This window comes from Pseudomonas sp. FP2309 (genome assembly GCF_030687575.1).
Classification (GTDB): Bacteria; Pseudomonadota; Gammaproteobacteria; order Pseudomonadales; family Pseudomonadaceae; genus Aquipseudomonas.
The window spans coordinates 1,664,182-1,777,587 of record NZ_CP117439.1 but is presented as its reverse complement, the minus strand read 5'-3'; the positions used below and the strand labels follow the sequence as shown (position 1 = coordinate 1,777,587).

Annotated in this window: 107 protein-coding genes and 1 pseudogene (2 of these 108 cut by a window edge); 47 read left to right on the top strand and 61 right to left on the bottom strand. The window is 60.8% G+C overall.

Annotated features, from left to right (window positions below; all coding sequences use genetic code 11):
• On the bottom strand, positions 1-2,471 hold the 5' portion of the coding sequence (gene gyrA, locus PSH59_RS08155; protein WP_248076491.1) for a DNA gyrase subunit A. The gene continues 184 nt to the left of window position 1, outside the view; only the first 2,471 of its 2,655 coding nucleotides appear in the window; the start codon lies at positions 2,469-2,471; its stop codon lies off the left edge, out of view.
• Positions 2,472-2,806: 335 nt separating this feature from the next.
• Entirely contained in the window at positions 2,807-3,877 is a 1,071-nt protein-coding gene (gene mtnA, locus PSH59_RS08150) for an S-methyl-5-thioribose-1-phosphate isomerase (RefSeq protein WP_248076493.1), read from the bottom strand.
• Positions 3,878-3,985: 108 nt separating this feature from the next.
• On the opposite strand from mtnA, the gene PSH59_RS08145 reads away from it, so the two are divergent.
• The 4 genes from PSH59_RS08145 to PSH59_RS08130 all read left to right on the top strand — a co-directional run bounded on the left by PSH59_RS08145 (position 3,986) and on the right by PSH59_RS08130 (position 7,538).
• The gene (locus PSH59_RS08145; protein ID WP_305394758.1) at positions 3,986-5,317 is read left to right on the top strand and encodes a TRZ/ATZ family hydrolase; all 1,332 of its coding nucleotides are present in this window, start codon (positions 3,986-3,988) and stop codon (positions 5,315-5,317) included.
• A 63-nt stretch (positions 5,318-5,380) separates the two neighbouring features.
• A complete protein-coding gene (gene ubiG, locus PSH59_RS08140; protein ID WP_084378125.1) occupies positions 5,381-6,079 on the top strand; it encodes a bifunctional 2-polyprenyl-6-hydroxyphenol methylase/3-demethylubiquinol 3-O-methyltransferase UbiG in 699 nt (232 codons plus the stop codon).
• Between the two features lie 4 nt (positions 6,080-6,083).
• Positions 6,084-6,755, top strand: coding sequence for an N-acetylmuramic acid 6-phosphate phosphatase MupP (mupP, locus tag PSH59_RS08135; protein ID WP_305394757.1), 672 nt, complete (start codon positions 6,084-6,086; stop codon positions 6,753-6,755).
• A gap of 42 nt (positions 6,756-6,797) precedes the next feature.
• The gene (locus tag PSH59_RS08130) at positions 6,798-7,538 is read left to right on the top strand and encodes a YciK family oxidoreductase (RefSeq protein WP_248076500.1); all 741 of its coding nucleotides are present in this window, start codon (positions 6,798-6,800) and stop codon (positions 7,536-7,538) included.
• A gap of 70 nt (positions 7,539-7,608) precedes the next feature.
• Here PSH59_RS08130 and PSH59_RS08125 read toward each other — a convergent pair whose 3' ends face one another.
• From PSH59_RS08125 to PSH59_RS08100, 6 genes are read right to left on the bottom strand one after another with little or no spacing between them, the layout of a single operon-like run.
• Complete coding sequence (locus tag PSH59_RS08125; RefSeq protein WP_305394756.1) at positions 7,609-9,123, bottom strand: ABC transporter substrate-binding protein; 1,515 nt, start codon at positions 9,121-9,123, stop codon at positions 7,609-7,611.
• A 35-nt stretch (positions 9,124-9,158) separates the two neighbouring features.
• Positions 9,159-10,130 carry an ABC transporter ATP-binding protein gene (locus PSH59_RS08120; protein ID WP_248076506.1) on the bottom strand — a complete coding sequence of 324 codons (972 nt, stop codon included), beginning with the start codon at positions 10,128-10,130 and terminating at the stop codon, positions 9,159-9,161.
• The gene (locus PSH59_RS08115; protein ID WP_305394755.1) at positions 10,127-11,083 is read right to left on the bottom strand and encodes an ABC transporter ATP-binding protein; all 957 of its coding nucleotides are present in this window, start codon (positions 11,081-11,083) and stop codon (positions 10,127-10,129) included. The genes PSH59_RS08120 and PSH59_RS08115 overlap by 4 nt, the downstream gene beginning before the upstream one ends.
• Positions 11,080-11,937, bottom strand: a complete 858-nt coding sequence (locus tag PSH59_RS08110; protein ID WP_248076511.1) for an ABC transporter permease — start codon at positions 11,935-11,937, stop codon at positions 11,080-11,082. The genes PSH59_RS08115 and PSH59_RS08110 overlap by 4 nt, the downstream gene beginning before the upstream one ends.
• Positions 11,934-12,881 (bottom strand): ABC transporter permease, encoded by a 948-nt coding sequence (locus PSH59_RS08105; protein ID WP_248076514.1) that lies wholly within the window; start codon positions 12,879-12,881, stop codon positions 11,934-11,936. Before PSH59_RS08105 ends, PSH59_RS08110 begins: the two co-directional genes overlap by 4 nt.
• A 3-nt stretch (positions 12,882-12,884) precedes the next feature.
• On the bottom strand, positions 12,885-13,772 hold the full coding sequence (locus tag PSH59_RS08100) for a proline iminopeptidase-family hydrolase (RefSeq protein WP_305394754.1): 888 nt from the start codon (positions 13,770-13,772) through the stop codon (positions 12,885-12,887).
• Between the two features lie 182 nt (positions 13,773-13,954).
• Here PSH59_RS08100 and PSH59_RS08095 point away from each other — a divergent pair, with 182 nt between their 5' ends.
• Together PSH59_RS08095 and PSH59_RS08090 are read left to right on the top strand one after the other, a co-directional pair.
• Positions 13,955-14,719: a LuxR family transcriptional regulator gene (locus PSH59_RS08095; RefSeq protein ID WP_248076518.1), complete on the top strand. Its 765-nt coding sequence runs from the start codon at positions 13,955-13,957 to the stop codon at positions 14,717-14,719.
• 93 nt (positions 14,720-14,812) lie between these two features.
• Positions 14,813-15,745, top strand: coding sequence for a proline iminopeptidase-family hydrolase (locus PSH59_RS08090; protein WP_248076520.1), 933 nt, complete (start codon positions 14,813-14,815; stop codon positions 15,743-15,745).
• Positions 15,746-15,784: 39 nt separating this feature from the next.
• On the opposite strand, the gene PSH59_RS08085 is transcribed toward PSH59_RS08090, so the two are convergent.
• Positions 15,785-17,287, bottom strand: a complete 1,503-nt coding sequence (locus PSH59_RS08085; protein WP_305394753.1) for a nucleobase:cation symporter-2 family protein — start codon at positions 17,285-17,287, stop codon at positions 15,785-15,787.
• 158 nt (positions 17,288-17,445) lie between these two features.
• Between PSH59_RS08085 and PSH59_RS08080 the strand changes: the two genes are divergently transcribed.
• Positions 17,446-18,279 carry a nucleoside-binding protein gene (locus PSH59_RS08080; protein ID WP_305394752.1) on the top strand — a complete coding sequence of 278 codons (834 nt, stop codon included), beginning with the start codon at positions 17,446-17,448 and terminating at the stop codon, positions 18,277-18,279.
• 29 nt (positions 18,280-18,308) lie between these two features.
• On the opposite strand, the gene punC is transcribed toward PSH59_RS08080, so the two are convergent.
• Positions 18,309-19,487 (bottom strand): purine nucleoside transporter PunC, encoded by a 1,179-nt coding sequence (gene punC, locus PSH59_RS08075; protein ID WP_305394751.1) that lies wholly within the window; start codon positions 19,485-19,487, stop codon positions 18,309-18,311.
• A gap of 122 nt (positions 19,488-19,609) precedes the next feature.
• Here punC and punR point away from each other — a divergent pair, with 122 nt between their 5' ends.
• On the top strand, positions 19,610-20,533 hold the full coding sequence (gene punR / locus PSH59_RS08070; protein WP_248076532.1) for a DNA-binding transcriptional activator PunR: 924 nt from the start codon (positions 19,610-19,612) through the stop codon (positions 20,531-20,533).
• Here the strand turns inward: punR and PSH59_RS08065 are convergent.
• The gene (locus tag PSH59_RS08065) at positions 20,505-21,683 is read right to left on the bottom strand and encodes an aspartate aminotransferase family protein (RefSeq protein WP_305394750.1); all 1,179 of its coding nucleotides are present in this window, start codon (positions 21,681-21,683) and stop codon (positions 20,505-20,507) included. The genes punR and PSH59_RS08065 overlap by 29 nt on opposite strands.
• Positions 21,684-21,787: 104 nt before the next feature.
• On the opposite strand from PSH59_RS08065, the gene PSH59_RS08060 reads away from it, so the two are divergent.
• Positions 21,788-22,693: a LysR family transcriptional regulator gene (locus PSH59_RS08060; protein ID WP_248076538.1), complete on the top strand. Its 906-nt coding sequence runs from the start codon at positions 21,788-21,790 to the stop codon at positions 22,691-22,693.
• On the opposite strand, the gene PSH59_RS08055 is transcribed toward PSH59_RS08060, so the two are convergent.
• The gene (locus PSH59_RS08055) at positions 22,690-23,313 is read right to left on the bottom strand and encodes an HAD family phosphatase (RefSeq protein WP_248076541.1); all 624 of its coding nucleotides are present in this window, start codon (positions 23,311-23,313) and stop codon (positions 22,690-22,692) included. The two genes, PSH59_RS08060 and PSH59_RS08055, sit on opposite strands and share 4 nt — an antisense overlap.
• Before the next feature lie 154 nt (positions 23,314-23,467).
• The gene (gene fabV, locus PSH59_RS08050) at positions 23,468-24,661 is read right to left on the bottom strand and encodes an enoyl-ACP reductase FabV (RefSeq protein ID WP_305394749.1); all 1,194 of its coding nucleotides are present in this window, start codon (positions 24,659-24,661) and stop codon (positions 23,468-23,470) included.
• Between the two features lie 309 nt (positions 24,662-24,970).
• On the opposite strand from fabV, the gene PSH59_RS08045 reads away from it, so the two are divergent.
• The 3 genes from PSH59_RS08045 (at position 24,971) to PSH59_RS08035 (ending at position 27,959) form a co-directional block, all read left to right on the top strand.
• Complete coding sequence (locus PSH59_RS08045; RefSeq protein ID WP_248076547.1) at positions 24,971-25,795, top strand: aspartyl/asparaginyl beta-hydroxylase domain-containing protein; 825 nt, start codon at positions 24,971-24,973, stop codon at positions 25,793-25,795.
• A gap of 147 nt (positions 25,796-25,942) precedes the next feature.
• Positions 25,943-27,316: a nucleotide 5'-monophosphate nucleosidase PpnN gene (gene ppnN / locus PSH59_RS08040; RefSeq protein WP_305394748.1), complete on the top strand. Its 1,374-nt coding sequence runs from the start codon at positions 25,943-25,945 to the stop codon at positions 27,314-27,316.
• Positions 27,317-27,587: 271 nt separating this feature from the next.
• On the top strand, positions 27,588-27,959 hold the full coding sequence (locus PSH59_RS08035) for a hypothetical protein (protein ID WP_248076551.1): 372 nt from the start codon (positions 27,588-27,590) through the stop codon (positions 27,957-27,959).
• A 7-nt stretch (positions 27,960-27,966) separates the two neighbouring features.
• Here PSH59_RS08035 and PSH59_RS08030 read toward each other — a convergent pair whose 3' ends face one another.
• Entirely contained in the window at positions 27,967-28,296 is a 330-nt protein-coding gene (locus PSH59_RS08030; protein WP_248076553.1) for a hypothetical protein, read from the bottom strand.
• 130 nt (positions 28,297-28,426) lie between these two features.
• A complete protein-coding gene (locus PSH59_RS08025) occupies positions 28,427-29,326 on the bottom strand; it encodes a DMT family transporter (RefSeq protein ID WP_305394747.1) in 900 nt (299 codons plus the stop codon).
• A gap of 98 nt (positions 29,327-29,424) precedes the next feature.
• On the opposite strand from PSH59_RS08025, the gene PSH59_RS08020 reads away from it, so the two are divergent.
• Positions 29,425-30,273, top strand: a complete 849-nt coding sequence (locus PSH59_RS08020; RefSeq protein WP_305394746.1) for a LysR family transcriptional regulator — start codon at positions 29,425-29,427, stop codon at positions 30,271-30,273.
• Positions 30,274-30,414: 141 nt separating this feature from the next.
• On the opposite strand, the gene mqo is transcribed toward PSH59_RS08020, so the two are convergent.
• Positions 30,415-32,061: a malate dehydrogenase (quinone) gene (gene mqo, locus PSH59_RS08015; RefSeq protein ID WP_305394745.1), complete on the bottom strand. Its 1,647-nt coding sequence runs from the start codon at positions 32,059-32,061 to the stop codon at positions 30,415-30,417.
• 505 nt (positions 32,062-32,566) lie between these two features.
• Here mqo and PSH59_RS08010 point away from each other — a divergent pair.
• Positions 32,567-33,754 (top strand): MFS transporter, encoded by a 1,188-nt coding sequence (locus tag PSH59_RS08010; RefSeq protein ID WP_305394744.1) that lies wholly within the window; start codon positions 32,567-32,569, stop codon positions 33,752-33,754.
• Positions 33,755-33,851: 97 nt separating this feature from the next.
• Here the strand turns inward: PSH59_RS08010 and PSH59_RS08005 are convergent, their stop codons facing one another.
• Positions 33,852-34,070, bottom strand: coding sequence for a hypothetical protein (locus tag PSH59_RS08005; protein WP_248076563.1), 219 nt, complete (start codon positions 34,068-34,070; stop codon positions 33,852-33,854).
• 146 nt (positions 34,071-34,216) lie between these two features.
• A complete protein-coding gene (locus tag PSH59_RS08000; RefSeq protein ID WP_305394743.1) occupies positions 34,217-34,582 on the bottom strand; it encodes a DUF6124 family protein in 366 nt (121 codons plus the stop codon).
• Between the two features lie 350 nt (positions 34,583-34,932).
• Between PSH59_RS08000 and PSH59_RS07995 the strand changes: the two genes are divergently transcribed.
• Entirely contained in the window at positions 34,933-35,397 is a 465-nt protein-coding gene (locus PSH59_RS07995) for a DUF6678 family protein (protein WP_305394742.1), read from the top strand.
• A gap of 183 nt (positions 35,398-35,580) precedes the next feature.
• On the top strand, positions 35,581-35,823 hold the full coding sequence (locus PSH59_RS07990) for a CopG family transcriptional regulator (protein ID WP_305394741.1): 243 nt from the start codon (positions 35,581-35,583) through the stop codon (positions 35,821-35,823).
• A 189-nt stretch (positions 35,824-36,012) separates the two neighbouring features.
• Here PSH59_RS07990 and PSH59_RS07985 read toward each other — a convergent pair.
• The 6 genes and pseudogenes from PSH59_RS07985 to PSH59_RS07960 form a co-directional block, all read right to left on the bottom strand.
• Positions 36,013-36,866, bottom strand: a protein-coding gene (locus tag PSH59_RS07985; RefSeq protein WP_248076422.1) for an IS5 family transposase whose coding sequence is annotated in 2 segments (ribosomal slippage) — positions 36,013-36,522 and positions 36,525-36,866 — 852 coding nt in all. Because the reading frame shifts where the segments join, the coding sequence is not laid out codon by codon here.
• Between the two features lie 100 nt (positions 36,867-36,966).
• Positions 36,967-37,302, bottom strand: coding sequence for a hypothetical protein (locus tag PSH59_RS07980; RefSeq protein WP_305394740.1), 336 nt, complete (start codon positions 37,300-37,302; stop codon positions 36,967-36,969).
• Between the two features lie 72 nt (positions 37,303-37,374).
• Positions 37,375-38,418: an HD-GYP domain-containing protein gene (locus PSH59_RS07975; RefSeq protein ID WP_305394739.1), complete on the bottom strand. Its 1,044-nt coding sequence runs from the start codon at positions 38,416-38,418 to the stop codon at positions 37,375-37,377.
• A gap of 291 nt (positions 38,419-38,709) precedes the next feature.
• Positions 38,710-39,277 (bottom strand): annotated as a pseudogene (locus tag PSH59_RS07970) (DNA adenine methylase); the annotation flags it as partial.
• Positions 39,278-39,425: 148 nt separating this feature from the next.
• Entirely contained in the window at positions 39,426-39,968 is a 543-nt protein-coding gene (locus PSH59_RS07965; protein ID WP_305394738.1) for a lysis system i-spanin subunit Rz, read from the bottom strand.
• Positions 39,950-40,513, bottom strand: coding sequence for a glycoside hydrolase family 19 protein (locus PSH59_RS07960; protein ID WP_305395276.1), 564 nt, complete (start codon positions 40,511-40,513; stop codon positions 39,950-39,952). Before PSH59_RS07960 ends, PSH59_RS07965 begins: the two co-directional genes overlap by 19 nt.
• A 396-nt stretch (positions 40,514-40,909) precedes the next feature.
• Between PSH59_RS07960 and dusA the strand changes: the two genes are divergently transcribed.
• Together dusA and tal are read left to right on the top strand one after the other, a co-directional pair.
• A complete protein-coding gene (gene dusA / locus PSH59_RS07955; RefSeq protein WP_305394737.1) occupies positions 40,910-41,929 on the top strand; it encodes a tRNA dihydrouridine(20/20a) synthase DusA in 1,020 nt (339 codons plus the stop codon).
• 251 nt (positions 41,930-42,180) lie between these two features.
• On the top strand, positions 42,181-43,107 hold the full coding sequence (tal, locus tag PSH59_RS07950; RefSeq protein WP_248076579.1) for a transaldolase: 927 nt from the start codon (positions 42,181-42,183) through the stop codon (positions 43,105-43,107).
• A gap of 71 nt (positions 43,108-43,178) precedes the next feature.
• Here the strand turns inward: tal and rssC are convergent, their stop codons facing one another.
• Entirely contained in the window at positions 43,179-43,661 is a 483-nt protein-coding gene (gene rssC / locus PSH59_RS07945) for an anti-sigma factor antagonist RssC (RefSeq protein WP_010566476.1), read from the bottom strand.
• Positions 43,661-44,842 (bottom strand): two-component system response regulator RssB, encoded by a 1,182-nt coding sequence (rssB, locus tag PSH59_RS07940; protein ID WP_248076580.1) that lies wholly within the window; start codon positions 44,840-44,842, stop codon positions 43,661-43,663. Before rssB ends, rssC begins: the two co-directional genes overlap by 1 nt.
• Positions 44,843-45,119: 277 nt before the next feature.
• Here rssB and PSH59_RS07935 point away from each other — a divergent pair, with 277 nt between their 5' ends.
• Positions 45,120-45,416, top strand: a complete 297-nt coding sequence (locus PSH59_RS07935) for a PilZ domain-containing protein (protein ID WP_305394736.1) — start codon at positions 45,120-45,122, stop codon at positions 45,414-45,416.
• A gap of 62 nt (positions 45,417-45,478) precedes the next feature.
• Here the strand turns inward: PSH59_RS07935 and PSH59_RS07930 are convergent, their stop codons facing one another.
• Positions 45,479-46,168 (bottom strand): VacJ family lipoprotein, encoded by a 690-nt coding sequence (locus PSH59_RS07930; RefSeq protein ID WP_248076582.1) that lies wholly within the window; start codon positions 46,166-46,168, stop codon positions 45,479-45,481.
• A gap of 195 nt (positions 46,169-46,363) precedes the next feature.
• Between PSH59_RS07930 and PSH59_RS07925 the strand changes: the two genes are divergently transcribed.
• Positions 46,364-46,972 (top strand): HAD family phosphatase, encoded by a 609-nt coding sequence (locus PSH59_RS07925; RefSeq protein WP_248076583.1) that lies wholly within the window; start codon positions 46,364-46,366, stop codon positions 46,970-46,972.
• 110 nt (positions 46,973-47,082) lie between these two features.
• Positions 47,083-47,349, top strand: coding sequence for a DUF4404 family protein (locus PSH59_RS07920; protein ID WP_248076585.1), 267 nt, complete (start codon positions 47,083-47,085; stop codon positions 47,347-47,349).
• Between the two features lie 33 nt (positions 47,350-47,382).
• Here the strand turns inward: PSH59_RS07920 and queF are convergent, their stop codons facing one another.
• Together queF and PSH59_RS07910 are read right to left on the bottom strand one after the other, a co-directional pair.
• Positions 47,383-48,213, bottom strand: a complete 831-nt coding sequence (queF, locus tag PSH59_RS07915) for an NADPH-dependent 7-cyano-7-deazaguanine reductase QueF (protein WP_305394735.1) — start codon at positions 48,211-48,213, stop codon at positions 47,383-47,385.
• Positions 48,214-48,279: 66 nt separating this feature from the next.
• On the bottom strand, positions 48,280-48,801 hold the full coding sequence (locus PSH59_RS07910) for a cupredoxin family protein (protein ID WP_305394734.1): 522 nt from the start codon (positions 48,799-48,801) through the stop codon (positions 48,280-48,282).
• A gap of 155 nt (positions 48,802-48,956) precedes the next feature.
• Between PSH59_RS07910 and PSH59_RS07905 the strand changes: the two genes are divergently transcribed.
• Positions 48,957-49,637 (top strand): heavy metal response regulator transcription factor, encoded by a 681-nt coding sequence (locus PSH59_RS07905; protein ID WP_248076591.1) that lies wholly within the window; start codon positions 48,957-48,959, stop codon positions 49,635-49,637.
• Positions 49,634-50,989 carry a heavy metal sensor histidine kinase gene (locus PSH59_RS07900; protein WP_305395275.1) on the top strand — a complete coding sequence of 452 codons (1,356 nt, stop codon included), beginning with the start codon at positions 49,634-49,636 and terminating at the stop codon, positions 50,987-50,989. Before PSH59_RS07905 ends, PSH59_RS07900 begins: the two co-directional genes overlap by 4 nt.
• Before the next feature lie 55 nt (positions 50,990-51,044).
• On the opposite strand, the gene PSH59_RS07895 is transcribed toward PSH59_RS07900, so the two are convergent.
• Genes PSH59_RS07895 through PSH59_RS07885 form a run of 3 tightly spaced genes read right to left on the bottom strand, consistent with a single transcriptional unit; the run spans position 51,045 to position 54,291 of the window.
• On the bottom strand, positions 51,045-52,289 hold the full coding sequence (locus PSH59_RS07895) for a lipoprotein-releasing ABC transporter permease subunit (protein WP_305394733.1): 1,245 nt from the start codon (positions 52,287-52,289) through the stop codon (positions 51,045-51,047).
• A 60-nt stretch (positions 52,290-52,349) separates the two neighbouring features.
• Positions 52,350-53,033: a lipoprotein-releasing ABC transporter ATP-binding protein LolD gene (gene lolD / locus PSH59_RS07890; protein WP_017477213.1), complete on the bottom strand. Its 684-nt coding sequence runs from the start codon at positions 53,031-53,033 to the stop codon at positions 52,350-52,352.
• Positions 53,034-53,040: 7 nt separating this feature from the next.
• Positions 53,041-54,291 carry a lipoprotein-releasing ABC transporter permease subunit gene (locus PSH59_RS07885; protein ID WP_305394732.1) on the bottom strand — a complete coding sequence of 417 codons (1,251 nt, stop codon included), beginning with the start codon at positions 54,289-54,291 and terminating at the stop codon, positions 53,041-53,043.
• A 94-nt stretch (positions 54,292-54,385) separates the two neighbouring features.
• Here PSH59_RS07885 and PSH59_RS07880 point away from each other — a divergent pair, with 94 nt between their 5' ends.
• On the top strand, positions 54,386-54,970 hold the full coding sequence (locus tag PSH59_RS07880; RefSeq protein ID WP_305394731.1) for a PilZ domain-containing protein: 585 nt from the start codon (positions 54,386-54,388) through the stop codon (positions 54,968-54,970).
• Between the two features lie 44 nt (positions 54,971-55,014).
• Positions 55,015-55,737: a glycerophosphodiester phosphodiesterase family protein gene (locus PSH59_RS07875; RefSeq protein ID WP_305394730.1), complete on the top strand. Its 723-nt coding sequence runs from the start codon at positions 55,015-55,017 to the stop codon at positions 55,735-55,737.
• Between the two features lie 42 nt (positions 55,738-55,779).
• Here the strand turns inward: PSH59_RS07875 and sthA are convergent, their stop codons facing one another.
• Positions 55,780-57,174: a Si-specific NAD(P)(+) transhydrogenase gene (gene sthA, locus PSH59_RS07870; protein ID WP_003172584.1), complete on the bottom strand. Its 1,395-nt coding sequence runs from the start codon at positions 57,172-57,174 to the stop codon at positions 55,780-55,782.
• Positions 57,175-57,388: 214 nt separating this feature from the next.
• Between sthA and PSH59_RS07865 the strand changes: the two genes are divergently transcribed.
• Entirely contained in the window at positions 57,389-57,922 is a 534-nt protein-coding gene (locus PSH59_RS07865; RefSeq protein ID WP_305394729.1) for a chalcone isomerase family protein, read from the top strand.
• A 123-nt stretch (positions 57,923-58,045) separates the two neighbouring features.
• Here PSH59_RS07865 and PSH59_RS07860 read toward each other — a convergent pair whose 3' ends face one another.
• Positions 58,046-59,509, bottom strand: a complete 1,464-nt coding sequence (locus PSH59_RS07860) for a glyceraldehyde-3-phosphate dehydrogenase (protein ID WP_248076603.1) — start codon at positions 59,507-59,509, stop codon at positions 58,046-58,048.
• Positions 59,510-59,849: 340 nt separating this feature from the next.
• On the opposite strand from PSH59_RS07860, the gene mfd reads away from it, so the two are divergent.
• The 3 genes from mfd to PSH59_RS07845 are packed head-to-tail and all read left to right on the top strand — an operon-like array spanning position 59,850 to position 66,577.
• Positions 59,850-63,299: a transcription-repair coupling factor gene (mfd, locus tag PSH59_RS07855; RefSeq protein WP_248076605.1), complete on the top strand. Its 3,450-nt coding sequence runs from the start codon at positions 59,850-59,852 to the stop codon at positions 63,297-63,299.
• 11 nt (positions 63,300-63,310) lie between these two features.
• Positions 63,311-63,877: a CsiV family protein gene (locus PSH59_RS07850; protein WP_305394728.1), complete on the top strand. Its 567-nt coding sequence runs from the start codon at positions 63,311-63,313 to the stop codon at positions 63,875-63,877.
• Between the two features lie 9 nt (positions 63,878-63,886).
• On the top strand, positions 63,887-66,577 hold the full coding sequence (locus PSH59_RS07845) for a DEAD/DEAH box helicase (RefSeq protein WP_305394727.1): 2,691 nt from the start codon (positions 63,887-63,889) through the stop codon (positions 66,575-66,577).
• 95 nt (positions 66,578-66,672) lie between these two features.
• Here the strand turns inward: PSH59_RS07845 and nagZ are convergent, their stop codons facing one another.
• Both nagZ and PSH59_RS07835 read right to left on the bottom strand, forming a co-directional pair.
• Positions 66,673-67,683: a beta-N-acetylhexosaminidase gene (gene nagZ / locus PSH59_RS07840; RefSeq protein WP_305394726.1), complete on the bottom strand. Its 1,011-nt coding sequence runs from the start codon at positions 67,681-67,683 to the stop codon at positions 66,673-66,675.
• A gap of 143 nt (positions 67,684-67,826) precedes the next feature.
• A complete protein-coding gene (locus PSH59_RS07835) occupies positions 67,827-68,534 on the bottom strand; it encodes a TetR/AcrR family transcriptional regulator (RefSeq protein ID WP_248076613.1) in 708 nt (235 codons plus the stop codon).
• A 263-nt stretch (positions 68,535-68,797) separates the two neighbouring features.
• Here PSH59_RS07835 and lexA point away from each other — a divergent pair, with 263 nt between their 5' ends.
• Both lexA and sulA read left to right on the top strand, forming a co-directional pair.
• Positions 68,798-69,406, top strand: a complete 609-nt coding sequence (lexA, locus tag PSH59_RS07830; RefSeq protein ID WP_003172575.1) for a transcriptional repressor LexA — start codon at positions 68,798-68,800, stop codon at positions 69,404-69,406.
• A gap of 10 nt (positions 69,407-69,416) precedes the next feature.
• Positions 69,417-69,890: an SOS-induced cell division inhibitor SulA gene (sulA, locus tag PSH59_RS07825; protein WP_248076616.1), complete on the top strand. Its 474-nt coding sequence runs from the start codon at positions 69,417-69,419 to the stop codon at positions 69,888-69,890.
• Between the two features lie 103 nt (positions 69,891-69,993).
• Here the strand turns inward: sulA and PSH59_RS07820 are convergent, their stop codons facing one another.
• The 7 genes from PSH59_RS07820 to PSH59_RS07790 all read right to left on the bottom strand — a co-directional run bounded on the left by PSH59_RS07820 (position 69,994) and on the right by PSH59_RS07790 (position 78,350).
• Positions 69,994-70,227, bottom strand: a complete 234-nt coding sequence (locus PSH59_RS07820; RefSeq protein WP_010212068.1) for a hypothetical protein — start codon at positions 70,225-70,227, stop codon at positions 69,994-69,996.
• A gap of 118 nt (positions 70,228-70,345) precedes the next feature.
• Positions 70,346-70,867, bottom strand: a complete 522-nt coding sequence (locus PSH59_RS07815; RefSeq protein ID WP_248076619.1) for a DUF6586 family protein — start codon at positions 70,865-70,867, stop codon at positions 70,346-70,348.
• Between the two features lie 127 nt (positions 70,868-70,994).
• A complete protein-coding gene (gene topA / locus PSH59_RS07810) occupies positions 70,995-73,616 on the bottom strand; it encodes a type I DNA topoisomerase (RefSeq protein WP_305394725.1) in 2,622 nt (873 codons plus the stop codon).
• A gap of 114 nt (positions 73,617-73,730) precedes the next feature.
• Complete coding sequence (locus PSH59_RS07805) at positions 73,731-73,967, bottom strand: DUF1653 domain-containing protein (protein ID WP_248076623.1); 237 nt, start codon at positions 73,965-73,967, stop codon at positions 73,731-73,733.
• Positions 73,968-74,063: 96 nt separating this feature from the next.
• Positions 74,064-75,239, bottom strand: a complete 1,176-nt coding sequence (gene fadA / locus PSH59_RS07800) for an acetyl-CoA C-acyltransferase FadA (protein ID WP_248076625.1) — start codon at positions 75,237-75,239, stop codon at positions 74,064-74,066.
• Between the two features lie 29 nt (positions 75,240-75,268).
• Positions 75,269-77,416 (bottom strand): fatty acid oxidation complex subunit alpha FadB, encoded by a 2,148-nt coding sequence (fadB, locus tag PSH59_RS07795; RefSeq protein WP_305394724.1) that lies wholly within the window; start codon positions 77,414-77,416, stop codon positions 75,269-75,271.
• A 496-nt stretch (positions 77,417-77,912) separates the two neighbouring features.
• Positions 77,913-78,350, bottom strand: a complete 438-nt coding sequence (locus PSH59_RS07790; RefSeq protein WP_248076629.1) for a hypothetical protein — start codon at positions 78,348-78,350, stop codon at positions 77,913-77,915.
• Positions 78,351-78,456: 106 nt separating this feature from the next.
• Between PSH59_RS07790 and PSH59_RS07785 the strand changes: the two genes are divergently transcribed.
• A complete protein-coding gene (locus PSH59_RS07785; RefSeq protein ID WP_248076631.1) occupies positions 78,457-78,897 on the top strand; it encodes a universal stress protein in 441 nt (146 codons plus the stop codon).
• 119 nt (positions 78,898-79,016) lie between these two features.
• Here PSH59_RS07785 and PSH59_RS07780 read toward each other — a convergent pair whose 3' ends face one another.
• Positions 79,017-80,936: an ATP-binding cassette domain-containing protein gene (locus PSH59_RS07780; RefSeq protein WP_305394723.1), complete on the bottom strand. Its 1,920-nt coding sequence runs from the start codon at positions 80,934-80,936 to the stop codon at positions 79,017-79,019.
• 213 nt (positions 80,937-81,149) lie between these two features.
• On the opposite strand from PSH59_RS07780, the gene PSH59_RS07775 reads away from it, so the two are divergent.
• Positions 81,150-83,078 carry a transglycosylase SLT domain-containing protein gene (locus PSH59_RS07775; RefSeq protein ID WP_248076636.1) on the top strand — a complete coding sequence of 643 codons (1,929 nt, stop codon included), beginning with the start codon at positions 81,150-81,152 and terminating at the stop codon, positions 83,076-83,078.
• A gap of 95 nt (positions 83,079-83,173) precedes the next feature.
• On the opposite strand, the gene PSH59_RS07770 is transcribed toward PSH59_RS07775, so the two are convergent.
• Entirely contained in the window at positions 83,174-84,952 is a 1,779-nt protein-coding gene (locus PSH59_RS07770; protein ID WP_248076639.1) for an ABC transporter transmembrane domain-containing protein, read from the bottom strand.
• 236 nt (positions 84,953-85,188) lie between these two features.
• On the opposite strand from PSH59_RS07770, the gene PSH59_RS07765 reads away from it, so the two are divergent.
• A complete protein-coding gene (locus PSH59_RS07765; RefSeq protein ID WP_248076642.1) occupies positions 85,189-85,362 on the top strand; it encodes a PA1571 family protein in 174 nt (57 codons plus the stop codon).
• A 52-nt stretch (positions 85,363-85,414) separates the two neighbouring features.
• Here PSH59_RS07765 and pdxB read toward each other — a convergent pair whose 3' ends face one another.
• Positions 85,415-86,557: a 4-phosphoerythronate dehydrogenase PdxB gene (gene pdxB / locus PSH59_RS07760; protein WP_248076645.1), complete on the bottom strand. Its 1,143-nt coding sequence runs from the start codon at positions 86,555-86,557 to the stop codon at positions 85,415-85,417.
• A 140-nt stretch (positions 86,558-86,697) separates the two neighbouring features.
• On the opposite strand from pdxB, the gene PSH59_RS07755 reads away from it, so the two are divergent.
• Entirely contained in the window at positions 86,698-88,092 is a 1,395-nt protein-coding gene (locus PSH59_RS07755; protein ID WP_305394722.1) for an MATE family efflux transporter, read from the top strand.
• Here PSH59_RS07755 and tusA read toward each other — a convergent pair.
• Together tusA and rlmM are read right to left on the bottom strand one after the other, a co-directional pair.
• Positions 88,089-88,334 carry a sulfurtransferase TusA gene (gene tusA / locus PSH59_RS07750; RefSeq protein ID WP_248076649.1) on the bottom strand — a complete coding sequence of 82 codons (246 nt, stop codon included), beginning with the start codon at positions 88,332-88,334 and terminating at the stop codon, positions 88,089-88,091. The two genes, PSH59_RS07755 and tusA, sit on opposite strands and share 4 nt — an antisense overlap.
• Before the next feature lie 116 nt (positions 88,335-88,450).
• Positions 88,451-89,527 carry a 23S rRNA (cytidine(2498)-2'-O)-methyltransferase RlmM gene (gene rlmM, locus PSH59_RS07745; protein WP_248076651.1) on the bottom strand — a complete coding sequence of 359 codons (1,077 nt, stop codon included), beginning with the start codon at positions 89,525-89,527 and terminating at the stop codon, positions 88,451-88,453.
• A gap of 196 nt (positions 89,528-89,723) precedes the next feature.
• Between rlmM and acnA the strand changes: the two genes are divergently transcribed.
• Positions 89,724-92,465, top strand: coding sequence for an aconitate hydratase AcnA (gene acnA, locus PSH59_RS07740; protein WP_305394721.1), 2,742 nt, complete (start codon positions 89,724-89,726; stop codon positions 92,463-92,465).
• A gap of 69 nt (positions 92,466-92,534) precedes the next feature.
• Here the strand turns inward: acnA and PSH59_RS07735 are convergent, their stop codons facing one another.
• Positions 92,535-93,473 carry an aspartyl/asparaginyl beta-hydroxylase domain-containing protein gene (locus tag PSH59_RS07735; RefSeq protein ID WP_248076655.1) on the bottom strand — a complete coding sequence of 313 codons (939 nt, stop codon included), beginning with the start codon at positions 93,471-93,473 and terminating at the stop codon, positions 92,535-92,537.
• A gap of 145 nt (positions 93,474-93,618) precedes the next feature.
• Positions 93,619-94,593, bottom strand: coding sequence for a cysteine synthase A (gene cysK / locus PSH59_RS07730; protein ID WP_248076657.1), 975 nt, complete (start codon positions 94,591-94,593; stop codon positions 93,619-93,621).
• 142 nt (positions 94,594-94,735) lie between these two features.
• On the opposite strand from cysK, the gene PSH59_RS07725 reads away from it, so the two are divergent.
• The 3 genes from PSH59_RS07725 (at position 94,736) to PSH59_RS07715 (ending at position 97,935) form a co-directional block, all read left to right on the top strand.
• Positions 94,736-95,812, top strand: coding sequence for a DUF748 domain-containing protein (locus PSH59_RS07725; RefSeq protein ID WP_305394720.1), 1,077 nt, complete (start codon positions 94,736-94,738; stop codon positions 95,810-95,812).
• Between the two features lie 99 nt (positions 95,813-95,911).
• On the top strand, positions 95,912-96,757 hold the full coding sequence (locus tag PSH59_RS07720; RefSeq protein WP_003210690.1) for a MoxR family ATPase: 846 nt from the start codon (positions 95,912-95,914) through the stop codon (positions 96,755-96,757).
• Complete coding sequence (locus PSH59_RS07715) at positions 96,757-97,935, top strand: VWA domain-containing protein (protein WP_248076663.1); 1,179 nt, start codon at positions 96,757-96,759, stop codon at positions 97,933-97,935. Before PSH59_RS07720 ends, PSH59_RS07715 begins: the two co-directional genes overlap by 1 nt.
• Before the next feature lie 74 nt (positions 97,936-98,009).
• Here the strand turns inward: PSH59_RS07715 and PSH59_RS07710 are convergent, their stop codons facing one another.
• From PSH59_RS07710 to PSH59_RS07700, 3 genes are read right to left on the bottom strand one after another with little or no spacing between them, the layout of a single operon-like run.
• Positions 98,010-98,924 carry a biotin-dependent carboxyltransferase family protein gene (locus PSH59_RS07710; RefSeq protein ID WP_305394719.1) on the bottom strand — a complete coding sequence of 305 codons (915 nt, stop codon included), beginning with the start codon at positions 98,922-98,924 and terminating at the stop codon, positions 98,010-98,012.
• Positions 98,921-99,625, bottom strand: a complete 705-nt coding sequence (pxpB, locus tag PSH59_RS07705; protein ID WP_248076669.1) for a 5-oxoprolinase subunit PxpB — start codon at positions 99,623-99,625, stop codon at positions 98,921-98,923. The genes PSH59_RS07710 and pxpB overlap by 4 nt, the downstream gene beginning before the upstream one ends.
• Positions 99,622-100,362 carry a 5-oxoprolinase subunit PxpA gene (locus PSH59_RS07700; protein ID WP_305394718.1) on the bottom strand — a complete coding sequence of 247 codons (741 nt, stop codon included), beginning with the start codon at positions 100,360-100,362 and terminating at the stop codon, positions 99,622-99,624. The genes pxpB and PSH59_RS07700 overlap by 4 nt, the downstream gene beginning before the upstream one ends.
• 172 nt (positions 100,363-100,534) lie before the next feature.
• Between PSH59_RS07700 and PSH59_RS07695 the strand changes: the two genes are divergently transcribed.
• On the top strand, positions 100,535-101,464 hold the full coding sequence (locus PSH59_RS07695; protein WP_248076675.1) for a LysR family transcriptional regulator: 930 nt from the start codon (positions 100,535-100,537) through the stop codon (positions 101,462-101,464).
• 40 nt (positions 101,465-101,504) lie between these two features.
• On the opposite strand, the gene PSH59_RS07690 is transcribed toward PSH59_RS07695, so the two are convergent.
• Genes PSH59_RS07690 through PSH59_RS07680 form a run of 3 tightly spaced genes read right to left on the bottom strand, consistent with a single transcriptional unit; the run spans position 101,505 to position 103,393 of the window.
• Positions 101,505-102,047: a DUF2937 family protein gene (locus tag PSH59_RS07690; protein WP_248076678.1), complete on the bottom strand. Its 543-nt coding sequence runs from the start codon at positions 102,045-102,047 to the stop codon at positions 101,505-101,507.
• An 11-nt stretch (positions 102,048-102,058) separates the two neighbouring features.
• On the bottom strand, positions 102,059-102,835 hold the full coding sequence (locus PSH59_RS07685; protein ID WP_248076680.1) for a class II glutamine amidotransferase: 777 nt from the start codon (positions 102,833-102,835) through the stop codon (positions 102,059-102,061).
• A gap of 21 nt (positions 102,836-102,856) precedes the next feature.
• The gene (locus tag PSH59_RS07680) at positions 102,857-103,393 is read right to left on the bottom strand and encodes an MFS transporter (protein WP_248076682.1); all 537 of its coding nucleotides are present in this window, start codon (positions 103,391-103,393) and stop codon (positions 102,857-102,859) included.
• Between the two features lie 24 nt (positions 103,394-103,417).
• On the opposite strand from PSH59_RS07680, the gene PSH59_RS07675 reads away from it, so the two are divergent.
• Together PSH59_RS07675 and PSH59_RS07670 are read left to right on the top strand one after the other, a co-directional pair.
• Entirely contained in the window at positions 103,418-105,460 is a 2,043-nt protein-coding gene (locus PSH59_RS07675) for a S9 family peptidase (RefSeq protein WP_305394717.1), read from the top strand.
• Positions 105,461-105,527: 67 nt separating this feature from the next.
• Positions 105,528-106,001: a cyclic nucleotide-binding domain-containing protein gene (locus PSH59_RS07670; protein WP_248076686.1), complete on the top strand. Its 474-nt coding sequence runs from the start codon at positions 105,528-105,530 to the stop codon at positions 105,999-106,001.
• Here the strand turns inward: PSH59_RS07670 and PSH59_RS07665 are convergent.
• Positions 105,998-106,276 (bottom strand): hypothetical protein, encoded by a 279-nt coding sequence (locus tag PSH59_RS07665; RefSeq protein WP_248076688.1) that lies wholly within the window; start codon positions 106,274-106,276, stop codon positions 105,998-106,000. The two genes, PSH59_RS07670 and PSH59_RS07665, sit on opposite strands and share 4 nt — an antisense overlap.
• 78 nt (positions 106,277-106,354) lie before the next feature.
• Here PSH59_RS07665 and PSH59_RS07660 point away from each other — a divergent pair, with 78 nt between their 5' ends.
• Positions 106,355-107,041, top strand: a complete 687-nt coding sequence (locus PSH59_RS07660; RefSeq protein ID WP_223013741.1) for a spermidine synthase — start codon at positions 106,355-106,357, stop codon at positions 107,039-107,041.
• A 32-nt stretch (positions 107,042-107,073) separates the two neighbouring features.
• On the opposite strand, the gene PSH59_RS07655 is transcribed toward PSH59_RS07660, so the two are convergent.
• The gene (locus tag PSH59_RS07655; protein ID WP_305394716.1) at positions 107,074-107,994 is read right to left on the bottom strand and encodes a ParB/Srx family N-terminal domain-containing protein; all 921 of its coding nucleotides are present in this window, start codon (positions 107,992-107,994) and stop codon (positions 107,074-107,076) included.
• Between the two features lie 101 nt (positions 107,995-108,095).
• On the opposite strand from PSH59_RS07655, the gene PSH59_RS07650 reads away from it, so the two are divergent.
• The 3 genes from PSH59_RS07650 to PSH59_RS07640 all read left to right on the top strand — a co-directional run bounded on the left by PSH59_RS07650 (position 108,096) and on the right by PSH59_RS07640 (position 109,454).
• Complete coding sequence (locus tag PSH59_RS07650; protein WP_003172528.1) at positions 108,096-108,470, top strand: YajD family HNH nuclease; 375 nt, start codon at positions 108,096-108,098, stop codon at positions 108,468-108,470.
• A 97-nt stretch (positions 108,471-108,567) separates the two neighbouring features.
• Complete coding sequence (locus tag PSH59_RS07645) at positions 108,568-109,035, top strand: RNA methyltransferase (protein ID WP_053136646.1); 468 nt, start codon at positions 108,568-108,570, stop codon at positions 109,033-109,035.
• A 68-nt stretch (positions 109,036-109,103) separates the two neighbouring features.
• On the top strand, positions 109,104-109,454 hold the full coding sequence (locus PSH59_RS07640; RefSeq protein ID WP_248076692.1) for a DUF2892 domain-containing protein: 351 nt from the start codon (positions 109,104-109,106) through the stop codon (positions 109,452-109,454).
• Positions 109,455-109,479: 25 nt separating this feature from the next.
• Here the strand turns inward: PSH59_RS07640 and PSH59_RS07635 are convergent, their stop codons facing one another.
• Together PSH59_RS07635 and PSH59_RS07630 are read right to left on the bottom strand one after the other, a co-directional pair.
• Complete coding sequence (locus PSH59_RS07635) at positions 109,480-110,700, bottom strand: hypothetical protein (RefSeq protein WP_305394715.1); 1,221 nt, start codon at positions 110,698-110,700, stop codon at positions 109,480-109,482.
• A 13-nt stretch (positions 110,701-110,713) separates the two neighbouring features.
• A complete protein-coding gene (locus tag PSH59_RS07630; protein ID WP_124399843.1) occupies positions 110,714-111,163 on the bottom strand; it encodes a YcgN family cysteine cluster protein in 450 nt (149 codons plus the stop codon).
• 153 nt (positions 111,164-111,316) lie between these two features.
• Between PSH59_RS07630 and PSH59_RS07625 the strand changes: the two genes are divergently transcribed.
• A complete protein-coding gene (locus PSH59_RS07625; protein ID WP_305394714.1) occupies positions 111,317-111,901 on the top strand; it encodes a nitroreductase family protein in 585 nt (194 codons plus the stop codon).
• A 45-nt stretch (positions 111,902-111,946) separates the two neighbouring features.
• Here PSH59_RS07625 and PSH59_RS07620 read toward each other — a convergent pair whose 3' ends face one another.
• A protein-coding gene (locus PSH59_RS07620) for a hypothetical protein (RefSeq protein WP_305394713.1) crosses the window boundary here: on the bottom strand, positions 111,947-113,406 show its 3' portion. It continues 1,777 nt past the right edge of the window; 1,460 of the gene's 3,237 nt are visible here — the last part of the coding sequence; its start codon lies beyond the right edge, outside the window; the stop codon is at positions 111,947-111,949.

Genomic DNA, 113,406 nt, shown 5'->3' with positions numbered 1-113,406 from the left:
GTCACGCCCTGGGTGTTACGGCCCAGGCTCGACACTTCAGCCACGCGGGTACGTACCAGGGTGCCCTGGTCGGAAATCAGCATGATTTCCTCGCCATCAAGCACCTGGACCGCGCCGACCAGACGGCCGTTGCGGTCGTTGCTGACCATGGCAATCACGCCCTGTCCGCCACGCTTATACTCCGGGAACTCGCTGATTGCAGTGCGCTTGCCATAACCACGCTCGGAAGCGGTGAGGATCTGGCTGCCTTCTTCCGGGATCAGCATCGAAATCAGCTTCTGCCCTTCCGGCAGGCGCATGCCGCGCACACCGCGGGCGGTACGGCCCATGGCGCGAACGTCGGATTCCTTGAAGCGCGTGACCTTGCCGCCGTCGGAGAACAGCATGACTTCACGCTCGCCATCGGTGATGGCTGCGGAGATCAGTACGTCGCCTTCGTCCAGTTCCAGGGCGATCAGGCCCACGCTGCGCTGGCGGCTGAAGGATTCCAGCGGGGTCTTCTTCACGGTGCCTTTGGCGGTCGCCATAAAGATGAAGTGACCTTCGGTGTATTCCTCGACCGGCAGCATGGTGGTGATGTACTCATCACTGTCCAGCGGCAGCAGGTTGACCAGCGGACGACCACGGGCAGCGCGGGACGCTTCCGGGATTTCGTAGGTTTTGAGCCAGTACACCTTGCCCTTGCTGGAGAACAGCAGCAGCGTGGTGTGGCTGTTGGCGACGAGCAGGTGAGCGATGTAGTCCTCATCCTTCACGCCGGTCGCCGATTTGCCTTTACCGCCACGACGCTGGGCCTGGTACGCCGCCAATGGCTGGGTCTTGGCATAGCCACCGTGGGAGATGGTCACGACGCGCTCTTCTTCCGGGATCATGTCACCCAGGGTCAGGTCGAGGCGCGCATCGAGGATTTCGGTGCGGCGCACATCGCCGTATTCGGCGCGGATCACTTCCAGTTCTTCGCGGATCACTTCCATCAGGCGCACGGCGCTGTTGAGGATACGGATCAACTCGCCGATCTGGTTGAGAATTTCCTGGTACTCGGCCAGCAGCTTCTCGTGCTCCAGACCGGTCAGGCGGTGCAGGCGCAGTTCCAGAATGGCCTGGGCCTGTTCCGGCGACAGGAAGTACTTGCCTTCGCGCAGACCGTATTGCGGGTCCAGGGTCTCCGGACGGCACGAGTCGGCGCCGGCACGTTCAACCATGGCCACCACGGCGCTGGATTCCCAAGGCGTGCTGATCAGCGCTTCCTTGGCTTCCGACGGGGTTGGCGAGGCTTTGATCAGGGCGATGACCGGGTCGATGTTCGACAGCGCAACCGCCTGACCTTCCAGGATATGCCCGCGCTCGCGGGCCTTGCGCAGCTCGAACACGGTACGGCGGGTCACCACTTCGCGACGGTGACGGACGAAGGCTTCCAGCAGATCCTTGAGGTTCAGGATGCGCGGGCGACCGTCGATCAGGGCCACGACGTTGATACCAAACACGCTTTGCAGCTGGGTCTGGGCGTAGAGGTTGTTGAGGATCACCTCCGGCACTTCGCCACGACGCAGCTCGATCACCACGCGCATGCCGTCTTTGTCGGACTCGTCGCGCAGCTCGGTGATGCCTTCGAGCTTCTTCTCTTTGACCAGCTCGGCGATCTTCTCGATCAGACGTGCCTTGTTCAGCTGGTACGGCAGTTCGGTGATGACAATCTGCTGGCGACCACCGACCTTGTCGATGTCTTCGATCATCGAGCGGGCGCGCATGTAAATGCGGCCACGACCGGTGCGATAGGCTTCGATGATGCCGGCGCGACCGTTGATGATCGCGGCGGTCGGAAAGTCCGGACCCGGGATGTACTGCATCAGCTCATCGACGGTCAGCTCAGGGTTGTCGATAAGGGCCAGACAACCGTCGATGACTTCACCGAGGTTGTGCGGCGGGATGTTGGTGGCCATGCCCACGGCGATACCGCTGGAACCGTTGACCAGCAGGTTGGGGATACGGGTAGGCATGACAGCCGGGATCATTTCGGTGCCGTCGTAGTTCGGCACCCAGTCCACGGTTTCTTTATGCAGGTCGGCCAGCAGCTCGTGCGCCAGCTTGGTCATGCGCACTTCGGTGTATCGCATGGCAGCGGCGTTGTCGCCGTCGACCGAACCGAAGTTGCCCTGGCCGTCTACCAGCAGGTAGCGCAGGGAAAACGGCTGGGCCATCCGAACGATGGTGTCGTACACCGCGGTGTCGCCGTGAGGGTGATACTTACCGATCACGTCACCGACAACACGGGCAGATTTCTTGTACGGCTTGTTCCAGTCGTTACCCAGCTCGCTCATCGCGAACAGCACACGCCGGTGCACGGGCTTCAAGCCATCGCGCGCATCAGGCAGTGCCCGACCGACAATTACGCTCATCGCGTAGTCAAGGTAGGACTGTTTCAGCTCGTCTTCGATATTGACCGGGAGGATTTCTTTGGCCAGTTCGCCCATGAGAAGCCTGATTCCTTTTTCGGGTGAAACCTCATCACGTCCATATGGGACGAACGAAGCTCGCCGCTGCCGGCAGAGTGCCTGGCAACGACTTACGACAAATCAACGAGTTATGACACGGATCTGCACGTTATAGACCACCCCTCGGGGCAGCCCTGGAAACCGCCGGATGTTATCACAATCGCCGCCACGCACCTATCCCCCTGATGCGCATGGAGGCTAGTAATTTGACGGATGACAGGCTTGTGGGGGACCTGAGAGGCTCAGAGCCGGATGGAGACCGTTTTTGGGGGCGCGGATCTGAAGGTTTTATTGACTTGCAACGCCCACCCCCCTCAATGCAATCGCTTGCGGCACATCAATTTGGCCAGCTTGACCGTATCGGGCCGCTCGACGACGCCTTTCTCGGTCACGATCACATCGATCAGGTCCGCCGGCGTCACATCGAAGACTGGGTTAACCGCCGGCCCAGCCAACCGCTGGCCGTTAATCTCCAGCAACTCGCCCACATCGCGCGCTTCCAGGGCGACATCATCGCCACTGGTCATCATCAGGTCCAGCGCCGAACTCGGTGCCACCACCATAAAGCGCACACCGTGGTGCATGGCGCACACCGCCAACTGGTACGTGCCGATCTTGCTGATCACATCGCCATTGGCCGCGATGCAATCGGCACCGACGATCACCCAGGTGATGCCCTTGGTCTTAAGGATATGCGCGCCGGCCGAGTCGGCATTGACCGTGACCGGAATGCCTTCGCCCGCCAACTCCCAGGCCGTGAGGCGCGAGCCTTGCAGCCAGGGGCGGGTTTCGTTGACGTAGACCTGTTCGACCATGCCTTCCAGAAACGCCGCGCGGATCACGCCAAGGGCCGTACCCACGCCGCCGCTGGCCAAGGCGCCAGCATTGCCGTGGGTGAGGATCGCCTGGGCATTGCCCTGATGCTTGCGGATCAGCTCGACGCCGAGTTGAGCCATGGTGAGGTTGGCCTCGCGATCACTGTCGTGGATCGCTATGGCTTGCGCTTCGAGCGCCGCGAGCGGGTCGGCGTGCTTCTTCACACGGTCCAGGCGGTCGCGCATGCTCTTGAGGGCCCAGAACAAGTTCGCGGCGGTGGGGCGGCTATCGGCCAGCAGTGCGTAGTCTTCTTCCCACGCGGCCTGCCAGTCGCCGCCCTCGGCCATACGCGCGCGGGCGGCCAGCACCAGGCCATAGGCCGCACTGATACCAATGGCCGACGCACCGCGCACCACCATGGCGCGAATCGCGGCAGCCACTTCGTCTACCGTGGCGCACGCGACCCAACTTTCACGGGAGGGCAAGGCACGCTGATCGAGCAGGTGCAGCGTGCCATCGCGCCAATCGATGGCCTTCACTTTCTCCGCAGCCAACAGTCGATCGCGCATCCGATACTCCGCACTCATAAACAAAGCCGCCGATTATAGCGATCCGCCAGCCAGGACGCTCGGGTATACTTCGCCCTTCTTTTATAGCTGCCTGGGAAGAAGCCTGCGATGACCGCCACTGCCGCCCCGCTCGACTTGCTGTTGCTGCCAACCTGGCTGGTACCGGTCGAACCTGCCGGCGTGGTGCTCAAAGAGCACGCCCTGGGCATCCGCGACGGGCGCATTGCGTTTATCGGACCACGGGCCGCGGCGTTGAAGCTTGCGGCCGGCGAGGTGCGCGAGCTGCCCGGCATGCTGCTCAGCCCCGGCCTGATCAATGCCCACGGGCATGCGGCAATGAGCCTGTTTCGCGGCCTGGCTGACGATTTGCCGCTGATGACCTGGCTGGAAAAGCACATCTGGCCCGCCGAAGCCAAGTGGGTCGATGAAGCCTTCGTACGCGACGGCACCGACCTGGCCATCGCCGAGCAACTCAAGGGCGGTATCACCTGCTTCTCCGACATGTACTTCTACCCCAAGGTCGCCAGCGACTGCGTGCACAACAGCGGCATGCGCGCGCAGATCGCGATTCCAATCCTCGACTTCCCGATCCCCGGCGCCAGCAATGTCGACGAGGCCATTCGCCAGGGCATCGAGCTGTTCGGCGACCTCAAGCACCACCCGCGCATCAAGATCGCCTTCGGTCCCCACGCGCCGTACACCGTGTGCGATGACAACCTGGAAAAAATCCGGGTGATCGCCGAGGAACTGGACGCCGCGATCCACATGCACGTGCACGAAACCGCCTTCGAGGTGCAGCAGGCCGTCGAAAAAACCGGCGAGCGCCCGCTGGCGCGCCTCGGTCGCCTCGGGCTGCTGGGCCCGCGCTTGCAGGCCGTTCATATGACCCAAATCAGCGAGGACGACCTGGCTTTGCTGGTAGAAAGCAACACCAGCGTCATCCATTGCCCGGAATCGAACCTTAAACTGGCCAGCGGCTTCTGCCCGGTAGAGCGGCTGTGGCAGGCTGGCGTCAATGTGGCGATCGGCACCGATGGCGCCGCCAGCAACAATGACCTGGACCTGTTGGGCGAAACCCGTACCGCCGCGATGCTGGCCAAGGCCGTCGCCGGCTCGGCCACGGCCCTGGACGCCCACCGTGCCCTGCGCATGGCTACGCTCAATGGTGCGCGGGCCATGGGACTGGAAAGCGAGGTCGGCTCGCTGGAGGTGGGCAAGGCGGCGGATATCGTCGCGTTCGACCTGTCGGGGCTGGCGCAACAACCGATCTATGATCCGGTCTCACAACTTATATATGCCACCGGGCGCGATTGCGTGAAACACCTTTGGGTCGCCGGCAAGCAGTTGCTCGACGACCGCAAACTGACCCGCATGGATGAACGACAGTTGACCGCCACGGCCATCGCCTGGGGTCAACGCATCAGCGGGCACACCGAATAACGTCGGTGTTGAAACTACGCTTCAACACTGGCCAACCGTTTTGTCAGATTTAGAGGATCCATCATGAGCAACGTCGACCACGCCGAAATCGCTAAATTCGAAGCCCTGGCTCACCGCTGGTGGGACCGTGAAAGCGAGTTCAAACCTCTGCACGACATCAACCCGCTGCGGGTCAACTGGATTGACGAACGCGTCAACCTGGCCGGCAAGAAAGTGCTGGATGTGGGCTGCGGCGGCGGCATTCTCAGCGAGGCCATGGCCCTGCGCGGCGCCACGGTGATGGGCATCGACATGGGCGAAGCGCCGCTGGCCGTGGCCCAACTGCACCAGTTGGAGTCCGGCGTGAGCGTGGAATACCGCCAGATCACCGCCGAAGCATTGGCCGAGGAAATGCCCGAGCAGTTCGACGTGGTCACCTGCCTTGAGATGCTCGAACACGTGCCGGACCCGTCCTCAGTGATCCGCGCCTGTTTCCGTATGGTCAAGCCCGGCGGCCAGGTGTTTTTCTCCACCATCAACAGGAACCCCAAGGCCTACCTGTTCGCGATCATCGGCGCCGAATACATCATGAAGCTGCTGCCGCGCGGCACCCACGACTTCAAAAAATTCATCCGCCCGTCCGAGTTGGGTGCGTGGAGCCGCCAGGCCGGTTTGACCGTCAAGGACATCATCGGCCTGACCTACAACCCGCTGACCAAGCACTACAAGCTGGCCAGCGACGTTGACGTGAACTACATGATCCAGACCCTGCGCGAGGAGTAAGCCTGTGAAGTTGCGAGCGGTTCTCTTCGACATGGACGGTACCCTGCTGGACACCGCGCCGGACTTTATCGCCATCTGCCAGGCCATGCGCGCCGACCGTGGCCTGGCACCGATCAACCCCGAGCACATCCGCGATGAAATCTCCGGCGGCGCCCGTGCGATGGTCGCCGTGACGTTCTCGATGGACCCGGAGTCGCCAGGCTTTGAAGCGCTGCGCCAGGAGTTTCTGGAGCGCTACCTCAAGGACTGTGCGGTTCACAGCAAGTTGTTCGACGGTATGGCCGAGCTGCTGGAAGACATCGAGAAAGCCAAACTGATCTGGGGCGTCGTCACCAACAAGCCCGTGCGCTTTGCCGAACCGATCATGCAGCGACTGGGCCTGGCCGAGCGCTCGGCCGTGCTGATCTGCCCGGACCACGTGACAAACAGCAAGCCGGACCCGGAGCCGATGATCCTCGCCTGCAAGATGCTCGGCCTCGACCCGGCCAGCGTGTTGTTCGTGGGCGATGACCTGCGCGATATCGAATCCGGCCGTGACGCCGGCACCCGCACCGCGGCGGTCACCTATGGCTATATCCATCCGGATGACAACCCGCGTCACTGGGGCGCGGATGTGGTGGTGGACCATCCGCTGGAACTGCGCAAAGTGCTGGATAACGCGCTGTGCAGTTGCTGACCGGGCGAAATGGATTTTCTGTGAATTCTGTCGAGGCTATTTATGTTTGATTACTCCGCACGCCCAGAACTGCTCAAAGGCCGCGTGATCCTGGTGACCGGCGCCGGACGCGGGATTGGCGCAGCGGCGGCGAAAACCTACGCCGCCCACGGCGCCACCGTGCTTTTGCTGGGCAAGACCGAAGCCAACCTGGCCCAGGTCTATGACGACATCGAAGCAGCCGGCCACCCGCAGCCGGTGGTGATCCCGTTCAACCTGGAGACCGCCCTGCCCCATCAATACGATGAGCTGGCGGCGATGATCGAAAAAGAATTCGGCCGCCTCGACGGCCTGCTGCACAACGCCTCGATCATTGGCCCGCGCACACCGATCGAGCAGTTGTCGGGTGAGAACTTCATGCGGGTGATGCACATCAACGTCAACGCGATGTTCATGCTCACCAGCACCTTGCTGCCGCTGCTCAAGCTGTCCCAGGACGCATCGGTGGTGTTCACCTCCAGCAGCGTCGGACGCAAGGGTCGGGCGTATTGGGGCGCTTATGGTGTGTCGAAGTTCGCCACCGAAGGTTTGATGCAAACCCTGGCCGACGAGCTCGAAGACGTGGCCGCCGTCAGGGCCAACAGCATCAACCCAGGCGGCACGCGCACCAGCATGCGGGCGCAGGCGTATCCGGGGGAGAATCCAATGGAAAGGCCGGCGCCGGAAGAGATCATGCCGGTGTACCTGTACCTGATGGGGCCGGACAGCGCCGGGGTCAACGGGCAGGCGTTTGACGCGCAGTAAGAGACCCCGTTGAATCAACTGTGGGAGGGGGTTGCCCCCTCCCACATGTGTTTGCGCTACTTTCTGGAACTTAGTTTTTCACCACTTCCTCAAGGGTGAAGCGACCCAATGGGTTCTGCAGGAAGTTGCTGACGTTCTTGCGTGAGATGTTGATGTACGGGCTGTAGTACAAGTCGATCCAGTTCACATCCTGTTTCGCCAGTTTCTGCAGTTCCACATACATCTGCTCACGCTTGACCGGGTCGGCCTCGATACGTGCCGCCGCCACCAGTTCCTTGACCTTGTCGTTCTTGTAGCGGGTCATGTAGTTCTGGTTGGTGTCGTGGCCCAATACGAAGGTGGTCTTCTGGTCCGGGTCAAGAATGTCGTTGGTCCAGTACATCACCGAAATATCGTATTCACCGTCCACCAGCATCTGCCAGCTTTGGGTCGGGTCGACCTTTTGCAGGTTGGCCGTGACGCCGACCTTGGCCAACTGGTCCTTGATGATCACCGCAATCTGCTCATCGGCTTCGTTGCCGGCGTTGACCACATAGTTGAGTTTCAAGCCCTCGGCGCCGGCCGCGGCCAGCAGTTTCCTGGCCTCGGCCGGGTCATACGGGCGCTGCAGGTTATTGGCGTAGTGGTACAGCGAGCCTTTGGGAATGTAGGAATAGGCCACGGTACCTTGACCGTAGGTGGCGGTCTTGACCAGCGCTTGTTTGTCGATGGCCATGTCCAGCGCCTGACGCACCTGGGGCTTGGCCAGCAGGCCGTGGGCATGGTTGATCAGCAGGTGATCTTCGCGGGTGGAAGGGTCGGCGTGGATCACCACGTTCTTGTCTTTCTTGAGTTCTTCCACCCGCGAGAACGGCACGAAGATCGCCGTATCGAGCTCGTTGTTCTGCACCATGCGCATGCGCGTGTTGTCGTCGGTCACCGAGACCCATTCCACGCCGTCCAGGCTCACATTCTTGGCCTGCCAGAAGTTCGGGTTCTTCTTGAGGATCACCCGATCGCCCTTGCGCCATTCGTCCACGGTGAACGCACCGGAGGTCACCGGGTTTTCCGAGTAGGCGTCTTCGCCCATTTTGGTCATGGCCTTTTCCGACAGGATCGACACCGTCGGCGATGCCAATTGCGAGAGGAACGCCACCGCCGGCGTCTTCAGAGTGACCACCAGGGTTTTCGCGTCCGCTGCCTTGGCCGTATCGATCAGGTTGAAGGGGTCTGCCCACAGTGAGGCTTTGTTATCGCGGATACGCAGCAGGCTGAAGGCGGCGTCGGCGGCGGTGATCGGCGAGCCATCGGAGAACTTCGCCTCACGCAGCTTGAAGGTGTAGGTCAGGCCGTCCTTGGAAATCTCCCAGCTTTCCGCCAGACCCGGCTCCATCTTGGTGCCCAGGTTATCCACGCGCACCAGGGTGTCGTAGACGTTGGCGAAGACCCAGGTGTCGCGGTTTTGCGCACTTTTGATCGGGTCGAACGTGGTGCTGTCTTCACGGCAGCCGATGGTCAATACACCAGCGGCCTGGGCGAGGCCGGCGGTCAGCGACCACGCGGTCAACGTAGCGGCGGCGAGCAACTTCAAGTGGCGCGATTGCATGTCATAACTCCTTGTCTATGAATGGCAGAGGTGGGTTAAAGCAAAGGTTCTTCAAGCACGCAACTGTATCGATGCTCGTGCAGAAAATGGGTAGGCGGCAACATCACGGAACACATGGCGCGCGCATACCGGCAACGCGGGTGAAACGCACAGCCTGTGGGCAAATTCAGCGGGCTGGGCGGCTCACCCGGCAAGGGCTCCAGGGGCAATGGCCGATGGGGATCGATTTCCGGGATCGCCTGGATCAACGCCGCCGTGTACGGGTGGCGCGGTGCGCTGAACACCGCTTCTACCGGACCTTCTTCGACGATCTTGCCCAGGTACATCACCGCCACGCGGTCGCACAGGCGCCGCACGATGGCCAGGTCATGGGCGATAAACAGGATCGCCAGGTTCATGCGCTGCTGCAGCGACAGCAGCAGGTTGATGATCTGGCCCTGGATCGACACATCCAGCGCCGCCACGCACTCATCGGCAATGATCAAGCGTGGCTCCACCGCCAGTGCCCGCGCGATGCCAACGCGCTGGCATTGGCCGCCGCTGAGGGAACCCGGTTTGCGCCCGGCCAGTTCCGGGCGCAGGCCCACCAGATCGAGCAGTTCGTTCACACGGGCCTGGATGTGCTGCGGCGCGACCTTGCGCTGCACCCGCAACACTTCGGCGAGGGTTTCGCCGATGGTATGGCGCGGGTTCAACGCGGTGTAAGGGTCCTGGAAGATCATCGCGGTTTCATGGCGCAGGCGGGCGATATCAATGGCGCTGCCCTGGGCCATGTCGACGCCGTCAAACAACACCTGGCCGGCACTGATCGGGTTAAGGTGCAGGATCGCCCGGCCCAGGGTGCTTTTGCCGCTGCCGGACTCGCCCACCAGGCCAAGGGTTTCGCCCGCCGCCAGGTTCAGCGACACACCGTTCACCGCCCTCACCCACTGCTTGTTCAGGCCGAACAGGCCAGTACCGGACGCAGCAAAGCGCACTTCCAGGTCCTTGATCTGCAACAGGCTCATGAGCGAACTCCCAACGGATAGTGGCACGCCACCCGCGCGCCTTCGGGCAATCGCTCGGTGCACAAGGCGCCCACCTGCGGGCAACGCGGGTTGAAGCGACAGCCGCCTGGCAGTGCATCCAGCAACGGTGGCTGGCCGGCAATGGTGCGCAGCAAGGCGTGGCCGCTGCTGTGGGCCGGCTGGCAGTCGATAAGGCCGGCGGTGTAGGGATGCTGCGGATGGGCCAGCAGTTCGTACTTGCTGCCGTGTTCGCACAGGCGCCCGGCGTACATTACGGCGATGGAATCACAGGTCTGCGCCACCACACCGAGGTCGTGGGTGATCATGATGAGCGACAGGCCGCGTTGGTCGCGCAGGTCGAGCAACAGGCGCAGGATCTGCGCCTGCACAGTCACGTCCAGGGCGGTGGTCGGCTCATCGGCAATCAGCACTTTGGGGTTGCAGCCAAGCGCCACCGCGATCATTGCGCGCTGGCGCATGCCGCCGGAAAACTCATGGGGATAGTTATCGACACGGGCCTTGGGGTCGGGAATACCGACCTGACGCAGTACGTCGATGGCGAGCTGGCGTGCGTCTTTTTTCGAGGCCCCCTGGTGCAGGCGAATGCCCTCGGCGATCTGCTCACCAATGCGCATCAGCGGGTCGAGGTGACTGCTGGGGTTCTGGAAAATCATGCCCAGTTGCCCGCCGCGTATTGCGCGCATGCCGGCGTCGTCCAATGGCAGCAGGTCCTGGCCGGCCAGCCGCACCGCGCCGCCCTGCACCCGCAACGCAGATGACGGCAACAGGCGCATGAGGCCGCGACACACCATGGTCTTGCCCGAGCCGCTCTCGCCCACCAAACCGAGGATTTCACCTTCGGCCAGGTTGAACGACACGCGGTCGACCAACGTGACATCGCGCCCGGTGTTGCTGGCGATCACGCTCAGGTCCTGTACCTGTAACAGACTCATGTGCGCTCCCCCAGCACTTGCGCCACGCCATCGGCCAGCAGGCTGAAGCCCATGGCCAGGGTCACAATGGCCAACCCCGGAAAGGTGCAGATCCACCACGCCGTGGTAATGAACGCCTGCCCTTCGGCGACCATGGTGCCCCACTCGGCCGTGGGCGGCTGTACGCCCAGACCCAGGTAGCTCACCGCGGCGCCATTAAGCAGCACCAGCACCGCATCCGACATGGAAAACACAATCGAGCCAAACAGGGCATTGGGCAGTAAATGCCGAAACAGAATGCGCCCGTGACCAAAGCCCAGGCTCTTGGCGGCCAGGGCAAAGTCGCTCTCTTTGAGCACCAGGATCTGCGAGCGGATCAGCCGCGCATAGGACACCCAGCCCACCAGCGCCATGGCGATGTAGAAACTCTGCAAACCCGGACCGAGGATCGCCATGATCGCCAGCATCAACACCAGGAACGGGAACGCCAGGACCACGTCGATCACGCGCATGCACACACTGTCGAAGCGCCCGCCGATGTAGCCGGAGACCGCACCGATAAAGGTGCCGATCATGAACGGGAAGATCACCCCGATAATGGCCAGTTGCAGGTCAATGCGCGCGCCCCAGATCACCCGCGAAAGAATGTCGCGACCGTAGTTATCCGTACCAAAGGGATGGGCCAGGTGCGGCCCGAGCAAACTGCTGTCGGTGTTTTGCACAATCGGGTCGTAGGGCGCGATCCATGGCGCAAACACAGCCAGGCACAGCCACGCCAGCAGGATCAACAACCCCCACGCCGCCGTGAGCCGGCCATTGCGAAAGCCAAAGCGCAGGCGCAAGCGCCACGGGGCGATCAGTGGGCGGCTGCTCATTGCATCTTCACCCGTGGGTCGAGGGCCACGGTGACCACGTCCGCAATGAAGTTGACCACCACCGTCGCGCACGCCAGCACCATCGCCACGCCCTGCACCACCATGTAGTCGCGGGTAAAGATGCCGCGCACCAGCAATTGGCCGATGCCGGGGATGGCGAACAGGCTTTCAATCACCACCGTACCGCTGATCAACCAGCCGATATTCACAGCCAGCAGGTTGACCGCCGGTACCAGGGAGTTGGGCAGCACATGGCGGCGAAACACCTGCGCTTCAGACAGCCCACGCGCGCGGGCGGCCGTGACGTGATCGGCCTGCAATTCCATCAGCATGCTTGCCCGCAGGTTGCGCACCAGCACCGCCGACAGCGCCAGGGCGATGGTCAGGCACGGCAACAGCATGTGGTGCGCCTTGTCCAGCCACGTGCGTCCGTAGCCCGACACCGGGAACAGGCCCCATTGCACACTGAGCAACAGAATCAGCATCAAACCCAGCCAGAACGCCGGCATGCCCAGGCCAACGGTGGTGAACACGCGGATCAGGTTATCCACCCAGCCACCGTTGTTACGTGCGGCCAGGGTGGCCAACGGCAGCGCGATCAGCAGCGCCAGCAGCACACTGCCGAGCACCAGCACCAGGGTCGGTTCGATACGGGTGACGATCAGCTTCAAGGCATCGACCTTGTACAACAGCGATTGGCCGAGGTCGCCCTTGAGCAGGTTCTTCAGGAAGTAGAAATATTGCAGCCATAACGGCTGGTCGAGACCGTACTGGGCGCGGATTTTCAACAAGGCGTCGGGCGTACTGCGCGAGCCGAGCAACGCGCGCGCCGGGTCGCCGGGGATCGAGCGCACCAGCACAAAGGTGATCAGGCTGATGCCAAACAGCACCGGCAGCAATTGCAGCGGCCGGGACAGGACAAATCGGTAGCGCGCCAGGTTCATCCGTCAGCCTCGGTGACGTGCGAGAAAGTCCAGCAGCACCGGGAAATACGCCTGGGGTTCTTCATAGAACGGCATATGGCTGCTGTTGGGGAACACGTGCAATTCGGCGTGCCTGGCCGCCATCTTCATGCGCATGGCGCAGGCGGGAGTGAGTTCGTCGTGCTGGCCGGTGGTGATCAGGATGGGCATGGTGAAGTCGCCCATCTCTTTGAGGCGGTTCCAGTCCTTGAGGTTGCCGACATAGAGGAATTCGTTGGGGCCCTGCATGGTTTCGTAGGGGCCCATGTTCCAGTCGCCGAGGGAGCGCTTGACCGGCTCGGGCCACTCATCCAGGCGGCATACGTGGCGGTAGTTGAGCAAGGTGATTGCGGCCTGATACTGCGGATGGTCCAGGGTGCCCATGGCCTCGTGGCGCTGCATCATGGCCACGGTTTCGCTGCCCAGGGCGCCGCGCAGGCGTTCCAGCTCCCGGGACAGGTGCGGAATGTCGCCGACGGTGTTTTCCAGGATCAGGCTTTTGAGTGCGTCGGGGTAATGAATGGCGTACTCGATGCCCAGCCAGCCGCCCCAGGAATGCCCCAGCAAATGCACGCGGCCCAGGCCCAGGGCCTGGCGCACGGTTTCGACTTCTTCGACATAACGGCGGATTTCCCACAGGGAAACATCTGATGGTCTGGCTGATGCGCCCGTGCCAAGCTGGTCGAATGCAACCACTCGCAGGTTATGGTCCTTGAGCCAGCCATGGGCGTCGCGCAAGTAGTCACACGGCAGGCCCGGCCCGCCGTTGAGGCACAACAGCACCTCGTCGCCTTCGCCAAAGCTGTAGACCACGAGGTTGTGACCGTCGACCTGCACGTTGTACTGCTGGTCGGGGGCAATTTCACGCCACATGCGTACATTCCTTGTGTTGTATCGGCCCTGCGGGTAGCGGCCGTTTATCAGCCAACACTACCGAGGATGCCGCGCGTCCATAACCTAGTATTTCTTATAGGTTTGGCCTGGCAGTCCTTCGCCGGGGCGTGGCATTCTACTTGCAGCAAGTCGAGATTCAAATGAAATCGGGAGCAGAACGGATGCTGGCCAAGCTAACTGCCTTCAACAATCGTCTGATGCCGGGCAGGAGCCTGGACGAGCAGATGGACAACGCGTTTATCCTTGCCCAACAGCTGGGTTTCGATGCTCTGGTGTATGACTACACCCCGGTGCCGATCGACCAGGATGGCGGATTGATCACCCCCTCGGTCCTGGAATTGCGCAATACCCCGCCCGACTGGCACGCATTATGGTGCAGCAAAGGGTTTTACCAGATCGATCCGGTGCAGCACCTGGCCCTGAGCACGGTATCGCCCTTCGTCTGGTCCTACGAGGCCAAAACCGACACCCCGCTGCAAAAAATCATCGACCCTTGCCACGCCCCCGTGTCCTCGTACCTGCATGACCAGCAATTGACCTGCGGCGTCAGCGTACCGATCCACCTGCCCCGTGGTGGCTTTGCATCACTCACGGGCCTGCGTACCGGCAAGGCCCACACCGTGCTGCGGGGTGCGCAGCAGACGTTGTCGGACTTCAGCGTCATTTCCCACGCCTTGCAGGAAGCAGCCTACCCGTTATTCGGCAAAGAGCTGCGCACGTACCCGCATATTCACCTGACCAAACGCGAGCGCGAGTGCCTGAAATGGGCCGCCGAGGGCCTGACCGCAGCGCAGATCGCCACGCAGTTGAGCCGATCACTGGCGGTGGTGACCCTGCACCTGGCCTCTGCGATGCACAAGTTGGGCGCCAAAAACCGTGTGCAGGCGGTGGTTCGCGCCACCCATTACCGCTTGCTCGAAGACTGATCCCACGGCAAAACCTAGCTGTTTTGCTAGTTACTTAAATTTTGCATGCGGACTATGGTGCCCCCTGATCGTTTTTTCAGAGCAGGGTACGAAATGGAATTCATCGAAAAAATCCAAGAAGGGTATGCAGCGTTTGGCGACTACCAGACCTGGTACCGCGTCACCGGTGACCTGTCCAGCGGCCGCACACCACTGGTCATCATCCACGGCGGCCCCGGCTGCACCCATGATTACGTCGACGCCTTCAAGGATGTCGCCGCCAGCGGCCACGCGGTGATCCACTACGACCAACTGGGCAATGGCCGCTCCACCCATCTGCCTGAGCAAGACCGGTCGTTCTGGACCGTCGACCTGTTCCTGAGGGAGCTGGACAACCTGCTGGACCACCTGCACATCCGCGATAACTACGCGATCCTCGGCCAGTCCTGGGGCGGCATGCTCGGCAGTGAGCACGCGATGCTGCAACCCAAGGGTCTGCGCGCGTTCATCCCCGCCAACTCGCCTACCTGCATGCGCACCTGGGTCAGCGAGGCCAACCGCCTGCGCAAATTGCTCCCCGAAGGCGTGCACGAAACCCTGCTCAAGCATGAAGCCGCCGGCACCTACCAAGACCCGGAATACCTCGCCGCTTCACGGGTGTTCTATGACCAGCACGTGTGCCGTGTTAACCCATGGCCGGAAGAAGTGGCACGCACCTTTGAACAGGTCGACTCGGACCCTACGGTGTATCACGCCATGAGCGGCCCGACCGAGTTCCACGTGATCGGCAGCTTGAAGGACTGGAAATCCATTGGCCGCCTGTCGGCGATCAACGTGCCGACCCTGGTGATCTCCGGTCGCCACGACGAAGCCACGCCACTGGTGGTCAAGCCATTTCTGGATGAGATCGCGGATGTGCGCTGGGCGCTGTTTGAAGACTCCAGCCACATGCCCCATGTGGAAGAACGCCAGGCGTGCATGGGGACCGTGGTGAAGTTTTTGGATGAGGCGTGCTCGCTGCCGCGCCGGGCACTCAAGGCTGGCTAAGTGCAACCGTGGGAGCGCGCGTGCACGCTCCCACATTTTTTACACTTCGGTGGTTTCCGGTTTCGAGGTTTGCCTGGTGGCTTCGGCCACCACCGGAATTTCATTGCCCTCGGCATCGAACAGCTTGCCACCCCTGAAGTAATCGCCATCGCGCAGTGCCGCCACATCGTGGAAGCACAGGCTGCGCTCAGTCCCCGCCACAAACACAGATTGCTGGTCCGAGTTGCCCGCCGTGAAGTGGTTGAACGCCAGGTTCAACAGGATCGCCATGATCGCCGACGAGCTGATGCCCGAATGGAAAATGGTCGCGAACCAGCTCGGGAAGTGATCATAGAAACTCGGCGCGGCGATCGGGATCATGCCAAAACCGATGGACGTAGCAACGATGATCAGGTTCATGTTGTTGCGGTAATCCACCTTGGACAGGGTGCGAATACCGCTGGCGGCCACCGTGCCGAACAGCACAATCCCGGCACCGCCCAGCACCGAAGTGGGCACCGCCGCGATCACCCGCCCCATAAACGGCAGCAGGCCGAGGATCACCAGAAACAGGCCGCCGGTGGCTACCACGAAACGGCTCTTGACCCCAGTCACCGCGACCAGGCCGACGTTCTGGGCGAATGCGCTTTGGGTGAATGAGCCAAAGATCGGCGCAAACATGCTCGACAGCATATCGGCGCGCAGGCCGTTACCCAGGCGCTTGGAATCGACCTTGGTGTCGATGATTTCGCCCACCGCCAGGATGTCCGCCGAGGTTTCCACCAGGGTCACCATCACCACGATGCACATGGAAATGATCGCGGCGATGTGAAAAGTCGGCATGCCGAAATGGAACGGGGTGGGAAAACCAAACATCGGCCCATGGGTCACGCCGGAAAAATCCGCCATGCCGAGGAACACCGCGATCAGCGTGCCGATCACCATTGCCAGCAGGATCGATAAGCGCGAGATGGTCGCGCTGCCGATCTTGCTCAACAGCAGCACCAGCACCAGGGTCAATGCCGCCAGGCCGATATTGGGCATGCTGCCAAAGTCCGCTGCGCGGCTGTTACCGCCCATGGCCCAGCGCGCCGCGACCGGCATCAAGGTCAAGCCGATGGTGGTGATCACGATACCGGTCACCAGAGGCGGGAAAAACTTAGTGATCCGCGAGAATACCGGCGTGATCAGCAGCCCGATAAACGAGGCGGCCATCACCGCGCCGAGAATCGCCGGCACCCCGCCAGCCCCGTCGCTGCCGACAATCGCGACCATGGTGGCCACACCGGCAAACGACACGCCCTGCACCAGCGGCAACTGACAGCCAAAGAACGGCAGGCCAAGGGTTTGCAACAGGGTGGCCAGGCCACCGGCGAACAGCGACGCGGCGATCAGCAGGCCAATGTCGGCGGGCGACAACCCGGCTGCCTGACCGACGATCAGCGGTACCGCGACGATGCCGCCGTACATGGTGAGCACATGTTGCAGGCCGTAAGCCATGTTGGCGGCGACGCCGAGATTCTCGTCTTCTGGCCGCTGCGGTGACGCCTTCGGGATAGTCATGGTGAGGGGTTCTCTGTTTTTGTTGTGCGGCCACTGTATGCAATGTCACGACTGGATGTCCATAGAGTTGTATACAATTAATCGAACAAGATACCCTCCACCGGCGTTACAAAAACCACCTGGCCGCAATGAGCCGGAACGCCAAAGGACCTATAACAATGAAAAAGGCATTACACAGCGCCACGGTTGCCCTCACCCTCCTCGGCGGCGGACAGGCCGTCGCGGTGGAATGGATGAACAACAGCGTAGGATTTCGCTACGGCCAACAGTTCACCAATCCGAATAACCCCGACGCCTTCAGCAAGCGCACCTATAGCTTCACTCACGCCAGCGGTTACCGATACGGCAGCCATTTCCTCAACCTGGATGTGTTCCTGTCCGACAGCCGCGACCCGCGTAAAGGCACCGACCACGGCGGCAGTGAGGTGTATGCCGTATACCGGCACCAGCTTTATGCATCACGGGTGTTCGATGTGCCGTTGGGCACCGGGGTCATCAAGGATTACGCGCTGACCCTGGGCTTTGACGCCAACCGCAACAACAACTTCGCCTCAGCGAAAAAACGCGCACTGGTGCTGGGCCCGACGCTGAAGTTCAACACGGTCGGCGTGCTGGACCTGAGCCTGTTGTACTACAAGGAAAGGAACCACACCGGCATCCCCGGCGCGCAAGAGTCGAACCACACGTTCGACGACACCTACATGCTCAACCTGACCTGGATGCGCCCATTCCAGATAGCCAACCACGCGGCGAAATTCCAGGGGTTCGTCAACTACGTCGGAGAAAAGGGCAAGGACTACCACGGCCGCGACACCGCGCCCGAAGCCCTGATGCGCACCGCGCTGATGGTGGCGGTGCGCCCCGGCAAAAGCGTCAAGCCGAATCTGTACCTGGGCGTGGGTTATGAATACTGGCACAACAAGTTCGGCGTGGATGGCGGCCGGGGCAGCCGCACCTCGACGCCGACGGTGAACATGGAAATCACCTTCTAGTCCCTGAAGGAACCGACCAGTGTGTCGGTTCAGGCGTTTGCGAGTTCCGAACTGTCAGCCTTGGGCCGCGCCAGCAGGTAACCCAATACCGCCAGCGGTGCGGTCGCCAGCATCACGATCACGGTGATCTGCAACGGCTGGTCGATCATCGACGACACCAGCAAGCTGCTGAGAAAGCACAGACCCAGTTGCAGGGTGTTTTGCAGCGCCGCCGCCTTGCCGGAATTTTCCGCAAAGGGCATCAGCGCATTCGCCACCACGATCGGGTAGCTGGCGCCATTGACCAGCGCCATCAGGCAGAACGGGATCAGCAAGGTGGTGAGGGTGGGCACGGTCAAGGTGGCCACCAGGTACAACGCCAGCATGCTGACGCAGTACGCCACCAGCAACCAGGGCAACAAGGTCTTGCCCTGCACGCGCTGCAAGGCGCTGCGGCAACTGTAGCCACCCACCAAAAATGCCAGGGTCGGCAGCACGTAGCTCAAGCCGATGTCGTTGGGGCTGTAGCCCATGTCACCGAGGATGAACGGCGAGGCGGTCAGCCAGGCGAAGAAACTGGCGGAGCAGGCGGCGAAGATCATTACGTTGCCGGTAAATACCCGAGACGTCAGCAACTGCGCATAGCCCAGGCGCGAACGTGCTTCTGTGGTTTTTTTCGGCATTCGGCGCAGGAACAAGGTCGGCAGCAACAACAGCAGCGACACCCCCAGTAATACGCCGAAGATCGCCTGCCAACCAAAGTGATTCAACACCAGCGCGCCCAACAGCGGTGCCAGGGCCGGCGACAGCGACATCAACGGCATGATGCTGGCAAACACGCGGTGCGCCTTGTCGGCCGGATAACGGTCAATCACCAACGCCTGCCAACTGACGGCGGCGGCACACACACCCACCGCCTGCATAAAGCGCAGCGCCAGCAGCTGCGGCGTGGTCTCGACCCAGAACATGCCGGCACAGCCCAGCACGAACAAACTCAAGCCCGCGAGCAAAATCGGCTTGCGCCCCAGGCGATCGGACAACGGCCCCCATACCAGTTGCCCGAGGGCAAAACCGGCTAGGAAGATACTCAAGCTGGCGCCCACCGCGCCCGCGCCAATCTGCAGTTGCTCGCCCATGGCGCCAAACGCCGGCAAATACATATCCATGGCGAGATAGCCGAGCATGCTCAACCCCGCCAGATACCACGTGAAACCAAAAGAATTTTTCATTGAAACCTTGTACACCCTGCCATCAAACAATTTGCTGACTGGTGCGCATTATGAAGCTGACATATTTTGTGTGAAGCGATAATAATTGGACACACTTATCAATATTTTTGAAGGCAGACGCCATGTGGTCCGAATACTCCCTGGATGTGGTTGATGCGGTGGCCCGCCATGGCAGCTTCAGCGCCGCCGCCCAGGAACTGCACCGTGTACCGTCGGCGATCAGCTACACGGTGCGCCAGCTCGAAGAGTGGCTGGCGGTGCCGCTGTTCGTTCGGCGCCATCGCGATGTCGAACTGACCCCCGCCGGCCGTCTGTTTATCGACGAAGCCCGCGGTGTGATGAAAAAAATGCTCGGCACCCGGCGCTTGTGTCAGCAAGTGGCCAACGGCTGGAGCGGCCAGTTGAAGGTGGCGGTGGACTCTATCGTCAAACCCCAGCGCTGCCGGCAATTGGTCCTGGATTTTTATCGCCAGTTTCCCGAGGTGGAATTATTGCTGGAGTACGAGGTGTACAACGGCGTGTGGGACGCCCTGGCCGACGAGCGCAGCGACATTGTGATCGGCGCCACCAGCGCGGTGCCGGTGGCCAGCCGCTTCAGCTTTCGCGACATGGGTCTGTTGAACTGGTTGTGCGTGGTCAGTGCGAAACATCCCTTGGCGGCCGTTGAAGGGTTGCTCAGTGACGACCAACTGCGCCCCTTCGCCTCGCTGTGCATGACCGACACGTCGCGTAACCTGCCCAAGCGCGACACCTGGACCCTGGATAACCAACGTCGGCTGGTCGTGCCGAACTGGCCCTGCGCCATCGACTGCCTGCGCGATGGCCTGTGTGTCGGAATGGCGCCGATGCATCAGGTATTACCCTGGATCGAACGCGGCGAGTTGGTGGCACTGCAACTGACCCGGCCCTTCCCGGCCAGCCCATCGTGTGTGGCCTGGGCACAGAACAAGCTGTCCCCGGCCATGGGCTGGTTGCTGGACTATCTGGGGGATAAAGAGACGATGAACCAGGAATGGCTCAATGGGCCTGATCCAATAAGCGGGTGATCGCCCGCACAATCATCTCAACCTCCTTGGCCTCCAGGGTCAGCGGCGGCAACAGGCGAATGACCTTGCCCCGCGTGACGTTGATCAGCAGCCCATGCTCCTGGGCGGCACGCTGGGCCAAGTCACGGTAAGGGCTGACCAGTTCGATACCGACCATCAGGCCCTGCCCCCGTATCGCCAGCACCTGTGGGTGCTCGCCCAATTCCATCCGCAAGCGCGCCAGCAAACGTTCGCCTTGTTGCGCGGCATTTTGCAGCAGGCCTTGCTCTTCGATGATGTCCAACACGGTGCAACCCACCCGGCAGGCCAGCGGGTTGCCGCCGAACGTGCTGCCGTGACTGCCCGGCGTAAACAGTCGGGCCACCGCCGCCCGCGCCAGACAGGCGCCGATGGGTACGCCATTGCCAAGGCCTTTGGCCAGGGTCATCACGTCCGGCACGATGTTTTCATGCTGGAAGGCGAACCAGGTGCCGGTGCGGCCAATACCGGTCTGGATCTCATCGAGCATCATCAGCCAACCGTGACGCGTGCAGTGATCGCGCAGGGCTTGCAGGTAACCAGCAGGCGCCGGCACGACACCGCTTTCGCCCTGAATCGGCTCGAGCAGGACCGCGGCTATCCGCGAGCCAAAGGTTTGGGTGAGCGCCTCAATGGCCGCCAGGTCGCCAAAGCGCACCTTGAGAAAATCCCCCGGCAAACGCTGGAAGCCCAGGCGTACCGAGGGCCCATCGCTGGCGGCCATGGTGCCGAGGGTGCGCCCATGAAAGGCGTTTTCCATGACCACCACCAGCGGTTCTTCGATGCCTTTTTTCCAACCATGCAAGCGCGCCAGCTTCAGTGCGGTCTCGTTGGCTTCGGCGCCGGAGTTGTTGAAGAAGGCACGGTCCAGGCCCGACAGCTGGGTCAGGCGCTGCGCCAGCCGTTGCTGCCAGTCGATGCTGTAAAGGTTAGAGGTGTGTAACAGCAAACCGGCCTGTTCGCTGATGGCGCTCACCAGTTTCGGGTGGGAATGCCCGACATTGGTCACCGCCACGCCGGCCACTGCGTCGAGGTATTCGCGGCCCTGCTGATCCCACAGGCGCGTGCCCAAGCCACGGGTGAAACTCAGGGCCAAGGGCTGGTAAGTGGTCATCAGGCAGGCGGCGGTCATGGTGTCAGGCTCCAGTGCATCGTGAGGGGTGCTTGAAGTATCGTTAGCCACCCCAGATGGATAAACTGCGCTTTTATGTAATGACTTTAAATCAGGGCTTGATAATGGATCTGTTCCAAGCGATGTCGGTGTACGTCAAAGTCGTGGAGGCCGGCAGCATGACCGCGGCCGCCCAGGCCTGTGGCATGTCGACCACCATGGTCGGCAACCACCTGCGCGCGCTGGAGCAACGCCTGGGCGTGAGCCTGCTCAAACGCACCACCCGCAAACAGAGCCTCACGGAGTTTGGCGGCCAGTATTACCAGCGCTGCCTTGAAGTACTGGGGCTGGTGGCCGACTCCGAGCAACTGGCTGAGCAGGCCCACAGCGACGTGCCCAAAGGCACCCTGCGCGTCACAGCGCCACCGGCCTTTGGCACCGAACGCCTGGCGCCCGCGCTCAGTGAGTTTTCCCGGCGTTACCCCTTGATCAAGCTTTATGTGGTGCTCAGCAACGAACGCATGGACCTGGTCGACAGCGGGTTCGACGTGGCCATCCGCCTCGGTGAACTGGAGCCCTCGAGCCTGATCGCACGGCCCATGCAGGACTACACGATCACCCTTTGCGCGTCGCCGGAGTACCTGGCCCGACGCGGCACACCCTCGACGCCCGAAGACCTGCAAACCCACGACTGCCTGGCCTTCGCCTACCCGTCTACCGACGATTGGCGCAACGCCGACAAACTGTGGCGCATGAGCGGGGCAGACGGCGAGGTCGAGATTCCGGTCTCCGGTTCGCTGACCATTAACAGCTCCCAAGCCCTGCGCCAGGCGGCGGTGCAAGGCATGGGCATCGTCATGCTGCCCGATGCGCTGGTGCAGCCTGACCTGCAGAGCGGCAAGCTCGTCGCATTGCTCACCACCTATCAACTGCCGAGCCGCCCGATGCACTTGCTGTACGGCCAGGACCGCTACCGGCTGCCCAAGCTGCGCGCCTTCGTGGATTTCGTCATGGAGAAATGGGCGCTTTAAAAGTCCACGCCCAGTTCACGCAAGCGTACGGCGGTACGCTCGGCCGAGACATGATGAATGCCCTGCCAGCCAAGGGCGATGGCGGCCTCGATATTGCCGGCCACATCATCGATAAACACCACTTCAGCCGGTTGGATATCCGGCAGGTGAGCACGCACCTGGGCCAGGCTGGCGTGGTAGATCGCCGGGTCAGGCTTGATCAGCTTTAACTCGCCAGACACGACGATATCGCGCAGGCGCTGCAGGAACGGGTAGTTGGCCCGCGCGTAGGGGAAGGTTTCCGCCGACCAGTTCGTGAGCCCGAACAACGGCACGTTGACGCGGTGCAACGCCTCCAGAATAGCGACGCCTTCCGGCAATGGCCCACGTAGCATTTCGTGCCAGCGTTCGTAATACGCCTGGATCAGCGCCCTATGGTGAGGGTATTGCTCGGTCAACAGGTGCGTCCCTTCGGCCAAGGTCCGCCCGGCGTCCTGCTCGGTGTTCCAGGCCTGGGTGCAGATATTGTCGAGAAACCATTGCCGCTCATGTTCATCGGCGATCAGCTTGCGGTACAGATGCTGCGGGTTCCAGTCGAACAGGACCCCGCCGAAATCAAAAACTACTGCACGAATCGTCATCAGATCCTCCGTTGGCGTGATTTGACCGCGTCAGAGTCTGGCACAGGACGGGGACCCGGCAATGCCGGAAAACGTGTAGGACGGATCTGAAACGAGCCTTTTTACAGGCGATAAAAAACGGCCCCGAGAGGCCGTTTTTCTGTGCGCGGAGCGGTTACGCCTGAATCAGGCCGTTGATCTTCACGGTCGGGTTCACATCGGCTTCGTAGTCCACGCCGTCGACTTCAAAGCCGAACAAGCGCAGGAACTCAGCCTTGTAACCGGCAAAATCGCTGATCTCGTTGACGTTGTCGTCGGTGACCTGGTTCCACAGGTCGGCCACGGCGTCCTGAACTTTCGGCTCGAGCTCTTTGAGGTCGGCACGCAGGCGGCCGTCGGCGTCGAGTTTTGGCTCGCGGCCATACAGGCTGTCCTTGAACAGGCCGTAGACCTGCTCGATGCAACCTTCGTGGGTGCCCTGCTCTTTCATGACTTTGAACAGCAGCGACAGGTACAGCGGCATGATCGGGATCGCCGAACTGGCTTGGGTGACCACTGCCTTGAGCACCGACACACGGGCGTCGCCTTTCAGTGCCGCGAGGTTGTCGCGCAGGGTCAGGACTTTTTTGTCCAGGTCCTTCTTGGCTTCACCGATGGAGCCGTTCCAGTAGATGTCCTGGGTCAGCTTCTCACCGAGGTAGGTGAACGCGGTGGTCTTGGCGCCTTCGGCCAGAACATCGGCGTCACGCAGGGCGTCGATCCACAGCTGCCAGTCTTCGCCACCCATGACTTTCACGGTGCCGTCGATTTCTTCCTGGGTCGCCGGCTCAAGGGTGGTGTCGACCACCACGCCTTTATCGGTGTTGATACCGCGCAGGGTCACGGCCTTGCCGATCGGCTTGAGGGTGGAAGTGTGCACCACGCCCTGCGGGTCGGTACGGCGCGGCGCGGCCAGGCTGTAGACCACCAGATCGATCTTGCCCAGGTCTTTCTTGATGGTCTCGATGGTCAGGCGCTTGATCTCGTCGGAGAACGCGTCGCCGTTGATGCTCTTGGCGTACAGGCCTTTTTCAACAGCAAACTTCTCGAACGCGGCGCTGTTGTACCAGCCGGCGGAACTCAGTTTGCCCTCTTCACCTTCCTTCTCAAAAAACACGCCCAAGGTGTCGGCGCCGCAGCCAAACGCGGCACTGATGCGCGCGGCCAGGCCGTAGCCGGTGGAGGCGCCCAGGACCAGCACCTTCTTGGGGCCACCTTCGATTACGCCGTGTTCGGTTACGTAGTCGATCTGTTCCTTGACGTTCGCTTCACAGCCAACAGGGTGAGCGGTCACACAGATAAAGCCACGAACCCGCGGTTTGATGATCATAAAATTTCTGCCTCTTCCAAGGTGCCGAAGGCCAATGGTGGCCATTCAACTTCAATCGTACCGGTCTATGACGCACGAAAAACCGAAGCGTCACGATAGTCGCAAATCCTACGTTTACAAAATCCAATCCACGCGGGCTCGACGCCGCTTGAAAACCGCGTGAAACCTTCACAATTTCGCACTATTTAAAACGCCTTTGCGGCGCAGAAGGCCTTATTATGACGCAGTTGTTTCAATATGTTTCAAACCCCACCACTCGCAGCCACGGATCCGGACCTGTCGAATGGCGTCCTTCTGGAGCTGAGTTGCATGAACAAGCCTGCTTTGCGTAAAAAAGCGCTATCGGTCGCCTGGGTACTCGGCGTCTTGCTGATTATCGATGTGTTCCCAGAAACCACGCTGGTGTTCCTTTGCCTGGTGCTGCTGTGCGGTATTTACGACTTCTTGCGCAATGGCCTGTACGACACACCGACATTCAAAAAGTACTTTATCGGCAGCGGCCGCAACACCTGGCTGCTGGCACCGTTCAACACGCTGTTCGACCTGTTGAGCTCACGCAACCGCCACGTTTACACGATGCGCGACCTGCCACCCGCCTGGCGTGAAGACCTGCAACAGGTGCTCGACGACGCCATGGCCCACAAGGACGAAATCATCGGTTACCTGGACGAACGCATGGCCGAGAAGAAGCGCGGGATGCTGTTTTTCCAGTGGTACGGACGGCCGATCGAAACCACGCTGGATATTCCTCAATTGCGCAAAAAGCTGCCGTACGTGAAGACCATCGGCGTATCGGTATTCAACGAAAACCGCTCGACGTCGTTTCACTTCGGCCCTTTGCGCATGATGTTCCGGGTGCTCTACAACATGGCACCGGCCCCCCATCACGATGGTGTGTTCATTCAAGTGGGCAAACACAAACATTACTGGCATGACGACCCGCTGTTTATTTTCGATGACACGCTGATGCACGCGTCCTTCAACAAAAATGACGCCAAGCGCTACTGCCTGTTTATCGATATCGTACGACCGACCCCGGTGCCGTGGGTGCTGAACGCCGTGATCGCCGGGTTTGCCGGGATGGTCTTCACCCTGCGTCGGGTTTTCTACAAAAACTGGAAGCTGATTCAGTGAGTTCTGCGGCATGATGGGGATGGACGGTATTTGCACTCGGCCTTGTGCCTGAGGTAAATATTCGGCTCGGGCGCGTTAATCTGCGCCCACCCTTCTCAAGCCATTGCGCCTCATCGGGTGCGGTGGCTGCGCTTTCAAGGAATCAGAATGCCCCAACGTCAAGTCATCAATGCCTCCGTCAGCCCCAAGGGCAGCCTCGAAACCCTCTCCCAACGTGAAGTGCAACAACTGAGCGAAGCCGGTACCGGCAGCATCTACACCCTGTTCCGCCAGTGCGCCCTGGCAATCCTCAACACTGGCGCGCATATCGATAACGCCAAGACCATTCTCGACGCTTATAAAGACTTTGAAGTGCGTATTCACCAACAGGACCGTGGTGTGCGCCTGGAACTGTTGAACGCCCCGGCGGACGCGTTTGTCGATGGTGAGATGATCGCCAGCACCCGTGAGATGCTGTTCAGCGCGCTGCGCGACATCGTCTACACCGAGAACGAACTGGACAGCCAGCGCATCGACCTGAGCAATTCCCAAGGCATCACCGACTACGTGTTCCACCTGCTGCGCAATGCCCGTACGCTGCGCCCCGGTGTCGAGCCGAAAATCGTGGTGTGCTGGGGTGGGCACTCGATCAATACCGAAGAATACAAATACACCAAGAAAGTCGGGCACGAACTGGGCCTGCGCAGCCTCGACGTGTGCACCGGCTGTGGCCCCGGCGTGATGAAAGGTCCGATGAAAGGCGCGACCATTTCCCACGCCAAGCAACGCATTACCGGCGGGCGCTACCTGGGCCTGACCGAGCCGGGCATCATCGCCGCCGAAGCGCCGAACCCCATCGTCAACGAGCTGGTGATCCTGCCGGATATCGAGAAGCGCCTGGAAGCCTTCGTGCGTGTCGGCCACGGCATCATCATCTTTCCCGGCGGCGCCGGCACGGCCGAGGAATTCCTCTACCTGCTGGGCATTCTGATGCACCCGGACAACCGCGACGTGCCGTTCCCGGTCATCCTCACCGGGCCGAAACAGGCCGCGCCGTATCTGCAGCAGTTGCATGCCTTCGTCGGCGCCACCCTGGGCGAGGCGGCGCAGGCGCATTACCAGATCATCATCGACGACCCGGCCGAAGTGGCGCGCCAAATGACCGCCGGCCTCAAGGCGGTGAAACAGTTCCGTCGTGAGCGCAACGACGCATTCCACTTCAACTGGCTGCTGAAGATCGACGAGGTCTTCCAGCGTCCGTTCGATCCAACCCACGAAAACATGGCCAGCCTGCAACTGAGCCACGCGCTGGCGCCCCACGAACTGGCCGCCAACCTGCGTCGCGCGTTCTCGGGCATCGTGGCCGGGAACGTGAAGGACAAGGGCATTCGCCTGATCGAACAACACGGCCCGTACGAGATCAACGGCGACCCGGCCATCATGAAACCACTGGACGAACTGCTTCAGGCATTTGTTGCCCAGCACCGCATGAAATTGCCCGGTGGCGCAGCGTACGTGCCGTGCTATCGCGTCGTGCAGTGAGCGCCAATGGCGGGCTGACGACCGTCCGCAGACGCTGACGGTCGGTCATGGTTTGTATCGCTTTGGCCCATGGGCAAGCAGGTGATGACTGAGCATTTGGTCCAGGTTTGGATTATTCCGATTCACTCCTCATCTGCGAGCCACCCTATGGACCAACGGATCTTGTTGGAGATACTCCCCCCAGGCATCCGCACTGATCGAGTCCCTCACGCCCCTGTCGCCAGGCTTTGGTAAAAACCGCCTCTCCCCCCTGATCAAGAGAACGACCAACGTGCGCACGCTTTTTCTGGCTGCAATGGCCCTGTTGCCATCACTCGCCGAGGCCGACGTCATCTGGCCCGACCTGCCGACAACCTGTTTCGTCAGCGGCCGCCCAGCCACCAGCGCGGATGTCGACACGGGCTGCGCAGCGTTTCTGATCAATGTAAAGGGCAAGGCCGCGGGTACACCGATCAAGGTGGACGTTCCCCAATACGCCCTGCATGTGGACGAGGCCACCGGCAAGGAAACGCCGGTGATCATTATCCAGGCCGAGGAGAACGGCGAGATCAAGGCCGTGGGGTACAAGGAGCTGGGCACCGATCAACTCGGCGCCGCGCTGTTGAGGGAAGTTCGGCTACTGGGTACCAAAAAGCCCTCTTGAGCCTGGCTTAACGCACCCAGCCACCGTGCTGCCAGTGATAACCGTCGTTGCGCTGAACCCAGTGCGGATGCACATAGCGATACCCTTCACGGACCGGCTCCCAATGGCCGTGCACCGCCACATAACGCCCGCCTTCCCAGCGCCAGTAGCCGCGTGACCAGATGTAGCCTTCGCGTACCGCAGGCTCGACCTCAATGACCTGCACCGGCGGTGGCTGTGGCGCCACCACCTCGACATATTCTCGTTGCACCGGCCGACGATCATGCACAACGCGCTCTTGCACACACCCGGATGCCGCGACGACAACCGCCGCCAACGCTGCATAACGTAACAACATAAAAACCCCTCGGGCGCTGACGCCCAACACTTGCACCAGTAAAAAATGCCCCGTGTTTCAGCCATGCGTTGCTCAGGCTTGAGTTACTTTTTAACAGGTGGTGTCTGTCAGGTTGCTGAACTCGGACACATCAAGAAACACACGCGACGGTCGGTCGTTTCAAGCGCACCAGCACCATCCCCGCGACCACCACGGCAATACCGGCATAGGTCGAGGCGTGAATCAGATCGCCGAACATCAGCGCTGCCCACACCAACGTCACAGGGGGTTCCAGATACACCAGCGCCGCGACGCGTGTCGCTGTCATCACCCGCAGCAGCATCCACAGGCTCAGGTAAGCCCCAAACGTCGAGAACACCGTCAGCCAGACAATCGAGACCAGTACAGCGGGGTCATGGGGAATACTCAACGTATCGGTATAGAGCACGGCGCCGGTGAAGCCGATCAGGGTCAGCAACGATTGGATAAACAGCGGCAGCATCAAGCCCGCGTCCCGGCCTTGAAGGCTGCGGCGCTCGTACAACGTCGCCAACGTCAGCCCCAGCGCCGCGGCCAATGGCAAGCCGTACATGAGCAAGCCGACGCTGGCGCCGCTGCTGCGGTATTGCCCGGCAATCACGATCAATACCCCGACAAAGCTGACTGTCAGCCCCGCCCACTGCCAGCCACCGCTGCGCTCAGTGGCGTTGCCCGTCGACAATGCCGCCGTCATCAAGGGCTGCAGCGCCGCAATGATCGCAGCAATGCCGGGCGGCAAACCGTTCTGGATCGCCACGTAGAGGCAACTCAGGTACAGGAACTGAGACAGGAAACCGACGATGGCATGATGCCGAATCTGCGCCCATGAAACGCTCAATACCTTGACATTCAAAAACACGCCCAGGCACAGCGATACCAGCAGGAAACGCCAGAACAGCAGGTTGAACGCCCCGCCGCCCTGGGTGCCGAGCTTGGCGCCGATGTAGCCGGAGCTCCAGGACAGCACAAACGCACCCTGCAATAACCACAGCTTCAGGGTTGATCGCGTCATATCGCCTCCAATCTTCGTAGATTGACCCCAAGGCTAAAGAGCGCACATGCTTATGTATATTTGAATAACCGGCATAACCAATCCGGAAAAGCAGAATCATGACCAAACAATTGAACATTGATCTACTGCGCACCTTCCACGCCGTCGCGCGCTTTGGACGCTTCAACGAAGCGGCAGACCATGTGCATCGCAGCGCTTCAGCGGTGACGACTCAGATCCAGAAGCTGGAAAAACAGATTGGCCAGCGTCTGTTCAGCCGTAACAACCAGGGCGTGGAGTTGACGCTCTACGGCAAGAAACTGCTGGGCGAAACCACTGAGTTTCTCAAGAGCCATGACCGTCTGCTCATCTCGCTGATGCCTCAACGGATGCAGGGCAAGATCCGCCTGGGAATACCCGATACGTATGCCCCCGCGTTCATCCAGGCATGCGTGCCGCAGTTGATCGCCGACAACCCCTTGCTGGAACTGGAAGTCGAAGCGCGCACCAGCGGTGAGTTGCTGAATATGTTCATGGCGAACCAGTTGGACCTGACGATCACCGTCAGCGCGCAGCCGCTGGCACAGGGCGAACGGCTGGGGCCCGTGCAGCCGCTGTGGGTAGCGGCCGAGCACTTCAGCCACACGCCGAACGCCGCCCTGCCCATTACGGTACCCGTTGCCGGCTGCCCGTATCGTGCAGCGGCGTTACAAATGCTGAAGGACCACGGGACTTATCATCGCGTGCTGCTGGAGAGCCCCAACTCTTCGGCTGTCGAAGCCTGTATACGCAGCGGCGTCGCGGTGGGCCTGATCGAGGAAAGTCGCATGGGCGAAGGACTGACTCAGCAGATCGCCGGCATCACGTTGCCGCCACTGCCGGAGCATCATCTGTACCTGCTCTGCGACAGTAGCAACGCACTGGCGCTGCATGTGTATGACCAGGTTAAACACAACTTCCACATTTGAGCGCTCCAGGGCCGACGCGCTGAAGTGCGCGACTGGATCGGACTGGCCGCGGCCGAGCGCTCGTGCCCTCCTCCATAAACACCACGCCCGCAAAAAAGCCCGCTGACCGTTACCGGTTCAGCGGGCTTTTGCTGGAGCGTGTTACAGCGCCAGATCAGACGCCGGCTTGCTCGGCTCAGCCGCAGGCTTGGCCGCTTCGGTCGCCTTGACAGGCGCTTTTTGCGGAATCACAGGCGGTGTCGGCAGTTGCAGGACATCGGCGGTGTAGGCCCATTCCTTGGCAACGGCTTCCGGGCTGTCGTTCAGCTTGGTGCCGTAGCTCGGGACGATCTGGTGAATCTTTGCCTGCCACTCAGGCGTCGCAACCTTGTCCTTGAACACTTTCTGCAGCACGGTCAGCATGATCGGAGCCGCGGTGGACGCGCCTGGCGATGCACCCAACAGGCCTGCGATGGTGTTGTCGGCGGAGCTGACCACTTCGGTACCGAGTTTCAGGACGCCGCCCTGCTCTTCGTCACGCTTGATGATCTGCACACGCTGACCGGCCTGCCACAGACGCCAGTCGGATTGCTTGGCGTTCGGGAAGTACTCTTGCAGCGCCTTGAAGCGGTCGTCATCGGACAGCATCAGTTGGCCGGCGAGGTACTCGACCAGTGGGTATTCACGAATACCGACTTTGGTCATGGGCCAGATGTTGTGGGTGGTGGTGCTGGTCAGCAGGTCCAGGTACGAGCCTTCTTTGAGGAACTTGGTGGAGAAGGTGGCAAATGGGCCAAACAGGATCACGCGCTTGCCATCCAGCACGCGGGTGTCCAGGTGCGGAACCGACATCGGCGGCGCGCCAACCGATGCTTTGCCGTAGGCCTTGGCCAGGTGCTGCTCGGCAACGGTTGGGTTATCGGTCACCAGGAACGAGCCACCCACCGGGAAGCCTGCGTATTCCTTGGCTTCAGGAATGCCCGACTTCTGCAGCAAGTGCAGTGCACCGCCGCCAGCGCCGATGAACACGAACTTGGCGTCGGTTTCAGTCTTGGTGCCGTCTTTCAGGTTTTTGTAGCTGACACGCCACGAACCGTCGGCGTTCTTGGTGATGTCCTGCACTTCGCTCGACAGTTTCAGGTCGAACTTAGGCGTGGTTTGCAGATGAGCGACGAACTGACGGGTGATCTCGCCGAAGTTCATGTCGGTACCCAGCGGGCTCCAGGTGGCCGCGATTTTCTGGTTCGGGTCACGCCCTTCCATCATCAACGGAACCCATTTGGCGATCTGTGCCGGGTCTTCGGAGTACTGCATGCCGGCAAACAGCGGGCTCGCCTGCAGGGCTTCGTAGCGCTTTTTCAGGAACTTGATGTTTTCATCGCCCCACACAAAGCTCATGTGCGGCGTGGTGTTGATGAACGAGCGCGGGTTCTTCAGCACGCCCTGACGGACCTGCCAGGACCAGAACTGACGGGAGATCTGGAACGCTTCGTTGATCTCGACCGCTTTCGGGATCTCAACGTTGCCGTCCTTGTTTTCCGGGGTGTAGTTCAGCTCAGCCAGGGCCGAGTGACCGGTACCGGCATTGTTCCAGCCGTTGGAGCTTTCTTCGGCCACGCCATCGAGGCGCTCGACCATTTCCATCGACCAGTCCGGTTCCAGCTCGTTAAGCCAGACACCCAGGGTCGCACTCATGATGCCGCCGCCGATCAGCAGCACATCGACTTTCTTTGTCTCTTGCGCGTGAACGGACGTGATCCCCATCGACAACGCCAGCCCCAGCAAGGCAGTGTTTACTTTTTTAAACATCAGTAGCACCTATGATAAAACGCCATCCGCCCCACCACTCCCTGATCATGGGCAACCCTCCATCACGCTACGCCAGGCAACGTATCGCGGGGGTGTGCACATTCACGTGAGAGCCGCAGGGTGGGCACACAAGACCGACGTATCGGCCTCACTTTTATGTCCCTTCTGCGCTGACTTCTTATCATTATTGGCTTCAGCTACCTGGGCGCCAGCCATCCGCCGGGACGTATACGGGTGTACGCACCAGAGAAAGCCTAGACCAAGACGGCGCGCAGAATATCACGCTAAACAGCGTTTATGCGTCGTTTGGCCAATTGACAGTGCTAAAACACCGGTTTTAACCCGGCAGATCGGCTTATGTGTCAAGCCAGCCAGGCGCGACGTGCGGTCACAGGGCAGTCTGCCCACGGAACTCTCGCGTAAACGGCTGTTCTAGAACCCTTCGTCGCGGCTTGCGTAGCACCCGCCGCTCACCTTCTTGCTTTACACCCAAACAGGGCAATCCATGTCTATCCAGCAAACAACCGCGCACGTGCTGCCCGCGCGCAGCGCCGCCAAGATGGAAGCGGCCATGGCCGTGGGCGCTTTCGCGATCGGTACTGGCGAATTCGCGATCATGGGCCTGATGCCCGACATCGCCCACAACCTGAACTTGAGCGAACCCCAAGTGGGCCACGCCATCAGTGCCTACGCGCTGGGGGTGATGGTCGGCGCGCCCCTGCTGGCGATCCTGGGTGCCAGGTTGCTGCGCAAACACATGCTGCTGCTATTGATGGGGCTGTATGCACTGGGGAACTTCGCCACTGCATTTACCCCGACCTTCGGCTCGTTGGTGGCCTTCCGCTTTATCAGCGGCCTGCCCCACGGCGCCTATTTCGGGATTGCCGCCGTGGTCGCCTCAAGCATGGTGCCGACCGACAAGCGCGCCGGCGCCGTGGCCCGCGTGATGATGGGGCTGACGCTGGCGATGTTGCTGGGTAACCCGATTGCCACCTTCCTTGGCCAGCACCTGGGCTGGCGCTCGGCGTTTGCATTGGTCAGCGTCATCGCCCTGTGCACCATTGCCCTGGTCTGGCAGTTCGTTCCCCACCGCCGCGACGAACCCCGCAGCGACCCACGCAAAGAATTGCGCGCTTTTACCAAACCGCAGGTGTGGATGGCCCTGTCCATCGGCGCGATTGGCTTTGCGGGGATGTTCTGCGTGTTCAGCTACCTGGCCCCAACCATGCTCGAAGTGACCAAAGTCTCGCCCCAATGGATCCCCTTCGGCCTCGCCGCGTTTGGCGTCGGTGGCATCATCGGCAACATCGCCGGCGGCAAGCTGTTCGACCGCCTGCAATTTCGTGCGGTGGGTGTGATCGTGGTGTGGTCGATCGCCATCCTGCTGCTGTTCCCCTTCATTGCAGGCTCACTATGGGGCGTGCTGCTCGGCATCGGCCTGGTCGGCACCATGGTCTCGCTGGCGGCGCCATTGCAAATCCGCCTGATGGACATCGCCCACGAAGCCCCGAGCCTGGCGGCGGCCTCCAACCACGCAGCGTTCAACCTGGCCAACGCGCTAGGACCCTGGTTTGGCGGGATGGCAATTACCGCGGGATATGGCTGGACGAGTACCGGGTACATTGGCGCGGTGACCGCGCTGGTCGGCCTTGGCCTCTACCTCATCGCCCGCCGCATGAAAGGCGGCCACTAACCCCCACACTTGCGCCCCACCACCGAGCACATGTGGGAGGGGGCTGCTTCCGATAGCAGTGGGTCAGTCACCCCACAACTGACTGACCATCACTGCATCAATCATCATGCAACAACCCCGACCCATACTCCCCATAACTACTTCCCAACCCACTGCCGCCAAAATTCATCCTGGCGGCTTTGCTGGGGCTGTGGTCACCGAATGCCTGGCATCCGCCTGAAAAACACGGGTCGCTGTTCACAGCGGACGAGGATGAACACGCGCTCAACAGCAACGTGCCAGCAATCAGCGCGACTTTAACCAGGTTCGAGATCATGTTTTCAGTTCCCTGTGGGCTTGAGGCGCGGGGGTCCTCTCTTGAAGAGGATCGTAGACCTCAAAGGCACTGGGGATTATGAAATTTTGCGCGGTGACAGCAGGGGTTCAGGTTGCCGCCTTGGGGTCAGGCGGCGGGGTTGGGGGTCAGGCGGTGGCTGGGCTGGCGGCAGGCGCGACTTGCTCTTGGGCGCGGGCGACGAGCAGAGCGCTCAGGTCGATGAGTTGTTGTATGCCAAGGATGATGGCGCGGTGCGGGTCTTCTAGGTCGAAGGCCAGGGTGGCGGCCATTTGGTTGGCGGAATCGAGGTGCTCGGAGGCGTTGGCCAGGAGGGTTTCGGTGTCGATGTTGGGGCTGACTAGGAAGATATGGCTGGTTGGGTGTTCGACGGGAGCAGCGTCATCGGATGGTGGCAGGTAATGGTGAATTGCTCGTTGGGCAGCCGTTTGTAGTTTGGCATCGACGGGCGCAGTGTTTTGATCGACATAAGAATTGCGTGATTTGTTAGGCATGGGCGAAGCTCCAAATTTCGGGAGTTAAAACGCCTTAGCAATACGGACTTCCACCTCCGGCCGCTGGGTTTGTAGCGGCTTGAGGAGGTTAGCGATGGGAGGTCTGACGGGCAAGCTGAGACAAGTGTGGGAAATTTCCTAGAAAGTTTGGACCACTCCCGAGATAACTCTGTCTTTCCTGTAATGGTTTGGACTACTGAACCAAAGAGCCTTTGAAACAAAGGCGTACAGCTGATTTATCTTTATCGCGGACCGTTTATGTACCATCGGGCCCCATTCGGTCCATAGCTCCGACCTGACTTGCCGCCATAGGCGTCAGGCAGATAACGGCCAGAAGCGATCATTCATTCTTGAACACCAAAAAATCGATAGGACTGAATATGGGCGAACTACCGAGGGCCGGCGCGGGCCATGATGATGCAACACGGAAGAAAATCCATGCTGCCGTGGCTGCGAGAAACTTGGCAAGCGCATCGAACAATACCAAGTGGGATGAGCTGATCAATCATTTCCGCGCGCTTCAGGGGTGGCGTCCGTCCTACCGATCCAAGTGCGTCACAGGATATGTGTCAGAGTGGGATGTCGAGTGGTTTTACCATTTGCCGTTTCCATTTGCGTCCGTCGAATGGTTCGACATTGGCTTGTCGGAAGCAGTCCCCTCAAAAGGACGGCTGCTTGCGCCTACAACCATTGACCATACAGGCGAAATATCGAAGGTGGTTGCACAAATTGGATTCGAGTTTGACGTGCGCGCCGACGTTCTGAGAATTTGGGGATACTTCCCAAAGTCGTATGAAGGCTTTCCGCCTGCATGACAGGCTGAGCGCTGCTGTCTCCCAGTAATTACACTATCTGACCAGGATGCTCGAAGGCCGCTTTGGGTCGACTCCCACCCATAGTGAACGGCAGAGGTCGGTCAAGGCCTCTCGACGGTCTGCCGATTCAAGCGAGTACTCCACGGTGTAAGCTGCGCTTAATCGTCCACCCTCGAGGCGGCCATGACTGGGATATCCCTAAATCTAGCGGAAGACCTGTCCAACTCTCTCGCCGACCTGGCAAAAACCAACGGCCAGGCTGCGACCTACCTCGCGATGGACGTTCTCCGCGACTACATTGAGCACGAAAAAACGCTGACCGCTCAGATTGGGTTAGCAGTAAAAGAAGCCGATCAAGGCAAATTCGCCACAGAAGATCAGGTAGCGACGATGCGCGCGAGGCGCTGGACCCGGAATGCGGGCTGAGTGGCTTGAAAAGCACTCAGAAATCTGGAAAACGAAGCTAACTTTGTGGCTCTCGAAAATTCCAAAGCGGCTGACGACGTCTCCTACGCCATTTTCGCCAGCGTCGATAAGTTGGTTCAGTTCCCCTCCATGGACCGTGAAGGCCGGGTCAAACAAACCCGAGAACGGGCATTGATCCCGATACTCTGGCTAGGCACTGTACGAAAAGTAATGTCGCAAACACCGCATAGCACAAGCTAACGAGACCATCGCTGCATAACTTTTCGCGAGCTTGTCGAAGCGTGTGACGATGCGGCGGTTTTCTTTCAGCCAGCCGAACATGCGCTCGATGATGTTGCGCTGCCGGTATTTTGGCCGATCAAACAAACGAGGCAAACCGGGCTTGGGTTTGCGTTTCATGGATCGCAGAGGGATTACCGGCTGCATCCGGTAACGGTCACAGTAGCGACGCAGAGCCTCAGCATCGTAGCCTTTGTCGGCCAAAAGCCAGCGACATCGTTTGCGAGGACGACCGCGCAAACTGGGGATATAGGCTTCATCGAGCAATGGCTGGGCATACGAGATATCACTCGCTTGTCCGCCCGAAAGTAGAAAACGCAGCGGTATGCCGTTGGCGTCGCAAAGCATATGAATCTTGGTCGTCAGGCCTCCGCGACTGCGGCCTAGCGCATGGTCTGAAGGTTCATCTGGCCCCCTTTTTTCCCGGCGCCTGATGAAGCTCGGGTTGCGCGTATAGCTGTGGAATCGATCATCCATGTTTCCAGGTCGATCAATCCTTGCTCGTTCAGCTTAATGTGCAGCCGCCTGAGCATCAGGTCGAACGTTCCTTGGTTACGCCAATCCCGAAACCGTTGATAGACCGTTGACCAGGGCCCGAAGCGCTCGGGCATGTCGCGCCATGCGGCGCCTGAGCAAAGCACCCAGAGCACGCCATTGAGCATCAAACGATCATCGGCTCTCGGCCGACCATTGCGCCGGGGTTGTTCAAAGAGGTCAGCAACTAGCTCCCAGGCTGCATCGGGAATTTCGTACCGTTTCACCATCGTGGCCTCCTGCCTTCGATGGGCGCGAACTTTACCGAATATCAGTGTTCAGGTGCGGTGACGGCGGTTTCAAAGGATTTCGTACAGAACCTAGAGAGGCTCAATAAAATAAATTTGGTTCAGACACCCAACCAAAAGCCTGTGCGACTTCGAACAGTAGTATGGCCTGCTTAAGATAAAACCCACGATTTCTTATAGATACAAACAGCTTATCCCCACCGGTGAGCTTTTTAAACTTAGTATTTACCCTACCTATACACATGCAGATGCCTTTATAGGTATCTGGATTTTTACCAAGACGCTCAGCAATTGAGTAGTGACTTATAGCTTGTTTAGGTTGTTCTAAAAATATCACGAGAATCCTGAGCTCTATTCTCGTTAGGCTCATGGAAAATTTTTGATTTGACAGTTTTTTTCTTCGACGCTCAAAATCCAAATACATTTCCTGAGCATTTTTATGCTCCCAGTTGCCTAGTGAGCACGGGGCGTACTCACCTAGTTTCTCAATTTAACTTCGCATTTTTTCGACCTCATCAATCAAATTGCAAAATGCCACTACTAGCAATGAATCAAAATGCTTGCCAGCTTCCTCTATGAGGTAGTTTTTGGACTGTTCCACACTCCATGCCCCCTTATAAGGACGAGCCATTCGGAGAGCGTCATAGACATCACAAACTGCGACTATTCTTGCAGACAAAGGAATTTCCTCTCCTTGAAGTCCGTCAGGGTATCCCTTGCCATCCCAGCGTTCGTGGTGCCTAAGCGCAATTTCAGCTGCTAATTGGGTAACGGCAGAACCATTTGGGTCGTTTAGGATTTGATAACCGATTCGAGAGTGCTCTTGCATTTTTTCCCGTTCAGCAGTTGTCAATGCGCCTGTTTTTTGCAGAATGGCATCTTCGATACCAATTTTACCGACATCATGCATTGGCGCTGCTATGCGAATCATTTCACACCAACTCAATGACATGCCGATGGAGCACGCCAGCAAATAGGCAGAGTCGCCAATACGACGAACATGGTTACCTGTGTCGTCATCTCGATAACACGCTGCTCGGCATAAAGTTCTAATATTCGCATTGTAGCTAGACTCTAACTGCGCAGTGCATTGCTCTATCCTGCGTACAAACTCATCTTTATTTCTACGCAGAGTTTTGGCTGACCGAGCCAACTCTAAACACCCTCGAATCTTCGGCATTACTTTGAGAGGATTGAAAGGTTTTGAAATAAAATCATTTGCTCCTTTCTTGAGCCCTCTATGTCTAGCTTTCGTATCATCAATCTCAGTTGAAACTATAATGGGAAATTCCGTGCGGTTACGCACTTTAAGTAACTCAAGAATCTCCATACCATTTGGTGCTAGCTCACTTAAGTTAAGCAGAACTAGGTCCCACGGGTTCAGGAGTAGCCAATCTAGCGCGTCTCTTGAGTTGGAAAACGCAATTATATTGCATAATCCATAGCAGCCTAAAAGAGAGGTGAGCGTAAGAACATCATCGGAAGACTCGTCAATTATCACGATGCTTTGTTTATTTTTTATTCTTGACAGCAAGATCTGACTCCTCCCAGCGACGAGCGCCAGAACACTGAAATCATCGTCGAAGGCAAGGCAATTCGACCTAGAGGGTTAAAGTCTGCTCCTTCAAGATCTTCATTCCTGTTAAAGGCAGTGGCCGACGTCGGTCCGGCAGTCGCCTCCTTTAAATAGATGATGGCCATAAGACATCACTTCCACTATCAGACTATCCCCATTCTGCCGTAGGGATATCGGGAGACCTGGTAGGAAAATCCCTACACAAACTTGTTGATCATGAGATGCACAAGGAATAACGGCGCAAAAAATCGGAAAATCCACCCCATAGCCCGCGGTCTGCCAGTAAGGCGGTCCACGTAATGAAACGTGTGCGCCCGGTCGTATCGTTCGGCACAGTCCAACCAGGGCAGGCTCTCAACGTAGGTGCCGGACAGTCGCTGCCACGCTGCTGATAGGTTCTCCTCGATCCGCAGCAGGTTGATGGCCGGTCCAGTGGTGGCGGTGCCAAACGTCTGCCCGGTCACCTTGCCGGCAAAGGCATGGTGCTGCAGGTAAAAGAATCGCGCGGCGCGCTGGATGTCGGTGAGGGTTTCAGGACGGGTCATCTTCTGCCACTCGAACACCTGGCGGGAGCTGAGCGCCCATTTGAACTGGCGCACAAATTCTTCCAAGTGGTTCTGCACCACGCGGTACAGCGTCACCAAGTCGCCGTTGATGTCGTTGAGGACTTCAACCGGCGCGGCCTGGGGACGCATGAAGTAGAGCGCGGCGCCGCCGGCAAAGACTTCGACGTAGCATTCGTGGGGTGGGAAGAGCGGGATAAGGCGGTCGCCAGGCGGCGTTTGCCGCCCATCCAAGGGATGATGGGTGTGGACATAAAAAGCAAGACCTTTACTGTATGGATAAACAGTGCCGGACTCGCTCCGCTTTGTGCACGAAGCAGGAGCCTTGGCTGGACTTGCAGGGGCATTCTGCGGGGAAGGTGGCCGGGCTGAATGTTGACGCATCCTGACCGGCCGCTCCTTTTACTTCGGTGTAGAAACTTCTTTTGCATAGGCCTGACAGGCCCGCAGGGCGATCAACCCTTGGTCGCCGGCATCGGTGATTCCGATAATTCGTTGAGCATGCGCTGGGTCAAGTTGGACTCTTGTGGGGCCATGAACCACGCGGCCGGTGGTGGTGGCGGTTGACACTGAACAGCTGCTGGTGGCATCGCTGGCGGCGAGTACGACTGACAACCGCAGATCAGCAGTAGCCAAGCGATCACGCAGACGAGCCTGCTTCGTTTGCTCATCGGTCAATTCCTTGTGGTGGGTTTCGTCTTTGTTCTGCAGGCGCTGCTCCAGGGCAAAGCGCTTGTCCTGCTCTTTGCGCTGCAGGGCGGCAGCGGCTTGGGATAACTCGCCGAGGGTGTCGGCATGGAGCCGGGCCTGGTGCTCCAGCTGCTTGCCATAGCGCCAGTCTTGAGCTGTCCAGGCCAGGGCAGCAGATCCGGCGGCCAACATCACCAGCAGCAGGCCGACCGCCGCAATCCGGTATTGCGCGGGGATCAGGTCGAAGATACGCATAACACCGCCCTCGCCCTGGCCCACAGTTGCAAACGATCTTCCAAACCGTTGAGTCCGCCGTTGATCCGCCGGGTGATGGTGTTGAATTGCTCTTGATCCGCGAGCGCGTTTAATCCGTTAATCGACCAGAACCACGCGGCCGACTCAGCGGTCCATTGCGGTAGTTCGAGCAGCTCCGGCGTGCGGAGCAATCGCTCATCGCCGAACAGCGCCAGGCTGCAACGCAGATAGTTGTCGTGGCCGGTGATCTGGATCAGCCCACGGCCGCGATATCGCTGCCCGTCACCATCAGCAGCAGGCGTGTTCCCCAGCTTTGTAGCCAGCGGGCCGGTATCGTACTTGCTGAGGTATTGATCGCTCCCCAGTTCACGCACGTACTGCAGTTGGCCCGACTCGTGGCCGACCTGGGCGAGGAATGCTGCCTGGCGCTTCGGTGTGTCGATCTTTCGATTCGCCATGGCCGCGTTTAGGGCGGATACAAAAACGCCGGCTTGGCGGCCGGCGTTCGGGAGGATCTGCAGCAACTGCTGCTGAGTAATTGGCATACAAACTCCTAACGTGAACAGCCCGCACGCGGCGGGTAGCGGCCGGATCTTCTCGTACTCGTCCAGGTACTGCTCGATCATCTTCTTGATCGTCACGCCTTTTCGGTTAGCACGCTCAAGGGCACCAGGCTCCGCCAGCTCCGTCTCGCGGCGCTTGATCCAGGCCTGGGCAACCCACTTGCGATCGAAGGTCCGGCTTTCCTGATAAACTGTTTTGCCATCCCGATTGATCCGTATCTGCGCCGTGTAGGCTGTCGAGTTGTCCTTGCGCTTACGTGCTGTGATCGTGCCCATTCCCAGTTGCTACATTGCCGAATTCGATCGCTACAATGTAGCAACCGACTTTAGAAAAAAAGGGAAAACGGGTAAAAACCGCTGTATAAAAGATCAGTATTAATGAATTTTGAAAAAGCCAAATCCCCAGTAAACGCTAGCCCTTCACGCTCAGAGCCGTCACGCCGGTTTAGCGTGGCCCCGATGATGGATTGGACCGACCGTCACTGCCGGTTCTTCCTGCGCCTGCTCTCCAAGCACGCCCTGCTCTACACCGAGATGGTCACCACCGGCGCAATTCTGCATGGCGACCACGACCGCTTCCTGCGTCACAACGAAGCCGAGCACCCGCTTGCGCTGCAGTTGGGCGGCAGTGTTCCCGCTGACCTCGCAGCCTGCGCACGCATGGCTGAGGCGGCCGGTTATGACGAAGTGAACTTGAACGTCGGCTGCCCGAGTGATCGGGTGCAGAACAATATGATCGGCGCGATCCTGATGGCGCACCCTGCACTGGTGGCGGAGTGTGTGAAGGCGATGCGGGATGCGGTGTCGATTCCGGTGACGGTGAAGCATCGTATCGGGATCAATGGGCGTGACAGTTATTCCCAGTTGTGTGAGTTCGTTGGCACGGTGAGGGATGCGGGGTGCACCAGTTTTACGGTGCATGCGCGGATTGCGATTCTGGAGGGGTTGTCGCCGAAGGAGAATCGCGACATTCCGCCGTTGCGCTATGACGTGGCGGCGCAGTTGAAGCAGGATTTCCCGGAACTGGAGATTGTGCTGAACGGTGGAATCAAGACGTTGCAGCAGTGCCAGGAACATTTGCAGGTGTTTGATGGGGTGATGTTGGGGCGGGAGGCTTATCACAATCCGTATTTGCTGGCGGAGGTGGATCAGCAGTTGTTTGGCAGTGAGGCGCCGGTGATCAGTCGGGCTGAGGCGTTGGCGCAGTTGCGGCCGTATATTGCGGAGCATTTGGCCAGTGGTGGGGCGATGCATCACATTACGCGGCATGTGTTGGGGTTGGGCACCGGCTTTCCGGGAGCTCGTCGGTTCAGGCAGTTGTTGTCGGTGGATATTCATAAGGCAAGTGATCCGTTGGCGTTGCTGGATCAGGCGGGGGAGTTGTTGGAGGGGCGGTGAGACGTTGGGGCCCCGGACTGTTGTGGCAAGCCTGCTCACCACGATAAGCCAGCGCCAACATGGGGCCGTGTTGGTGGGGGGAACTTGGGTTGAACCTGTCGGGGGTTTTGGCCTCCTAGTTAGCAGTATGGCCGTGATTCAAACGGCTGTTTTCAGGTTGTTGCCCTCGCAAACGATCGAACGCATTTGCGCCCTTGAGCGCCTGTCGGCGCTCGGGTAATGTCACCAGACCCATAGGACAGAGCACGCCCATGACTTCCAAGCTGGAACAACTCAAGCAATTCACCACCGTTGTCGCCGATACGGGTGATTTTTCCACCCTTGCCAAGCTCAAGCCGCAGGATGCGACAACCAACCCGTCCCTTCTGCTCAAAGCGGCGTCGATCCCCGGCTATGCCAAGCTGCTGGATGAGTGCGTACAGGACTGCAATGGCGATGTGGGCCTGGCCAGTGACCGCTTTGCAGTAGCGGTAGGCCAAGAAATTCTGAAAGTCGTGCCGGGCCGTATTTCAACGGAAGTGGATGCACGCCTGTCGTTCGACACTGACGCCGTACTCAAGCGCGCGCACCGTCTGATCGACCTGTACGAAAAAGCCGGCGTTGGCCGTGACCGCGTGCTGATCAAGATCGCCTCCACTTGGGAAGGCATCCGCGCAGCAGAGCAGCTGGAAAAAGAAGGCATCCAGACCAACCTGACGCTGCTGTTTTCCTTCGCCCAGGCCGTGGCCTGCGCAGAAGCCGGCGTGTTCCTGATTTCGCCGTTCGTGGGCCGTATCTATGACTGGTACAAGAAAGCCAACGGCAGCGACTACACCGGCGCCGATGATCCAGGCGTGCAGTCGGTGACCCGCATCTACAACTACTACAAGGCTAACGGCTACAAAACCGTGGTCATGGGCGCCAGCTTCCGTAACCTGAGCCAGATCGAAGAGTTGGCCGGGTGCGATCGCCTGACCATCAGTCCGGACCTGCTGGAAAAGCTGGCGGCCGACACCGGCAAGCTGGAACGTAAACTGTCGCCAGGGCACGCCGGTGAAGCTCGCGTACACATGACCGAAGCGCAGTTCCGCTGGGAGTCCAACGAAGACGCCATGGCCACCGAGAAGCTGGCCGAGGGTATTCGCCAGTTCGCGCGCGATCAGGAAAAACTCGAAGCACTGTTGGCGGCCAAGCTGTAAAAGCTGCCACGGCAAAAAGGGCGGTCACCCTCACGGGTACCGCCCTTTTTTGTGCGTCCGATCCTATGGGATCAATGCCGTTCCAGCGCATTCACCAGATCGTGAAACGCTTCGCGATTGGACTCGTTCAAGCCCATCAGAATTTTGTGCGCTTCCAGCACCTTGATCCGCACCACTTCCTCGGACTGGTCCTGGGACGGCAGATCGGTCAGGCACTCCGGGCACGGGATCGGGCGATCAACAATGTTGAACACCTGGTCGAAACCCATGGACTGCAGCAGACGGGTGATGTCTTCGTGGGTGGTGACGACCGTAGGCAAAAGGCCGACCTTCTGCCGCGACAGAATGGACAGCTTGGCCAGCAAGCCGAGGGTGGTGCTATCGATGCTGCGGGTTTCGGTCAGATCGATCACGATCGCCGAAAAATTCAGCGCAGTGAAAATCCGCTCAATCGTCGCATCCAGCGCTGAACACAAGGTCAGGCGCACTTCACCGACAAACTTCAGGACAAATGTCCCGTCTTGCTCGGCGAATTGGATTCTTCCGGTACTCATCAAAGATTCCTGCTCAACACCAATAGGGCGATATCATCCGGCATCTCCCCTAGCGTGGCCAATCCAAAAACCTGCCGCAGGCCATCCAGGCTGCCGCCCGCCGACTTGACCCGTTGGGGCAAGGCCGCTTCTTTCTCTTTGAGTGTAGGCTCTGGCAAAAGGTCCAGGATGCCATCGGACATCAGCGTCAGGCTGAAGGTCGGCGGCAATTCCAGGATGTGGTCTTCGTAGGTCGCTTCATTGAACAAGCCTACGGGCAGACCACGTCCTTCCAGGTAACGCACACTGTCGGGAGTGTATAAAACAGGCATCGGCAGGTGGCCGCCAATGCTGTAGGTCAAAAGACCGGTTTCTTCATCAATCACGCCGCCGACCATCGTCACGTGCTTGCCCAGCTTGCAGCTGATCAGGCCCCGGTTGATGTGGCCCAGCACTTGGGAGGGCGTGAACTCCGGCAAGGTGCCATTGCGTTTGGATTCGAACAACAGCCGCGTGGTCATGAATTTCAACAACACGGTCACAAAAGCAGAGGATGCACCGTGGCCGGACACATCGGCCAGGTAGAACGCGACACGCCGCTCATCCACGCGAAAATAGTCGACGAAGTCCCCGGACAGGTACAACGACGGAATGATTTGGTGTGCGAACTGGAATTCGTCGATGGTCCAGGGGCTGACCGGCAGCATGTTCATCTGCACCTGGCGACCGGCGTTCTGGTCTTCCTGGAGCAGGTTCAGGCTGGCTTCGAGTTCACGGTTGGCGGTCTCAAGCTTTTCGCGGTAACGCTGGTTCTCGAACAGCAAGCGCGAACGGTCCAGAGCACGACGCACCGAGTGCTCCAGCACCGCCAGGTCTTCCAGGGGTTTGATCAGGTAGTCGGCGGCGCCCAGGCGCAACGCCTCGACGGCGTCGTTCATGACCCCGGCACCGGACACGACGATCACCGGCGTCTGCGGCGCAAGCTCGGTCACCTGGCGAATCAGTTCAAGGCCGCCCATCTGGGGCATGCGCAGATCGCAGATCACGAGGTCGGGCTGGTCGCGCTCGAATACCTGGAGACCCTGTTGACCATTGCTGGCCTGCAGGACGCTGAAGCCACTGTCTTCCAAATAGGCCGCGAGACTCGCGCGCACTACTTCGTCGTCATCGATTATCAGCAGCGTGGCACTGGTTTTTTGCATGTGGGCAAACGGCGCCAGAATTAGGTTGGCGTAGGCGGCTCGGCAATGGCCGGACTCACACTACTGGATTCGCTTTCTAGCCTCTCTGTCCTACAAAGCATAGGCGTTTTGCCCACGCACAACTGTAAAGCAGAGGTGCCCTTCTAAGGCGCAGACGGTACTCCCATCCGCCAGGCGTTTCAAGCTCATGCCGATGGTCGCCGAGCGTCTTTACACCGCAAATCACCGGGAGTTATAAGAACAGCCACAACCACAACACAAAGTAAGGATGGAACCGATGAGCGAACACGAGCGCGACTACGCTGAGAAACGCGATTTCATCCGCATGCGACTGGATGCCGATGTGTCTCTGATCCACGCAGGACAAGAGATCGAGGGGGTTTGCATAGACCTCTCCAGCTCCGGCATGCAGGTGCAGGCGCCCCGCCAATTCAACGTGGGCGACCTGTTAACGGTGCGCATCGATTCAGAGCACGCCGCACTCAAGGGCCTGGAGGCGGACACCGAAGTGGTGTGGGCCAAAACAGTCGGTGAGGAGCAGCAGCTGGGCCTCAAGATCCTGAAAATGCGCTGAATTCGCGCACAAAAAAGGCGACCGCCAGGGGTCGCCTTTTTTTCATTTCAAAACGTCACAGCTTAAAAATCGTCAACTACCTTGCCGTCCTTGACCTTGAACTCGCGGTTCTGCAGGTAGGCGTTACGAATGAAAGTGTATTTGTCGCCCGTGATCAGTTTCTCGCTGTCGAGCAGGCTGGCACGGGTGTCGACGATGCCCAGCCCCATCACGCTGTTGCGCAGCGAGACATCATCCATATACCGGTAAGGCTGGGTATAGCTGTCTACGTACTTGGACGGCGCATCGCGCAGCGTGCTTGGGCCCAGCAACGGAATCATCACATACGGGCCGCTGCCCACGCCCCAGTACCCCAGGGTCTGACCGAAGTCTTCATCGCTACGTTGCAGCCCCATTTTGGTGCCTACGTCGATAAAGCCCAGCACGCCAAACGTGGTATTGACCAACAGACGGGCCGTATCAACACCGGCATTGTGAGGCTTGAGCTGCAGCACGTTGTTGGCCAGGTTGCCGACGTCGCCGATGTTGCGGAAGAAGTTGTGGATACCGTCTTCGACGAATTGCGGGGTGATCCACTGATAGCCTTGGGCCAACGGCTTGAGGGCGTAGGTATCAACGGTATCGTTGAAGGTGAAGATAGGGCGGTTGATACTTTCCCACGGGTCATCTTCCGACGCAGCCTGCGCGGCGAAAGGGGCCAACAGGACAGTGGCACACACCGATAGCTGAGCGAAGTAGTGGCTCCAGCGCATAGCTTTAACTCCTTGAATGATCTGTCATGGGCGCTATGCCCTGAATAAGGCCGTCAGTATATGACGGAAGTGTCCGTTTAGGCAGTCGCCAGGAAACGTCCCATGCAAAATGGACAAAATTCCTACAATTGACGAGGCTGTCATCCGTCTGTCATCCGGTGCCGATAGCGTCAAAGCTATTTCAAGGATGTCGACATGCCTCACGCCGAGATTGCAAATGCCAGCGCCCCCGCCTTGACTGCCGTGTTGTTCGGCCTGAGTGGCTGCCTGGTGGATTTTGGTTCCCAGGCACGCACAGCCTCCTCCTCTGCACAGTCACAGGCCACACCCGGCGCCCTGAAAATCCTGCGTAGCCTCAAGGAGCAAGGCGTGCCCTGCGCCTGGCTGGATGAACTGCCCTCCTCTGTCACCACGCCACTGGCCGCCAGCCTGCCAGGCTGGCTCAAGGCCGCCTCGCCCTCCCCCATCCGCTGGCCCGCGCCCCATGCGTGCTGGCAAGCCTTGATGGAACTGAACATCGAGCGCCTGGAAGGCTGCGTGCTGGTCAGCGGCGAGCCGCGCCTGCTGCAATCGGGGTTGAACGCCGGGCTATGGACCATTGGCCTGGCCTCCTGCGGCTCACTGTGCGGCCTGGCGCCCGAGCAGTGGCAGGCGCTGAGCGACAAGGAACGCGAACACAAGCGCGGCAAGGCCACGGTGGCGCTGTATGGCTTGGGGGTGCACTCGGTGATCGATCACCTCGGCGAACTGGCCACCTGCCTGGCGGACATCAGCCTACGCCGGCTCAAAGGCGAGAAGCCCTGATCGAGATCATGCACAGTCGGCCCCGGTGGATTAATCTACAGGTCCGCCCGTAGACCTTTCCCGGCGTGCCGCGGTCTATGTCAGTGCCTATCGATAAAAGGAAGAACGTCATGCCTGCCCGCGAAAAACTGCAAGAACAGGTCACCATCCTGCGCGAGCAACTGGAACAGGATCCGCCGCTGCCGGCCGAAAAACGTGAAGCGTTGGAAGCCTTGCTTGCCAAGTTTGAAGTGCAACTTGAACTGGAACCGGCCACCCAGCCGCCGAGTATCGCGGACGATGTGAACCGCGCGGTGGAAGGCTTCGAACTGGAACACCCAGGCATCGCCGGGACGTTACGCAATATCGTGATCACCCTGGGCAACATCGGGATCTGACAGCAAGAGCCCCGCAATCGCGGGGCTTTGCAGTTACTGGCGCGCCAGACGCACGTTCTGGAACGACACATCCTCGGTACTGCGGTAGGGGTTGATATCCAACCCGCCACGGCGCACATACCGCGCATACACGGTCAACTTCTGCGGCTTGAGCAGGCGCTGCAAGTCCAGAAAGATGCGCTCCACGCACTGCTCATGGAAGTCCGAGTGCTGGCGAAAGCTCACGATGTATTCCAGCAGGCTGGCGTGATCCAGCGCGTGGCCACGGTATTCCACCACCACGCTGCCCCAGTCGGGCTGGCTGGTCACCGGGCAGTTGGACTTGAGCAAATGGCTGTGCACGCGCTCTTCGACAACGCGCGAGTCGTCACAACGCAACAGCTCCGGACGCGGGTGTTCGTAATTACTGACGCGGATGTCCAACTCATCGATGCACACACCTGGCAGCGCCATGACACCTTCGGCCTCGACCTCGGCCAGGCTGCGGATACGCACGCTGACCGGCTTGCCGGCGGCTGCGCTGAGGTCGGTGCACAGGGTCGCTTCCAGGCTTTGCGTGTCGGCAAAAGCCGTCTGGTTCAGCGAATTGAGGTACAGCTTGAACGACTTGGATTCGATGATGTTTGGCGAGTCGGCGGGAATGCTGAACTCGGCGATCGCCACCACAGGCTTGCCCGACGGCAGCAACCACGACAATTCAAAGCAGTTCCAGAAGTCCACGCCCTTATAGGGCAGGGTCTCGGCGCTCAAGCCCAGCTCGGCCCACTTGGCGGCACGCGCAATCGGGAACAGCAACGACGGGGTGTAGGTGGAGATGTATTCACTGGACTTGCCCAGCGGCGAATGTTCGGCTGCGGGATGCATGGCGGAAACCTGGCTAAATAAACCGCGCCAGTCTACCAGCCTTTGCCCCCGCCCTTAAGAAACGCCTTACTCAACGGTCAGCTTGCCGACCATGCCCGCCTGGTAATGCCCGGGCAAGTTGCAGGCGAACTCCAGCCCCGTGGCCCGAGTGAACGTCCATGTCAGCTCAGCCGTTTTACCGGGTTCGACCAACACGCTGTTGGGATCATCGTGCTTCATGCCGCCCATCTCACCATGGCCCATGGCGCTGTGATCCATCTTGCCCATGCCGGTGGCGGTGAGCATGCCACTGGCTTGCATCTGCAGCATTTCCTTCTGGTGGGCCGCGTGCATCGCGGCGTCGCCCAGGTTGAATTCATGGAGCAACTGGCCTTTGTTGACCAGGACGAAGCGCACGGTTTCGCCGGCCTTCACATTCAGGGATTTGGGCGAGAAGGCGATGTCCTGCAACGTGACTTGCACCGTACGCGTGGCCTTGTCCGCCGCTGCCGGCTGGCCGAACGCATAAGCGTGGGCCGTATCGGCCGATGCATTGAAACTCAGCGCCAACAGGCAACCCGCCAACAACAAGGGTGTACGCAACATCATTGCTATTCTCCAAAAAGGTATAACCCGCTCTGGCAGCACTCTAAGATGGCGCCGCTGCCAGCCAGCTGACTGCTGGATTACAACTTTGTCAGGTTGCACCCTTGGCCTGACAGCCACGGTATAAAGCCCTTCGCCACCCGCTGCCCGAGCCGCCCATGAAACTGCTGATCGTCGAAGACCAACCGAAAACCGGCCACTACCTGCGTCAGGGCCTGGCCGAGGCGGGTTTTACCACCGAATTGGTGGCCGACGGTACCAGCGGCCAGCACCTGGCGTTGACCGGTGATTATGACCTGCTGATCCTCGACGTGATGCTGCCCGGTCGCGACGGCTGGCAAATCCTGCAGGCGGTGCGCGGCGCCGGCCTGGATATCCCGGTGCTGTTTCTCACCGCGCGGGACGCCGTAGCAGATCGCGTGCATGGACTGGAACTGGGCGCCGACGACTACCTGATCAAGCCCTTCGCCTTTTCCGAACTACTGGCCCGCGTACGCAGCCTGTTGCGCCGTGGCAGCAGCGCGCCCCAGGAAACCGCGCTGCAACTGGCCGACCTGCGCCTGGACCTGATCCGCCGCCGCGTCGAACGCGACGGCCAGCGCATCGACCTCACCGCCAAGGAGTTCTCCCTGCTGGAACTGCTGCTGCGTCGCCAGGGCGAGGTGCTGCCCAAAACGCTGATCGCTTCTCAGGTGTGGGACATGAACTTCGACAGCGACACCAACATCATCGAAGTGGCGATCCGCCGCCTGCGCCTGAAAGTCGACGACAACTTCCCCACCAAGCTGATCCACACCGTGCGCGGCATGGGCTATGTGCTGGAGGAGCGGTGCAATTGATCCAGCGCCTGTCCCTGGCCAGCCGCCTGGCACTGCTGTTCGCCGCCTGCACCGCCGTGGTCTCGCTGCTGGCCGGCGTGCTGTTCAACCAGGCCAGTGAGGCGCACTTTATCGAGCTGGACCAACAGCAGCTCGACAGCCGGCTCGTCGCGCTGCGCAGCACCTTGCAGGGTGTCGATTCGCCGCAGTCCTTCGCCCAGCGAGCCGCACAACTGCGCGCCGAACTCAACCGCCAACCCGACCTCACGCTGCGCATCAGCGCCGGCGGCGAGCGCTGGCTCGACGATGCGCCAACCATCACCCTGCCCACCGCCCCCGGCCTGCACAACCTGCAAAACGCCGGTATCGATTACCGCGTCTACAACGCACCGTTGTCGGCCGGCCAGCCCGACTCGCCCCAACTGAGCCTGCTGCTCGACATCACTCACCATCAGCACTTCCTGCAACGTATGCAGCATTTGATCTGGCTGACCGTCGGCTTATCGGCCCTGGCCACCGCGCTGCTCGGCGCCTGGGCCGCACGCAGCGGGTTGCGCCCATTACGGCGCATGGGCGAAGTGGCGGCCGGCGTGTCGGCCCACTCCCTGACCCAGCGCCTGCCCCAACACCATATGCCCGTGGAACTGGCGGAACTGGCCCAGGCCGTCAATGCCATGCTCGGCCGCCTGGACGACGCGTTCCAGCGCCTGTCGGCGTTTTCCGCCGATATCGCCCATGAGCTGCGCACGCCGCTGTCGAACCTGCTGACCCAGACCCAGGTCATCCTCACCCAGCCGCGTGCGCTGGAGGATTACCGCGAGGCGCTGCACAGCAACTTGGAGGAGCTGCAATGGATGGCACAACTGGTCAACGACATGCTGTACCTGGCCAAGGCCGATCACGGCTTGCTGATGCCGAGGCGCGAGCCCTTGGCACTGGCCGATGAAGTTGAAGCGTTGTTGGAGTTTTTCGCCCTGGTGGCAGAAGACGCGCAGGTCACGCTGGTGCGCAAGGGCATAGCCCACACGGCCGGAGATCGCGGCATGCTGCGGCGGGCTTTGTCGAACTTGCTGGATAACGCGCTACGGTTCACCCCACCCGGCGGCGAAGTACGCGTGCGCATGACGCAGAGTGCAGAGGGTGTAACGCTGACGGTGGAGAACAGCGGGGAAGGCATCCCGGCGCGGTTGTTACCACGCTTGTTTGACCGATTCTACCGGGCTGATCCGGCACGCCATGAAGGCAGCAGCGAGCATGCGGGACTGGGGCTGGCAATTACCCAATCGATTGTGCGGGCGCATGGGGGGAGGATTTTTTGTGAGTCTGAGGCCGGATGGACACGGTTTGTGATCGAGTTGCCCAAGGGAGAGTGAAGCAGGCTGGCCCGGCCCTATCGGGGGCGCAAGCCCCCGATATCGATCTAAAACCTTACGAATATCTCAGCGCGTGCGCCGGCTCGATCTTCGCCGCCCGATACGCCGGGTAAAGCGTGGCCAGAAAGCTCAACACGAACCCGGCCGTGCAAATCAGCACCACATCGCCGCCTTGCAGCTCCGAAGGCAGGTTGCTGACGAAGTACACATCCGAACTGAAGATATGTTGCCCGCTGACCCGCTCGAACCAGCCCACCAGCTCACTCACGTTCAGCGCCGCAATCACCCCGAGCACACCACCGATCATGGTGCCGACGATACCGATCACCGTACCCTGCACCATGAAGATCGCCATGATCTGCCGTGGCGTGGCACCGATGGTGCGCAGGATCGCGATGTCGGCGCCCTTGTCGTTCACCACCATGATCAGCGTGGCAATGATGTTGAACGCGGCCACGGCGACGATCATCAGCAGCAACAGGCCGATCATGGTCTTTTCCATTTTCATCGCGCTGAACAGGCTGCCCTGGGTGTGGGTCCAGTCATCGGCCTTGTAAGCCGCGCCCAGGCCAGTAGCGATAGCCGCCGAGACGCTTGGCGCCGCATACAGATCCTTCACCGCCAGGCGCACACTCTGCACTTGGTTGGGCTGCCAATGCTGAATTTCTGCGGCATCGGCCATGTGGATCAACGCCATGGAGCCATCGAGCTCGGCGCCGACCTTGAAGATCCCGACCACGTTCAACCGCTGCATGCGCGGGGTGATGCCACCCGGTGCACTGCTGATTTCCGGCACGATCAGGGTCAGTTTGTCGCCCACGTTCAAGCGAAACCGCCGTGCGGTGATTTCACCGACCACCACGCCGAATTCGCCAGGCTTCAGGTCTTCCAGTTTGCCGCGCACGATATGCTGGGCCACGATCGACACCTTGCCTTCCTGGGCCGGGTCGATGCCGCTGATTTCAATAGGTTGCATCGCCCCCTTGTAGGAGAACATGCCGTCCATTTGGGTGAACGGGACGGCGGCGGTCACTTGCGGGTTCTTCATCGCGGCGGCAGCCACCGGCTGCCAGTCATCGATCGGCTTAACGCCGACGATGGTCGCGTGGGGCACCATGCCGAGAATGCGCGAGCTCATCTCGCGCTGGAAGCCGTTCATCACCGACAGCACCACGATCATCGCCAGCACGCCCAGGGCGAGGCCGATCATTGAGGTCATCGAGATAAACGAAACAAAACGGTTGCGGCGCTTGGCGCGGGTATAGCGCGTGCCGATGAAAATCGATAACGGTCTGAACATTCGCGTGCACCGCCTGAAAAATTGAAAAAGCCCGACGCCAGGCGCCGGGCTTGAAACGGGTCAGATGGCGACCAGATGACCTTCCTGCAAGTGCAGCACGCGGTCCATCTGCCGGGCCATGCTCATGTCATGGGTCACCACCAGGAACGCGGTGCGCATCTGGGTGCTCAGTTCCAGCATCAAATCCTTGATGCCCTGGGCTGTGTGCGAGTCGAGGTTGCCGGTCGGCTCATCGAGCATCACCAGGCCAGGGTTGTTCACCAGGGCGCGGGCGATCGCCACGCGCTGGCGTTCACCACCGGACAGTTCGGCCGGTTTGTGTTCCAGACGATGGCCCAGGCCGACGCGCTCGAGCAACGCCTTGGCACGCTGGCGCGCCTCCGGAATCGCGGTCTTGCCGATCAACAACGGCATGCATACGTTTTCCAGCGCGGTGAATTCCGGCAGCAGATGGTGAAACTGGTACACGAAGCCCAACGAGCGGTTCCGCAACTGGCCACGGGCCTTTTCGCCCAGAGCCGAGAGTTCTTCGCCCGCCAGCCACACGCTGCCCTGGGACGGCGTATCGAGGCCGCCCAGCAGGTTCAACAAGGTACTTTTGCCGGAACCGGAACTGCCGACGATCGCCACGCGCTCGCCGGGGTGCAATTCCAGCTGAAGGTTTGACAACACCACCACCGACTCCGGACCTTCCTCGTAGGATTTGCCCAGGTTGCGGCAGCTCAGGATTGCTTTTTCACTCATGCCCGATTCACTCATAACGTAAGGCCTGTGCTGGCTGGGTACGTGCCGCGCGCCAGGCTGGATACAGGGTGGCAAGGAAACTCAGGAGCAACGCAGCGCCGCCCACCATCAACACATCCTGGGCCTGAACCTGGGACGGCAAGTAGTCGATGAAGTAGACGTCGGCGTTGAGAAACTTGTGGCCGATCACCTTTTCGAGCAGGGCGATGGCGGCGCTGACGTTCAGCGCGGCCAGAATGCCCACGGCGGTGCCGATCAAGGTGCCGACCACGCCGATCACCGTGCCCTGCACCATAAAGATCGCCATGATCTGGCCCGGCGTGGCGCCCAGGGTACGCAGGATGGCGATGTCGCCTTTCTTGTCATTCACCACCATTACCAACGTGGAGATGATGTTGAACGCGGCCACCGCAACGATCAGCAGCAATAGCAGGCCGATCATGGCTTTTTCCATGCGGATGGCCTGGTACAGGTTGCCGTGGGTGCGGGTCCAGTCGCGGGCGTAGTACTGGCTCTCGCCCAACTGCTGAGCGATCTCCCAGGCGCCGCGCGGGGCGTCGAACAGGTCGTTGAACTTCAGCCGCAGGCCCTGCACCTGGTCTGGCTGCCAGCGGTGCAGGCGGGCCAGGTCGGTGAGGTTCGTCAGGCCCAGGTAGCCGTCGATCTCGCCGGCGCCGACGTGGAAGGTGCCGACCACGGTAAAGCGCTTCATGCGCGGGAACATGCCGGCCGGGGTCACGGTGACTTCCGGTGCGACGAAGGTGAGCTTATCGCCCAGGCCCACACCGAGCTTGGCTGCGGCCTTGTCGCCGATCACGATGCCAAAGTCGCCGGGCGCCAGGTCGTCGAGTTTGCCCTGCAGCATGAACTTGTCGATGATCGACACCTTGCGTTCCTGGGGCGGGTCGATGGCATTGAGCAGGATTTTCTGCACCTTGCCGTCGTGGGTCAGCAGCCCCTGCATCTGGGTAAACGGCGCAACGGCCAGCACCTTGGGGTTCTGCCTGACCTTGTCGGCCAGGCTTTGCCAGTCACTGATCGGCGCATCGCCCTCGATGGTCGCGTGGGGCACCATGCCCAGCACGCGGGTGCGCATCTCATGATCGAAGCCGTTCATCACCGAGAGCACCACAATCATCACGACCACGCCCAAGGCGAGCCCGATCATCGAGGTCAAGGAAATGAACGACACAAAATGATTGCGACGCTTTGCACGGGTATAACGCGTGCCGATAAATACGAAGAGAGGTCTGAACATGTCGGGGCTTGTTCGGAGGAAAAGAAGACGTCCCGGTGGCGGGGTCTGGTAAGCAGCTTTACACTCAGACCATTACCGTTACCTGGGGTTCGCCATGTCGACATTAGATGAAGAAGAGCGCCGCGAATACTACCGTATCGACGACATGATCGCACTCCAAATCAAAAGCCTGTCTGTCCCCGAAGCAGCGAGCAAAGAAGTGTTGCTGGATGATTCGCCGCTGTTCAACCTGCTCAGCGAACTGCACCTCAGCGAATTCGAAGCCCAGCACCTGCTGCGCCAGCTCAGCGAGAAGGATCGCACCCTTGCGGCGTTCCTGCGCGTACAGAACAAACGCCTGGATTTGCTCAGCCAGATCATGGCCCGGGGCCTGCTGGACGAAGTCGGCGCCCCGCAGCCAGTGATCATTTCCGAGGGCGGTATCGACTTCCAACACCCCGCCCCACTGGCCACCGGCGCGCACCTGGCCGTCAAACTGGTATTGATGCCCCAGGCGCTCGGCCTGTTACTGCGCGCACGGGTGACCCATTGCGACCCCAAGGGCAGCGGGTTTGAGATCGGCACCGAGTTCGAAGCCATGACCGATGCCCAGCGCCAGTTGCTGGCGCGCTACATCCTGCAAAAACAAGCCCAGGAACGGCGCCTGGCGCGGGAACAGAGCGACGCCCAAGACATCTGATTTTGTATTCATCCCGCCGGACACCCTGGCGCATAGGAGCAACTGTGACCCTGATTTATGGCCACCGCGGTGCCAAAGGCGAAGCACCGGAAAACACCCTGACCAGCTTTCAGGAATGCCTCAAGCACGGTGTACGCCGCTGCGAATTGGATTTGCACCTGTCCATGGACGGCGAACTGATGGTCATCCATGACCCGACCCTCAAACGCACCACCGACCGACGCGGCAAAGTCGTCGAGTATTCGGCGGCCGACCTTATGAAGATGGACGCCCGTAAAGGCGGCCCGGGCTGGGTCAAGCCGTGCCCGATCCCACGCCTGGAAGCACTGTTCGAGCAGTGCGATTTCGATCACTGGCAACTGGAAGTCAAAAGTGCGTCGCGCACCCGCGCAGCGACCACCGTGCTGGCAATCCGCGAGATGGCGGTACGGTTTGGCCTGATGGACAAGGTCACCGTGACTTCAAGCTCGCGCGAGGTGTTGAAAGCGGCCGTTGAGCTTACCCCGGACCTGTCACGCGGCCTCGTCGCCGAATACGCCTGGCTCGACCCGTTGAAGGTCGCGCAGAACTATGGCTGTGAGTACCTGGCGCTGAACTGGACGTTGTGCACCCCTGAGCGCCTGGAAAAGGCCCAGCGTCAGGGCTTGCACGTGTCCGTGTGGACGGTCAACGAACCTGCGCTGATGCGCAGGCTCGCCGACTTCGGCGTAGATAGCCTGATTACAGACTTTCCCGGTTTGGCCACTGCCACCCTCGAGAATTACTGAAATCGGTCTCCCCGGCCGGCTCAGGCCACCGGCCGGAGCCGCTCAAAAAAGCCGGTTGAGGCCGTCGTAGGCCGCTACCCGATAGGCTTCCGCCATGGTCGGGTAGTTGAACGTGGTGTTCACAAAATACTTGAGGGTATTTTGCTCACCCGGCTGGTTCATGATCGCCTGGCCGATGTGCACGATCTCCGACGCCTGGTAGCCGAAGCAATGCACGCCGAGGACTTCCAGGGTTTCGCGATGGAACAGGATCTTCAGCATGCCTTGCGGCTCACCGGCGATCTGCGCGCGCGCCATGCTCTTGAAGAACGCCTTGCCCACTTCGTAAGGCACCTTGGCCTTGGTCAGTTCGTGTTCGTTCTTACCGATCGAGCTGATCTCGGGAATCGTGTAGATCCCGGTCGGCACGTCGTTCACGTAGCGCCAGCTGCCGTTGTCGACGATGCTGCCGGCGGCCGAACGCCCCTGGTCGTGGGCGGCACTGGCCAGGCTTGGCCAGCCGATCACATCACCGGCGCCGTAGATGTTCGGTACGCAGGTGCGGTAGTTTTCGTCCACTTCGATCTGGCCACGGCTGTTGACCTTGACCCCGATGTTTTCCATGCCCAGCTTGTCGGTGTTGCCGGTACGGCCATTGCACCACAGCAAGGCGTCGGCCTTGATCTTCTTGCCGGACTTGAGGTGCAGGATCACCCCGTTGTCCAGGCCTTCGACCCGCTCGTACTCTTCGTTATGGCGCACGGTGATGTTGTTGTTGCTGAAGTGGTAGCTCAGCGCCTGGGAGATCTCCGAGTCGAGGAAGCTCAGCAACTGGTCGCGGTTGTCCACCAGCTCCACCAGCACCCCCAGGCCGCTGAAGATCGAGGCGTATTCACAGCCGATCACGCCGGCGCCGTAGATGATCAGTTTGCGCGGGGTGTGGCCCAGGCTCAGGATGGTATCGCTATCGTAGATGCGCGGGTGGTGGAAATCGATGTCCGCCGGACGATACGGGCGCGAACCGGTGGCGATGATGATGTGCTTGGCCACCAGCTTCTCGACCACGCCGTTGGAGCACACCACTTCAATGGTTTGCTCGTCTGCAAAGCTGCCGGTACCGAAGAACAGATCGACGCGGTTACGCGCGTAATAACCGGTGCGCGACGCCACTTGCTTGGCAATGACTTTCTCGGCGCTCTTGAGCACATCCGGGAACGAGAACCAGCGCGGCTCACCAATGGCCCGGAACATCGGGTTGGTATTGAACTGCATGATCTGGCGGACCGAGTGACGCAGGGCCTTGGACGGGATGGTACCCAGGTGGGTGCAGTTACCGCCGACCTGGCGACGGCTATCGACCATCGCCACCTTGCGCCCCGCTTTGGCGGCGTTCATTGCCGCACCTTCTCCAGCCGGGCCGGAACCCAGTACCACCACGTCGTAGTTGTAGACAGCCATGCGTACTCCTCAGAACAGGCCAGGCGTACGGTTGGACGCCTGGCTAAATCATGCCGCGGCCAGCGGTCATGAAGGACAATTTGGCTCAAGTGTGTGAACCGGGGCACAGTCTATATAAGGCTCAACGCCGCGCACATTAACCCTTGGTCGCGTCGTAGGCCAGTCCTGCCATACTACATGACGCAAATCAGCACCGATTTCAGGACGAGCCATTATGCGACAACTCTTTGTGTGTTTAATGCTGATGCTATCGATCACAGCCCACGCCAATGAGGCCGACCGACTCAAACAGGCTGATTTCCCGGCGCGTTTCGAGAGCCTGGCCCTGAAAAACCAGGCGGTGCTCAACTATCTGTGGACCGATGTTTATGCAGCCGGTCTGTACGCCCCTCAAGAGGCAAGCGCCAGGCAGGCCTGGGCACAACAACAGGACCTGCGCCTGGTGCTGTACTACTTTCGCGACATCGACCGCAAGGATGTGATCAAGGCCGCCACGGCTACACTGGAGCGCCAGCAAGCCAGCGCCCGGTTGAAGCCCGAACTGGATCAACTGCATGCACGCTTTCGCAATATCCGCAGCGGTGATCGCTATGCCCTGGATTTTCGCCCGGGACGCGGCTTGAACCTGGAGATCAATGGGCAAGTGGTGTTCAGCAGCCCCGATGTGGAGCTGGCGAAGGCCTACATGGGAATCTGGCTGGCGCCCAAGGGGCTGTCGGACAGCTTGCGTGGGCAGTTGCTCAATTGATGCGTCGGCTGAACTACCGCTATCGGGGGGCAAGCTCCCTCCCCCATTTGAATATAGTCACCACAAACCACAGCCATGAAAAAGCCCCGAACCAGTCGGGGCTTTTTCATTCAACACTCAGGCTTAGCGCGGGAACGCAGGCGGGTTGACCCCGGCCATGTCTTCCATCACGCGGACCACCTGGCAGCTGTAGCCGAACTCGTTGTCGTACCACACGTACAGCACAACGCGGTTGTCCTGGGTGATGGTCGCTTCGGCGTCCACCACACCGGCGTGGCGCGAACCGACGAAGTCGGTGGACACCACTTCCTGGGAATTGACGAAGTCGATTTGCTTATGCAGATCGGAGTGCAGCGCCATGTAGCGCAGGTACTCGTTCATCTCTTCACGGGTCGCGGCTTTCTCAAGGTTCAGGTTGAGGATGGCCATCGACACGTTCGGCGTCGGTACACGGATCGCGTTACCGGTCAGCTTGCCGGCCAGCTCAGGCAAAGCCTTGGCGGCAGCGGTGGCGGCACCGGTCTCGGTGATCACCATGTTCAACGCGGCACTACGGCCACGGCGATCGCCCTTGTGGAAGTTGTCGATCAGGTTCTGGTCGTTGGTGTACGAGTGAACGGTTTCAACATGGCCGTTGACGATGCCGAACTTGTCATTGACTGCCTTGAGCACCGGCACGATGGCGTTGGTGGTGCAGGAAGCGGCAGACACGATCTTGTCGTCAGCGGTGATTTCACCGTGGTTGATACCGTGCACGATGTTCTTGAGCTTGCCTTTGCCAGGCGCGGTCAGCACAACGCGGTCGATACCTGGGCACGCCAGGTGCTGCCCCAGGCCTTCGGCGTCACGCCATACACCGGTGTTATCCACCAGCAACGCGTCTTTGATGCCGTACTGGGTGTAATCCACCTCGGTCGGGTTTTTCGCGTAGATCACCTGGATCAGGTTACCGTTGGCGGTGATGGTGTTGTTTTCTTCGTCGATGGTGATGGTGCCATTGAACGAACCGTGTACCGAGTCACGGCGCAACAGGCTGGCGCGCTTGGTCAGGTCATTCTCGGCGCCTTTGCGCACGACGATGGCGCGCAGGCGCAGGCCGTCGCCACCACCGGTTTTTTCGATCAGGATGCGCGCCAGCAGGCGGCCGATACGACCGAAGCCGTACAGCACAACGTCGGTGCCTTTGCGGGCAGCGGCGCTTTGCTGGCCAACCACATCGGCCATCTCTTCACGCACGAACTGCTCGGCGCTACGGCCGGCGCCTTCCTTGCGGAACTTATAGGCCAACTTGCCCAGGTCTACCGAAGCCGCGCCGAGCTTGAGCTCGCTCATGGCCTTGAGCAGCGGGAATGTTTCGTGGACGGAGAGTTCGCTGTCGTCGGCGGAGCGATGGCGCGCAAAGCGGTGCGCCTTGAGAATCGCGATGACAGACTGGTTGATCAGGCTGCGGCCATAGATCGAGCTCACCACATTATTATTGCGGTACAGCTGACCGATAAGCGGGATCATCGCTTCTGCGAGTGCTTCACGGTCGATCCATTCACCAAGACACTGGTCGGGCTTCTGAGTCACGGGAACCTTCCACATGTAGGGGCTGAAAAAAGGGGCTACATTATGCCGCCCGACTGCCCTCGTCGCAATGCGCGCCAGACAACAAAAAGCCCTTGCTGAAAAATAGCGCCCCGCTGCAGCCCAGTAAATACGCGGGTTCCAGAAGGCCACTAGTTGGGCGAACGGGCCGACTTGTCTGTAACACTCCAAAACATTCGCACTTTTTGGCACTACATATTGAGCCAAACCACGCCATTGTTTGTCTTAGCCACTACATTTCCTGCAAACCGTAATAGGCACAGTCAGCAACTGACAGGCGGCACCTTGCCCCGTTACAATTACCGACTTTGTCGCAACGCTTGGAGCTCAACCTTCCGTGCCCGTTCTGCGTCTACCGCTACTCCCTGCCGCGGCAGGTAAACAGCACTGGGGCAACCTGCCCGGTGCCGCCCTGAGCCTGGCCATCGCCGAGGCTGCCAGCGCAGCCAAGCGCTTTACCCTGCTGCTCACCGCCGACAGCCAAAGCGCCGAACGGTTGGAGCAGGAGCTGAGCTTCTTCGCCCCCGATTTGCCGGTGCTGCATTTTCCCGACTGGGAAACCCTGCCCTACGACCTGTTCTCGCCGCACCAGGACATCATTTCCCAGCGCATCGCCAGCTTGTACCGCTTGCCGGAACTGGCCCACGGCGTGCTGGTGGTGCCGATCACCACGGCCCTGCATCGCCTGGCGCCGACCAAGTTCCTGCTGGGCAGCAGCCTGGTGCTGGATATCGGCCAGAAGCTCGATGTGGAGCAGATGCGCACGCGCCTGGAAGCCAGCGGCTACCGCTGCGTCGACACGGTGTACGAGCACGGTGAGTTCGCAGTACGCGGCGCGCTGATCGACCTGTTCCCGATGGGCAGCAAATTGCCGTATCGCATCGACCTGTTCGATGACGAAATCGAGACGCTGCGCACCTTCGACCCGGAAAACCAGCGCTCCATCGACAAGGTGGAATCGATCAAGCTGCTGCCGGCACGGGAATTCCCGTTGCAAAAAGACGCGGTCACCCGCTTCAAGGCGCGTTTTCGTGAGCGCTTCGACGTCGACTTCCGCCGCTGCCCGATCTTCCAGGACCTGAGCAGCGGGATTACCCCCGCCGGTATCGAGTACTACCTGCCACTGTTTTTCGACGAGACGTCGACCCTGTTCGATTACCTGCCTCAGGACACCCAAGTGTTCTCGTTGCCGGGTATCGAGCAGGCGGCAGAGAACTTCTGGAATGACGTGCGTAACCGTTACGAAGAGCGCCGTGTCGATCCATCCCGTCCTTTATTGCCGCCGGCGGAATTGTTCCTGCCGGTAGAGGACTGCTTCGCGCGGCTCAAAAGCTGGCCGCGTGTGGTCGCCAGCCAACAGGACGTGGACGCCGGCAGCGGCCGTGAACGCTTCCCCGCCGGGAGCCTCCCGGACTTGGCAATCCAGGCCAAAGCCACGCAACCCCTGGAAGCGCTGTCCAACTTCCTCGGCGACTTCCCCGGCCGCGTGCTGTTTACCGCCGAATCCGCCGGGCGCCGTGAAGTACTGCTGGAATTGCTGGAACGCCTGAAGCTGCGACCGAAAACCGTCGACAGCTGGCCGGACTTCGTTGCGAGCAAGCATCGTCTGGCCATCACTATTGCGCCACTGGACGAAGGCCTGCTGCTGGATGACCCGTCCCTGGCGCTGATTGCCGAGAGCCCGCTGTTCGGCCAACGCGTGATGCAACGCCGTCGTCGCGAAAAACGCGCCGACGCCAACAACGACGCCGTCATCAAGAACCTCACCGAACTGCGTGAAGGCGCGCCGGTGGTGCATATCGACCACGGTGTGGGCCGCTACCTCGGTCTGCAGACGCTGGAGATCGATAATCAGGCGGCCGAATTCCTCACCATGGAATACGCCGAGGGCGCCAAGCTCTACGTGCCAGTGGCCAACCTGCACCTGATCGCCCGCTACACCGGCAGCGACGACGCCCTGGCCCCTTTGCATCGTCTGGGCTCCGAGACCTGGCAAAAAGCCAAGCGCAAGGCCGCCGAACAGGTGCGCGACGTCGCCGCCGAGTTGCTCGACATCTATGCGCGCCGCGCTGCCCGCGAAGGGTATGCCTTCGCCGACCCGAAAGCCGACTACGCAACCTTCAGCGCCGGCTTCGCCTTCGAAGAAACCCCGGATCAGCAAACCACCATCGAAGCCGTGCGCGCCGACATGCTCGCGCCCAAGCCGATGGACCGCCTGGTGTGCGGCGACGTGGGCTTCGGCAAGACCGAAGTGGCCATGCGGGCGGCGTTCATTGCCGTGCACGGCGGACGCCAAGTGGCCATTTTGGTGCCCACCACCCTGCTCGCCCAGCAGCACTACAACAGCTTCCGCGACCGCTTTGCCGACTGGCCGGTGACCGTGGAAGTGATGAGCCGTTTCAAATCCGCCAAGGAAGTGAATGCGGCCATCGCGGATTTGGCCGAAGGCAAGATCGACATCGTCATCGGCACCCACAAGCTGTTGTCGGACGATGTGAAGATCAAGAACCTGGGCCTGGTGATCATCGATGAAGAACACCGCTTTGGCGTGCGCCAGAAGGAACAGCTCAAGGCCCTGCGCAGCGAAGTCGATATTCTGACGCTCACGGCGACACCCATCCCACGCACGCTGAACATGGCGGTGTCGGGCATGCGCGACCTGTCGATCATCGCCACGCCGCCCGCGCGACGCCTGTCGGTGCGCACGTTCGTCATGGAGCAGAACAAAAGCACGGTCAAAGAGGCGCTGCTGCGTGAGTTGCTGCGTGGCGGCCAGGTGTATTACCTGCACAACGACGTAAAGACCATCGAAAAATGCGCCGCCGACCTCGCCGAACTGGTGCCGGAAGCACGCATCGGCATCGGCCACGGGCAGATGCGCGAGCGCGAACTCGAACAGGTCATGAGCGACTTCTACCACAAGCGCTTCAACGTGCTGATCGCCTCCACCATCATCGAGACCGGCATCGACGTGCCGAGCGCCAACACCATCATCATTGAGCGCGCCGACAAGTTCGGCCTGGCCCAGTTGCACCAGTTGCGCGGCCGAGTGGGTCGCAGTCACCACCAGGCCTATGCCTATTTGCTGACGCCGCCACGCCAGCAGATCACCTCGGATGCGGAAAAGCGCCTGGAGGCCATCGCCAATACCCAGGACCTGGGCGCCGGTTTTGTGCTGGCCACCAACGACCTGGAAATCCGTGGCGCCGGCGAACTGCTGGGCGACGGCCAGAGCGGGCAGATCCAGGCCGTGGGCTTCACGCTGTATATGGAGATGCTCGAGCGCGCGGTCAAAGCCATTCGCAAGGGCGAACAGCCAAACCTCGACCAACCCCTGGGCGGCGGTCCGGAGATCAACCTGCGCCTGCCGGCGCTGATTCCCGAAGACTACCTGCCCGATGTGCACGCACGGCTGATCCTGTACAAGCGCATCGCCTCGGCCACCGACGAAGAAGGCCTCAAGGACTTGCAGGTGGAGATGATCGACCGCTTCGGCCTGTTACCGGAGCCGACCAAGAACCTGGTGCGCCTCACCCTGCTTAAATTGCAGGCCGAGCAACTGGGTATCAAGAAGGTCGACGCCGGGCCGCAGGGTGGGCGCATCGAGTTCGAAGCGCAGACGCCGGTAGACCCGTTGGTGCTGATCAAGCTGATCCAGGGCCAGCCCAACCGCTATAAGTTCGAAGGGGCTACGCTGTTCAAGTTCATGGTGCCGATGGAGCGTGCCGAAGAACGTTTTAATACCTTGGAGGCGCTGTTCGAGCGCCTCATCCCGAAATCTGTTTGAAGGACGCCTCAATGCGCCTGTTCCGCATGCTGAGCCTGTTGTTGGTGGTCGTGGCACCCTCGGCATTCGCCGACAGCCCGTACCAGGTAGAAATGATCCTGGTCCGCCAGAATGCGGAGCCGGTGATCAATAGCCGCGCCGCGCCGGAAGACTGGGATGCCGGCGCCGTACGCCTGGGCGACAAAATGAGCCCGCCTCGCTTGAACAACATCGTCGACAAACTCAACGCCGATAACAGCTACACCGTGCTGGCGCACAAAGCCTGGGAGCAGAACCTTGGCGAGCAGCCGGTCAAGATCGCGATCACTGATGGCCAGGAGCAGTTCGGCCAATTCCCTATCCAGGGCACGCTGAACCTGCAACTGGGGCGTTTCACCGATATCGACGCGCAGTTCTGGATCAACCGGTTCGGCAGCAACGGCAGCGTGATCGCCAGCGAACACCTGAACCAGACCGACGTGCGCACCAAGAACAACCAGCTCAACTACCTGGACGGCGGCCACCTGGCGTTGCTGATCAAGATCACCTCGCTGACCGCCAAGCCACCCAGCGCACCACCGCCCGACCTCCAGGACTGATTCAGTGCCATGCCCCTGACGTCGTCGCTGACCAAGCCCCTGGCCCCTTCGTGGGCCAATCGCTTCAAAGAGCAAAGCCTGGAGCGTGGGCGACGTTATGCCCTGGAGAATCGCGTGCGCATCGTCGAATCCGGCGACAGCACCATCATCGCCAGTTGCGAGGGCTCGGGCGGCAACGTTTACCGACAGACCATCTCACTGCGTGAATCGGCCAAGGGCACGCTGATTCTGGTCGACAGCCGCTGCACCTGCCCGGTGCGCACCAACTGCAAACACATCGCGGCGGTGCTGCTCAAGGTCCAGGAAACCCTGGCCTACCCGGCCGCCGCCCAGGATGCAGAGCTGCTGGAAAAGCTCCAGAGCGTGCTGGATAACCGCGTGGTGCTGCCGCAAGTGGTGATGGAGGACGTACGGCCGATCCCACGCCTGTGGCTGGCCAGTGTCGAATTCAGTGCGTTCGAACCGCGCAACGGCAAGATGCAGCGCTACGTCCAGCACCGCGCGGCGCTGTCGTTCAACTATTTGGGCAACTATGTCAGCGGGCAGAAGAACGCCGACATTATCGTGCGCCAGGAAACCCAAAGCCTGCGCATCAAGCGTCATCCTGAACGCGAGCAACCCTATCGCGAGCACCTGCGCCTGCTGGGTTTCAAGATCGCCACGCGCCAGAGCAAAGCGCTGCCGGAAAGCGCCGGCGAACTGTTTGAGATGGTCAATGACAGCGCCTGGCTGAACTTCACCCTCAACGCCGCCCCGACGTTGCGCGCCGAGGGCTGGGAACTGCAGATCGATGAGGATTTCGGTTTCGACCTGAGCGCGGTGGATGACTGGTACGCCAGCGTCGATGAGGCGCCTGAGCGTGACTGGTTTGATCTGGAGTTGGGCATCATCGTCAACGGCGAGCGCCTGAGCCTGTTACCGATCCTGTTGAACCTGATGCGCTCCCACGTCGAGATCCTCAACCCGGAAAAACTCGCACGTCGTCGCGACGACGAACTGATCCTGGTGAACATTCCAGGCCTGCCCAATGGCCACGGCCCACTGCAGGTCGCATTGCCCTACGGTCGGCTGAAACCGGTGCTGGCAACTTTAGGCGAGTTTTACCTGCAGGAAGCCGGCACCACCACCCTGCGCCTGGCCAAAGCCGATGCGATCCGGCTCAACCCACTGGAAGACCTGCCCCTGCAATGGGAAGGCGGCGAGAAGATCCGCCATTTCGCCCAACGCCTGCGAGACATAAAGGACTTCACCTGCGTTGCTCCGGCAGGCTTGAACGCGACCTTGCGCCCCTATCAGCTGGAAGGCTTGAGCTGGATGCAGTCGCTGCGCCAACTGGACGTTGGCGGCATTCTTGCGGATGACATGGGCCTGGGCAAAACCCTACAGACCTTGGCGCATATTCTCAGCGAAAAAATCGCCGGGCGCCTGGATCGGCCCTGCATGGTGGTGATGCCCACCAGCTTGATCCCCAACTGGCTCGATGAAGCGGCGCACTTCACCCCGCAGCTCAAGGTGCTGGCGCTGTACGGCGCGGGGCGAAAGAAACATTTCGCCAACCTGCAGGATTACGACCTGCTGTTGACCACCTATGCCCTGCTGCCCAAGGACATCGAGCTGCTCGCCGCCCAACCCCTGCACGTGCTGATCCTCGATGAAGCCCAGTACATCAAGAACCCTTCCAGTAAGGCGGCCCAGGCGGCGCGCGAGCTGAATGCGCGGCAGCGCCTGTGCCTGAGCGGCACGCCGCTGGAAAACCACCTGGGCGAGCTGTGGTCGCTGTTCCACTTCCTGCTGCCAGGCTGGCTGGGCGACGTCAAAAGCTTCAACCGTGATTACCGCGTGCCCATCGAAAAACGCGCCAGTGACGTGCGATTGCAGCACCTCAACGGTCGGATCAAACCGTTCCTGCTACGCCGCACCAAAGAACAGGTGGCGACCGAACTGCCACCCAAGACCGAGATTATCCACTGGGTCGAGCTCAACGAAGCGCAGCGCGACGTGTACGAAACCATACGCCTGGCTATGGATAAAAAGGTCCGCGACGAGATTACCCGCAAAGGCGTGGCGCGCAGCCAGATCATCATTCTTGAAGCGCTGCTCAAGCTGCGCCAGGTGTGCTGCGATTTGCGCCTGGTCAATGACGCCACCCTGCCCGCCCGTGGCAGCAGCTCGGGCAAACTCGACAGCTTGCTGGAAATGCTTGAGGAGTTGTTTGCCGAGGGACGTCGAATCCTGCTGTTTTCCCAGTTCACCTCGATGCTCAGCCTGATCGAAGTCGAATTGAACAAGCGCGGCATCGCCTACGCACTGCTCACCGGCCAGACCCGGGATCGGCGCACACCGGTGAAAGCATTCCAGAGCGGCAAGTTGCAGATTTTTCTGATCAGCCTGAAGGCCGGTGGCGTAGGCCTGAACCTGACCGAAGCCGACACCGTGATCCACTACGACCCATGGTGGAACCCGGCCACGGAAAACCAGGCCACCGACCGTGCGTATCGCATCGGGCAAGAGAAACCGGTGTTCGTCTACAAGATGATTGCCAGGGGCACGGTGGAGGAAAAAATCCAGCACCTGCAGAAGGAAAAGTCCGACCTGGCGGCGGGCGTGCTGGATGGGCGGTCCACCGGGGATTGGCAATTGGGCAACGAGGATATCGAGGCGTTGTTTGCGCCGTTGCCCAATAAGCAAGAGAAGCGCTGATCGTCAGATCGTCTTGGCGAGCAAGCCTACCTGTTGAGTCGTGAAGACATTCACGTGTGGGCGCTGGCTAGCCTGCGCTGGCAGCGCCAAGGTGTTCAGCCGATCAACTGAGCCTCGCGCAATGCAGTTAGCGCCGTCAGCCAGCGCGGGTCCTGCTTGTAGTCCGTGGAAGCAAGCCCCTGGCCGCGCATACGCGCAATCCGTGCCGACGGCTTGACCTTCATGCGCTGCGCCGCACTCAACGCCAGCTCGGCGGCCGCACGGTCGTTGCACACCAGGCCCATGTCACACCCGGCAGTCAGCGCCGCCTCGATACGGCTGGCCGCATCCCCGACCACATGGGCGCCGGCCATGGACAGGTCGTCACTGAAAATCACCCCGTCAAATTGCAGCTCGCCGCGCAGGATGTCCTGCAACCAGCGCCGCGAAAAGCCGGCGGGCTGGGCGTCGACCTGCGGATAGATCACATGTGCCGGCATCACCGCCGCCAGTTGCCGGCTCAGGCGTGCGAACGGCACCAGATCATTGGCGCGAATCTGCTCCAGGCTGCGCTCGTCATTGGGAATCGCGACGTGGGAATCGGCCTCGGCCCAACCGTGGCCGGGAAAGTGTTTGCCGGTGGCGGCCATACCGGCACTGTTCATCCCACGGATAAAGGCACCGGCCAGCACGGCGGCGCGCTCGGGATCGCCTTCGAAGGAGCGGGTGCCGACCACGGCGCTGCGCTGGTAATCCAGGTCCAGCACAGGCGCGAAGCTCAGGTCCAGGCCCACCGCCAGCACTTCGGTGGCCATAACCCAACCGCACTGCTTGGCCAGGTATTCAGCGTTAGGGTTATCCGCCAGCGCGCGCATGGCCGGCAAGCGCACGAAGCCCTGGCGCAGGCGCTGCACACGACCGCCTTCCTGATCGACGGCCAGCAGCAGGTCCGGGCGCACCGCACGAATCGCGGCGCTCAACTCGCGCACCTGGCGTGGATGCTCGATATTGCGCGCAAAAATGATCAGGCCGCCCACTTCAGGCTGGCGCAACAAGTGACGATCCTCGGCCGTCAGCCAGGTACCGGCAACGTCGACCATCAAAGAACCTTGCAGGGCAGCAGTCATAAACCTTCCTTAAATAACGCACACAACCCGTTGCCCTCACCTGGCGTGGAGCGCAAGGCAGGTACAACGGGTTGCGAATAAATAGCTGAAATCGGCATGGCGGCTAGCTTAGCGGATGCAAACGGCCGCGCACACCCAGGCGATCAAACCTTGGCCGGCACCGGAGTGGTTTTGCTGCGTGGGCGCAACTGGGCAGCCGCCATGGTCGGGTCGGTCACACCGGTTTCGGCACGCATGCCGGCGGCGAGGAACGGCACCATCAGGCGCATCACCTGCTCAATGGAGGTGTTGACGCCGAAATCGGTCTCGGCAATCGCGCGCAGCGCCTTGATCCCGGACATGCTGAACGCCGCCGCGCCGAGCATAAAGTGCACGCGCCAAAACAGTTCGATCGGAGGAATACGCGGCGCGGCCTCGTTGACCAGCAGCATATAGCGACGGAACACCTTGCCGTACATGTCTTCCAGGTAACGACGCAGGTGACCCTGGCTCTGACTGAACGCCAGGCCCAGCAGGCGCATGAAGATCGACAAGTCGTTGCCGCTGCGCGGCTGGACCACCAAGGCTTGTTCGACGAGGATTTCCAGGAGTTCTTCCAGCGTCGGCTTGTGGTCGGCCTTGGCCTGGCGACGTTCCAGCTCGCGGTCGAGGCTGGCGCAGAACGGACCCAGGAAGCGCGAGAACACCGCCTGGATCAAGGCCTTTTTCGAGCCGAAATGGTAGTTCACTGCGGCGAGATTGACCCCGGCCTTGCTGGTGATCAGCCGCAATGAAGTTTCAGCGAATCCTTTTTCCGCGAACAATTGCTCGGCAGCATCGAGAATGCGCTCAACGGTTTCCGACTGGGCCATGGGTACTCCGCCTGACAAACACTCGTTTGAAACATACGTTTCAGAGTGTGTCTTGTCAAGCCTGTGGGTTCGCTTTCCGGCCGGGCAGTCATGTATTTGAGCGCTATTTAATCACATCCTTCACCCTGTGTAGGCAGCGCTATCTCTACCCTGTAGGACCGATCACGGATGACCGTCCAGCGGCGTCGTCAAAAAGGATGATTGCCAAGCGCAGTTCACTGTATATAATCCCAGTCACTGTATAAAAAGACAGAGCGATCAACATGCTAAAACTGACGCCACGCCAAGCTGAGATTCTGGCTTTTATCAAGCGCTGCCTCGATGATAACGGCTACCCGCCGACACGAGCCGAAATTGCGCTGGAACTGGGGTTCAAGTCCCCCAACGCCGCCGAAGAACACCTCAAGGCCCTCGCTCGCAAAGGCGCGATCGAGATGACTCCCGGTGCTTCGCGGGGTATTCGCATCCCTGGCTTTGAAGCCAAGGCCGACGAATCGACACTGCCGATCATCGGTCGCGTCGCCGCCGGTGCGCCGATCCTGGCACAGCAGCACGTCGAGGAGTCCTGCAACATCAACCCGACGTTCTTCCACCCGCGCGCCGACTACCTGCTGCGGGTACACGGCATGAGCATGAAGGACGTGGGCATCTTTGACGGCGACCTGCTGGCCGTACACACCACCCGCGAAGCCCGAAATGGCCAGATCGTCGTCGCGCGGATCGGCGATGAAGTCACCGTAAAGCGTTTCAAGCGCGAAGGCAGCAAGGTCTGGCTCCTGGCCGAAAACCCTGAGTTCGCCCCGATTGAAGTGAACCTGAAAGACCAGGACCTGGTGATCGAAGGCCTGAGCGTCGGCGTCATTCGCCGCTAAAGGAGGCATCATGCAGCTCGTACACACCCCACAACACACACAACTGTCGCTGTTCGAGGCCTTTATGGCCCAACCCCTTGCGCCCATCCTCAAGGAAACGGTCGAGGCGCCCTGGAGCGCCGAACCTGAGGCGTTCAGTGAGCTGTCGTTGCGCGGTGCTGCCGGAAGCTGCCTGAGCCTGCTGGCACCGATCCTGCGCGAGTTGAGCGAGGATCAGGACGCGCGCTGGCTGACGCTCATCGCCCCGCCCGCCAGCCTGACCCAGGCCTGGCTACGGGACGCGGGCCTCAACCGTGAGCGTATCCTGCTGCTGCAACCACGCGGCGCACAAAGCGCTCAGCAGTTGACGTGTGAAGCACTTCGACTGGGCCGTAGCCATACGGTGGTGAGCTGGTTGAACCCGCTGAATGCAACGGCCAAGCAGCAACTGATCAGTGCCGCGCGCACCGGCGATGCGCAGAGCTTGAATATTCGGTTGGGGTGAAAGGCTGAAGAGGCTAGTCGCCTACGACTGAGCGGGCTTGTTTTTGTGGTGAGCGGGCTAAGCACTCAGATCCGCTCACCAGGGCATATTCCATCAAAGCCCTTCAGTGAAGAACCCGCGGCCCGTCTTCTTTCTCGGGCTCGCCTTCGGCCAGGCGGCCGGCCATCTGCACGCCCACGCTCAACATGGCTTTAGCCACTTCCACGTGCTGACCTTGCAAGAACACCTTGGCATCCTCGGAAAAATCCAAAATCACCAGAGAACCCTCGTCCTCCGCCCGGCGCAGCTCGATTCGGCCGTCAGGCAACTCAACAATTTCCAGAAAGGACGTTGGCATAAAAGTCTGTTCTCCACGAAAGGCCGGGATTATATCAGTCATCCCCCCGACCTCGCTGAGGATCTGAAGAGGTTTCTTTACAGCTTGATGAACGGTTCTTTCTGCGTTCAGGCTGGCTTTAGCACTCGTTCAGGCCTTCACGAAAGCGTAAGGCCATCTTTTTCAGCTCCTGACGCCAGCCCTCCAGTTCTTCCCGGCTCAAGGGCTCAGGCTCTTCCTCCTCCAACGCGACCGCCACGATCAGCGGCTGAGTCACGTCCCCCTTGGGCACATGGGGAACACGAGGCGGCTGGAACATATCGGCATGCGCTTTGAGCAAACGCGCCACCCAGCTGTCGGGGCTTTGGGCCATTTCAACCAGCTCGGCCAGTTCGGGAATGGCCATGGACTCAAGCACGTCACGGTTCATGATCATTTCCGCACGGGGCGAACCGGCCTGGGGCAAGCGGTAGAACCCGGCGATTTCATGACATAGCCCGAGCAAGGCACCGTACAAGTGGAACAACGCCGCTTCACGCCCCGCCTGAACCAGCGCGATGGCATTCATCTCTTTCCCTTCCTCGGCACGGCCAAGGGCTTCCAGGGACAAACCCGCGAAGTAAATTTTCTGATTGGTACGGGTATAGAGTTCGTTGGCCATAGCGGCAATCTCCACAACGAATGAGGCGTAATGCTGGCTGAACAGTGTCACGGATCAGCCGAGCCCACTGCAAGCGCAAAAAAAGGCCGCCCATGCGGGCGGCCCTCGTACGTCGCCGGTTGGTCGATCAAGCGCCCTGGCGCTTGTCCTCGACCTTCCACTTGCCACCGTCGTAGAACGCTTTCCAGCCTGTAGGCTTACCGTCCACTTCGGTCTGCACGTACTGCTCCTTGGTTTTGCGGCTGTAGCGGATCACGGCTGGACGACCATCCGGGTCCTTCTTCGGCGCTTCACACAGGAAGTGGTATTTCGGGTCGATCTCATCCTTATGCGGCACGATCTCCAGCACCAGCGGTGCGCGGGTCTCGCGGTTTTTCGGGAACTGGCTGGCGGCCAGGAACAACCCCGAAGCACCGTCACGCAGGATGTAGGTGTCGTTGACCTTCTCGCACTTGAGCTCAGGCATCTTCACCGGGTCCATCTTCGGCGGTGCAGCGTCTCCGCTTTTGAGCAATTTGCGGGTGTTCTTGCAGGTTGGGTTGGTGCAACCGAAGAACTTGCCGAAACGGCCGGTCTTGAGCTGCATCTCGCTGCCGCACTTGTCGCACTCCAGGCTCGGACCCTCGTAGCCCTTGATGCGGTAGGTGCCCTCTTCAATCTCGTAACCGTTGCAATCGGGGTTGTTACCGCAGATGTGCAACTTGTGTTTCTCGTCCAGCAGGTAGGCGTCCATCGCCGTGCTGCAGATCGGGCAGCGGTGCTTGCCACGCAGCACCAGCGACTCGGATTCACCCTCGTCATCGGCAGCGATCTCATCACCCGGCACCAGGTTGACCGTGGCCTTGCAGCGCTCTTTCGGCGGCAGGCTGTAGCCCGAGCAGCCGAGGAACACGCCGGTCGATGCGGTACGAATCTGCATCGGGCGGCCGCACGTCAGGCACGGGATGTCGGTCATTACCGGCTGGTTGGCACGCATGCCGCTCTCGGGGCTTTCGGCCACTTCGAGTTTCTTCTTGAAGTCGCCGTAGAACTCGTCGAGGACGTTTTTCCAGTCGCGCTCGCCATGAGCCACGTCATCGAGGTTCTCTTCCATCCCGGCGGTAAAGCCATAGTCCATCAGGTTGGAGAAGCTCTCGGACAGGCGTTCAGTGACGATATCGCCCATCTTTTCCGAATAGAAACGCCGGTTGTGCAGCGCCACATAGCCGCGGTCCTGGATGGTGGAGATGATCGCAGCGTAGGTCGAAGGACGACCGATACCGCGTTTTTCCATCTCCTTGACCAGGCTGGCTTCCGAATAACGCGCCGGCGGCTTGGTGAAGTGCTGGGACGGGTCGAGCTTGATCAGCTTCAACGTATCGCCCTGGGCCATGTCCGGCAACACATCATCATCGCCTGGCTTGGCGATTTGCGGCATCACGCGGGTGTAACCGTCGAACTTGAGGATACGGCCCTTGGCACGCAGCTCGAAATCGCCGGCACCCACGCTGACCGTGGTGGACAAGTATTGCGCCGGCAGCATCTGGCAGGCCAGGAACTGGCGCCAGATCAACTCGTAGAGGCGCTCAGCATCGCGCTCCATGCCACTCAGCTTGGCCGGCGTGGTGTTGGCGTCGGAAGGACGAATCGCTTCGTGAGCCTCCTGCGCACCCTCTTTGCTGCTGTAGACGTTTGGCTTTTCCGGCAGATACTTCTTGCCGAACTCGCTTTCAATATAAGTGCGCGCCATCGCCACCGCGTCTTGCGACAGGTTGGTGGAGTCGGTACGCATATAAGTGATGTAGCCGGCTTCGTACAGACGCTGGGCCATCATCATGGTTTTCTTCACACCAAAGCCCAGGCGGTTGCTCGCGGCCTGCTGCAGGGTGGAGGTGATAAACGGTGCCGACGGCTTGCTGCTGGTCGGTTTGTCTTCACGCTTGACGATGCTGTAGCTGGACGCCTTGAGCTTTTCCAGCGCGGCCATGGCCTGGGCTTCGTTCAGCGGCTTGAACGCCTCGCCTTTCTCACGGGCCACTTCAAAGCGCACGTTGGCGCCCTTGGCGGTACCGAGGTCGGCATGGACTTCCCAATACTCTTCAGGGTTGAACGCACGGATCTCACGCTCACGCTCCACCACCAACTTGACCGCTACCGATTGCACACGGCCGGCGGACAGGCCACGGGCGATCTTCGCCCACAGCAACGGCGAGACCATGTAACCGACCACGCGGTCGAGGAAACGACGGGCCTGCTGGGCGTTGACACGGTCGATATCCAGCTCGCCCGGCTTGGAGAAGGCTTCCTGGATGGCTTTCTTGGTGATTTCGTTGAACACCACACGCTTGTAGCGGCTGTCATCGCCGCCGATGGCTTCCCGCAGGTGCCAGGCAATGGCTTCCCCTTCGCGGTCCAAGTCCGTTGCGAGATAGATGGTGTCGGCATCTTTGGCGAGCCGGCGCAGCTCTTCGATGACCTTTTCCTTGCCCGGAAGGATTTCATACTTGGCCTTCCAGCCATGATCCGGGTCCACACCCATGCGCGAGACCAGCTGCTTGCGCGCTTTCTCTTTTGGCGTGAGTACCGGACCTTCGCCCGCAGCCGCCTTGCCGCGCTTGGCGGCAGGCTCCTTGCTGGCGCTAGCCGAACCGCTGGTGGGCAGGTCTCGGATATGGCCGATACTCGACTTCACCACGTACTCGTTGCCCAAGTACTTGTTGATGGTCTTGGCCTTAGCCGGGGATTCCACAATGACCAGCGATTTGCCCATGGATCGGAAAATTCCTGAATTCGAGAAGTGAAAGGCAGTTGGCGCCTGTCGCGGCAACGCTATATATAGTGGCAACAAGGTGAGGTCAAGCGCAGCATTCTGCGCGGCCTGCCGTTATTGCCCTGAAAAAAGACTGGCTTCGGCCTGGACCAAAGCAAAGCGCGGGACGTGCTCACCGTCAACTTCGACGGTCTCCAGGAACATGCTCAAGGGACGCACCCAAAAGCCGTATTCGCCATACAGCGCTTGGTAAAACACCACTTCTTCTTCGGTCTCGGAGTGCCGTGCCACACTGAAAACGCGGTACTGCGGCCCCTTATAATGTTGGTAGAGCCCTGGTTCGACTTTCATGCTCTGCCTCCCTTACAAAATTTATTAAAAAAAAATACAAAACCGCCAAAAAACAAAAACCGGGGCACTGGGCCCCGGCTTCCGTCAACCCAACGCTTAGACGCGTTCGAAGACGGTGGAAATGCCTTGGCCAAGACCAATGCACATGGTGGCTACCCCGAGGTTGCCGCCATTTTGCTTCATCACATTGAGCAAAGTGCCGGAGATACGTGCACCGGAGCAACCGAATGGGTGGCCCAGGGCAATCGCACCGCCGTGCAGGTTAACCTTCTCGTTCATCTTGTCGAGCACTTTCAAATCTTTCAGCACTGGCAGGGCCTGTGCGGCGAAAGCTTCGTTGAGCTCAAAGAAGTCGATATCGGCGATGGAAAGGCCCGCACGCTTCAAGGCTTTTTGTGTCGCTGGTACTGGACCATAGCCCATGATCGCAGGGTCCACACCCGCCACCGCCATCGAGCGAATCACCGCCAGCGGCTGGATACCCAGGTCCTGGGCACGCTGCGCCGACATCACGATCATGCACGAAGCACCGTCGGTGATTTGCGACGAAGTGCCGGCCGTCACGGTGCCGCCTTTCGGGTTGAATGCCGGCTTGAGCGCCGCGAGGCTTTCCAGGGTGGTGTCCGGACGAATGGTCTCGTCATAGTCGAACAACTTCAGGAAACCGTTCTCGTCGTAGCCGTTCATCGGGATGATCTCATCCTTGAACTTGCCTTCCACGGTCGCTTTGTGGGCGAGCTGGTGGGAGCGCAGGCCGAACGCATCCTGGGCTTCGCGGGTGATGCCGTGCATCTTGCCGAGCATTTCCGCAGTCAAACCCATCATGCCCGAAGCTTTCGCCGCGTAGAGCGACATGTGCGGGTTAGGATCGACACCGTGCATCATGCTGACGTGGCCCATGTGCTCCACGCCGCCGACCACGAACACATCGCCGTTGCCGGTCATGATGGCCTGGGCGGCGGTGTGCAGCGCGCTCATGGACGAACCGCACAAACGGCTCACGGTCTGCCCAGCCGCAGTGTGCGGGATCTGGGTCATCAGGGAAGCCATGCGTGCGATGTTCCAGCCCTGCTCCAGGGTCTGGTTGACGCAGCCCCAGATCACGTCCTCGACTTCATTAGGGTCGACCTTGACGTTGCGCTCCAGCAACTTGCTGATCAGGTGCGCCGACATATCTTCAGCGCGGGTGTTGCGGTGCATGCCGCCCTTGGAGCGGCCCATCGGCGTGCGACCGAAGTCGACAATCACCACGTCTCTTGGATTCAAGCTCATAAATATTCTCGCTCTAGTCGTTTGGGCGCTTAACCGAAGAAGCTTTGGCCATTCCTGGCCATTTCACGCAGCTTCGCGGTCGGGTGGTACAGCGGGCCCAAATCAGCGTATTGATCAGCCAGGGCAACGAATTCGGCCACACCGATCGAGTCGATGTAACGCAGCGCACCGCCACGGAATGGAGGGAAACCAATACCGTACACCAGGCCCATATCGGCTTCGGCGGCGGTTTCAACGATACCGTCTTCCAGGCAACGCACGGTTTCCAGGCACAGGGCGATCATCATCCAGTTGATGATGTCCTCGTCGGACACCTCACGCTGTTCGTAGATGACAGGCGCGAGCACTTCGTGCACCGATGGGTCGGCAACTTTCTTCTGCTTGCCCTTCTTGTCGGTCTCGTAGGCGTAGAACCCTTTGCCGTTCTTCTGGCCCAGGCGCTTGGCTTCGTAAAGGGCGTCGACAGCCGAACGACGGTCGTCCTTCATGCGGTCCGGGAAGCCTTCAGCCATGACGTCACGACCGTGGTGACCGGTGTCGATGCCGACCACGTCCATCAGGTACGCCGGGCCCATGGGCCAGCCGAATTTTTCCATGACTTTGTCGATGCGCACAAAGTCCACGCCGGCGCTGACCAGCTTGGCGAAACCGCCGAAGTACGGGAACAGTACGCGGTTGACCAGGAAGCCCGGGCAGTCGTTGACCACGATCGGGTTCTTGCCCATTTTTTTGGCGTACGCCACGGTGGTGGCAACGGCCAGCTCGCTGGACTTCTCGCCACGGATGACTTCCACCAGCGGCATCATGTGCACCGGGTTGAAGAAGTGCATGCCCACGAAGTTTTCCGGACGCTTGAGGGCCTTGGCCAACAGCGAGATGGAAATGGTCGAAGTGTTCGACGCCAGAATGGTGTCGTCTTTGACCTGGGCTTCAACTTCGGCCAGTACCGCCTGCTTGACCTTCGGATTCTCGACAACCGCTTCGACCACCAGGTCGACGTGGCCGAAATCGCCGTAGGACAGCGTAGGACGAATGCCGTTAAGCACTTCAGCCATTTTCGCAGCGGTCATGCGACCTTTATCAACGCGGCCCACCAGCAATTTGGCAGCTTCCGCCAGGCCTTGCTCGATACCGTGCTCGTTGATGTCTTTCATCAGGATCGGCGTGCCTTTGGACGCCGACTGGTAGGCAATACCGCCGCCCATGATACCGGCGCCGAGTACGGCAGCCTGTTTCACGTCCTTGGCGATTTCGTCGTAGGCCTTGGCCTTTTTCTTCAGTTCCTGATCGTTCAGGAACAAGCCGATCAAGCTTTGGGCAGCCGAGGTTTTCGCCAGTTTGACGAAGCCGGCCGCTTCCACTTCCAGGGCTTTGTCGCGACCGAAGTTCGCGGCCTTCTGGATGGTCTTGATCGCTTCAACCGGCGCCGGGTAGTTCGGGCCGGCCTGGCCAGCCACGAAACCTTTGGCGGTTTCGAACGACATCATTTGTTCGATGGCGTTGAGCTTGAGTTTTTCCAGCTTCGGCTGACGCTTGGCCTTGTAGCCAAATTCGCCGCTGATGGCGCCCTTGATCAGGTTCAGTGCAGCTTCGGCCAGTTTGTCCGGGGCAACCACGGCATCGACGGCACCGACTTTCAGTGCGTCTTCGGCTTTGTTTTCCTTGCCGGAGGCAATCCACTCGATGGCGTTGTCGGCACCGATGATGCGCGGCAGGCGCACGGTGCCGCCGAAACCTGGGTAGATGCCCAGTTTGACTTCAGGCAGACCAATTTTGGCGGTGGCGGCCATGACGCGGAAGTCGGCGGCCAGGCACATTTCCAGACCACCACCCAGCGCGATGCCATTGATCGCGGCAACGGTTGGCACGTTGAGGTCTTCGAAATCGCTGAAAATCTTGTTGGCTTCGAGGTTGCCAGCCACCAGCTCGGCATCGGGCAGCTTGAAGTTGTCGACGAATTCGGTGATGTCAGCGCCGACGATAAACACGTCCTTGCCGCTGGAAACGATCACGCCCTTGACCGAAGCATCTGCTTTGATGGTGTCTACGGCCTGACGCAGTTCGTTCAGGGTTAGACGGTTGAACTTGTTGACGGACTCACCCTTGAGGTCGAATTTCAATTCGACGATGCCACTTTCAAGAGCCTTAACCGTGATGGCTTTACCTTCGTAAATCATCAACTGATCTCCACGATATGGAAGCTGAACAGTACACACTGGACGCTGGCCTCTGGTTGGACATTGATAGTTGCGTCAATGCTCATGCCCATCTGCCAGGCACACCCGCCAATGCGATAGTCGGGATTCTGTATGAGCGGTCTGACAGACAAACGCTCAATTCATACGCCCGTTTGATTCGGGTACGCCACCTTCATCCAATTCCGGACAATTGTCAATCGCCCGAAGGGCTAGGAAAAACACGACTTTCCAGTCATTTTAGGAACCCTGAGCGCGGGCCCACAGGCCATCAATATCCAGTTATTCACGAAATCAATAGTGGGTAAGTTGTGGGAAAAGACTGTACAGATCGGGATATGCCGCTAGGCTTGCGACAACCGTAAAGCGCCTGGATGAACATCCGACGCGCACAACACACATTTACCGGCCTGCCTGGCCAACTCCAGCCCGATGATGATGTCGGGCTTTTTATTGCCTGAGATTGAGCCCAACGCCCTCAAGCCAGGGCTTTGAGCAACGCATCGATGGCCAGCAAATCACGCGTCTCGCCTTTCTCGCCCCAGTACAGGGCGATCATTTGCGTATCGGCCTCGACTTTGTAGACGTTGGCCGGCAGCGTCGCAAAATGCTGCAACAACTTCTCATCCGAGCACTCTTCGCGCCAGCGGTTGACCCACACGCCCGGCTCCAACTGCCAGTAACTCCAGATCGACGGCGTGCTGCCGCGTCGTGGTCGGCAGTATTGCGCGCAGGGGCTCGGCGGTTCCTGCTTGAGCCAGTGTGGCCACTCCTGGGGCGCCAGCTGCATGGCCAGGCCGATACGGCGTGCTTCCATGCGCAGGGCCATGCGCCCGCTCTGATGGCGCGACGGACGCAGCCATGCCAGGGGGCTTAGAACCACCGCAAGGATTGACACCACTATCCAGACCGTCATATGTGTACTCCCGATTTTCTAGATGAGCGGATTTGACCTGAAGCAACCCCATCCGCTTGAAAGCAGCCATACTTCACTTATTGCAGTCCCCCTGGAGGAACGCCCCATGTCCTACGAACATATTCTGGTCGCGGTCGACCTGACCGAAGAGTGCGATCCAGTGATCAAGCGCGCGCGGGACTCCGCAATCGCCAACGGCGCCAAACTGTCACTGGTGCACATCGTCGAGCCCATGGCCATGGCCTTTGGCGGCGACGTGCCGATGGACCTTTCCCAGTTGCAGCAGCAGCAATTCGACCAGGCCAAGGAACGCCTTGACCGATTGATTCTCAAATACCCGGAAGTAAGCAAGGAAAATTCCCACCTCACCTACGGCCAACCGCGCCAGGAAATCCACCACCTCGCCAAGGAACAAGGTTGCGACCTGATCGTGGTCGGCAGTCATGGCCGTCACGGCCTTGCGCTGTTGCTGGGTTCCACCGCCAATGACGTGCTGCACGGCGCGCCGTGTGATGTGCTGGCGGTGAAGCTGGTAAAAAATTCGTAAGACCGACGGATATCTGGTGTGGGGGTACAAGCCCCCCTGCCACATTTGAACCGCATGACATATGAAAAAGCCCGGCGCCTGTATAAGGGCACCGGGCTTTTTTATGGCTCGAAGATCAATCAGGCATCCAACTCGGCCCAACGCTCAACCAGCGCCTCCAGTTCCTGGTTCAGCGCCTCCAGCGAAGCGATGACCTTGGCGGTTTCCGCCGCAGGACGCTGGTAGAAACCCGCGTCAGCCATTTCCGCTTCTACCGCGGCGATCTGCTGTTCCTTGGCGTCGATGTCACCCGGCAAGGCTTCCAGCTCGCGCTGCAGCTTGTAGCTGAGTTTCTTCTTGGCCGCGGGTGCAGCTTCCTGCACCGGCGCAGCAGCGGCTACCGGGGTGACCACTGCGGAGTTCAAGTCGGCTTTGCCGGACTTGCTCTCGGTCACGCCCAGCAGACGCGGCGAACCGCCCTGGCGCAGCCAGTCCTGATAACCACCGACGTACTCGCGTACCTTGCCTTCGCCTTCGAAGACCAGGGTGCTGGTCACCACGTTATCGAGGAATGCCCGATCGTGGCTGACCATCAGCACAGTGCCGTTGAAGGTCAACAGCACTTCTTCGAGCAGCTCGAGGGTTTCCACGTCGAGGTCGTTGGTCGGTTCGTCGAGTACCAGCAGGTTCGCCGGCTTGCTGAACAGCTTGGCCAACAGCAAACGCGCGCGCTCACCACCGGACAACGCTTTGACTGGGGTCCGGGCACGCTGCGGGCTGAACAGGAAGTCGCCCAGGTAGCTCAGCACGTGGCGGCTCTGGCCGTCGATATCGATAAAGTCGCGGCCTTCGGCCACGTTGTCGATCACGGTCTTTTCCAGGTCCAACTGGTGGCGCAACTGGTCGAAGTAGGCCACGTCGATGCGCGTGCCTTCTTCCACGGTGCCGCTGGTCGGTTGCAGACCGCTGAGCATCAGCTTGAGCAAGGTGGTCTTGCCGGTACCGTTGGCGCCCAGCAGGCCGATACGGTCGCCGCGCTGCAGGACCATGGAGAAGTCCTTGATCAGGAACGGACCGTCCGGGTGATGGAAGCTGACGTTTTCCAGCACCATCACTTGCTTGCCGGACTTGTCGGCGGTGTCCAGTTGGATATTGGCCTTGCCGGTGCGCTCACGACGCTCGCCGCGCTCAACACGCAGGGCCTTCAGGGCGCGTACGCGACCTTCGTTACGGGTGCGGCGGGCCTTGATGCCCTGGCGGATCCAGACTTCTTCCTGGGCCAGTTTTTTGTCGAACAGCGCGTTGGCGGTTTCTTCAGCGGCCAGCGCCGCTTCCTTGTGCACCAGGAAGCTGGCGTAGTCGCCGTTCCAGTCGATCAGGCCGCCACGGTCCAGTTCAAGGATGCGCGTGGCCAGGTTCTGCAGGAAAGAACGGTCGTGCGTGATGAACAGCACGGCGCCCTGAAAATCCTTGAGGGCTTCTTCGAGCCAGGCGATTGCGCCGATGTCCAGGTGGTTGGTGGGTTCGTCGAGCAGCAGCAGGTCCGGCTCGGACACCAGCGCCTGGGCCAGCAGTACGCGACGGCGCCAGCCACCGGACAACTCGGCAAGGGTCTTGTCGGCCGGCAGTTGCAGGCGGCTCAAGGTGCTGTCGACCAGTTGCTGCAAGCGCCAGCCGTCACGGGCTTCGAGGTCTTGCTGGACGTGCATCAGCTTGTCCAGATCTTCGTCGGTGACGCAGTTCTGCGCCAGGTGGTGGTATTGCGCAAGCAACTCACCCACGCCATCCAGGCCTTCGGCGACCACGTCGAACACTGTCCGTCCGTCGGCCACCGGCAATTCTTGCGGCAATTCGCCGATCTTGAGGCCCGGCGCGCGCCACACGGAGCCTTCATCGGGCTTCTGGTCGCCCTTGACCAGCTTCATCATGCTGGATTTGCCGGTGCCGTTGCGGCCGATGATGCACACCCGCTCACCACGGGCGATCTGCCAGGACACCTTGTCCAACAACGGCATAGCGCCGAAAGCAAGGGACACATCGCTGAATTTGAGCAGGGTCATACGCTTCTCCAAAAACTGGGCGCGCATTCTACCTGACTTGAGGGTCGGATGCGGCCGGCATTTTTGATGCCGACACGTTCTGTAGGACATTTCTGGCGAACTTGAATGAACCGGCCGGCAAAGCTTTCGCCTGCCGCTGGCAAAAGGCTAAGCTAGGAGCAATCAGTGTCGGCGGTGCCGGTGCTAGTCGTGATTTCTCTGCACGGACGTCTCATGCGCAGTCGCCTTTTCAACTTTTTATCTTGTCTGCTTCTTTCCGCCACCGCCGTTCAATCCGCCCAGGCCGTGGACCTCACCACCCAACGTCAATATTACGATGAAGCCAAGCGCGCCCTGGCCAAGGGCGACACCGGCCCGTACATGCAATACAGCCAGGCGCTGGCCGACTACCCGCTCACGCCTTACCTCGCCTACGACGAACTGACCGCCCGCCTGAAAACCGCGAGCAACCAGGAGATCGAGCAGTTCCTTGCCAAAAACGGCGACCTGCCCCAGGCCAACTGGATGAAGCTGCGCTGGTTGCGCTGGCTGGCCGAACGCGGCGACTGGCAGACCTTTGAAAAGTACTACGACCCCAAGCTCAATTTCGTCGAACTGGACTGCCTGCACGGCCAATACCAACTCACTCACAACCTGAAAGCCGAAGGCTACAAGACCGCCGAAAAACTGTGGATGACCGGCAAATCCCAACCCGCCGCCTGTGATGTCACCTTCGGCCAGTGGGCGGCCGACGGCCAACTCACCGAACAGAAAATCTGGGACCGCGCCAAACTCGCCGCCGAAGCGCGCAACTACGCCCTGGCCAACAGCCTGGTGAAGACCCTGCCGACCCTCGGCGCCCAAGGCCGCCTGATGGTGGACGTGGCGCAAAAACCCGACATGCTCAGCGACCCATCACGCTTCCAGCCAGCCACCGAGGCCATGTCGGACGCCGTGGGCCTGGGCCTGCGTCGCCTGGCACGCCAGGACCCGGACAAGGCCATGGCTATGCTCGACGGCTATGCCAGCAGCATGCACTTCTCCCGTGACGAAAAAGTGTCGATCGCCCGCGAAATCGGGCTGACCCTGGCCAAACGCTTCGACCCACGCGCCCTTGAGGTGATGACCAAATACGACCCGGAACTGCGCGACAACACCGTCTCCGAGTGGCGCCTGCGCCTGCTGCTGCGCCTGGCGCGCTGGGAAGATGCCTACCAGTTGACCCGCAAACTCCCACAAGACCTGGCCACCACCAACCGCTGGCGCTACTGGCAGGCCCGCAGCCTGGAACTGGCCGAGCCGAAAAACCCGCAAGCCCTGGTGCTCTATAAGAACCTGTCGCGGGAGCGGGATTTCTATGGGTTCCTCGCCGCCGATCGCTCCAAGGCGCCTTATCAGTTGAATAACAAGCCGCTGCTGATGAGCCAGGCGCTGATCAACAAGGTGCGCAACACCCCAGGCGTGCGTCGTGCCCTGGAGTTCTACGCCCGTGGTCAAGTGGTCGATGGCCGCCGCGAGTGGTACCACGTCAGCCGCCACTTCAATCGTGACGAAATGGTGGCCCAGGCCAAGCTGGCCTACGACATGAAGTGGTATTTCCCGGCGATTCGTACCATCAGCCAGGCGCAATACTGGGACGACCTGGACATCCGCTTTCCCATGGCTCACCGCGACACCCTGGTACGTGAAGCCAAAGTTCGCGGCCTGCATTCCAGTTGGGTGTTTGCCATCACCCGCCAGGAAAGCGCCTTTATGGACGATGCCCGCTCCGGCGTCGGTGCCAGCGGCCTGATGCAACTGATGCCCGGCACCGCCAAAGAGACAGCGCGCAAATTCAGCATCCCCCTGGCCTCCCCGGCCCAGGTGCTGGACCCGGATAAAAACATCCAGCTCGGTGCCGCGTACCTGAGCCAGGTGCACAGCCAGTTCAACGGCAACCGTGTCCTCGCCTCCGCCGCCTATAACGCCGGGCCCGGCCGTGTGCGCCAATGGCTGCGCGGTGCCGATCATCTGAGTTTCGACGTGTGGGTGGAAAGCATCCCCTTCGACGAAACCCGCCAGTACGTGCAAAACGTGCTGTCTTATTCGGTGATCTACGGGCAGAAGCTCAACTCGCCACAGCCGTTGGTGGATTGGCATGAGCGCTACTTTGATGATCAGTAATACAAGCCGCTTCAAGCGACAAGGTTGAAGCTTCAAGCTGAGTGCAAATGCCCGCATTATTTTGCGGGCATTTTTTATGGTGGGGAAAGTGGGCGTTAAACGCCGTCCTGCGCCCCATCACTGAACTGCAACGCTGCCAACCGCGCGTACAGTGGATTGCTTGCAATCAACTGTTGATGCGTGCCCACCGCCACCAGCTTGCCCTGGTCCATCACGGCAATGCGATCGGCATGTTTTACTGTGGCCAGGCGATGGGCGATGACCAAGGTGGTGCGCCCCTGCATCAGTTGCGGCAGGGCCTGTTGGATCAAATGCTCGCTCTGGGCATCCAGGGCGCTGGTGGCTTCGTCCAGCAGCAGGATGGGGGCGTCCACCAGCAACGCGCGGGCGATGGCCAGGCGTTGACGTTGGCCGCCGGAGAGGCCGAGCCCGCCGTCGCCCAGGTGAGTCTGGTAGCCCTGGGGCATTTGCAGGATGAAGTCATGGGCATGGGCAATGCGCGCGGCGGCCTCAACCTGGTCACGGGTGGCGGCCGGGTTGCCATAACGGATGTTGTCTTCAACGCTGCCGAAAAACAGCGCCGGGCTCTGGGACACCAGGGCGAAGTGGCGGCGCAGGTCCATCGGGTCGAGCTCGGTCAGCGGGTGGCCTTCAAGCAGAATGCGCCCCTGCCGGGGGTCGTAAAAGCGCAGTAACAGGTCAAAGAGCGTCGATTTGCCCGCGCCCGACGGCCCCACCAGCGCCAGGGTTTCACCGGGGTTAATGGTCAGGTTCAAACCGTCGATGGCGTAACTGTCCGGGCGTGAGGGATAGCAAAAGCGCAGGTCCTGCAACTCTATACGGCCGCTGACGCGCGCCGGCAAACGAACAGCATCGGTGGCGGGTGCCTGGATTTCGTTGGTCGACTGCAACAGCTCACCGATCCGTTCTGCCGCACCGGCAGCGCGTTGCAGTTCGCCGAGCACTTCGCTCAGGGTGCCGACGGCACTGCCGACGATCAGGCTGTAAAACACAAACGCCGCCAGTTCCCCGCCGGAAATGCGCCCACTGATAACGTCCATACCGCCGACCCACAACATTACCCCCACGGCACCCAGCACCAGCATGATCACCAGGGTGATCAGCCAGGCACGTTGCGCAATGCGTTTACGCGCGGTGGCAAACGCCTCCTCCACAGTTACAGCAAAACGCTGCTCGTCCTGCACCTGGTGGTTATAGGCCTGCACGGTCTTGATCTGGCCGAGGGTCTCGGACACGTAGCTGCCCACATCGGCGATCCGGTCCTGGCTCAGACGCGACAGGCTGCGCACACGGCGACCAAAAATCAGGATCGGCGCCAGCACCAACGGCAGGGCCACCACCACGATGCTGGTGAGTTTGGGGTTGGTGACGAACAACAGCACAATCCCGCCGATCACCATCAAGGCGTTGCGCAGGAACAACGACAGCGACGAGCCGATCACCGATTGCAGCAAGGTGGTGTCGGTGGTCAGCCGCGACTGGATTTCCGAGCTGCGGTTGTTTTCATAGAAACCTGGATGCAGGTAGATCAGGTGGTTGAACACCTGGCGACGAATGTCTGCCACCACCCGTTCGCCGATCCAGGACACCAGGTAGAAGCGCGCAAAGGTGCCCACCGCCAGGCCCAACACCAACACCATGAACAGGCCGATGGACTGATTAAGCAAGTGCGGCGACTGGGTCATGAAGCCCTGATCCACCAGCAGGCGAATGCCCTGGCCCATGGACAAGGTGATGCCGGCGGTGACGATCAGCGCCAACAAGGCGCCCAGCGCCTGCCAGCGGTAGGGCGCGATAAAGCGGCTGGCCAGGCGAATGGCGCGGCGTTGACGGGTTGAGAACATAGCGGGCATCACCGAAGAGGAATCTGTCCCTCTACATGGGGGGAACTCCGGCGAATAACAATGAGTCAGGTTAATTATGCCCACCGATACGGCCCCCTAGAGGCTATCGGTCTAACGGCCGGCTGGAAATTCGCAGCGGTTTCTGGTGGACTGGCTGTTCGAACCGGTGACCTGGCAAGGAGTTGTCACAGCCCGGTCACGCGGGGGTTTTAAAGTAGGTACACAACCTGATGAGGAGACAGGCCATGACCTTGCAAAACAGCAGCGATGCCAAAATTGAAGTAATCCGCCAACCGCAGCACTTGCCTTGCTCCGTCATCGACGCCCAAGGCCACGAGGTGCAGATTACCGAAGAGATGATCCAGCAGGCGTGCCGCGAGCTGGAAGAAAAATTGGTCAAGCCTGCCCGGCAAGGCTGAAGCGCCAGAGCTTTTTTAGTCCCGGCCGCCATGGCCGGGCTTTTTATGCCGGTCAGATCAGTTCTGCCCCCAGGGCTGCGACGATCTGCGACAGCGCGGCAGACTCACCATTGATCCGCACCTTTAAACCCTCGATCTCGCGACGCGCGGGGTAATGCTTGCGCAGCAGGTCAAAGGCCTTACGCTGCTCGTCCACGCTGCCGACCAGGCTGCGGCGAAAATCCGCATCATCCCGGCGCGGGTCGTACACGCTGCGACACAAGGTGGCCAACGCCCAGACCGGATCGGTTTCGGCATTGAGGTGCACCTCAGCCAACCACAGCGGCGGCAGCAGATCACTTAACTGAATACTCGGTGGCTGCCCCAGGTGCGCACAGAACGCCTGATAAATCTGCGCCGTGCCACGCTGGCGGCCTTCCAGGCTGTAACCGGCGATATGCGGCGTGGCCAGCACGCACAGGTCGGCGAGGTCGACATCCACCTCGGGCTCGCCTTCCCATACGTCCAGCACCGCCTGCAGGTCGTCGCGCGCCAGCAGCACCTCGCGTAGCGCGGCGTTATCCACCACCGGGCCACGGCTGGCGTTGATCAGCCAGGTGCCGGGCTTGAGCTGTTCCAGGCGTTGGCGGTCGAACAAATGCCAGGTGGAACCGTTGCCGGACTTGGTCAACGGCGTGTGCAAACTGATCACATCGCACTGCTCGATGATCTGCGCCAGGCTCACGTAATCGCCGTCTTCGGCGATCTGCCGGGGCGGGTCGCACACCAGCACCTTCCAGCCCAGCCCCTTGAGCACCTTGACCAACCGCCCGCCCACTTCACCGGCACCGACGATGCCGTAGGTGCGCTGAGTCAGGTCAGCGCCTTCGATCTCGGCCAGGGTCTGCAGGCTGCCCAGCACGTAGTCCACCACACCACGGGCGTTGCAACCCGGGGCGCTGGCCCAACTGATGCCGGCCTGCTTGAAGTAGTCCAGGTCCAGGTGGTCGGTGCCGATGGTGCAGGTGCCGACGAAACGCACGTTTGTGCCTTCCAGCAACGCACGGTTGACGTTGGTCACCGAGCGCACCAACAGCACGTCGGCCTGCTCGACCGTGGCGCGGTCGAGCGAACGGCCGGGCACCCGGCGAATCTCGCCAAAACCTTGGAAGAATGCATCGAGCAGCGGGATATTTTCGTCGGCAACAATCAGCATGGCAGGCTCCTTTGGCGGACCGGCAGTGTACAGGGATCGCGGCCGTCGCTTACAAATCGCTAACACAGGTTTTTTCCTGACCGTTGCGTCAACGCGTAGAATCCGCCGTCCTTGTGCCTCTCTCTATTGGACATTCGTACGTGAACACTGCCACTGCCCCCCTCACCCGCCCCGCCCGAATCAGCCGGGAAGTGGGCGGCCTGATGACGCTGGCGCTGCCGATCATGATCGGCCAACTGGCGACCACCTTGATGAGCTTTGTCGATGCGGTGATGGCCGGTCGCGTCAGCCCGCAGGACCTGGCGGCAGTGGGCCTGGGCAACTCGATCTGGATCCCGGTGTACCTGTTGATGAGCGGCACCCTGCTGGCCACCACGCCGAAGGTCGCCCAGCGCTACGGCGCGGGGCAGTACGCTGACATCGGGCCGCTGGTACGTCAGTCCTTGTGGCTGGCCGTGGTGGTTGGCATCACCGGCGCCGTGCTGCTGCTCTGCGCCGAACCGATCCTGCACGCAATGCAGGTTGAGCCGGACCTGATCGCCCCCACCATGGGCTACCTGCACGGCATCGCCGCCGGGATGCCGGCCATTGCGCTGTACTACGTATTTCGCTGTTTCAGTGAAGGCCTGGGCCGTACGCTGCCCAGCATGGCCATGGGCCTGTGTGGATTGGCGCTCAATATTCCGCTGAACTACATCTTCATCTACGGCCACCTGGGCCTGCCGGCCATGGGCGGCGTGGGCTGCGGCTGGGCCACGGCGATTGCGATGTGGGTGATGATGCTCGGCATGGCCGGCTGGACGCGTTTTGGGCCGGCCTACCAGAGCAGCGAACTGTTCAAACGCTTTGACTGGCCGCAATGGGCGGTGATCAAGCGCGTGCTGGGGATTGGCCTGCCGATCGGCATCGCGATCTTTGCCGAGTCGAGCATCTTTGCGGTCATTGCCCTGTTGCTGGGCAGTCTGGGCGCCACGGTGGTATCCGGGCATCAGATCGCGCTGAACGTCAGCTCGCTGGTGTTCATGATCCCCTATTCGCTGAGCATGGCCGTCACCGTGCGTGTCGGCCAGGCCCTGGGGCGTGGCGAGGCCCGGCAAGCGCGCTTCGCCGCCGGCGTCGGCATGGGCACCGCCCTGGCGTACGCCTGCCTGTCGTGCAGCCTGATGCTGTTGTTGCGCGAGCAGATCGCGGCGATCTACACCCCCGACCCGGTGGTGATCCACCTGGCGTCGACGCTGATCGTGTTTTCCGCACTGTTCCAGTTCTCGGACTCGATCCAGGTCACCGCCGCCGGCGCCTTGCGCGGCTACCAGGACACGCGGGTGACCATGGTGCTGACCCTGTTTGCCTACTGGGGCGTGGGCCTGCCGGTGGGCTATGCCCTGGGGCTGACCGACTGGCTCGGCGAGCCAAGCGGCCCGAGCGGGTTATGGCAGGGGCTGATCGTGGGCCTGAGCTGCGCGGCAGGGATGTTGCTGGTGCGCCTGGCGCGCAGTGCACGCTGGCGCATTCGGGCCGACAAGGCGCAGGCTTAATCGGCTTTCTTGCGGATCCAGTACAGGAAGGTGCCGGCCTGTTCCTGCTGGTCCACCAGTTCGTGGTCAAGAAACACGCAGAACTTGGGGATATCGCGGCGGGTCGAGGGGTCGGTCGCGATGACCTTGAGCAAGCCGCCCGCGGGCAGGTCACGGATGTGCTGATGCAGCATCATCACCGGCTCCGGGCAGTTGAGGCCGGTGGCGTCGAGGGTGCCGTCGACGGGCAGGTCAAGACTCATACTTCACTCCTAAAACTAACGCGCTCTCCTGGGAGCGGCGGTGCGACTTGCCCGCGATGGGCAAGCGTTGGACAGTTATACCGCTATCGCAGGCAAGCCAGCGCCCACATTTGAACTCAGCGGCTTTTGGATTTCTTTACGTCGATTAACCGACGCAAATGGCACGTCACTTCCTCGCGGTCGTGGTACAGCTGCTTGCAGCCGATCTCCACGCGAATGCCGCGTGCCTTGAAGCCCTCTTCAATGCGTTCCAGCAGGCGCTTGACTTCGGCATAACGCTGCTTCATCGGCAGCTTCAGGTTCACCACCGCTTCGCGGCAATGGCCCTCGCCGATCCAGGTCTCCAGCAACGCGGCGTTGCGCGCCGGTTTCTCGACGATGTCACACACCATCCAGTCCACCGGTTGCTTGGGCACGAACGTGAAGCCGTCGGCCATCAAGTGTTGCACCAGGCCAGTGTCCATCAGGCTTTCGGCCATAGGGCCGTTGTCGATGGCGGTCACCAGCATGCCACGGTTGACCAGTTGCCAGGTCCACCCGCCCGGCGCGGCGCCGAGGTCGACGCCGGTCATGTCGCCGTGCAGGCGCTCGTCCCACTGGTCGCGGGGGATAAAGTGGTGCCAGGCCTCTTCCAGCTTCAGGGTCGAGCGGCTCGGCGCTTCACGCGGGAACTTCAAACGGGGGATGCCCATCGGCCACATCGCCGAGTTGTTCGACTCGGCCAGGCCCATAAACACTTCGCGGCCGCTCTTAAAGGTCAGCAGCAGGCGCGGCTTGCTCGCATCGTCGACCAATTTGCCGGCGTTGAGCAGGGCTTTGCGCAGGTGCACTTCAAATTTTTTGCAGAAGTTCGACAGTTCCTTGCCGTCGTTGGTGTCGACCATTTCCAGCCACAGGCTGCCGCAGACCGGGAATTCGCGCAGGTGAGCGAGGATCACGCTGATGCGGTCGGTTTCCGGCAGGTCGATAAACACCCCGCGCGCCCACTGCCTTGGGAAGATCAGCTCGGCAAAGCGTTGGCCGTGCATCAGGCGCGCGGCGCCGTCTTCTTCGGTGCAGACAAATTCGGCGCAGGCGCTGCCGGTCTTGGCCTTGGCGTAGCCGGAAACGTTCAGGCGCGCGGCGTGTTCCGCGATCTCGGAACAGACTTCGCCTTCAAAACCCGGGCGGCAGTGCATAAAAAGGGTGTTCATCGACTCTCCTGGTGACTCAACCGGCCTTGCGCTATCGCAATGCCTGTCATGAAAACGCGCGCATGATAGCCGAGTTCGGAACCTTGGACTTGCCCATAGAGTCCAGTTATTAGCCTGCTAATGAAAACAGCGCTAGCTTTAAAGCTCTGTTCGTCCCGTCAGGTCCGTAGCCGTGCGGACCATAAGGAGTCGCGTCATGTCCTCGCTTGATAGCCTGAAAACCCTTAAGACCCTGGAAATAGACAGCAAAACCTACCACTACTTCAGCCTGCCCGAAGCCGCCAAGAGCCTGGGCGACCTGGACAAGCTGCCGATGTCGCTCAAGGTGCTGCTGGAAAACCTGCTGCGCTGGGAAGACAACAAGACCGTCACCGGCGCCGACCTCAAGGCCATTGCCGCCTGGCTCAAAGAGCGCCAGTCCGACCGCGAGATCCAGTACCGCCCTGCCCGTGTATTGATGCAAGACTTTACCGGTGTGCCCGCCGTGGTCGACCTGGCCGCCATGCGCGCCGCCATGGCCAAGGCCGGGGGCGACCCGCAGCGCATCAACCCACTGTCGCCGGTGGATCTGGTGATCGACCACTCGGTGATGGTCGACAAGTTCGGCAATGCCGACGCCTTCGAGCAAAACGTCGACATCGAAATGCAGCGCAACGGCGAACGCTATGCCTTCCTGCGCTGGGGCCAGAGCGCCTTCGACAACTTCAGCGTGGTACCGCCGGGCACCGGCATCTGCCACCAGGTCAACCTGGAATACCTGGGTCGCACCGTGTGGACCAAAGACGAAGACGGCCGCACCTATGCGTTCCCCGACACCCTGGTGGGCACCGACTCCCACACCACCATGATCAATGGCCTGGGCGTGCTCGGCTGGGGCGTGGGCGGGATCGAAGCGGAAGCGGCGATGCTTGGCCAGCCGGTGTCGATGCTGATCCCGCAAGTGATCGGCTTCAAGCTCACCGGCAAACTCAAAGAAGGCATCACCGCCACCGACCTGGTGCTGACCGTGACGCAAATGCTGCGCAAAAAAGGCGTGGTGGGTAAGTTCGTCGAGTTCTACGGCGACGGCCTGGCCGATCTGCCCCTGGCGGACCGCGCCACCATCGCCAACATGGCCCCGGAATATGGCGCCACCTGCGGCTTTTTTCCGGTGGATGATGTAACCCTGGACTACCTGCGCCTGTCCGGCCGCCCGAGCGAAACCGTGAAGCTGGTGGAGGCCTACACCAAGGCCCAGGGCCTGTGGCGCAACGCCGGCCAGGAGCCGGTGTTCAGCGACAGCCTGGCCCTGGACATGGGCAGCGTCGAAGCCAGCCTCGCCGGGCCGAAACGCCCCCAGGACCGCGTGGCCCTGCCGAACGTCGGCCAAGCCTTCAGCGACTTCCTCGACCTGCAATTCAAACCCACCAACAAAGAAGAAGGCCGCCTGGAAAGCGAAGGCGGCGGCGGTGTGGCGGTGGGCAACGCGGACTTGGTGGGCGAAGCGGATTACGAGTACGAAGGCAGCACTTATCGCCTGAAAAACGGCGCGGTGGTCATCGCCGCGATCACCTCCTGCACCAACACCTCCAACCCCAGCGTGATGATGGCGGCCGGGCTGCTGGCCAAAAAAGCCGTGGAAAAAGGCCTGACCCGCAAGCCCTGGGTCAAAAGCTCCCTGGCGCCCGGCTCCAAGGTGGTCACCGACTATTACAACGCCGCCGGCCTGACCCACTACCTGGACGCACTCGGCTTCGACCTTGTGGGTTATGGCTGCACCACCTGCATCGGCAACTCCGGCCCGCTGCCTGAGCCGATTGAAAAAGCCATCCAGAAAGCCGACCTCACCGTGGCCTCGGTGCTATCCGGCAACCGTAACTTCGAAGGCCGCGTGCACCCTTTGGTGAAAACCAACTGGCTGGCCTCGCCGCCGCTGGTGGTGGCGTACGCCCTGGCCGGCACCGTGCGTATCGATATCAGCAGCGAGCCGTTGGGTAACGACAAGGACGGCAAACCGGTGTACCTCAAGGACATCTGGCCGAGCAGCCAGGAGATTGCCGACGCGGTGGCCCAAGTCAGCACCGGCATGTTCCACAAGGAATACGCCGAGGTATTCGCCGGCGACGAGCAGTGGCAGGCCATTGAAGTCCCCCAGGCCGCGACCTATGTGTGGCAGAAAGACTCCACCTACATCCAGCACCCGCCGTTCTTCGACGACATTGGCGGGCCGCTGCCGGTGATCGAAGACGTCAAGGCCGCCAGCGTCCTGGCGCTGCTCGGGGATTCGGTGACCACCGACCACATCTCTCCTGCCGGCAATATCAAGACCGACAGCCCCGCCGGCCACTACCTGCGCGAGCAGGGCGTAGAACCGCGCGACTTCAACTCTTACGGCTCACGCCGGGGCAACCACGAAGTGATGATGCGCGGCACCTTCGCCAATATCCGCATCCGTAATGAAATGCTCGGCGGCGAGGAAGGCGGCAACACGCTGTATATCCCCACGGGCGAGAAGATGGCGATTTACGATGCGGCCATGAAATACCAGGCGTCGGGCACGCCGCTGGTGGTGATCGCCGGGCAAGAGTACGGCACCGGCTCAAGCCGCGACTGGGCGGCCAAAGGCACTAACCTGCTGGGGGTCAAGGCGGTGATCGCCGAAAGCTTCGAGCGCATTCACCGCTCCAACCTGGTGGGCATGGGCGTGCTGCCGTTGCAGTTCAAGCTGGATCAGAACCGCAAGACGCTCAAACTCACCGGCGAAGAGAAAATCGACATCCTCGGCCTGACCGACGTTGAGATCGTGCCGCGGATGAACCTGACGCTGGTGATTACGCGGGAGGATGGCAGCCGCGAGAAGGTGGAGGTGCTGTGCCGGATCGACACGCTCAATGAAGTGGAATACTTCAAAGCCGGCGGCATCCTTCACTATGTGCTGCGTCAGTTGATCGCCGCTTAAGAACACAGGCGAACACGTGTGGGAGAGGGCTTGCCTCTCCCACCGTTTGACCCTGTTGTACCTGTCGGATCAGCCGAACAGCCATTTCCACAGCAGCACCAGTACCACAACCGCCAACACCGGCCGCGCAATGCGGTAGGCCTTGGGGTGCTTGCGCTTCCACTGCTTGACCACACCGCTGAACTTGTCGCTGAAGGTCTTGCTCCAGGCATAGGCCTGGTTGATGCCACCTACGCGTTCGTCGTCCAGGTTCTGCGGCGCCGTGGCGCGACCCAATTGCTTGCTGACCCAACGGTTGACGCGGGTCATGAACGGGTTGCTCAAGGGGCGTTCAATGTCACAGAACAGGATCACGCGGGTGTGCTCGGTTTCGTTCTTCACCCAGTGCACATAGGTTTCGTCGAACATCACGTCGTCACCGTCGCGCCAGGCGTATTCCTGGCCATCGACGAAAATGCGGCAGGCGTCGGAGTTGGGCGTGGACAGCCCCAGGTGATAGCGCAGCGAGCCGGCAAACGGGTCACGGTGCGGGTTGAGGTGGCTGCCGCCGGGCAACAGCGCAAACATCGCGCCCTTGACGTTGGGAATGCCGCTCACCAGTGCCACGGTTTTGGGGCACAGCGCCTCGGCCGACGGCAACGGTTTGTCGTACCACTTGAGGTAAAAACGTTTCCAGCCCTTCTTGAAGAACGAACCAAACCCGGCGTCGTTGTTCTTTTCAGCGGCACGGATGTAACCCTCGTCGAACAGGCGCATGGCTTCTTCGCGGATCACTTCCCAGTTGTCCTTGAGCACATCCAGTTCCGGAAACTTGCTGCGGTCCAGGTAAGGTTTGGACGGCACCGCGGAGAACAGGTACATCAAGGCGTTATAGGGGGCGAACAGCGCCGAGTGGTTCACAAACTGGCGCAACATCGGTAAACGGGCCTTGCCGCGCAGGTGTACATACAGGGTGCTGCCGATAAACAACAGCAACACCGACAACTTGGCGGCCAACGAAAAGGTCATGCAGCAACTCCTGGAAATACGCGCCTGGCCAACCACTTCCCGTCACGGGGAAACCAGACATAGCAGCCGGCCATGATAAACAGTTGGGCCATTATGCAGAAGGCCCAGGGTACCGGGGCTGACACACATCAACCCCAAATGCCCATCAGGCCTGGTTTTCCTGGTCGGTAAACAAATCGCTGAACAGCATGCTCGACAGGTAACGCTCACCGGAATCCGGCAGGACGACCACAATGGTCTTGCCTTGCATTTCCGGCTTCTCGGCCAGCCGCACAGCCACCGCCATCGCCGCGCCGCAGGAAATACCGCACAAAATCCCCTCTTCCTGCATCAGGCGCCGGGCCATGGCCTTGGACTCGTCGTCAGTCACCAACTCCACACGATCGACCATCGACAAATCGAGGTTTTTCGGGACAAAACCCGCGCCGATGCCCTGGATCTTGTGCGGGCTGGGCTTGATCTCTTCACCGGCCAGTGCCTGGGTGATCACCGGCGATGTGGCGGGCTCGACGGCCACCGACAGAATCGGCTTGCCGGCGATGTTCTTGATGTAGCGCGACACACCGGTGATGGTGCCGCCGGTGCCGACGCCCGCGACCAGCACGTCCACGGCTCCGTCGGTGTCGTTCCAGATCTCCGGGCCGGTGGTTTTTTCGTGGATCGCAGGGTTTGCCGGGTTTTCGAACTGGCCCGGCATAAAGTAGCTGGCCGGGTCGCCGGCGACGATTTCAGCGGCTTTCTCGATGGCCCCCTTCATGCCTTTGGCAGGCTCGGTCAGCACCAGCTCAGCGCCAAGTGCCTTAAGCACCTTGCGTCGCTCAATACTCATGGACGCCGGCATGGTCAGCAGCAGCTTGTAACCACGGGCGGCGGCGACGAACGCCAGGCCAATCCCGGTGTTGCCCGAGGTGGGCTCGACAATGGTCATGCCCGGCTTGAGTTTGCCGCTGCTTTCCGCGTCCCAGATCATGTTCGCGCCAATGCGGCACTTCACCGAGTACCCAGGGTTACGCCCTTCGATCTTGGCCAGGATGGTCACGCCGCGCGGCGCGATACGGTTGATCTGAACCAGGGGCGTGTTACCGATGGAGTGCGCGTTGTCTGCAAAAATGCGGCTCATGACGGGTCCTATTGGGCGGTTTTCAGAAAGATTCCAAGGGTATGCCTCGTGCCGCAAAGCGTCCAGTCGAAGGAACGTTGCGCCTGTCGCGGCAGTCCACCTCACTATATGGACCGAGCTATATGGACCGAGGACCCTTCCCATGAAACGTCGCTACAGTTGGCCACTCTTGACCATCGCCGGATTGCTGGTGGTTTTGGTTGCCTTGAACATCGCCCTGCCCTACCTGGTGCGTAACTACCTCAACGACAAGCTCGCCGAGATGGGCGATTACCGGGGCCACGTGACCGACGTGGACCTGGCGCTGTGGCGTGGCGCTTACAGGATCAATGGCCTTGAGATCATCAAGGTCGACGGCAAGGTGCCCGTACCGTTCGTCAACGCACCGCTGATCGACCTCGCGGTGAGCTGGCACGCTCTATGGTACGACCACGCCGTGGTGGCCAAAGTGCGATTTATCCGGCCCGAGGTGAACTTCGTCGACGGCGGCGCCAACAAGCAGGCGTCCCAGACCGGTAAAGGCACCGACTGGCGAGAGCAATTGAGCAAACTGGCACCCATCACCCTCGATGAGGTGCGCATCGAAGAGGGCAAGATCGCCTTCCACAACTTCAGCTCCAAACCCGTGGTGAAGATCGACGCGACCGACGTCAACGCCAGCTTCTACAACCTGACCAATGTGGTCGACGTCAAAGGCAAGCGCGACGCGCGGTTCGACGGCAAGGCCCTGTTACAAGGCCAGGCGCCGGTGGAAGCCAGCGCAACGTTTGACCCGCTGAGCAACTTCGAGAATTTCGAATTCCGCCTGCGCGCCAAAGACCTGCAGCTCAAGCGCATGAACGACTTTGCCTCGGCCTACGGCAAGTTCGACTTCAAGGCGGGCACCGGCGATGTGGTGATCGAAGCCCAGGCCGAGAAAGGCCAGTTGACCGGTTACATCAAGCCCTTGCTGCGCGACGTCGAGGTGTTCGACTGGAAACAGGACGTCGAAAACCAGGACAAAAATATCTTCCGTTCGATCTGGGAAGCGGTGGTCGGCACCAGCGAAACCGTGCTGAAAAACCAGCGTAAAAACCAGTTCGCCACCCGCGTGGAACTCAGCGGCAGCGTGCATCAGCAGGATGTCAGCGCGTTTTCGGCGTTCCTGGCGATCCTGCGCAATGGCTTTATCCAGGCCTTCAACGCGCGCTATGAACAACCCAAGCCGTCGGCGGACTGAGCCTGACCGCCCATTCAGAGACTGAATAACCCGTCTGCGTTCACAGTCGCCGGGGGCGCGCGGTATAGTCCGGGCATTGATGAATTCGAGGAAACACCGATGAAGTTCGAAGGCACCCAGGCCTACGTTGCAACCGACGACCTGAAACTGGCCGTGAATGCCGCCATTACCCTGGAGCGACCACTGCTGGTCAAGGGCGAGCCCGGCACCGGCAAGACCATGCTCGCCGAGCAACTGGCCGAATCCTTCGGTGCCAAGCTGATCACCTGGCACATCAAGTCCACCACCAAGGCCCACCAGGGCCTGTACGAGTACGATGCGGTCAGCCGCCTGCGCGACTCGCAACTGGGCGTGGACAAAGTGCATGACGTGCGCAATTACCTGAAGAAAGGCAAGCTGTGGGAAGCGTTCGAGTCCGAAGAGCGGGTGATCCTGCTGATCGATGAAATCGACAAGGCCGATATCGAATTCCCCAACGACCTGTTGCAGGAACTCGACAAGATGGAGTTCTACGTCTACGAAATCGACGAGACCATCAAGGCCAAGAAACGCCCGATCATCATCATTACCTCCAACAACGAAAAAGAGCTGCCGGACGCGTTTCTGCGCCGCTGCTTCTTCCACTACATCGCCTTTCCCGACCGCACCACCCTGCAGAAAATCGTTGATGTGCACTACCCCGACATCAAGAAAGACCTGGTCAGCGAAGCACTGGACGTGTTCTTCGACGTGCGTAAAGTGCCGGGCCTGAAGAAAAAACCGTCCACCTCCGAGCTGGTCGACTGGCTCAAGCTGCTGATGGCCGACAACATCGGCGAAGCGGTGCTGCGCGAGCGCGACCCCACCAAAGCCATCCCGCCCCTGGCCGGTGCTCTGGTCAAGAACGAGCAGGACGTGCAGTTGCTGGAGCGTCTGGCGTTCATGAGCCGTCGCGGTAACCGCTGATGCTGCTCAACCTGTTCAATGAGATGCGCGCGGCCAAGGTGCCGGTCTCGGTGCGCGAGCTGCTCGACCTGATCAACGCGCTCAAGCAGCGCGTGACCTTCGCCGACATGGACGAGTTTTACTACCTGGCCCGCGCGATCCTGGTCAAGGACGAGCGGCATTTCGACAAGTTCGACCGCGCGTTCGCCGCCTATTTCAATGGCCTGGAAAAGCTCGACGACCACTTGCAGGCGCTGATCCCCGAAGACTGGCTGCGCAAGGAATTCGAACGCTCGCTGACCGACGAGGAGCGCGCGCAGATCCAATCCCTCGGCGGCCTGGACAAGCTCATCGAGGAATTCAAGAAACGCCTGGAAGAACAGAAAGAACGCCATGCCGGCGGTAACAAATGGATCGGCACCGGCGGCACCAGCCCGTTCGGCTCCGGCGGCTACAACCCGGAAGGCATTCGCGTCGGTGACGCCGGCAAGCGCCAGGGCAAGGCCGTAAAAGTCTGGGACCAGCGCGAGTACAAGAACCTCGACGACCAGGTTGAATTGGGCACACGCAATATCAAGATCGCCCTGCGCCGCCTGCGCAAATTCGCGCGCCAGGGCGCGGCCGACGAACTGGACATCGACGGCACCATCGACCACACCGCCCGCGATGCCGGGTTATTGAACATCCAGATGCGCCCGGAGCGGCGCAACACCATCAAGCTGTTGCTGCTGTTCGATATCGGCGGTTCGATGGACGCCCACGTGAAAATCTGCGAAGAGCTGTTCTCAGCCTGCAAGACCGAGTTCAAGCACCTGGAGTATTTCTACTTCCACAACTTCGTGTACGAATCGGTGTGGAAGAACAACCAGCGCCGCACTTCCGAACGCACCTCCACCCAGGACCTGCTGCACAAATACGGCGCCGACTACAAAGTGATCTTTATCGGCGATGCGTCGATGGCGCCGTATGAAATCACCCAGGCCGGCGGCAGCGTCGAACACTGGAACGAGGAGCCGGGGTACGTATGGATGCAGCGCTTCATGGCCAAGTACAAGAAGCTGATCTGGATAAATCCGTACCCGAAGGACACCTGGGGCTATACGGCATCGACCGCGATCGTGCGGGAACTGGTGGAGGATCAGATGTATCCGCTGACCCTGCGCGGGCTTGAGGAAGGGATGCGCTTCCTGTCGAAGTAAGCCTGGCGTCCAATTCAATAAAAACCCACTGTGGGAGGGGCCAGCCCCTTCCCACCTTGGCACCTCGGTGTATTTCAGGCGGTGCTCAGCCGCTGCAAATATTCGACATGCTGCCGATGCGCCGTCTCCTGCACCACAGGCGCCAGCCGCACTGTCTCCCCCGGCAGACACTGCGCCAGCCGCGCCAGCGCCAATGGCGTCAACGCGCCCAGGCGCGGGTAGCCGCCGATGGTCTGCCGGTCATTGAGCAACACAATCGGCTGCCCATCCGGCGGCACCTGGATCGCGCCCAATGGAATCCCTTCGGAAATCAGCGACGGCCCCTGGTACTGCAGCGGCGTGCCGAGCAGGCGCATGCCCATGCGGTCGGCGCGGCTGTCCAGGGACCAGTCGGTGTTGAACGCATCGAACAGGCTCTGGCCGCTGAACTGCCCGATCTGCGCCCCGACAATCACCTCAAGGGGCGCCTTGGCAGGCAATGTCGGCTGGCTTAACACCTTCATCGCCCCGCCTGTGCCCAGGTAAGCCAGGAGCCCGCCTTCGGCCAACGCTTTGCCGAAGCCGTCCGGCCCGCCCAACCCCTCGCGCACCACCGTCGCGCAACTGCCCAGCACATCCGGCGCCTCGAACCCGCCCGGTGCGGCCAGGTAAGCGCGCGCGCCATTGAACGGCTGGGTAAAGCGCAACCGCTGGCCCTTTTGCAGGATAAAACTGCGCCCAGGGCTGATCGCGCGCTCGTCGATATACGCGCCCAGATCGGCACCGGCCAACGCCAGCAGGCAATACGCCTCGGCCTGCACGGTAAAGCCGCCCAGGGTGATCTCCACCACCGGCGCGTCCAATGCGTTGCCCAGCAACCAGTTGGCCCACGACATCGACACCCAATCAAGCGCACCGCCCTGGGTCACGCCCAGGTGGCGTACGCCAAAACGACCGGCGTCCTGCAACAGGCACAAAGGCGTGCTGGCCTCGATGATCAAGCGACTCATGCCTGTGCCTCCAACGGCGTGTCATCACCACCCAGATTGATAAATTCGGCGTGCTCGACGGGTTCAAAGCGCACGGTGTCGCCAGGTTGCATCAAGCTGTAACCGTCGCGCTGGCGGTCGAAGAGTGTGGCCGGGGTGCGGCCGATGAGGTTCCAGCCGCCCGGGGAAACCACCGGGTATGCGGCGGTTTGCCGCTCGGCGATGCCGACACTGCCGGCCGCCACGCGTTTGCGCGGGGTATTGAGGCGCGGTGTGGCCAGGCATTCGTCCACCAGCCCCATAAAGGCAAAGCCGGGGGCGAAACCGAGGGCGAACACCTGATATTCGTGGGCGCTGTGGCGGCGGATCACATCGTCCACCGTCAAGCCGCTGCGCTGGCTGAGCAAGGTCAGCTCGGGGCCGACGCTCAGGTCGTACCACACCGGCAGCACGTGGCACTGGCCGCTGCCCTGGGCCTGGGGATGCAGGTCGGTCAGCGCTTGGTCGATCAGCGCCCGCGCCTGGGCCGGGGTCAACGCGGTGAGGTCGTAATGCACCATCAAGGTGGTGTACGACGGCACCAGGTCCACCAGCGCCGCGCCGAACCCGTTGCGCAGGCGCTGGGTGGCGGCGAGCATCCAGGGCATATTGGCTTCGGCGATCACGTCGAACAGACGCACCATCAAGCAATCGATGGCCACCACTTCGATACGTGGCTTCATGCGAGTTTCAACGCCTCGCGAATACGCTGCACGGCCGCGACCGAGCTGGCGTTATCGCCATGCACACACAAGGTATGCGCGTGCAGTACCAGCGGGCTGCCGTCACTGGCGGTCAGCGCTTCGCCGCGGGACAGGGTCAGGGCCTGCTTCAGAATGGTCTCGGCTTCGTGATGCACCGCGCCCGGCAACTGGCGGGACACCAGGTGGCCTTTGCTGTCGTAGGCGCGGTCAGCGAAGGCTTCGAACCACAAGGTCACGCCATATTCATCGCCCAGGGCCTGGGCCGCGCTGTTGTCCCGGGTGGCCAGCAGCATCAGCGGCAGGTCGCCATAAGCGGCCACGGCCTGGATCACCGCGCGCAGTTGGGTGGGGTTGGCCATCATGACGTTGTACATCGCACCGTGGGGTTTGACGTAGCTGACCCGCCCGCCCTGAGCCCGGCAGATGCCGTCGAGGGCGCCGATCTGGTAGTGCAGCAGGTCCTGGATTTCCTGGGGGGTGTAGGCCATGGAGCGACGGCCGAAGCCTTGCAGGTCTTGATACGCAGGGTGCGCGCCCACTTTTACGCCATGCTTGAGCGCCAGGCTGACGGTCTTGCGCATGATGCTCGGGTCACCGGCATGGAAGCCGCAGGCTACGTTGGCGCAATCGATGAACGGCATGACTTCGGCATCCAGACCCATAGTCCAGTTGCCAAAGCTTTCGCCGATGTCGCAATTGAGTAGAAGGCGGCTCACGTCGCTCGCTCCTGTAGGCATTGTTTTTGTAGCGTGGGATTTTTTACGCAGAACTCGCAACTTGTCCTGCCACCCAACGGCGCTTATCGTGGAATGGTCCGATTTTTGGCGTTTGCCGCGTGCCGCGTCCAACTAATAAAAACCGATCCATGCATAAGAAAAAGTTGATCCCATGAATTTGAAGTTCCTCGAAACCTTCGTCTGGGTGGCCAAGCTCAAAAGTTTTCGCCTGACCGCCGAAAAACTGTTCACCACCCAGGCCTCGATCTCCAGCCGCATTGCCGTGCTGGAGGGCGAACTGGGGGTTAAGCTGTTTCTGCGTGATTCACGCGGCGTGAGCCTGACCCCGGAAGGCGTGAAGGTGCTCGATTACGCCGAGCAGATGATGGCGACCATGCAGGATTTGAAGCAGTCCCTGGAGACCACCAGCAGCAAAGTCGGGCGTATTCGCATCGGCGCGATGGACACGGTGATCCACACGTGGCTCAGCCCATTGGTGGCCGAATTGATGGACCATTTCCCGCTGGTTGAAATCGAATTGGTCGCCGATACCGCGCTCAACCTCAGCGATCAGCTGCAAAAAGGCTTCCTCGACCTGATCCTGCAAACCGACCTGCTGCGCCTCGAAACCGTGCGCAGCCTGGAACTGGGCAGCCACCCCATGGCCTGGATCGTGGCCAACCAGTCCATCTACCACCGCGATTATGCATCCCTCGCTGAACTGGCCCAGGAACGCATCATCACCTACTCGAAAAACTCCCACCCGCACCAGGATGTACTGAGCCTGATGCAGGCCAACGGCGTCGCCGCGCCACGGATGAACTGCGTGAATTCGGTGTCGGCGATCACGCGATTGCTGCGCGACGGGTTTGGGATTGGCGCCCTGCCACCGGTGCTGGTCAGCGAAGAACTGGCCCGGGGGGAATTGGTGATGCTGCCGATGGCGCAGCGCTTGCCGAATTTGCAGGTGGTGGTGTCGTGGCGCGTGGGGGTGGAGCTGGTGGAGGAGATTGTGGGGCTGTGCCAGAAGGTGGTGGCGCGGTACGCCAAGGAAGTCGGCGAAGAGCGGATGGTGCTGCCTCCCCTGGCGAAACCCGATTAAAACTGTGGGAGGGGCTTGCCCCCTCCCACATTGGGGGTCCTTAGAGGCCTTTGAGGTCACGCTCTTCGATCGGCCGGCTCTGGCGCATGCGCTTGCCGCCCAACACGATCCAGTCGATCAGGCGGAACAGGCATTCGATGCCGAACGACAACAGCATCGCCCCGCCCAGGCCCCAGCCCATGGCCTCGGGGGTCAGCAGGATCTGGTAGCTGTAGCCGTTCCAGGTTTCCTGGCGGATATCCGGGTCGGCAGCCACCGCCACCTGCAGGGCGCGGATGTACCACGGGCCCTGCATGGCCTGGAATTGTTTATCCAGGGCCACTTGCCGATCGAGCATTGCGCCCAGGCTGTTGGCATCGCTCTGGAACACCGGGTCATCGCTGGCGCGGTAGTGCGCCACCAGCGCCTGCAAGTCGCCCTTGAAGAACTGTTGCGCGGTGGATTCAAACCCACGCAGGCCGGTCTGGGCCTCGATCAAGTGGGCTTCGACGCGCTTGGCGTAATCGTTGATAAACCCCGGCACCTGCACACCGACCAACAGGCCAATAGCAAACAGCACCAACCGCAGATAGCTGAGCAACATGGTCGATATCCCTACTCGGTAATGCCCTGGCTGACGCATTCACCGCGTCGCCACAGGCTCCATTGGCCCGGTTCGTAGCGGGTCCAGTTTTCATTGTCGGTCAATGGCTCGGTGGCGATCACCGTCACCACGTCATTGGGGGTGGTTTCGGCCTGAAAATCGACGATCACGTCGACATCTTTCAAGCGCGCGGGGCCAAAGGGCGCGCGGCGGGTGATCTGTGCCAGTTTGGTCGAGCAGTAGCAAAACAGCCAGTCGCCGTCGCTGAGCAGGCAATTGAACACACCTTTGCTGCGGTATTCGGCGCAGGCGGCGATCAGGTCTGGCAGCATGCGCTCAATGTCCACCGGCTCGGGAAACGCTTCACGCACGCGGTTGAGCAAATCACAGAACGCCGCTTCGCTGTCGGTATCGCCCACCGGCCGATAGAAGGTGGCGCGGGGGGTGAAATCCGCCAGTTGGCCGTTATGCGCAAAACACCAGTTGCGCCCCCACAGTTCGCGCACGAACGGGTGAGTATTGGCCAGGCTCACCTTGCCCACGTTGGCCTGGCGGATATGGCCGATCACCACTTCACTTTTGATGGGGTAACGCTGCACCAGCAGCGCGACTTCCGACTCGCTGCTGGCCGCCGGGTCCTGGAACAGACGCAGGCCACGGCCTTCGTAGAACGCGATGCCCCAACCGTCGCGGTGGGGGCCGGTGCGCCCACCGCGCTGCATCAGCCCGGTAAAGCTGAACACGATATCGGTGGGGACGTTGGCACTCATGCCCAATAATTCACACATGCCAGGGCTCTCGCTGCAACGTTAAAGGCGCGGTTCGACCCGCATGCCGCTGACGGGCGCCGGGCGACGAAATGGCTCGTCGTCTTCGTCTTGCTCAGGCTCGGCAGCCAGGGCGGCATCGACGGCGGCCTTGCGCGCCTGGCGCGCCTTGGCCGCACGCTCGATGGGCCAGCGGATCAACACAATCACCAGGTACACGCCAAAGGCGATCATCGTGTACATGAACAAATCGGAAATGGCGCGCCAGGCGTTATTGCCGACCTTGAGCACCAGGTCCATGGCGGTGATGGCCACGGCCGGCGCGAACTGAGTCTTGACCGGGTCAACGATGGTCGGGCTGAACAGCAGCACCGCCATCAGCAGTTGCAGCGGCTCGCGCAGCCACCGCCAGATCCAGCGGGTCATGCGCCACCACACCAACAGGCAGCCCAAAGCGGCGAAGGCGTAAAGGCCCCAAGCGGTCAGATAGTCGTTCTCGGTCATGGTGTCCATGGCAAGGCTGGCAAAGAGGCGGCTATGATAACGGCTTTTGCGTGTCGCGGCTGCAATGCCTGCCACCGTCCGCCAGACAGAGAGTGATCCATGCCTATATCCAACGCCCCGATCGCCCGCAAGGCCCCTGGCCCAGACCCTTACGCCTGGCTGCAGGAGCGTGACACGAGCGAAGTGCTCGAGTACCTCAAGGCCGAAAATGCCTGGCAGGAGGCGCAGCTTGCCGACCAGGCCGCGTTGCGCGAAACCCTGTTCGAAGAGATCAAGGGCCGCATCCTCGAGACCGACCTGTCGCTGCCCTCGCCATGGGGCCCGTACCTGTATTACACGCGCACCACCGCCGGTGACGAATATGCCCGCCACTACCGCTGCCGCCGCCCGGCCGATGACAGCAACCAGGTCGACGAGAGCAGCGAAGAGCTGCTGCTGGACCCGAACGAACTGGCCAACGGCGGCTTTTTCTCCCTCGGAGCGTTCAGCATCAGCCCCGATCACCAGCGCCTGGCCTACAGCCTGGACACCAGCGGCGATGAGATCTACACCCTGTTCGTGAAGGAATTGGCCAGCGGCAAGGTCAGCGAACTGGAGTTCCAGGACTGCGACGGCAGCATGACCTGGGCCAATGACAGCCTGACCCTGTTTTTCGGCGAACTGGACGACACCCATCGCCCGCACAAACTGTATCGCTATCGCCTGGATGGCACTGCGGCGCAGGAAGTGTTCCACGAGCCCGACGGCCGTTTCTTCCTGCACTGCTACCGTTCCAGCTCCGAGCGCCAGTTGCTGCTGGCTCTGGGCAGCAAGACCACCAGCGAAGTCTGGGCCCTGGATGCCGACCAGCCACACCTGGCCTTCACCTGCCTGGCGCCTCGGGTCGAGGACCACGAGTACGATGTCGACCACGGCCAGTTGAATGGCGCATGGACCTGGTTTATCCGCAGCAACCGCGACGGCATCAACTATGCACTGTTCGTGGCTACCGACATTGGCGATGTGCCCACCGAAGACGAGTGGCAAAACCTGATCCCCCACAGCGATGAGGTGATGCTCGACGGTGTGAGCCTCAATACCGGCGCCATGACCCTGAGCCTGCGCATCGGTGGCCTGCCGGTGATCGAAGTGCACCCGGAAGGTGGGACGGCGTACCGCGTGGAATTGCCCGACGCCGCCTACAGCCTCTACGTGCAAAACAGCCTGGAGTTTGTCAGCGACAGGATCCGCCTGCGCTACGAAGCCCTGAACCGCCCGGCCCAGGTGCGTCAGCTGGAACTGGCCAGCGGCGCGCAACAGGTGCTCAAGGAAACCCCGGTGCTGGGCGTGTTCAACGCTGACGATTACGTCAGTCAGCGCCTCTGGGCGACGTCCGCCGATGGCACCCAGGTGCCGATCAGCCTGGTGGTCAAGCGCGACCACGTCGGAAAACCGACGCCGTTGTACCTGTATGGCTACGGTGCCTACGGTTCGAGCCTGGACCCCTGGTTCTCCCATGCGCGCCTGAGCCTGCTCGAACGTGGCGTGGCGTTCGCCATTGCGCATGTGCGCGGCGGCGGCGAGCTGGGTGAAGCCTGGTACCGCAACGGCAAGCAGGAACACAAACAGAACACCTTCAGCGACTTTATCGCCTGCGCCGAACACCTGATCGCCAACGGCCTGACCACCTCCAAACAGCTGGCGATCAGCGGCGGCAGCGCCGGTGGCCTGTTGATCGGCGCGGTGCTCAATCAGCGCCCGGAGCTGTTCCAGGCGGCGATTGCCGAAGTGCCGTTCGTCGACGTGCTCAACACCATGCTCGATCCGGAGCTGCCGCTGACCATCACCGAGTACGACGAGTGGGGCAACCCCGAAGACCCTGAGGTGTATGCACGCATCAAGGCCTACGCGCCGTACGAAAACGTTCGGGCCCAGGCTTACCCGCACCTGCTGGTGATCGCCGGCTACAACGACAGCCGCGTGCAGTACTGGGAAGCGGCCAAGTGGGTGGCCAAGCTGCGGGACACCAAGACCGACGACAACCTGCTGCTGCTCAAGACCGAACTGGGCGCCGGCCACGGCGGAATGAGCGGCCGTTACCAGGGATTACGTGACGTAGCACTCGAATATGCATTTGTGTTCAAGGCACTGGGCTTGATTTAGGAACTTAGTGCGGCGGTTTTGTCTGAACACAGGACCGCCTACTGATTGATGGACCAAGATTGCAGCCATGGCACTACCGACTTTGATGAACACCGAAATCCGCGACATGCTCATGGACTGCGGCTTGTTCGATCCCTTGTTGCCGGAAGACTTTCACGTCGCCGCCGGCTATTTCAACATCAGCAGCATCGCCCGCGATGAGACGATCTTCCTTGAAGGCGATGCCGGCACGTTCATGTGCATCATCCACAGCGGCCAGGTGGCGGTGCAGAAGACCAGTCACGACGGCCGGCGCGTAACCATCGCCACCCTGCGCAGCGGCCGGGCCTTTGGCGAGATGGCGGTGCTCGACGGTGAGCGGCGCTCCGCCAGTTGCGTGGCCGCCAGTGATTGCGTGCTGTTGAACCTGGGCAAGGACTCCCTGGAAAAGCTGCTCAACGAAGCGCCGCGGGTGGCGGCCAAGATCATCCGCGCGATTGCGATTGCCTTGTCCAAGCGCCTGCGCATGGCCGATGGGCAGTTGCTGGCGCAGCAGGTTTAACCGCCAGGCGTCTTCGGCTTGCCGTCGTTCTGCTGCAGGCCGGGCACCGTCTGGTCCTTGGGCGGCGTGGGCAACACGATGGGGGCAAGGGGCGGCGAACCGTTGGTCTTGGGCAATGCCGGCGGGGTGACTTGCGGGTACAGCGTCGGCGTTGGCGTGCCCGGCGCGCCGGCGGTTGGCGCGGGGGCGACCGGTACGGTTTGCAACTCCTGAGCCTGCGCTGCACCGCAGGCGAGCGCGCTCAACACAATGACCGTTAGAATGCTGCACTTCATCGATGGCTCCATGGCCTGACCGGAATGTCGTAAGGCTACTCCCAACCGCGCAAGAATGCCCTTCCCAATGAGATTTCCATGAAACGTTTCGTTCTGCTCGACACCACCCCGATCCCCGACAACGGCGGTGCCTTGTGCCTGTTCGAATACGGTGAAGATTTTGTCATCAAGATCCAGGGCGGTGACGGCGGCCAGTTGATGAATACGCGCATGCACGGCTCCGAAGATGCGCTGGCCGAAATCCCCTGCCGTAAGGTCGCTGGCCGCCCGGGTTCACGGGTGCTGATCGGCGGCCTGGGCATGGGTTTTACCCTGGCTTCGGCGCTCAAGCATTTGGGCAAGACCGCCGAAGTCGTGGTGGCCGAACTGGTGCCGGGCGTCGTGGAGTGGAACCGTGGACCGCTGGGGGAGAAAGCCGGGCGCCCGCTGCTGGACCCGCGCACCGTGATCCGCATGGAAGACGTGGCCAAGGTGCTGCAGGCCGAGCCCCAGGGATTTGACGCGATCATGCTCGACGTCGACAACGGCCCCGAAGGCCTCACGCAAAAAGCCAACAGCTGGCTGTACTCCGCCGGTGGCCTGGCCGCCTGCGCCAAGGCCCTGCGACCCAAGGGCGTGCTGGCCGTGTGGTCGGCCAGCGCCGACAAGCTGTTCAGCGACAAACTGCGCAAAGCCGGTTTCAAGGCCGAAGAGGTGCAGGTGTTTGCCCATGGCAACAAGGGCACGCGGCACACCATCTGGATTGCGGAGAAGCTCAAGGGCTGAGCCCCCGCCTCCAGGCCCCGGATCAGATCGCGTCAGTTGCGGGATTTGCGGTAGTCGATCACGTACGGCACTTTTTTGTCGAAGGTCTTTTCCAGCTCACTGTGGTCCAGTTGGGTCATGCCGCCCAGTTGATGGGCGCTGAAACCACTGTCGCCCACCGGTGCGCCCGGCGCCAGGCTGACCATGTGCCTGGCGACCGCTTCAATCGCAGCCTTGTAGCCACTTTTCTTGTTGAGGTTGTACGCCCCAAGGTCGATCTGGGTGCGCAGCCAGTTACCCCAGTAAAACTCCAGAAACTCCGGCGCAATGTCCCCTCCCTCCGGCTTGCCATAGGCGGCCTTGCGCGTGAAATACACCAGGCTGCGCAAGGTGTCGTCCTGCAGGTTCTTGAACCCCAGGTGGGCCGGCAGTTGCGCGGGCGGCAGGGTCTGGCCCCGGTTGTCCTTGAGCCAGACCTTGCGGGCAGCCTGCATGCGCTGCCAGAAGGTGGCAAGGTCCGGGCTGTTGCTGAAGTCATCGGTGACTTTGACCCACATCTTCAACTGCGGGCCGGCGCCGGGGGTTTCCCACAGGGTGGTGAAGCTGTGATGACCGTCGGTCAGGTACAACTGGCCGCCGGGGCCGACCACTACGGTTTTCATGTCTTCTGGGTGCGTGCCCACCGGGTCCTGGCAGGTGAAGCTGGAAGGCTGGCGCAGATCAGCGTGTTTGGGCACCTTGTCGGCAGCGCCCTGGCCATTGGTTTCGCAGTACTCATCGAAGGCTTTGGCCGGTTTCTCGGCGAACAGGCCGAGGCTGTAGTAGATCTGGTCAAAACCCACCACCGCCTGGGTCGGGTGCAATTGTTCGAGGGTGACCTCGATCACCTGCCCGGGCCCGGGTGTGGAAAACGCCTGGGCTTGAGTCGCCAGGGCGCCGACGAGCAGTGCAGCGGTCCATGTGTACCAACGCATAGGTTTCGGATCCTTGTGAAATGAATGAAGCGATACTACAAACGTGCGCCGACGGCTAGAATCAACGCTATCCGTGAACCACCAAACAGCCAGGAGCCATGATGAGCTCGACCAACCCGCCCTCCCACACCGCCAAGCTGGACCGCATCCTCGCCGATGCCCAGCGCGACCGGGAAATGGGCTACCGCGACAAAGCCCTGAAAATGTACCCCCACGTGTGCGGCCGCTGCGCCCGTGAATTCGCCGGCAAGCGCTTGAGCGAACTCACCGTACACCACCGCAACCACAACCATGATGACAACCCCCAGGACGGTTCCAACTGGGAATTGCTGTGCCTGTATTGCCACGACAACGAACACTCGCGCTACACCGACCAACAGTACTTCGGCGAAGGCTCCACCAGCAGCCCGACCATTGCCAAGGCCACGCACAACCCGTTCGCGGCGTTGGCGGGGTTGATGAAAAAAGACAGCTGAAAGCCGCACGTTGAAAGCTGCAAGAAAAAGCCACTCGGCTTTTAACTTGCAGCTTGCCGCTTATAGCTATAATGCTGCCTTTTTTGAAGGCACCTCCGTGGGCAATAAACGCTACAGCTGCATCGGTCTGTATAACCCCAAATCCCCGGAAAACGTCGGTTCGGTCATGCGTGCCGCCGGCTGCTACGGCGTGGCCTCGGTGTTCTACACCGGCGTGCGTTACGAGCGCGCGCGGGATTTCATCACCGATACCAAGAAAGTCCACCACGACATTCCGCTGATCGGCATCGACGACCTGAAAAAAATCCTGCCCCTGGGCTGCATTCCGGTCGCGGTGGAACTGGTCGAAGGCGCCCGCCCGCTGCCCGAATACACCCACCCCGACCGCGCGCTGTATATCTTTGGCCCCGAAGACGGCTCCCTGGATAAAGACATTCGTGACTGGTGCGAAGACGTGGTGTACATCCCCACCACCGGGTGCATGAACCTCGCCGCCACCGTCAACGTGGTGCTCTACGACCGCCTGGCCAAGGGCAATAACACCCGCTCGGGCCCCAAGTACTGATTTTTTGGGAACATCCGGCGCCTGCGGGCAGTCAGCTATTTACACTTGCCCTTGTTGGAGACTGAATCATGAGCGACAGCAAAACCGTGCGACCTGTCATCGAACACACCCCGTTCCAGAGCCAACCCACGCAGAACGTGCACGGCTGGGAACGCATCGGCTCGGTGGCCGGTGGCGTGATGATGGTGGGCAAAGGCCTGCGCCGGGGCGGGATTTTCGGTTTGATTCAGGTGGCGATCGGCGGTGTGGCGCTGGCACGCGGGTTTACCGGTCACAGCACACTTAAAGACAAGCTGGAACAGGGTCGCCAGGAAATGAACAGCGTGCGCACCAAGATCGAACGCGCGGGCCTGGAGTTGAAGAACCTCAAGACCCAGGCGGAAGTGGCCGCCGAAAAAGCCGTGAAGACCCCGAGCTGATCCCGGCGCTTTTCCAGCGTTTGGCTCAGCGCAGCAGTTTGCTGTCGAGCACCACCGACGGCTCGCCGATGATGCTGTCGGCGAGCTGTACAAACGCCTTGGTGGTGATGCTGTCGGCGCGCATCACCGCCTGCGCCAGATCATCGATCGAGCGCTTGTTGTGGGTTTTCACGCGGATCTCGCGGTCCAGCTCCTGCATCACCACCACCGCCCGCGACACGGTTGCGCCGCTGACGTGCTCGCCGCGCAGGGTGGTCACGTCCTTGCCTTCCTTGATCAACTGCGCCTGAATCGTCTGATAGCGCTCATCGGTAATGCCGCCGGCGCGACGCAGCAGTTCGATGGCGTAGTACTCGCCCAACCCTTCGCTGATCCAGTCACTGGTGTCGTGGTCGTTGAAACGGCCAATCGCCTGCACCACTTCACGAATCAACGGGCTGCCGCCGTTTTCGCTGACCAGCGGCGTGCGGCTGTTAAGGTAGATCGAATCTCGCGCCGAAAACGCGCCACGGCGCATCGGGTCGCTGGCTCCCACCACCAGCAACTTGCTCGGATGGCGCGGGAATGCGGCTTCCACTTGCGGCCAGACGAACGTCAGCAATGTCAGTACATCCATACGGCGCATGGCCTGGCCTTTGGGCGAGGCCACAGTGACTTCGGTTTCGCCCAGGCGCACGCGACGGCTGCCGAGGGTGCCGGCGAGCATCCAGCCGGTGGGCCGGTCGAACAGGCGTGACACGTTGTCGATACGAAATTTTTGCTTGCCGATGCGCGGCCAGGCGGTTTCGACGCTTTTCCAGCCGGCTGGCAATTCAAAGACCAAACGCGAGACCAGCTCAACGCCGTCCTGTTGATCGAGGCGCGCGGCGGGCACCAGCTCTTCGCCCCGAAACAATGCCCAACTCGGGGTCATCCGCGCTTCATACGTGCCCGGCCTGCGCATCTGGGTCAGGCGCACGCGGTAGGTCAGGCTGGCCTTGTCGGCACTGGGTTGCCACACACCCCGATGGCCGCTGACCTTCCACTGGCCGTCGGCCTTGAAGTCGCTGTAGCTCGCGTCGGGGCCCAGGTCGAAGTCCAGGCTGCGCACCGCCGCGCCCTGGGACAGGCTCACGCGCACTTCTGCCTGCTCGCTCAGGGGCAACAGCTTGACGTGATAGTCCAGGTCGACTTTCTTCGCGCACCATGCCGGCAGACTCAGCGCCATCAGCACCAGGCCCGCGGCCAGCCGGGTTCCCCGCCTCATACACACTCCTCTCTCAGCCCGCGCGGAAGATCAGGTAATCCTCCCAGTCGTCTTCGGGCACGCTGCCTTCGCTGAGCATGCGCCCGGACTGGGAAATGCGTTCATGGTGCACGGCGTCACGGTCGCCGCAGACCAGGTGATGCCACAACGGCAAGTCCTTGCGCTCACTGACCAAGCGGTAGCCGCAGGTCGGCGGCAGCCATTTGAACTGGTCGGCCTGCCCCGGCGTGAGCTGGATGCAGTCCGGCACCGAGGCGCGGCGGTTGGGGTAATCGGTGCACTGGCAGGTTTTGAGGTCGAGCAGTTTGCAGGCAATTCGCGTGTAATAGACGCTGTTGTCCTCTTCGTCCTCAAGCTTTTGCAGGCAGCACAGGCCACAGCCGTCGCACAACGATTCCCACTCCTCCTGGTCGAGTTGTTCAAGGGTTTTGCGTATCCAGAAAGGTTCGACTTTGGCGGCCATGGCTCTACATCAGTATCGGTAGGTTAAAAGGCCGCCAGTCTAGTACCCACGGCGCCTGGAACCAAGCGCTTGCGACCTGCGGTGTTGCAAGACTTGTCAGTCTGGCGGGCGCGCAGTAGTTTTGAGCACCGCATTGACGCTCAGGAACTGCCCATGACACGTGTTGCCGACTATCCGATCCACCCGCAATTCACCGACCGCTGGTCGCCTCGTGCCTTTACCGGCGAGAACATCCCGCAGGACACCCTGCTGAGTTTCTTTGAGGCCGCACGCTGGGCGCCGTCGGCATACAACTCGCAACCCTGGCGTTTTCTGTACGCGCGTCGCGACACGCCGGACTGGGAACGTTTCCTGGGCCTGCTCAATGAATTCAACCGTGGGTGGGCGCAACATGCGTCGGCCCTGGTGATCATCGCGTCGAAAACCGACTTCGTCGCCCCCGGCGCCACCGAAGAAACCCCGGCGCTGTGGCACACCTTCGACACCGGTTCCGCCTGGGGCCACCTGGCGCTGCAAGCCAGCCTCAGCGGCTGGTACACCCACGGCATGGCCGGTTTCGATCAGGCGTTGACGCGCAAAGAGCTGAAAATACCGGAAGGCTATGCCCTGCATGCCGCCGTGGCGATCGGCAAGCTGGGTGACAAGTCGACCTTGCCGGAGTACCTGCAAGGTCGTGAAATGCCGAGCCCACGCAAGCCGCTGAGCGAGCTGGTGTCGGAAGGCGATTTCAGCCTGTAAACCGCCAGTGGGCACCCTGCCGTTGGATGACGGCAGGGTCCGGCGTCAAGGCTGCGGGGCAATCAGCGCGGCGAAGTCCTTGCGCAATTTCGCGGCGTGGCGCTGGTACACGTCGATCACGCCCTCCACCATGAACTCACCGGGCATGCCGTTCATATCGACCGGGTAGACCTTGTTGTCTTTCTGCGAGTACATGAAGTTCTTCAGTTGCAGGTCATTGTGGTAAATGTCCTTGGCTTCCATTTGCGCCAGGGCGTCGTCCAGCAACGGGCGCACCGAGGGCGGCAGGCTGCCCTTTTCGAACTTGCTCAGGTCCACGCCATCGATCTTGCCCATTTTTATGTATTTGCGGCCCTCCTCCACGCGCAGCTCGGCAAAGCCTTCGCCGTAGTATTTGTTGAGGTTGACCACCTCCATGTCCCGGCGGCCTTCGGCGCTCGTCCAGCGCGTAGGTCCGAAGTCCTTGTAGACGCTTTTTCCGTCAAGACTTTCATAAACAGTGCCCTCGGCGCCTGCGCCAATCTCACGTCCAAGGTCAGCTTTGACCGACACGGGCTCGACCACGTCCGCGGCGGCCGGAAGGTGAGTCAATTGGCCATCCACCGCACGGGCGCCCGGCGTGAAGTCGTCCATCGGGCGCCCATAGAGGCGCATGGTTTGCGTATCCAGCGGATACCATTGGCCGCTGTGCAGCACGGCACCGCCTTCCACCTGCTCCCCGGCGACCTTGAACGTGCCCGTTGCCGCCTCGCCATGGGTTTTGCTGGCAGCCTTGAGTAAGTCATAGCGACCCGCCGCGCCGCGCAGTTGGTTGAATTGCCGGGTTACCCTGGCCGCCGCATGGCGGGCACCGCGCAGTGCCGACCTGGCGCCGCCAGCCAGCAGATCGCCCATACCGCTCAAGGGGTTAAAGGCCTCGACCAGGGTGGCCCCGACAAACCTCGCCGCCTTGGCCGCGTGGCGCGCCGTCGACAGTGCTGCGCCGAGCACTTTGCCGGCGTGCGCCGCTTTGCCCGCGCCAAGGGTAAGCAGCCCGACGGCGTCCACCGCGAGGTCGAACACGCCCTGGCCAACGTTGCCCTTCTTGAAATTGACGATGGCCGAGCGCAACGGGATGAGGTTCAGGAAAAACTGGCCGATCGCTTCGTTTCGGGCACTGTCCTGGTCATAGGACGTGATACCCCGCGCCTCTTTCAACAGGTCGTCGTTCTTCAGGTCCAGCGACTTCACGAACAGGTCGGCAATCGCCTGACTGCGCGGGGAGTTGAAGCTGTCGGGCAACGCCGCGCCCTGCGCTTGTTCGACAAAACGCTGCGCCAGGCCAGGCGCAGGCTCGAACACCACGGTCCGGGCGAGGATGTTCGCCTCGCGTGTCTGCAGCTTGTCGTCGGTATAGGGCGCTGTGCGGCGGCGCAACAGGTAGTTTTCTTTCTCGATGGTGCCCCGGCGCGTGTCGAGGGTGTAGAGGTTGACCTGCCCATTGCGCGTTGCCTTGATCTCCAGGG

Excerpts from the sequence above, each read along its gene's own strand:
- sulA (WP_248076616.1), top strand. The coding sequence starts at position 69,417 with ATGCAGCTCGTACACACCCCACAACACACACAACTGTCGCTGTTCGAG.
- PSH59_RS08130 (WP_248076500.1), top strand. The coding sequence starts at position 6,798 with ATGTTTGATTACTCCGCACGCCCAGAACTGCTCAAAGGCCGCGTGATC.
- punR (WP_248076532.1), top strand. The coding sequence starts at position 19,610 with ATGTGGTCCGAATACTCCCTGGATGTGGTTGATGCGGTGGCCCGCCAT.
- PSH59_RS07670 (WP_248076686.1), top strand. The coding sequence starts at position 105,528 with ATGGCACTACCGACTTTGATGAACACCGAAATCCGCGACATGCTCATG.
- PSH59_RS07630 (WP_124399843.1), bottom strand. The coding sequence starts at position 111,163 with ATGGCCGCCAAAGTCGAACCTTTCTGGATACGCAAAACCCTTGAACAA.
- cysK (WP_248076657.1), bottom strand. The coding sequence starts at position 94,593 with ATGAGCCGCATTTTTGCAGACAACGCGCACTCCATCGGTAACACGCCC.
- PSH59_RS07675 (WP_305394717.1), top strand. The coding sequence starts at position 103,418 with ATGCCTATATCCAACGCCCCGATCGCCCGCAAGGCCCCTGGCCCAGAC.
- PSH59_RS07725 (WP_305394720.1), top strand. The coding sequence starts at position 94,736 with ATGAAACGTCGCTACAGTTGGCCACTCTTGACCATCGCCGGATTGCTG.
- PSH59_RS07905 (WP_248076591.1), top strand. The coding sequence starts at position 48,957 with ATGAAACTGCTGATCGTCGAAGACCAACCGAAAACCGGCCACTACCTG.
- fadA (WP_248076625.1), bottom strand. The coding sequence starts at position 75,239 with ATGAGCTTGAATCCAAGAGACGTGGTGATTGTCGACTTCGGTCGCACG.
- PSH59_RS08060 (WP_248076538.1), top strand. The coding sequence starts at position 21,788 with ATGGATCTGTTCCAAGCGATGTCGGTGTACGTCAAAGTCGTGGAGGCC.
- acnA (WP_305394721.1), top strand. The coding sequence starts at position 89,724 with ATGTCCTCGCTTGATAGCCTGAAAACCCTTAAGACCCTGGAAATAGAC.
- PSH59_RS08030 (WP_248076553.1), bottom strand. The coding sequence starts at position 28,296 with ATGTTGTTACGTTATGCAGCGTTGGCGGCGGTTGTCGTCGCGGCATCC.
- ubiG (WP_084378125.1), top strand. The coding sequence starts at position 5,381 with ATGAGCAACGTCGACCACGCCGAAATCGCTAAATTCGAAGCCCTGGCT.
- PSH59_RS07790 (WP_248076629.1), bottom strand. The coding sequence starts at position 78,350 with ATGACGGTCTGGATAGTGGTGTCAATCCTTGCGGTGGTTCTAAGCCCC.
- PSH59_RS08085 (WP_305394753.1), bottom strand. The coding sequence starts at position 17,287 with ATGACTATCCCGAAGGCGTCACCGCAGCGGCCAGAAGACGAGAATCTC.
- PSH59_RS08125 (WP_305394756.1), bottom strand. The coding sequence starts at position 9,123 with ATGCAATCGCGCCACTTGAAGTTGCTCGCCGCCGCTACGTTGACCGCG.
- PSH59_RS07685 (WP_248076680.1), bottom strand. The coding sequence starts at position 102,835 with ATGTGTGAATTATTGGGCATGAGTGCCAACGTCCCCACCGATATCGTG.
- PSH59_RS07770 (WP_248076639.1), bottom strand. The coding sequence starts at position 84,952 with ATGCCCGCTATGTTCTCAACCCGTCAACGCCGCGCCATTCGCCTGGCC.
- PSH59_RS07665 (WP_248076688.1), bottom strand. The coding sequence starts at position 106,276 with ATGAAGTGCAGCATTCTAACGGTCATTGTGTTGAGCGCGCTCGCCTGC.
- PSH59_RS07935 (WP_305394736.1), top strand. The coding sequence starts at position 45,120 with ATGAGCGAACACGAGCGCGACTACGCTGAGAAACGCGATTTCATCCGC.
- PSH59_RS08110 (WP_248076511.1), bottom strand. The coding sequence starts at position 11,937 with ATGAGCAGCCGCCCACTGATCGCCCCGTGGCGCTTGCGCCTGCGCTTT.
- PSH59_RS07990 (WP_305394741.1), top strand. The coding sequence starts at position 35,581 with ATGACTGGGATATCCCTAAATCTAGCGGAAGACCTGTCCAACTCTCTC.
- rlmM (WP_248076651.1), bottom strand. The coding sequence starts at position 89,527 with ATGAACACCCTTTTTATGCACTGCCGCCCGGGTTTTGAAGGCGAAGTC.
- PSH59_RS07895 (WP_305394733.1), bottom strand. The coding sequence starts at position 52,289 with ATGTTCAGACCGTTATCGATTTTCATCGGCACGCGCTATACCCGCGCC.
- PSH59_RS08010 (WP_305394744.1), top strand. The coding sequence starts at position 32,567 with ATGTCTATCCAGCAAACAACCGCGCACGTGCTGCCCGCGCGCAGCGCC.
- PSH59_RS08045 (WP_248076547.1), top strand. The coding sequence starts at position 24,971 with ATGAACAAGCCTGCTTTGCGTAAAAAAGCGCTATCGGTCGCCTGGGTA.
- tal (WP_248076579.1), top strand. The coding sequence starts at position 42,181 with ATGACTTCCAAGCTGGAACAACTCAAGCAATTCACCACCGTTGTCGCC.
- PSH59_RS08090 (WP_248076520.1), top strand. The coding sequence starts at position 14,813 with ATGGAATTCATCGAAAAAATCCAAGAAGGGTATGCAGCGTTTGGCGAC.
- lolD (WP_017477213.1), bottom strand. The coding sequence starts at position 53,033 with ATGAGTGAAAAAGCAATCCTGAGCTGCCGCAACCTGGGCAAATCCTAC.
- PSH59_RS07835 (WP_248076613.1), bottom strand. The coding sequence starts at position 68,534 with ATGGCCCAGTCGGAAACCGTTGAGCGCATTCTCGATGCTGCCGAGCAA.
- PSH59_RS08120 (WP_248076506.1), bottom strand. The coding sequence starts at position 10,130 with ATGAGCCTGTTGCAGATCAAGGACCTGGAAGTGCGCTTTGCTGCGTCC.
- punC (WP_305394751.1), bottom strand. The coding sequence starts at position 19,487 with ATGAAAAATTCTTTTGGTTTCACGTGGTATCTGGCGGGGTTGAGCATG.
- PSH59_RS07930 (WP_248076582.1), bottom strand. The coding sequence starts at position 46,168 with ATGCGCTGGAGCCACTACTTCGCTCAGCTATCGGTGTGTGCCACTGTC.
- PSH59_RS07805 (WP_248076623.1), bottom strand. The coding sequence starts at position 73,967 with ATGAAAGTCGAACCAGGGCTCTACCAACATTATAAGGGGCCGCAGTAC.
- nagZ (WP_305394726.1), bottom strand. The coding sequence starts at position 67,683 with ATGACTGCTGCCCTGCAAGGTTCTTTGATGGTCGACGTTGCCGGTACC.
- PSH59_RS07715 (WP_248076663.1), top strand. The coding sequence starts at position 96,757 with ATGCTGCTCAACCTGTTCAATGAGATGCGCGCGGCCAAGGTGCCGGTC.
- PSH59_RS07965 (WP_305394738.1), bottom strand. The coding sequence starts at position 39,968 with ATGCGTATCTTCGACCTGATCCCCGCGCAATACCGGATTGCGGCGGTC.
- PSH59_RS07640 (WP_248076692.1), top strand. The coding sequence starts at position 109,104 with ATGAGCGACAGCAAAACCGTGCGACCTGTCATCGAACACACCCCGTTC.
- PSH59_RS08020 (WP_305394746.1), top strand. The coding sequence starts at position 29,425 with ATGACCAAACAATTGAACATTGATCTACTGCGCACCTTCCACGCCGTC.
- lexA (WP_003172575.1), top strand. The coding sequence starts at position 68,798 with ATGCTAAAACTGACGCCACGCCAAGCTGAGATTCTGGCTTTTATCAAG.
- PSH59_RS07880 (WP_305394731.1), top strand. The coding sequence starts at position 54,386 with ATGTCGACATTAGATGAAGAAGAGCGCCGCGAATACTACCGTATCGAC.
- PSH59_RS08025 (WP_305394747.1), bottom strand. The coding sequence starts at position 29,326 with ATGACGCGATCAACCCTGAAGCTGTGGTTATTGCAGGGTGCGTTTGTG.
- PSH59_RS07815 (WP_248076619.1), bottom strand. The coding sequence starts at position 70,867 with ATGGCCAACGAACTCTATACCCGTACCAATCAGAAAATTTACTTCGCG.
- PSH59_RS07910 (WP_305394734.1), bottom strand. The coding sequence starts at position 48,801 with ATGATGTTGCGTACACCCTTGTTGTTGGCGGGTTGCCTGTTGGCGCTG.
- PSH59_RS08055 (WP_248076541.1), bottom strand. The coding sequence starts at position 23,313 with ATGACGATTCGTGCAGTAGTTTTTGATTTCGGCGGGGTCCTGTTCGAC.
- PSH59_RS08115 (WP_305394755.1), bottom strand. The coding sequence starts at position 11,083 with ATGAGTCTGTTACAGGTACAGGACCTGAGCGTGATCGCCAGCAACACC.
- PSH59_RS07785 (WP_248076631.1), top strand. The coding sequence starts at position 78,457 with ATGTCCTACGAACATATTCTGGTCGCGGTCGACCTGACCGAAGAGTGC.
- PSH59_RS07695 (WP_248076675.1), top strand. The coding sequence starts at position 100,535 with ATGAATTTGAAGTTCCTCGAAACCTTCGTCTGGGTGGCCAAGCTCAAA.
- PSH59_RS08080 (WP_305394752.1), top strand. The coding sequence starts at position 17,446 with ATGAAAAAGGCATTACACAGCGCCACGGTTGCCCTCACCCTCCTCGGC.
- PSH59_RS07765 (WP_248076642.1), top strand. The coding sequence starts at position 85,189 with ATGACCTTGCAAAACAGCAGCGATGCCAAAATTGAAGTAATCCGCCAA.
- PSH59_RS07780 (WP_305394723.1), bottom strand. The coding sequence starts at position 80,936 with ATGACCCTGCTCAAATTCAGCGATGTGTCCCTTGCTTTCGGCGCTATG.
- PSH59_RS08145 (WP_305394758.1), top strand. The coding sequence starts at position 3,986 with ATGACCGCCACTGCCGCCCCGCTCGACTTGCTGTTGCTGCCAACCTGG.
- PSH59_RS07775 (WP_248076636.1), top strand. The coding sequence starts at position 81,150 with ATGCGCAGTCGCCTTTTCAACTTTTTATCTTGTCTGCTTCTTTCCGCC.
- PSH59_RS07650 (WP_003172528.1), top strand. The coding sequence starts at position 108,096 with ATGAGCTCGACCAACCCGCCCTCCCACACCGCCAAGCTGGACCGCATC.
- topA (WP_305394725.1), bottom strand. The coding sequence starts at position 73,616 with ATGGGCAAATCGCTGGTCATTGTGGAATCCCCGGCTAAGGCCAAGACC.
- pxpB (WP_248076669.1), bottom strand. The coding sequence starts at position 99,625 with ATGAAGCCACGTATCGAAGTGGTGGCCATCGATTGCTTGATGGTGCGT.
- pdxB (WP_248076645.1), bottom strand. The coding sequence starts at position 86,557 with ATGCTGATTGTTGCCGACGAAAATATCCCGCTGCTCGATGCATTCTTC.
- PSH59_RS08005 (WP_248076563.1), bottom strand. The coding sequence starts at position 34,070 with ATGATCTCGAACCTGGTTAAAGTCGCGCTGATTGCTGGCACGTTGCTG.
- fadB (WP_305394724.1), bottom strand. The coding sequence starts at position 77,416 with ATGATTTACGAAGGTAAAGCCATCACGGTTAAGGCTCTTGAAAGTGGC.
- PSH59_RS07655 (WP_305394716.1), bottom strand. The coding sequence starts at position 107,994 with ATGCGTTGGTACACATGGACCGCTGCACTGCTCGTCGGCGCCCTGGCG.
- queF (WP_305394735.1), bottom strand. The coding sequence starts at position 48,213 with ATGCATCCCGCAGCCGAACATTCGCCGCTGGGCAAGTCCAGTGAATAC.
- PSH59_RS07885 (WP_305394732.1), bottom strand. The coding sequence starts at position 54,291 with ATGTTCAGACCTCTCTTCGTATTTATCGGCACGCGTTATACCCGTGCA.
- PSH59_RS07660 (WP_223013741.1), top strand. The coding sequence starts at position 106,355 with ATGAAACGTTTCGTTCTGCTCGACACCACCCCGATCCCCGACAACGGC.
- PSH59_RS07635 (WP_305394715.1), bottom strand. The coding sequence starts at position 110,700 with ATGAGGCGGGGAACCCGGCTGGCCGCGGGCCTGGTGCTGATGGCGCTG.
- rssB (WP_248076580.1), bottom strand. The coding sequence starts at position 44,842 with ATGCAAAAAACCAGTGCCACGCTGCTGATAATCGATGACGACGAAGTA.
- PSH59_RS07865 (WP_305394729.1), top strand. The coding sequence starts at position 57,389 with ATGCGACAACTCTTTGTGTGTTTAATGCTGATGCTATCGATCACAGCC.
- PSH59_RS07710 (WP_305394719.1), bottom strand. The coding sequence starts at position 98,924 with ATGAGTCGCTTGATCATCGAGGCCAGCACGCCTTTGTGCCTGTTGCAG.
- ppnN (WP_305394748.1), top strand. The coding sequence starts at position 25,943 with ATGCCCCAACGTCAAGTCATCAATGCCTCCGTCAGCCCCAAGGGCAGC.
- PSH59_RS08065 (WP_305394750.1), bottom strand. The coding sequence starts at position 21,683 with ATGACCGCCGCCTGCCTGATGACCACTTACCAGCCCTTGGCCCTGAGT.
- PSH59_RS08095 (WP_248076518.1), top strand. The coding sequence starts at position 13,955 with ATGCTGGCCAAGCTAACTGCCTTCAACAATCGTCTGATGCCGGGCAGG.
- PSH59_RS08000 (WP_305394743.1), bottom strand. The coding sequence starts at position 34,582 with ATGCCTAACAAATCACGCAATTCTTATGTCGATCAAAACACTGCGCCC.
- PSH59_RS07850 (WP_305394728.1), top strand. The coding sequence starts at position 63,311 with ATGCGCCTGTTCCGCATGCTGAGCCTGTTGTTGGTGGTCGTGGCACCC.
- PSH59_RS07960 (WP_305395276.1), bottom strand. The coding sequence starts at position 40,513 with ATGCCAATTACTCAGCAGCAGTTGCTGCAGATCCTCCCGAACGCCGGC.
- PSH59_RS07860 (WP_248076603.1), bottom strand. The coding sequence starts at position 59,509 with ATGTGGAAGGTTCCCGTGACTCAGAAGCCCGACCAGTGTCTTGGTGAA.
- rssC (WP_010566476.1), bottom strand. The coding sequence starts at position 43,661 with ATGAGTACCGGAAGAATCCAATTCGCCGAGCAAGACGGGACATTTGTC.
- mqo (WP_305394745.1), bottom strand. The coding sequence starts at position 32,061 with ATGTTTAAAAAAGTAAACACTGCCTTGCTGGGGCTGGCGTTGTCGATG.
- mtnA (WP_248076493.1), bottom strand. The coding sequence starts at position 3,877 with ATGCGCGATCGACTGTTGGCTGCGGAGAAAGTGAAGGCCATCGATTGG.
- PSH59_RS07820 (WP_010212068.1), bottom strand. The coding sequence starts at position 70,227 with ATGCCAACGTCCTTTCTGGAAATTGTTGAGTTGCCTGACGGCCGAATC.
- fabV (WP_305394749.1), bottom strand. The coding sequence starts at position 24,661 with ATGATCATCAAACCGCGGGTTCGTGGCTTTATCTGTGTGACCGCTCAC.
- PSH59_RS07720 (WP_003210690.1), top strand. The coding sequence starts at position 95,912 with ATGAAGTTCGAAGGCACCCAGGCCTACGTTGCAACCGACGACCTGAAA.
- dusA (WP_305394737.1), top strand. The coding sequence starts at position 40,910 with ATGAATTTTGAAAAAGCCAAATCCCCAGTAAACGCTAGCCCTTCACGC.
- PSH59_RS07925 (WP_248076583.1), top strand. The coding sequence starts at position 46,364 with ATGCCTCACGCCGAGATTGCAAATGCCAGCGCCCCCGCCTTGACTGCC.
- sthA (WP_003172584.1), bottom strand. The coding sequence starts at position 57,174 with ATGGCTGTCTACAACTACGACGTGGTGGTACTGGGTTCCGGCCCGGCT.
- PSH59_RS07625 (WP_305394714.1), top strand. The coding sequence starts at position 111,317 with ATGACACGTGTTGCCGACTATCCGATCCACCCGCAATTCACCGACCGC.
- PSH59_RS08105 (WP_248076514.1), bottom strand. The coding sequence starts at position 12,881 with ATGAACCTGGCGCGCTACCGATTTGTCCTGTCCCGGCCGCTGCAATTG.
- PSH59_RS07920 (WP_248076585.1), top strand. The coding sequence starts at position 47,083 with ATGCCTGCCCGCGAAAAACTGCAAGAACAGGTCACCATCCTGCGCGAG.
- PSH59_RS07845 (WP_305394727.1), top strand. The coding sequence starts at position 63,887 with ATGCCCCTGACGTCGTCGCTGACCAAGCCCCTGGCCCCTTCGTGGGCC.
- tusA (WP_248076649.1), bottom strand. The coding sequence starts at position 88,334 with ATGAGTCTTGACCTGCCCGTCGACGGCACCCTCGACGCCACCGGCCTC.
- PSH59_RS08100 (WP_305394754.1), bottom strand. The coding sequence starts at position 13,772 with ATGTGGCGTGAAATTGCCCCCGACCAGCAGTACAACGTGCAGGTCGAC.
- PSH59_RS07735 (WP_248076655.1), bottom strand. The coding sequence starts at position 93,473 with ATGACCTTTTCGTTGGCCGCCAAGTTGTCGGTGTTGCTGTTGTTTATC.
- PSH59_RS07690 (WP_248076678.1), bottom strand. The coding sequence starts at position 102,047 with ATGTTGCTCAGCTATCTGCGGTTGGTGCTGTTTGCTATTGGCCTGTTG.